Below are 115,343 nucleotides of genomic sequence, written 5' to 3'. Positions count from 1 at the left end.
ATGAAAATAAGACTGTGCGTGTTTTGGGTGGAGCAGGAAGTGCGCTAGATTATTTAAAAGACATTACTGTAAGCTGGTCAGAATTCAACATAACAGGCTTGGGACCCGGTGGAGCTGCTATACGTACGCAAAAATCCAGTGTAGTGGTCGATTCAGAAACTGATGAAGGCTTTTTATCTTGGCGTATTCGTGCACGTGAATATGGAATTCGTTCTGCGATTGGCTGTCCTATTCCAGATAGTGGTGGACCACATCCTTTTGGTGTTCTTTTGGTTTACTCAAAGGCTCCAAATGCTTTTGGATCATCCGAAGTGCAGTTATTTGAAAGTCTTTCCCAAGAGATTGGTTTTGGTTTGCGCTCAATTGAGCGCCAGCATAAATTGGATGACCAAATTCATGAAAAGGAACAAACTCAAGAACGTCTAGCAGATGCTTTGCGATCTACCATTGAGGCGATGTCGCGAACTATGGAGTGGCGTGATCCTTATACGGCTGGCCATCAGAAGCGAGTGGCATTAATATCTGTTGCCATTGCAAGGAGGCTAGGATTTTCAGAAGAGGCCGCGCAGGCTTTATACATGGCCGCAATGGTTCATGATATTGGTAAAGTATCTGTACCCGCTGAAATCTTAACTAAGCCAACCCGGCTAACTGATCTTGAAATGCAAATGGTTCAAGGGCATGTTGAAGCAGGGTATCAAATACTGAAAGATATTCCATTTCCATGGCCTATTGCGGAAATGGTTCGCCAACATCACGAACGCTTAGATGGTACCGGTTACCCTAATGGCTTGAGTGGCGATCAAATATGCATCGAGTCAAGGATTTTGGCTGTGGCAGATACGATTGAGGCGATGGCCACCCACCGTCCTTATCGACCTGCCCGTGGCTTGGTAGCTGCAATGGATGAGATCCGCGCTGAGGCTGGTACAAAGCTAGACACTAAGGTCGTGGACGCCGCGTTTGAATTGATGGATGAGCAGAACAGCTTACAGAACTTAATCCTGGCCGAATAGTGATGGAGTTAAGTGTTTTTCTGTATTCGGTATCTTTATGCGCACAAGCTGCAGCAGCAGTTTATGCCATTAATCTATTCTTTCGGGCCAAAGCATACCGTTTAGCTTGCGGATTCTTGGCACTCGGTTTTACTTTAATGGTGGGAAGGCGTGTTTACCCCATTCTTCATCTGCTGGATGGAAGCAAGCCAAATCTTTCGGATGCTTTGCTCTCAGTTCCAATTTCGCTTTTATTGTTGCTGGGTATGTTTCAGTTTCGTAAATTACTCATTGATTTAGAGGATAAGCGCTTTATTCTTTCTCAGTTTTTGAAAATTGATGCGCTTACTGGAGCGGCTAGTAGGGCGGAAACTTTTTCTAGGGTTGAGCAAGAAATTCAAAGATCATTTAGAAATAAAAAATGCCTATCATTTCTGATGGCTGATATCGATCACTTTAAGATAATTAATGATACGTATGGGCATCCCATCGGCGATAAGGTGTTGATTGGACTGGTAAAGCACTGCCAAGAAGAGTTACGTGAAATTGATATCTTTGGTCGGGTTGGTGGTGAGGAGTTTTTGATTGTTTTGCCAGAAACCAATCAGAGTCTGGCGATAGAAGTCGCTGAACGCCTAAGAGAATCAGTAGCCTCAAAACCTTGCGCCGTGATCGATGGTAAAGCAGTTTGCATCACCATTAGCATTGGCATTGCCACATTTGATCCGGGAATAGAGAGTAAGTTAGAGGCTGACTCAGTTCTAAAAAAATTCTACGAACTATGCGATCAAGCAATGTATCGCGCAAAGCAGGCTGGCAGAAATCAAGTTTCCACTTAAAAGAGTTTATTGAAGTGCTGCCTTTGTAGACAGCTCTTTCTTCAAGATTTCCATCTTGGGGTTGTTGGTGAACTGATCATCAGGGTAATAGCCAAAGTTATAAATTCCCCGAACACGCATGGCCCTCATCCAACTGCTAAGCTCTTTTGTAGAGATGGGCTTATCAGTTTTCCAATCCTTTGCTTGAAACTCATAGACCAACTTCTTTTTCGCCTTTGGTAAAGAATGGGTCTTATCCACTAAGTTACTCAGCCATTGAGACGGGTTGCTTGCATTTTCCATGTAAGGCATTGCCATCAGAGCTACCCAATTGAAATGCTCTAGACCATTAGGGAGTGATTGTGCAAACCATTCTTCTGATTTAGGATTAAGGGCAACTTCAGCATAGTAATTGCGGGCAATACTAATCGGTTTGCGATAGTGCTCAGCAGAACTCCTCATATCAAGCGCAAACTGCGTCAGCATCTGAGTTTTGGCCTTGTACCATTTCTCGTTATATTCTGGATTTTTAGTAATTGCCTCAATACTTGCCGGCAACCCCCATTGCTTTGCGTAATAACTTAAAGCAACTGGACTGGCATCCTCTTTATCGGAGAGAGTGGCATCATCATGAATCAATATGCCTTCAAAGTTGGCGTGGCGTCCCAAGTCCTTGTATATACCCTTGATAAATTGCCGTGAGCGCTCAGAGAAGGGGCTCAATCGTAAGTAACCAATGCCTTTGCCACCATCTGTGGAAGTGACGACATCAAGCTCACGTAATTTCTCAGGGCCTGGGTTGAAAGCTAGTAGAGGCATCCAGGCAAACACCTTGACTCCCACGCGAGTTTTTAATTGCCAGCTTACTCGACCAAAGATATCCGCTTTAACCGGCATATAGCTGTTTTTGAAATACATACTTTTAGCAACGCCGCTGGCATCATCATCTGAAAAGGCTTGGAGATAAACGGTCGTAACCCCAGATTCTTTTACGCGATCAAGTAGTGATCCTAAATTCTTTTCCTGCTGAATAGGATCTTTATCGTAAACATAATCAAGATCGACATGCATGACACGCTCAAGCTCAGGAGGAGGTTTTCTTAAGTTGGCGACAAAGTCGTCAATCTCCGGATTATTAATGAGGTAAATGCGGCGAATACTGTCGACCGGTTGAAATTCTAGATTTTCACCATCATCAAGGGTGATAGCTATTTCCATGCCCAAATTTTTTGCCATGGTTTGTGCCATGCCGTTATAGCGACCGTATGGCCAAACAATAATTCTGGGTGCCTTACCTGTATGCTGCTTGATCCAGGCGTTGTTCTTGGCTAAGTCTGATTCAATGCGTTTTCTATAGTGTTCCTCCGATTCATACTCGCCGGTTTGCTTGTTGTACTCAAAGGTGGTTAAGGCTGGCATGGTATTGCCTTGCACATTTCCCAATACTCCATGGTGCAAATCATAGGTATGTGATGCAATTTCCACCAAACCGCTACGTGAAATTTCTTGTAATTCTTTTAAAGATAGAAATTTAGAGCGAGGAACCTTTTTGTCTGCATATAAGACGGTGCTGTTATCGGGCACCGCAAGCCATGAACCAACTATAGCTAGGGTTGCAGGGTACTGGAATGCCTTGAGGAGCGGCAGTACATAGGTATAAAAGCTCTTATAGCCATCATCAAAGGTCAGGACGATTGATTTTTCTGGCAATCGCTTGCCCGTCTTCTTAGCATTGATGACGTCTTGCATCGAGATGACGTTGTAACCATTTGCCTTTAGCCAGGAAAAGTAGTTGATCAGGTTGTCTGCTGTTACATCATCAGGTTCGGAGATTGCCGTCTTTTCTTGAACGATGTCATGAAAGCTCAACACCTTAAAGTTGGACTGCCCCCAAGCAGTATTGCTAACGAGGATCAATATACAAATAAGGTATTTAAATAGTTTCATTTAGAAGCGGGACTCAAAATTGAGGTATCCAGTGATATAGCTTGATTTTGCGCCATTAAATGGGAAACTGGTTTTGCCGACACCCCAACTTAGCGTTCTTCTGTCGCCAATATTAAAGTCTTGACCATATCCGTAGTTGTTCATGGGCAAGGTGCTGTACGCAGCTTGTGTAACAAGGCCATAGGATCCAAAGACCCTGTGCCAGAAATCATATTTCTTGGTTGCGATATCGCGCCATTGCAAAATTCGGAGATTGAGCGTTCCAGAGTATTCGGTTTGATTAATAGGCGAGAAGTAGCTTACATTGGAGTTAGTATTTTGCTGATTGCCAATCCAGCCCGACACATCAAGCTTATAGTTATATTCAGTCAAAAGGCGTTGATTTGCTGTACCGAAGATTTGCTGGCGATTATTGCTTGGCAATGCCCAGTAGCGATATCCCACTGCCGCAGTTCTGGTGTCACCATCTTTCCATTTGAGGTCTAGACCCGCCACATTACCACCATAGGTGGCATATAGAGATCCTGGAAAGAGATAGAAAGCATTTCTTTCGTATGATGCGCCGACTGACCAGTTGTCATTTAAGGTCTGGGTGCCCTCAAGTCGGGCGTAACCAGCGCTACCCACTTCAACTTCGGCTTCTTGATTAATGCCTGTGTATTGAATGCCGCCACCAACACCTTGATCCGTCACCGGGATTGCTGGGCCGCTGTTCAAGTCGCGATAGCGGGCAAAGCCTCTGAAATTTTCACTAATGGGAGCGCTATAGACTCTCAGGTCGCTAGTGCGGTTATTGTTCTTTTGGGAGCCATAGTCACCATTACCTAATACAAAGTTGCCAGTGACATAACCTTCATTAAAGACGTCTAGTCTGTCAGATGCATTTTTAACTGCTGTTAAGTCTGAATAACCGGGTTTAAGGTCATTTACTGTCGCAACAAAGGTGGCGATATCGCCTTGACTCATGCGGGCATTGGCATAACCCACTTTGGCCTCAACGTCCTCAGGATCTTGCTTGGCAGCAATTGCGTAATAGTCTGCTGAAGCTTGATACATTCCTTCCGAACCTTTTATACTTCCGGCTGTTTTGAGCAGATCCGCATTTGAGGGAATTTCGCTTAATAAAGGAGCAATCTTTTTATTGGCTTCTTCATACTTTTCTTGGTAGGCCTCAAAACTTGCAGCTTCAATGACGGCACTGGTGTAGTCAAAGTTTCTCTTGGGCAAGTATTTAGGTCGAACTTTGAGCTGGGCTGTTAGGTTATCTAGGGTTACTTTAGCCTCAGGGAACTTATCTTGGTCAACTTGACTGTAGTAGAGGGCCTCAAGGATATCTAAATCCTTGGGACTTTGTACATACAGCTTTTGAAGAATGGCCTCTGCTTTGGCGTATTCATGTTTTGCGCTGTAACACGTTGCCGCTGCTGACTGTACATAGTTCGGTACAGTGTTGCCTTCTGATTGAAGTTGATCGTATAAGCCCAGCGCTTTATCCCATTGTTTTCTACGGGTATATGCGACAACGAAATCATATTGAATTGCCAGCAACTGATCTTTAGGTGCATTGATAGATTTGGCGTAAGCCATGGCATCGTTCAGCATCTTTATGCCAGCATCTACAGAGTTAAAGCGATTAGGAGCTACTGCTGAATCTGCTGCAGACCAACGCAGGTCTACAGCGCCGGCATCATGCATGGCACGTAATTTTTGATTCTTGGTGGCATTCCACCCATTGTTATCAATGAGATCTAAAGCCAGGTGAGAAATACCCATATCCAAGAGCACCTGAATGATTTGCTGCTGGGTATTGGGATTCTTCGGCTTGAGTCGATTTACATCCTCGTAAATTTGTAAGGCGGCATAGCGATCACCGACATCTTGCAAGGTACCCGCTCTAAGTTCCCAGGCCGAAATATTATTCGGAAAGTCTTGAATAAAACGTGCGCTCCAGAATAAGGCTGATTTAAATTCTTTTTGGTCGCGCGCTAACGTAACCATATCGAGTTCAATCCCCTCATTCTTGCCATGAGTTTTTAAAATCAACTTAGCTAAAGCATCTGTTTGAGAAAATGGTTGTGAAGTGATATAGCAATTAAAAATTGCCTCTTGTACGTAAAGTGGTGCACGATCAATATAACGTTGGTTGCTTATAGCAATTACATCTACACAGATTTTTGCATTACTTGCGACTGCAATATAGTCCGATTTATAGCGCTCAATTTCTGGGTGAGCAGTCATCAGCGTTTTCAGGATTGAAGATGCTTCTGTAAATTGAGCGGCTTTGTTTAGCCCCAACGCTTTTTGGTATTCCGATTCTTCAGATGGTGTTTGCCCATGTGCCAGGCTAATGCTTAGCGCCAATAACAAGCAGGGGGGAAGTATGTGACGTCGGAGCTGCTGCAATGTTGTTCTATTTATTTAAGGGTGCGTGAATGTAGTTTAAGAATACAGGCTTTATAGCCAGACTCCTCTGATAATTTGGGGCAATATTCCCCATTTTAAGGGCTTAAAGACACTTTCAAGATGGATCGAAAAATTAAATTGATTCAAGGTGTTAATATGGATTCCTATAGTTAATTCTTGTGCCTTTCATGGGCGTCATTTGTTGGTTTTTCATGCCCATTATTCACCTAAAAAATTCACTTCTTTTTGCTTGCGGGTCAAGATAGCGTGAGCATGTTTGAAGCTTTTAGCTCCTTCATTTACGGATTTTGTTTTCTGTATCCGCTCTTTATGAGTTGGGTATGGATCAGTGGCAGCCTGTTCTACTGGTTCCGCTATGAAAGAAAGTACTCCAATCCCCACAATCTCCCGCAATTAAGCTCTTACCCCAAGATTGCATTAATTGCTCCTTTTTACAATGAAGAAGATTGTGCTGAAGAAACAATTCAAAATCTTCTCAATCAGGATTATCCAAACTTTGAAGTAATTGCAGTCAACGACTGCAGTGGAGATGCTACTGCTGAGATTCTTGATCGCATGGCCTTGAGCAATTCTAATCTTCGCGTTATTCATCATGCTGAAAACGAAGGTAAGGCGGTAGGGTTAACAACAGCAGCTTTGTTAACTGACGCAGAGTTCTTGCTGTGTATTGATGGTGATTCTTTGTTAGATCACAATGCCGCACGTTGGATGATGAGTCACTTTCTCAGGAGTAGTCGAGTCGGGGCGGTTACGGGTAACCCACGAATTCGAACTCGCTCATCGCTATTGGGAAAAATTCAGGTCGGTGAGTTTTCATCCATTATTGGTTTAATTAAGAGAGCCCAAAGAACTTATGGGCGTTTATTTACCGTATCTGGCGTATGTGCCATGTTTCGTAAGTCTGCCCTAGAAGATGTGGGATTCTGGTCACACGAAACGCTCACAGAAGATATTGATATCAGTTGGAAGCTGCAGCTGCGACACTGGGAGGTGCGCTTTGAGCCTGCGGCAACCTGCTGGATTTTGATGCCAGAAACTATTAAAGGGCTGTGGAGCCAGAGGCTTCGCTGGGCAACCGGTGGCGCACAAGCTATTGTGAAATTTTCAGGAATCTGGGGTAGTTGGAGAAGCCGAAGGATGTGGCCAATCTTCTTTGAATATGCACTGAGTTTGTTTTGGTCATTTTCGATGTTAGCTACTGTTTTTATTTACCTATTGCATTTCATTATTCCGCTGCCAGAGTATTTGCAGATACATGGACTTATTCCAGAGTGGTCTGGATTGCTAATTGCAGTGACCTCGATGATTCAAATTGGTATTGCGATGTGGATCGATTCACGATACGACGAGAAAATTTGGCGTAATTACGGCTTTACTATTTGGTATCCAATTGCATTCTGGATCCTCTCGATGATGACAACAGTCATTGCATTTCCGAGGGCGATTATTAGAAGGGGAAAGATTCGCGGCCGCTGGATCAGTCCGGATAGGGGGCTGCAGTGAGAAGACTTAAGAACATTCAGGTCACCCTACCTGAGGATCGCTCCTTGATTTACTCGAAGGTGAAACACCACTCCAAGTCAGAGCTCGTGGTTTCTTTGCTGACAAATGCAGTTGGCTGGGGTATCTGGTTGTATTTCTGGAAAGTTTTATTTACTTCACTTGCCTGGTATTTTGGTATCAACCTTGCTTATCAGGATTGGATTGTTTATGGTGGCTGGAGAAAGTTTGTCACTTTCTTTGAGTACACAGCTCCGTTTGGCGCCGCCTTGTGTTGTGTCTTAATAATCTGGGCTCTACAAGACATTTGGAGATTTAAGGTAGAAAGACGCCGCAGCGGTGTTCGACTGCCCTCAATTGAGAAAGATGTGCTTTGGACCAAATTGACGTTAGAGGAGCTGCAAGAAGCAAGAGCTTTAAAAGTGATGCAGTGCCACCACAATCCAGACGGTGAAATCGTCAAAGTAAAGTCCCTGGACCAATAAGGCCGACCTGGCCGAGGCAGGCGATGCCTGAAGTCAAATAGGCCAGCAGAATTCATGTAAGCGCTCAAGCTAGAACCTTTGGATTTGATTAGAATCTTCCAATCTAGTAAATCACCGTGCAGCCATCTATATCTAATGAAAAAATTCGATTTCTCTACCGTCCTATTTGGTCTGCTGCTCACAGCCATTGCTGCGTACTTCATGCTAAGGTCATCTCCAAGTCAGGGTGCTCCAAAATCATCCATTCCTACGGCCCAAGTTGGTAATCTCGCCTGGGATCAAACCGAGATGACTATTGCCGATGTCAAAACATATGCCACCTCGACTGGCTTTGTTAGTGCCGCAGAGAAGAAGGGCGGCGGTCTATCGTATGAAGGCGGTTTTGTTCAAAAACCAGGATGGACCTGGAAAACGCCTTATGGTGTACCTGCAAAAGATGCTGAGCCAGCAGTTCATCTAAATCAAAAAGAAGCAGAAGCGATTTGTCGTTATTACGGTAAACGTTTGCCTACAGATGCGGAATGGACAAGCGCTGCTTTTCTGGAGCAAAGAAGTAATCCCCCAGCAGGCTATACCAAGGGCCAGCGATACCCGTTTCCTGGAGGTGCTAATCCAATTCCTTCACACTGCCTAAGTGGTTGTGGTGACTACAAAGGTTTGGCTCCAGCAGGGGCATTGAATCGCGGCACTGGGCATGTGACGACCAACACTACTAAGCCTGGCGTCAATGGCATGTATGACATGGGCGGCAATGTCTGGGAATGGACTGCAACTGAGCGCAATGGTGGCTACCTTACTCGTGGCGCTTCATGGTGGTATGGCCCCGAAAGACAGCAAGAGTCTGATGTTGAATCAAAACCAGGCGATATCGCTGTGGTTTACATCGGATTTCGGTGCGTAGCTGATGCCGTGAAACAATAGGGGATGTCTACCCCAATCCCGCAATCCTCCGATATAGAAATCACGCCCGATTACGAAGCGGTGATTGAGGCTATTGAGCGACACGATCCATATATTTTCGTTAGTGGTAAAGCAGGCACCGGTAAAACCACTTTAATTGGTTATCTGCGTGAGGCTATTTCAGGTAATGTGGTGGTGGTTGCCCCTACAGGGGTTGCTGCATTACAAGTCAAAGGTGTGACGATTCACTCCTTCTTTAGATTGCCCCCGCGACTTATCTTCCCGGAGGAAGACATCAAACCTCTCCGTGACAAGCGTCTCTATAAAGATATTCGTCTACTCATCATTGATGAGATCTCCATGGTGCGTGCTGATGTAGTTGATGCGATGGATCTGTTTCTACGCGAGAACGGTCCGCAAAAAGGCCAGCCTTTTGGTGGTATTCAGGTGATGTTTGTGGGGGATTTGTTTCAGCTACCTCCGGTAGTCTCGAGTAGCGATATGCAAGTGCTGGCTGATCGTGGATACGAGGGACCTTATTTCTTCTGTGCCATGGCATTGCATCGTAAAGATGTCACGATGGTCGAGCTCTCTAAAATATTTCGACAAAAAGATGAACACTTTGCCGGTCTACTCAACCGCATTCGGATTAATCAAGATGTTGATGAGGCAATTGATATCCTTAATGCGCAGTGCTATCGTAAAGATGAGCCAGTTGATGAGCAGACTATTACTCTCACCACGACAAATGCCCGCGCTGATCAAATCAATGGAGCTGGGCTGCGAGCCATCACCACCGAGGGTAAGGTATATGCCGGTAAATCGACTGGAAAATTTAATGTCGATGAGCGTAATCTACCGTCACCAAATAGTTTGGTACTCAAGGTCGGTGCTAAGGTGATGTTTACAGCAACAGATCCGGGCTTTCCAAAGCGCTGGGTCAATGGCACGATTGGAGTCGTGCGTGAGATGCTGCCAGATAAGGTCAAGGTCATGGTGCAAAACGGCCCTTACTCTAATACCGTTGAAGTGACAGGTCATCAGTGGGAATCCTATCGCTATGATCACGACATGATGTCAGGAAAGATCTCTCCGAGCATCATCGGCACTTACGTGCAGATTCCGCTAATGCTTGCTTGGGCAGTAACTATTCACAAGAGTCAGGGCAAGACCTTGGATAAGGTGAAGGTTGATCTCTCATCAGGTGCTTTTGCCTCAGGGCAGGTCTATGTAGCACTCAGTCGTTGTAAAACGATCGAAGGCATTTCTCTACAAAGACCAATTGAACCTAGAGATGTGAGTTGCGATCAAGAGATCAAGCGCTTCTATATGAACTGCTTGCCAACTTCTAAGTAGTTTATTTAGAAGCCAGCAGCCAATCCATCTCTTCGATGATCGCTACCAGCAATAAAGGCTGAATCTGCATCTTCGCTTAACTTGGCAATTGCTTGTGCGCTACCAAAATCTAAGCTATTAGCAGGCTGCACCGCTACTTCATGACCTAGAGCTTTCAAGCCTTCAACAACACTTGCTGGCATTGAGGCTTCAACCGTGAGCTTGCCTAAATCATCAATACGCCAGCGGGGCGCATCTGAACAAGCTTGAGGGTTGAGATATTCATCAACAAAGCGCATCACAAACTGGATATGACCCTGAGGTTGCATATTGCCACCCATCACGCCAAATGCCATCGTGGGCTTGCCGTCTTTGGTCAGGAATGCTGGAAGAATTGTATGGAATGGACGCTTCCCTGGCGCCACTTGATTAGGGTGCCCATCTTCTAATCTGAAACTCATGCCGCGATTATGGAAAGCAATACCACCTGGTGCAACTACGCCAGAGCCAAAGCCTTTAAAGTTCGATTGAATATATGAAATCATCATGCCGGATTCATCGGCAGCGCATAAATACACTGTGCCACCAGAGTGCGGGTCACCAGCACCATAGCTTCCGGCCTGATGGTGATCAATCATGGCAGCGCGACTTGCCAGGTAGTCTCTATCTAACAAGCTAGTAACCGGCATTTCCATTGAGCGCGCATCAGAGACGTAGGCATACACATCGGCAAACGCCATGCGCATCGCTTCAATCTGTAAATGGATGCGCTGTGCAGAGTTAGCGGGGTATTGCTTGACGTTCGCTGCTTGCAAAATACCTAAAGCAATTTGGGCTGCTATACCCGAGCCATTCGGGGGAATTTCATGGAGGGTGTAGTCGCCGTAGTCAAAGGCGAGGGGCTCAACCCATTCTGATTGGTTGTCAGCAAAGTCTTGCATAGTGAAGCAACCACCGGTGGCTTGTGCAAAGTCGACCATGCTCTGAGCGAGTGGACCTTTATAAAAGGATTCGCCTTCTGTAGCCGCAATTTCTTTTAGGGTTTTGGCTTGTGCGGGGTATTTCCAGATTTGACCTGCCTGTGGTGATTTGCCTTCAATCAAGAATGACTCAGAAAAGCCTGGCTGATTTTTCAGAATCGGAATTGCTTCACGCCATTGACGTGCAATCACCGGAGATACCGGAAATCCATTTTCAGCGTAATCAATCGCGCGTTTGAATAATTGAGCAAACGGTAACTTTCCAAACTTTCGAGACAAGTCAATCCAGCCCGCGACCATGCCTGGAACCGTGACCGTATTCCAACCGATTAAATCCATCGCTGATTTACCGGCAAAATACTCTGGCTTCCATGCCGCAGGAGCACGACCAGAAGCATTTAAGCCATGGAGTTTCGTGCCGTCCCACAGAATGGCAAACCCATCACCACCTAAGCCATTCATCGTAGGTTCGACAACGGTAAGGGTAATGGCAGTTGCCAACGCAGCATCAACCGCATTACCACCGTTTTGTAAAACTTCAATTCCAGCTTGCGTGGCAAGAGGTTGCGAGCTAGCTACTGTATTTCGAGCTAGAACAGGGGCGCGGCCACCACCAAAGGGAGGGGATATCAACATAAGGTTTATTTGCTTTTAATCGACTTTAATATTCGCTGACTTTACTACCTTCTCCCATTTAGCAGCCTCACTAGCAGTAATTTGAGATAACTGTTCAGAGTTTGCGAACTGGGGATGTATGCCTTGAGTTGCCATCCGGGCTTTGAAGTCAGGATTTGTCAAAATTTTCCGGATCTCCCTTTCAAGCTTTGCGATTACGGCTGGAGGTGTGCCTTTGGGTACGTACACTGCATAAAAATTTTCGACATCAAATTGCTTCATGCCATCTTGCCCGAGCGTAGGAACATTTGGCATGAGCGGTGAACGTTCTGCTGCAGCAATCGCAATCGGACGAAGTTTGCCACTCTGAATGTGGGGTAATGAAGCGGTCACGCTATCAAACATCATGAGCGTATTGCCGGCGATGAGGTCAGGTAATGCGAAGCTGCTTCCCTTGTAGGGGATATGTGTTCCGGTTGCACCGATACGCTGCATGAATAAGGTTGACTCTAAATGAGAGAGACTGCCATTACCTTGAGATGCATAGTTAAAGTCACCCTTTTTAGATTTAATAAATGCAATTAGCTCAGGAAGATTCTTGGCGGGTACGTTTGGGTTAATGACGATTAAGTGGGGAACTGTTCCAATTAACGCAACCGGAGCAAAGTCCTTTTGTAGATCAGCTGGAGGATTTTTAAATAATGCCGAAGAAATCGATTGATTTGTCATGGCGCTGATATGAATGGTGTAACCATCGGGAGCTGCTTTTGCGGCCGCTCCTAAACCAATCATCCCGCCGGCACCAGGTTTGTTCTCGACAACGATGGATTGCCCAAGGGCTTCTGATAGCGGGGCAGTAACACTGCGTGCAAAGATATCGGTAGAGCCGCCAGCAGGAAACGACACGATCGCAACAATCGGCTTTTTTGGCCAATCCGTTTCAGGGGCAGCAAAGGCGGAGCTAAATGCCGTCAAAAGACCAAAGATGCCAAGAAGAATTGTTTTGGGGTTATTCATATTAGTGTCCTGTGCTTAGATAAGTTATATAGTAGTAGAAATTGAGAATCTAGATTACAAAGATCAAGTAGAGAGACAAATGACAACAATCAACAACTCCGGTGGCGGCATTGATATGTCAGCCTATTGGCTGCCTTTCACTCCTAATCGCTATTTTCAGCATCATCCGAAGATCATGCAGTCCGCCAAAGGAGCTTACTACTATGACGATCATGGGCGTAAGCTGTTTGATGGTCTATCAGGGCTCTGGTGCTCCCCATTAGGGCATGCTGATCCGCGTATTGGTGCAGCCATCCAAAAACAATTTGAAACCATGGATTATTGCCCGGCGTTTCAGATGGCGAGTGAAACGGCATTTAGCTTAGCGGCCCGTATTGCAAAAATGGCGCCAGCCGGATTGGACAAAGTCTTTTTCACTAACTCTGGTTCAGAAGCCGTAGATACCGCATTAAAAATTGCAATTGGCTATCACCGTGTCATGGGCAATGCATCTCGTACTCGCTTGATTGGGCGAGATCGCGCATATCACGGCGTTGGTATTGCGGGCATATCAGTGGGTGGCATGGTTGCCAATCGCAAAATGTTTGCCAGCATGATGATGCCGGGCGTAGATCATTTACCGCACACGCTCAATCTATCGCAAATGGCTTTCTCAAGAGGGCAGCCAAAGTGGGGCGCTCATTTGGCTGAAGAGCTTGAAAAAATTGTCACATTGCATGATGCCAATACGATTGCCGCAGTCATTATGGAGCCAGTGCAAGGCTCTACAGGCGTCATCGTTCCGCCGGATGGTTACCTGCAAAAGATTCGTGAGATCTGTACTAAGCACGGCATCTTATTGATCTTTGATGAGGTGATTACTGGCTTTGGTCGCTTGGGTGCCAACTTTGGCGCCGATCGTTTTGGTGTAACGCCTGACATGATTACCTTTGCGAAGGGAATTACGAATGGCGTCATTCCGATGGGTGGTGTGATTGTGCGTGGCGATATTTACGACAGCATCATCACTAATGGTGGCCAAGAGCAGTCCATTGAATTCTTCCACGGCTATACCTACTCGGGTCATCCAATACCTGCGGCTGCTGGTCATGCAGTGTTAGATATTTTTGAATCTGATGACTTGGTTAATCGTGCGCGCGCTCTTGAGCCAGTGCTTGAGGATGGATTGCATGCGCTAAAAGGTAAGTCCGGTATTTTGGACATCCGTAATTTTGGTTTGTCAGGTGCCGTTGAGTTAGATCCTGTGCCGGGTAAGCCAGGTCTGCGCTCTATGAAAGTCCTAGAGGCTTGCATCGAAAAGGGCGCATTAGTCCGAGTGGCCGGTGATGCGATTGCTGTAGGCCCTCCATTTATCTCTACGCCAGAAGAGGTGCAATTTCTCTGCAGTGTTCTAGGCGAAGCGATTGATGTCGCTATGCAGATTAAATAATCAGATCAACAAAGAAATAAAGCAAAGAAATCAAGCAAACAAACTATCACTTATTAAATAAGTGATAAATCACAGGGATAGCAACGGCGCTCACTACGCCGTTCATTCCCATGGCTAGGCTGGCATAGGTTCCGGCTTCAGGATGAATGCTAAAGGCTCGTGATGTGCCAATGCCGTGTGCCCCAATGCCAATAGCAAATCCTCTTTGCCACCAGGCCTTCATACCCAATGCATTGAGAACAAAGGGTGCCAAGATTGCACCTAGGATTCCGGTGCTCACTGCAAAGATGGCGGTGAGGGTGGGTGAGACACCAATACGCTCTGCTATTCCCATGGCAATCGGTGCGGTGACTGATTTGGGATACATAGCTCCAGTAATACTGGAGTCTGCCCCAAGTAGGGTAGCAATGCCCACTGCGCTAATGATCGACACTAAGCCGCCAGTACACAGCGACGCAATTAAAGGAATAGATCTCCCTTTAAGACTGCTTAGGCCTCGATAAATAGGTATTGCCAAAGAAACGGTCGCCGAACCCAATAGGAAGTGAATAAATTGCGCACCCTCAAAATAGGTTGAGTAGGGCATTTCAATAAATTGAATCATGCTCGCCACAATCAGAATGGCTATAGCCACTGGATTGGCTAGCGGATTCTGATGGGTTGCCTTGTAAATGGCTAGCCCAATTTGATAAGCGGCTAGCGTAATGAATAGGGCAAACAGCGGGCTCCCAGATAGGTAGACCCATATCTCGACTATGGAGTGCTTTTCACTCATGAGATTCTTTCTTGCTCAGGAGGCGTGCAACAAAAGCACTGGAGGCGATAGTGAGTATGACGCTACCGATCAGGGCGCTAATAATGGCAAGAGCATTGGCTTGCAATTGAGGCAGAAATAGCACAACACCAACGGCCGCTGGGACAAAGAGCAGGCCAAGGTATTGGCTGAAGCCGTCGGCAACCATTGCCAAGTCGGAATTAATCCCCTTGCGCAAAACTAGCCAAAGAACCAGAAGAACTAGCCCAATGACTGGTCCAGGTAGTGTCGGCAGTAGAAACTTAGAGACAAGCTCTCCAAGACTTTGAAAGAGCAGGATTTGTACAAGGCCAGAGATCATGTCTTGATCTTACTGCTCAATAATTTATGTTGCAAAGCAATAAATCAATTCTTGGTTAAGATGAACGTAATAAAAGGAGGGGTATTTTTAATGCCCCAAGAACGATAAAAGAGTTAACAGGAGAGCACGCATGGCCGAACTAAATGTGAATGGCAAAAAGTACAAGCTAGATGTAGATCCAGAGACCCCATTGCTTTGGGTAATCCGCGAACAAATTGGATTAACTGGCACTAAATATGGTTGCGGTATTGGCGCATGCGGTGCTTGTACAGTTCTATTCGAAGGTCAGGCTGTCCGTAGCTGCTCTATCCCGGTTGCTGCTGTAGAAGGTAAAAAAATTGAGACCATTGAAAGCTTAGAAAAGAATGGTCAATTATCTAAAGTACAAAAAGCTTGGGTTGATAACCAAGTGCCTCAGTGCGGTTACTGTCAATCTGGCATGGTGATGGCAACTACAGCTTTGTTGCGCAACACACCGAAGCCAACAGATGCACAAATCGATGCGGCTATTACCAATATCTGCCGTTGCGGTACTTTCCAAGAAGTACGTGCAGCTATTCATGCTGTAAGCAAGGCTTAAGGGGAAAACACATGACTAGAAATACAAATACTTCCCGCCGCCACTTTGTTATTGGTTCTAGTGCAATTGCCACTGGACTAGCAATTGGCTTTGATCTTTCCTTTATGTCTACTGCTCATGCTGCTATGGGTACTGGTACTACCGCAATGACTCCATTAGCCACCCCAGAAATTGGTGTGTGGGTTGTGGTGAAGCCAAATGATGATGTTGTCGTGCGTATTGTTCGCTCTGAAATGGGTCAAGGCACTATTACTGGCTTGGCACAGATGGTTGCTGAGGAATTGCAATGCGATTGGAAGAAGGTGTCTTACGACTATCCATCTCCTGGTGAGAATTTAAAGCGCAACAAAGTTTGGGGAAGTTACTCAACTGGTGGTAGCCGCGGTATTCGTACTTCCGAGCAATATGTTCGCAAAGGCGGCGCTGCAGCACGCATGATGTTGATTCAGGCTGCTGCCAATCAATGGAATGTTCCAGCTGCAGAGTGCGTTGCAAAAGACAGTGTCATCACGCACACACCTTCTGGCAAGAAAACGACTTTCGGTAAAGTATCTGTTGCTGCATCACAGTTAGAGGTGCCAAAAGATGTGCCGTTGAAAGATCCAAAAGAGTGGAAGCTCATTGGTAAGTCAGTGAATCGTATTGACGGAGTGGCTGACAAGGTTACTGGTAAACAGGTCTATGCAATCGATTTAAAGATGCCAGGCATGTTGGTGGCCAATATCAAGGAATCCCCAGTATTTGGCGGCAAAGTAAAGACTTACGATGCAACTAAAGCCCAAAGCATGAAGGGTGTTAAGAAAGTTGTGCAGGTTGGCGACACCGCGGTAGCAGTTGTTGCGGATACTTTCTGGCAAGCTAAAACCGCTTTAGACCAAGTCAATATTGTTTGGGATAACGGTTCAAATGGAGAGCTCTCTAGTGCCGGCATCAAGAAGATGTTGGAAGAGGGTCTAACTGCGAACGATGCATTTGCTCACAACACCAATGGTGATGTAAAAGCAGCTATGTCTAGTGCATCCAAAACATTGGAGGCAACTTACTTCTACCCATTCTTGAATCATGCAACCCTAGAGCCACAAACCGCTACTGCCAAATGGACGGCAGATTCATGTGAGGCATGGGTACCAACTCAGGATGGCGAAGCCTCACTTGCTGCGGTTATTGCTGCATCTGGACTGCCTGCTGATAAATGCAATGTGTACAAAGTGAACTTGGGTGGTGGCTTTGGTCGCCGCGGCGCTTTCCAAGATTACACAACGCAAGCGGTGAATATTGCCAAGCAAATGCCAGGCACACCGATTAAGTTAATTTGGACACGCGAAGAAGATATGACGCAAGGCCGTTACCATCCGGTAATGATGTGTAAGATGACCGCTTCTATCGACGACAAGAAGAACGTGACAGCGGTAAATATGCGTTTATCTGGTCAATCCATTTTGGCTGCTGTACGTCCAGCTGTTGTGGCGGCAAATAAAGGTAAGGATCCGTTAGCATTCCAAGGTGTGGATCCGACTGGTGAGCATGGTATTACCTACAGCTTCCCGAATCTCAATATTGATTATGCGATGCGCAACACAACCGTGCCCCCAGGATTCTGGCGTGGCGTGAACGTGAACCAAAATGCGATTTTTATTGAAACCTTCATGGATGAGATGGCAGAAGCTATTGGGGTCGATGCGGTCGAGTTTCGTCGTAAGCATATGGAGAAGTATCCTCGTGCGGTAGCGGTACTGAACGCTGTAGCTGATGGCATTGGTTGGAATACTCCTGCTAAACCAGGTGTATTCCGTGGTGTTGCTCAAATGCGCTCATTTGGTAGTTATGTAGCTGCTGCCTGTGAGCTTTCAGTGACCAATGGCAACGAAGTGAAGATTCATCGCATTGTTGCTGCTACTGACCCAGGCTATGTAGTGAACCCTGCACAAGTAGCTCGTCAGGTATCTGGTTCATTCGTGTATGGCTTGTCTGCATTATTTGAAGAAGAGATCACAATTGAAAAGGGTGCTGTTGTTCAGAAGAACTTTGACACCTTCAATTCAATCCGCCTCTCACAAATGCCTAAAGTTGAAACCATCATCATTCAAGGTGGCGGCAAGGACTGGGGTGGTGTAGGTGAGCCAACGATTGCGGTAGCTGCACCAGCGGTTCTCAATGCTATTTATCGTGCAACTGGCAAACGCCTGCGCACGGTCCCTCTGAAAAACAGCGGTATTAAGCTGGTTTAAGAGTTGACTCATTGAAATTGTGTCCATGAGAAAGAGGATTGCACTAGCAGTATCTTTGCTAGTCATCCTCAATCTCCAGGTTGCACAGGCTCAAGTTATCAAAGGGGATTCGATTATCGAATCCCTTTCTGTTGAGCCCGGTGATCCGGTGCGTGGTCGAGGTATTGTGGCAAGCCGTCAAACAGGCTTGTGTTTGCTGTGTCATAGCGGCCCCTTTCCGGAGGAGCGCTTTCAAGGTAACTTGGCTCCAGAGCTCAAAGCAAGCGTAGCGCGATTAAATGCACCACAACTGAGGGCGCGTATTGTGAATGCAGCACACTTCAATCCTCAAACCATCATGCCGTCTTATTACCAAACCAGTAATCTCAACCGGGTTGCCTCTAAATTTGCTGGCCAAACCATATTGAGTGGCCAAGAGATTGAAGACGTCATTGCCTTTTTAGTGACCTTGAATAATTAACGAGCTATACGAAATCAAAATGAAGAAAATCATTCATCATCAACGGCGACACTGGTTAAAGCAAGCAGGAATCAGTCTATTGGCTCTCAGTGCTTGCTTAAATCCCTTGGCAGCATTTGCAAAAAAAGAAGATGCAGATGAGGCCATTAAAAAAATCATTGGCGGAGCTCCAATTAAAGATGGCAAGGTGACTTTGACAATCCCTCCATTGGTGGAAAACGGAAATTTAGTTGTTTTAAAGGTTAGTGTGGATAGTCCGATGACGGCTAACGATTACGTCAAGGCGATTCATGTAATAGCTGAGGCTAATCCTTCGCCAAATATCTTTACTGTTTACTTAACGCCACGTTCAGGTACTGCAAACGTAACCACTCGTGTGCGTTTGGCTGACAGTCAAAGAGTCTGGGCAATAGCACAGATGAGTAACGGTAGTTTTTGGCGGGGCTCAGCTGAAACTTTGGTGACTCTCTCTGCCTGTACGGAGATGGTATGAGTAAAACTTCCCGCACATCAATCACTATGCCGGCAACGGCAAAGAAGGATTCCATTATTGAGATTCGTGCGATTGCACAGCATGATATGGAGTCAGGTTTCCGTTATACCGAAGGCGGTAAGCAGATTCCTCGTGACATTATTCGTACCTTTACTTGTACCTATAACAATGTAGAGGTATTCAAGGCGGATTTCTATTCTGGTATTGGTGCCAATCCCTTGATTATCTTCACGACTGTCGCAGTGGAGTCTGGAACCCTTGAGTTTAAGTGGGTTGGAGATGGTGGTTATGAAGCGGTAAATCAGGCTAGCATTACTGTTTTGTGAACTTAGCTCTTTCTCTATTTCTTAGCGGTATCTTTCTTGCTCTAGGGAGCTCACTTGCACACGGCGCTCCTGCAAAGCAACAATCTAGCTATGAGTTGATGTCTGCTGAAAATAAAGCAATGCAGGACGATCCCTCATTAAATCCTGCGATGTTTTGGGTTGGTGATGGTGAGACTTTATGGCAACAGAAAATGGGCTCTCAAAATAAGTCCTGCAGCTCTTGTCATGGCGATGCAAAGAAATCCATGCGTGGTGTTGCGGCACAGTTTCCAAAGGTGATTAAAGGTAAATTGCAAACCCTGGAAGGGCAAATTAATCAGTGTCGCGTTGGGGCGCAGGGAGCATCCCCATTGGCTTATGAGGGTAAAGATCTTCTGGCGCTGACGGCCTTTATCGCTTTTCAATCTAAAGGCATGCCCATCTATATCAGTGAGACCCCAGTAAATGCACCTTTTTTAAAGAAGGGTCGTCAGGCATTTAATGAGAGGATGGGGCAACTCAATTTATCTTGTGCGCAATGCCATGAAGATAGGGCGGGTCTGAAGCTCGGTGGAAGTCTGATTCCACAGGGGCATCCTAATGCTTACCCAATTTACCGTTTGGAATGGCAGACCTTAGGATCTGTGCAACGTCGACTTCGTAACTGCATGAGCGGTGTCAGGGCCCAGCAGTTTGAATATGGATCGCCAGAAATGGCGCAGCTAGAGTTATTTCTGATGTGGCGTGCTAGAGGCTTACCTCTGGAGTCTCCAGGGGTAAGACCTTAAACAGCTCCCGCTATATTAGTCGGAGAAAACTACTGAAGTCGCGCCATTAATAAGAACGCGATCATGTAGGTAGTAACGTAATGCTCTAGAGAGAACCGTGCGCTCTAAATCACGTCCTTTACGCACTAAATCTTCTGGTGTGTCGCCATGCGTAACGCGTGTAACGTCTTGCTCAATGATCGGACCTTCATCTAAATCGCTGGTAACGAAATGGGCGGTAGCGCCAATGAGCTTGATGCCGCGGGCATGGGCTTGATGGTAAGGTTTGGCGCCTTTAAAGCTTGGCAAGAATGAGTGATGAACGTTGATGCAACGCCCAGAAAGCTTGGTTGATAAATCATCAGACAAGATCTGCATGTAACGCGCCAAGATCACCATGTCCACTTTAGAATCAGCCACGATCTCCAGGAGCTTAGCTTCTTGTGCCGGCTTAGTTTCTGGAGTCACTGGCAGGTGATAGAAAGGAATATCAGCGAAATCAATGCTAGCGTATACGTCACGAGGGTGATTGGAAACAATACCGCAAATAATCATTGGCAATTCGCCGATACGCCAGCGGTAAAGCAAGTCAACCAAGCAATGATCTAGTTTTGAGGCCATGATCAAGACACGCTTGAGATCTTTGACGGCACGCAATTCCCAAGTAAGCTCAAAGCGCTTGGCAATTTCTAAAAATCCTGCTCTCAATGAGTCTGCATTTGCAGGGCAGCTAAAGCTCACCCGCATAAAGAAACGCTTGGAGGCCTTGTCATCAAACTGTTGAGCTTCTTCAATGTCGCCACCCAGTTCAAAAATATAAGTAGAAACTGCAGCAACAATTCCAGGTTTATTTGGACAGGTAAGTGTTAGGTAGTAGTTTTCTGTGGCCATATTAAATCGTCTGTTGATTGCTAATAAGCGCTAATTTTAGTCTGTTATGTCTTTGAAGGGGCAAGTAAAGTGCTATTGCTTGGCAGTGTCTTTGCTTGAGTCTGCTGGACCCGCTAAAGGTTCGCTTTTATCTGTGATGGTGGGTAAAACGACCTCAATGCAGATGGGTTTGGAGTCGATCACATTAAAGAAGCTGCATTCTTTTTTAGTTGCCGCAGAAGCAGCGTGCTCCAAAGGAGATTTTCCTGTTGCCACGGTAGAGGCCAGGCTGGCTGCAGTACTTGGATTGGCAATTACAGCAGATCCTGCGGTGCTGGCTGCAGCTGTGCCGCTACTACTTAGAACTGCCAGCGGGGCGGCGCAAGCAGTCAGTAATCCTAAGGCAAAAATGAAGCCAAAACTAAGGGCGGTTTTCCACCCCAAGTGGTGATGTTTACTTGCTACGACACGCAACATTAAATACTCCGGCTGCCCATGAGCCATTTGGAATGGCTTCAAAAACGCTGTCAGGAGTTTTTTGATCTACAACTACTTTGCCCTTGCCGCGATTTCCAGCAAATACTTTAAATTCAATCGGGCGATATTTCCCATTACTGCAATCATATTCATTCAAGCCGATAATTGAATTCACATTCTCTTTGGTTTGTGGATCTTGACCGGGTTTTAAAAAGTCTAACATCGACATCATTTGCGCCAAATTACCTTGAGTTTGCAGAGTGGCAGTATCCACAAACACAACCGATTGATCATTTTTACCAATCTCTTGCCAAGCAGCTAGTGCATTTCCACTAATGAGTAATGCGGCTGACATGGTAAATAGGGCGGCAATCGATTTCATAGGTATTTAGTCCTTGGTAATAACTGTTGACATTGATACGGTATTTTAACTAGCTCTAGTTAATGTGCCAATATAAGTTGGGCAAACTACTTATTGCTCAATTCTAGCTGGCGACTGATTTTTTCGGATTTCATCTGCAAAGGGAGGTAATCATTTTTAGCCCAAAGAGCATTCATATTGCGGTATAGCTTGCTTTGCACCCATCCTGACTGACCTGTTTGATAGACGAAGACAGATTTTTCTAGGTCTGAAAAATCAAAGATAGTCCTTAAGCTAGGGGCCTGGAGGGTTTCATATGGATTTTTAGATTGCAATAACTCCAAACGCCCCACGTTGACTGAAAAGCTGTCTCCAGGGAATGGGGTTTTGATATTAAAGAAGTCTCCCAGTAGCGGGATTTTGCTAAATGGGCGATGCTCAGAGATGGCTATATGCGCTTTGCCCCAAGCCCAGGACTGAGGATCATTGCCATACTCTTTGCTGAGGTAATCCAGCGCCTTATCAAGAGCAAGGTTAGCTGATTCCTGGCAAGACTCTACGCGCTCCGTTTTGGGGTTGTCACACCATGGACTATTAGGATTTTGTACTTGGTTAAGTAGGGGTGCACGATAGTTTCGTGAGCCATAATTTTCGGTGAACAAATAGCTTAATCGTGAAAAGAGATTGCGAGTGAGTTGATCGGCCCAAGCATTGAAAATCAGAGCGCCTGCACTATCCACCTTCATATCACCATCAAAATTTCTGGCAATCTCCATTGCTTTAGTGCCTGAAGGGTGGGATGACTGGCTAGACTTAAAAAGATCTAGAAGTGGTGTAGCGGCAAGAGATAGGGTATCGCCTTGCATCGTTTTCATATCATCAAATGAGTGAATATTTTTTGCTTTAATGAGATCAACAATGCGGTGATAGCGCGTTGGCAATTCCCAATCACCTGTCAAAGGATTGGGGTCATTCGCAGCTATGATCTTTTGATTGGCTGTAGCTATCCAGCCCTGCTCGGGATTGCTGCTGGTGGGGAGCTGTTCAAAGGGAACGTAACCATTCCAGTCGTATTGCTTCTCCCAGCCTAGTGCAGGGGCTGCGCCATATAAGCCATGATGCAGGAGTCGCTTTGGAGCAATGCCAGCGGCTTGATAGGCAATGTTGCCTTCCGTATCGGCCATCACCACATTTTGCATGGGTGCGTAATTTTTTCGTAGCGCTTGCTTAAATTGATCAAGGTCAGCAGAGCGATTCATTTCCAACAAACCAACTACAGATTGATTTTCATTATCAAGCGCCGTCCATCGAAGTGCTAATGCAAAGCGTTCGGTATCAATCACGCGTTTAGCTTGACGGTATGAATCCGAAATCACCGGCCCATGACGAGTTTCTTTTACTAAAAAAGTAAAAGAGGGCGCACCCTTGATATCAATAATTTCTTGGTGAACTTTAAAAGGCAGTGGACCGTCTGGACCGCGATACATACCGGGATTCTTGGCATCAATTTGTTCGATGTATAGGTCTTGTACATCTGGCCCAGTATTAGTAAAGCTCCACGCGTATTTATCCGTTCTTCCCAATACCACCCCCGGAATACCGGGCAGGGTTGCGCCAATCACATTGATTCCGGGCGCATCAAGATGTGCAAAATACCAAATAGCAGGAGCGGATAGCCCAAGATGGGGGTCATTGGCTAACAAAGGCTTGCCAGTAGCGCTTAATTTTCCGCTTAGGGCCCAGTTGTTTGAGCCGATACCATCTTTCCCGCCAAGTCGATCCCACTGGCTTAACTCTGTAGCGGGCAAGTTTTGAGGTTTAGCTTCTGCTGGACCGGGGGTTGGATGAAAAACTTTCAGATCTCGATATAGCTTGGAAAAATCCATATTGCTGACGGGTTCACCAGGTTCATTTGGTGGGGTAACTTCCCAAACTTGTTTGGTGCTGAGATATTGAGAGAGCTCCAGTCTTTGTAATTCTTTATGCCAATTGCCACCAAGGTCGTAAGCCATCATGAGCATCCAGGCAACGCTATCTGTTGGAGACCAGTGGCCTGGCTTTGATCCGGTCAAAAAATACTCAATCGGTAACGCCCAGCCCAGTTGCGCATTGCCTGCATTCACACCATCGGCATAGGCTTGTAATAGTCTCTTGGCAGAAACAGGGTAGCGATCAAATTGACGTTCTGCGGCACGCTTGATTCCTAGGGTGCGTACAAAGCGATCAATCTTGACCGTATCGTTACCAAGAATTTCTGAGAGTCGACCGCTTGCAATGCGGCGATTCATTTCCATTTGCCATGAGCGCTCGCTAGCATGAAGATAGCCCAAGGCAAAGTAAGCATCAGCCTGACTTTTTGCTTTGATATGAGGAATGTCGACCTCATCAAATGTGATTGCAATCGAGTCACCCAGACTCTTAATTGTGCGCTTGCCGGAAATATTGGATTGAGCCGAATATAAATAGGCCACAGTTACAACTAAACCAGCTGCAAGGCAAAGTCCGATAAGCCAAAAAAAGACCCGCAAAAACGTGTTTGGTCTAGATGGTTTGGCCGGCAAATTCATGAAGGTATTTTAATTGCTTTATCAAGTCCAGCCTTGGTGGGCCGCTCAAAAGGACCTCCGGGGGCCGGCAACAGGCTTGCATGCTAAAATTTCGCTTGTCTTGATTTATTTAGCACGGCTTTATTGTTTGTGCGAGCCCGAGTGGTGAAATCGGTAGACACAGCAGATTTAAAATCTGCCGACTCAAAAAAGTCGTGCCGGTTCGATTCCGGCCTCGGGCACCAAAGACACTCATACCTCACTTATGAATTTACCCAAACTCCTCATTTGCTCCTGCTTGACCATTTCATCTGCTCTTGCTTGGGGTGTTGATGTCATGGAGTTTCAGTGCAAGCGTTCTGAGAAAGGTTATACCGAAGAATATGCAATGAAACTCATGCTGGCTTCTGGTTCCCAAAAGGCAAAGGTCTTTTTAGATGATCGCGACTTAGATCAGTCCGACGCCTTCGGAACACAGGTAGTGAAGAGTGTCACTCTTGCACGTCCGAATATTTTGATTTCTATTGAGGCAAAGTTTCAGCCAGAAGAAGTCATGGGTGTTGCTTATCCTGCGGGTAGCGTCATCACCAACATTACCCTTGATCCAGTCACCGGCAAATTCAAGAAGGTAGAAAAAATACAGGGCGGGATCTTAGGTGCAACCATAGGTAACGGCACTCACACCAGCGAAGAAACTTGCTTGCTATCAAAATTGCCGTATAAGGCCAAATAGGGCAAACCCCAGAGGCAAAGGGACAATCTCTGAATTAGAGTATTGTGAATGCATATAACAATTTAGGCGGCACGTTAAAGTGGTTTCAACTTTCTTCAGATTCGCTGTCCTTGCAATCTCCCTTTCCGCGCTGCTTTCTTGCGGAGGAAGTAGCAGTGGAGGCTCAACGCAGCCAGCATCCACCCCAAATATTTTGTATGTTGTGATGGATGACATTGGCATCGACCAAATCGAGGCATTTGGTTATGGTGGCGATACTCCACCAAGAATGCCAAATTTGGGTGTTATCGCACAATCAGGGGTGCGCTTTCACAATACCTGGTCTATGCCAGAGTGTTCTCCGGGCAGGGCAGCGATGTTTGTGGGTCGCTATCCATTTAGAACAAATGTCTATGCAGCAATTGGAACTTATGATCTAGCAAATGCTCAGATCTCACCATATGACATGACAGTTGCTAAGTTATTAAAGCAAGCTAATTACGAAAGCGGCATGTTTGGAAAGTTTCATATTGCAGGTCCCGACAACAATGAGGCTGGTAATGGAACTCCGCAGCAATTAGGATGGGATTATTTTTATGGGTGGATCCGTGGTGGTCCCGCAAACAATGATCTAACCGCTGGTGGAGTGAGTAGCGGTAACTCATGCGGCTTTATTCCTAGCGCCGCAATGGGAGGCGCTGATACTGGAGCTTGCTATCAGCCGGAGGGCTCTTGCAAGGTAATTACTGGTCGATCAACTTTTGGCGATGTTCCGGGTAAGCAGTGTCTTCATAGTGGTGGTGTATTTGTTCCCAATACAACATGTCAAAGTACCGTACCAAGTAATATCAATTTTACAAAAGCAAATGGATATTACGTCTCTCCATTAGTAGTGATTACTCCAGATGGTGGCCTTCAGGCTCCGCCTAATACCGATAGTCGTAACCGCGGCTATCGCACCACCATCGAAACGGACTCTGCGATTGCATGGATAAATTCCCGTAAGAGTGATAAGCCATGGATGGCTACGGTGAGTTACAGTGCAGCGCATACGCCTTACCAACAGCCTCCAGGTAGCCTGGTTAGGGGTGATCCGGGTGATGATCTCAACTGTGGTGATCTCGTTCAGCAACGTGTTGTTTCTAATAAGATGACCGAAGCGTTGGATACGGAACTTGGAAGATTGTTGGTGCAAACTGGGCTTGCTACACGTAAAGATGACGGATCAATTGCATACGATCCAAAAGCTAGTAATACGATGATTGTCATTGTTGGTGATAACGGTACTTTCCCAAATGTGGTGAAAGATCCGTTTGATATGACGCGCGCTAAGTCGACTGCTTATCAGACTGGTGTTTGGGTTCCCTTAATTGTGGCTGGGCCAATGGTTGTTGAGCCAAACCGTAAGGTGACTCATATGACCAATATGGTTGACGTATTCCAATTATTTGGAGAGATGGCTGGAATTGATGTTCCGAAAGCAGTTCCTCGCATAATTGATTCTGCCTCTTTACTTCCGTACTTAACGAATCCATCGCAATCTAGTATTCGCAATATTAACTTTACGCAAGGCGGCTATAACGTTCAGGCAAATGGCCAGCGCAACGGCGCTTGTTTGGTGCCAACCAAAATTGACAACACTACCTTAGCAGTGGTTTGTACGCAAAGTGTGTTTGATAAAAGTCCTTGCGAGGGTGATGCTGGTGTTTGGTGGGGCCCTGGATATACAGACCCATCGGTGATCGGCCCTCCATTTGGTCAGCCTTCTAGTACTGGGTATCGCTCTTGTTGGCAAGTCAATCAAGCGCAATATAAGTCAGGCTTACCTTTGACGACAATCGCAGCTGAAATTACTACGGCCGTCAGAAACGATGTCTATAAATTAGTTAGAAATCAGACCCAGACATACTTCCCGGCGACCGATACTGGGGCAGCTGTCACAACCGATGAGTTCTATCAAATCGACCAGGCGGTACCAACGCCAAAAATTGATAAGGCTGATTTAAATCTCATGCCAAGCATGTCGACTTGGTCTAGTGTTGTACGTCAAAACTACAACAGCCTTTTAACTTCTTTGAATAATATTCTGGCATCCCAACCTGCATGTAATGGTGATGCCAATATCGACGGGGTGGTGGACTCCCAAGACTTGAGTATTTGGCAAAGACTATTAAGCTGGGCTCTATCTAGTGTTGCGGACTTTAATTTAGATGGTCTAACTAACAATGATGATGCCCAAATTATTCGAAATAATCATGGGGCTTGCGCTAAAGCAACGGCGGTATATTGATAGCAACCTTCTTACTTTTGAAGGTTGCAAAGGGTCTTTGACCCGCCGGCACCCTTTGGATTGGTGCAAACCCCCAATATAGGTTCAATTAAAAGGAATATCATGGGTTTTCGATATTTATTTCAAAATCCTTAAATGCAAAAATTCCTTCATATTCTTGCGATCCTTGTAACAACAGTTGTTTTGGCTGCTTGTGGTGGTGGATCTTCTTCTCCTCCTCCTCCCTCTGCTACAACTGCTGCTGCTTCAACTACCGGATGGACGTGGGTGGGTGGAAGTAAATATAGTGGTGTATTTAGCTATGATTTCACGGCACAAGGTGTCGGCAGCACTCTTAATATGCCTGGAGCTCGAAGCACTTCCGTTAGCTGGATTGATCGCGATGGAAATTTTTGGATTTTCGGCGGCCTTACGGAGAATGCCATCACTTTTCTTGGGGATCTTTGGAGATATAACCCAAAGACTAAAGAGTGGGCCTGGATGGATGGTTCCCTCACTACCGACACAGTTGGTAGTTACGGCACACAAGGGGTTGCTGCCTCTTCCAATGCTCCTGGCGCACGCATTGGACCTGTTGCCTGGACTGATACTAGCGGGAACCTCTGGATGTATGGTGGATTTGGCTATGGCGAAAGCGGTGGATTTGGCACCTTAAATGATCTCTGGAAATACAATATTGCCACTGGACTATGGACATGGGTCTCAGGTAGTAAATTGGTAAATCAAGCGCCAGCGTATGCCACCAAAGACGTAGCGAGCACCTCGAATAATCCGGGCGGTATCGTAGGCGCCAACGGATGGATTACTAGCGATGGACATCTTTGGATATTTGGAGGTGCAGCTGATTCCGCATTAACCATTACCTATAACAACCTGTGGGAATTTAATCCAAGCGATTCCACTTGGACCTTTAGGGGTGGGGCAGGCAAGACAGGTGCATCAAGCTACCTTACTAACGCTGCAGGAGTTTATGGCAGTAAAGCTGTTAGCGCTTCCGCTAACCAGCCTGGCTCCAGATTGGATGCGGTAAGTTGGTTAGATAGCTCTAATAATTTATGGTTTTTTGGTGGGAATGGTTGGGATAGTGTTGGAAGCGCAGCGGGAATTTTGAATGACCTGTGGAAGTACAACACCACCACTATGCAGTGGACTTGGATGAACGGTAGTAACTTGAATAATGCGTTTGGAACTTACGGTACCCAGGGTGTAGCAGCAAGCACCAACACCCCTGGCGCAAGATGGTATCGTGGCCCATTCGCTTGGGTGGATACCTCTGGAAATTTTTGGATGTTTGGTGCCGATGGTAATGGTGCTACCAAGAGTGGTTTGCTTAATGATTGGTGGAAATATAACGCTTCAACTAATCAATGGACTTGGGTGAGTGGCAGTAATGAGCCAGGGGCAACCTCTGTTTATGGCTCTCTCGGCGTTTTTGCTGCCAGCAATCAACCGGGCTCCAGAAAAGACGTCATTGGCTGGTCTGACGCTACAGGTAATTTGTGGATGTTCGGAGGTTATGGGCCTGATGTGTCCGGGAACTCGGGATATCTCAATGATTTATGGAAATTTACTCAGTAAAAAGATATTTATATAAGTGTTGAAAATGATTAATAAACTGGCATTGAAGATATTTTTTCTTATAGCTACCAGCGCTGTACTCTTGTCCTGTGGTGGCAGTAGTAGCTCCGGAGGAGGTTCTTCAAGTTCATCCGGAACTCCAAATATCTTATTTGTCATTCTGGATGATGTTGGTATTGATCAGATGGCCAGCTTTGGGTATGACGCTGATAATCAACCAAGTATGCCTAACTTATTAACAGTTGCTCGCTCTGGTGTGCGTTTTCGAAATACATGGTCAATGCCTGAGTGCTCGCCTGGCCGAGCATCGATGTTTGTAGGACGCTTTCCATTTAGAACAAATATTTATGGTGCTATTGGGCAGGATGATCTCGCCAATTCTCAGATTTCCCCTTATGACATGACAACGCCAATGTTGCTCAAGCAGGCGAATTACGAAAGCGGTCTATTTGGTAAATTCCATTTAGCGGGGCCCGACAACAATCCCGCTGGCAATGGAACTCCTGGAGTTTTAGGCTGGGATTATTTCTATGGATGGATCGGTGGCTTACCAGCCTCTATAGATACTACTGCTGGTGGAGTGGGGGCTTCTGGCACCTATTCTTGTGGTTTTGTTCCAGGTGCAGACCAATCAAATGGTGCTGATACTGGCGCTTGCTACCAACCAAACGGCTCATGCTCGATGATTGCCGGTAGAAATTCAACCGCCGGTGTTCCTGGAAAACGTTGTGCTATGAGCGGTGGTATTTTTGTCCCAAATGCTACTTCTTGTAGCAGCACTCTGCCCAGCGGTCTGAACTTTGGTGTGCAAAATGCATATTACGTTTCCCCGCTTGTGATTAATGAGGGCGGTACAGTTACCCAGGTGCCTACTACCGATGCGCGTAATCGTGGCTATCGAACTACGATTGAGGCGGACGCAGCAATTAGCTGGATTAATAATCGTTCTGGGAATAAGCCATGGATGGCAACCGTCAGCTTTAGTTCTGCACACACTCCTTTGCAACAAGCGCCAATTGGTTTGGCCCCAAATGCCGGTACTTCGATTGATTCATTAGATTGCAAGAACTCGGTGCAGCAACGTTTGATTCAGAATCAAATGACAGAAGCAATGGATACGGAGTTTGGTCGAATCTTGGTTGAAACAGGTTTAGCTTCTCGTGGGAAAGACGGTAAGTTGATCTACGATCCAAAAGCAAGCAACACAATGATTGTGATTGTTGGAGATAATGGCACGCTGGGCGATTCAGTTAAGTCGCCGTTTAACCCCGATCTTGCAAAAGGCACCGCATATCAAACAGGTATTTGGGTGCCCTTAATTGCCTCAGGACCATTGGTTGTTCAGCCTGATCGCGAAGTCAATCACATGGTGAACATGGTTGATGTATACCAATTGTTTGGTGAAATTGCAGGTTTAAATGTGCCCGCATTAGTACCGCGTGTAATTGACTCCGCTCCTTTGTTGCCGTACCTAACAAATGCCAATCAATCTAGCATTCGCACCGTGAATTTTGCTCAAGGTAGCTATAACATTCAGGCGAATGGTGGACGCAATGGCCCTTGCGTATTCTCTGGAAGCAGTTGTTCGCAAATCCCTATCTCGAAGAGTGTTTGTGAAGACAATAATGGCACTTGGTGGGGGCCTGGTTTTGACACCACTGGTGCTAACGCTGTTCCGGTGACCGCTGGACATAGCTCATCCCAGGGCTATCAAAGCTGTTGCCAAGTAAACCAAGCTAAGTATAAGCTTGGACAATCGCAAATTACTATCGTGGCGCAAACCAGCACCGGAATTCGTAACGATAAATATAAGATTGTTCAGAACACAACACAGCAATACAATTCTTCAACAGATAGTTGTTCGAATGTTGTGACAAATGAGTTCTATCAGATTGATCAAGCTGCTCCATCGCCTAAACTCGATAATCCAGGATCAGCCAATCAGTTAGATCCAGCCTCATCTTCGACATTGACGGCAATTTATAACAGCCTGATGTCGCAGCTCAATTCTATTTTGGCTTCTCAACCAGCATGTCCTGGCGATGCCAACATAGATGGTCAAGTGAATTCCCAGGATTTAAGTATTTGGCAAAGACTCTTAAGTTGGGCGCTATCAAGTGTTGCGGATTTCAATCTCGATGGCTTAACCAACAGTGCTGACGGTCAAATAACTCGGGCTAATACCGGCACTTGTCCAAAAGCAACATCTGTTTACTAAAGTGAAGATTCAGAGACGTTATTGGGTCATTGCTGCCGGCAGTTTATTGGCAGCAAGCACCCTTGCTTACTTCCTCAGTCATCAGCGTGTTGGGAGTGGTTCAGCATCTCAACCTCAGGTAATCATTCAAAGCGATGGAAAAAATGCGCCAGTAGGTATGGTGTGGATTCCAGGTGGTGAGTTTTTAATGGGTAGTGAACATAAAAAAGCCCAGGCCAATGAACGACCAGTACATCACGTAAAGGTCAATGGCTTTTGGATGGATGCAACACATGTTACGAATGATCAATTTGCTCAGTTCGTCAAAGAAACCAACTACAGAACTACTGCAGAACAAATTCCTGATTGGGATACGATTAAAGTTCAACTTCCACCGGGTGTGCCCAGACCACCAGCTTCTGCTTTTGTCCCTGGTGCAATGGTATTTGTCGGCACAAAAGATAAGGTACGCCTTGATGATTATTCGCAATGGTGGGCATACGTACCGGGCGCTGACTGGCGTCATCCAACAGGCCTTAAAAGCAATATTGAAGGTAAAGGTAATCACCCAGTTGTGCAAGTTAGCTACGAAGATGCCAAATCCTATGCAAAATGGGCGGGCAAAAGATTGCCCACTGAGGCCGAATGGGAGTTCGCTGCGCGCGGAGGTCTTAATCAGGCAACTTATGCCTGGGGAGATCAATTGGAGCAAGAGGGTAAGTTGCCTGCCAATATTTGGGATGTCAGAAAACAATCTTTTCCTGTAGTAAGTCCAAAGGCAGGTGGCGCAATTGGTACTAGCGCAGTTGGTACCTTCCCGCAGAATGGTTACGGTTTATTTGATATGACAGGAAATGCATGGCAATGGGTTTCCGATTGGTATGGCTTTGATTATTTTGCCCAACAAGCTAAGCAAAATGACAACCGATTAATCGTGAACCCGCAGGGCCCAGATCAATCGTTTGATCCCGCCGATCGTGGTGTTCCGCCATATGCTCCAAAAAGAGTTATTCGAGGCGGCTCATTCTTATGCAATGAAGACTATTGTCAGTCTTATAGACCCAGCGCCAGAAGAGGTGCGGATCCTTTTAGTCCAATGTCGCACTTAGGCTTTAGATTGGTTAAGGATCAGTAGGCTAATGGTGGGGTTGTAAATAAATAAGCCACCAAAAGGTGGCTTATTTATTGGTAAATATCAATAAATGCTTTATCAGCTAATTAGGCTCGGTCACAAACCCTAGCTTCGTTAATCCAGCGCGGCGCGATGCTGCTAGTACTTGAGCGACATATTCATACTTCACCGACTTGTCGGCCCGTAGGTTAATTTCTGGTTGTGGATCTTTTTGAGCGGCTTTCTCGGCATAGCCATCAAAAGTCTTGAGATCAATTGCCGTGCTATTCCAGAAGATTTGACCATTGGCATCAATCGAAAGCTGAACTGATTCAGGCTTCACTTCATTGCGTACGCTATTGGCTTTAGGTAACTCTACTTTTACAGCTTGCTGAATCACGGGTAGCGTGATGATGAAAATAATCAACAGCACCAACATGACGTCCACCATCGGCGTCATGTTGATTTCCGACATGATGCTGTCGTCGTTTTGGTCGTCTTGAATATGAAAAGACATGACTATTCCCCAGAGTTAACGCGTGCACCAGTAACAAAGTAGGCTAATAGGTCATTGCCAAAACGATTTAAATCCGCCACAAATAATTTGTTAGCACGATTAATAGCATTAAATGCCAGAACAGCAGGGATAGCTACAGCCAAACCAAATGCAGTCATGATGAGTGCCTCACCAATAGGGCCTGCAACTTGATCAATTTGCGCGCTACCAGAGCTGCTGATGGCGATCAATGCATGGTAGATGCCCCAAACTGTTCCGAAGAGCCCAATAAACGGAGCAATCGCGCCAGTAGAGCCCAAGAAGGTCAAACCTTTTTGTAGTCCAGCAGCAATCGTATCAATGCTGTTCTTAACGCTTCTAGCCATCCATTCGGAGTAATTTAGTGTTTGTAGTAATTCACGGTGATTGGAGGATTGGTTTTGATGGTGGGCTGATGCCTTGGTCGCCAACTTCGCAATTTGATAGTAGGGATTGGACGAATGGTTGCTAAATGCTTTTAGACCTTCATCAAATGAGGTGGCACGCCAGAATTGCTCAAGCTCAGGCTTCAGTTTGCGTAGATTGCGCAGATCCCAAAGTCGAGTGAGTAAGATTACCCAAGTCACAATCGAGCAGATGAGTAGGGCGATTGCCACGAATCTCGTAATTGCATCGCCTTCAAGCCAGAGATTTGCTATGCCAAATGGTGTATTCATATTGATTAGTTCTTGAGGTTAAATTTAATTAAGAGATTGGTTGAAATTCTTTGGGCTGAGCCATTTACTAAAAAAGGTTTAAAGCGATAGCGTTTGCCGATTTCTGTAGCGGCACGATCCAATCTGGGGAATGTGCTTGATTGCAGTAATGCTACATCTTCCACGCTACCGGTTTCATCAATAATTAATCGCACCACTACTGCACCTTGCTCGCCGGAGCGTTTCGAAAAAGAGGGGTAGTAAGCATCGGCATCAGGCTGATAAACCACCACTAGTTTACCTATGTCCGTTTGAATCGGAGTTCCGCTAGCACCCCCACTGGTGGCAGGGGCTACCGCTGCATTCTGTGGTTGAGCCTCTGATTTGCTTTGAGATTGGTTTTGTTGTTGTGGAGGCTGTTGCGCCTGCGTAGGACTCGGTTTCTCAGTCGGCTTTTCTTGAGGCTTTTCCTTTGCCACCTTTTTCTCTGTTTTAGGCTTTGGAGGTGTTGCGGCAGGCGGCTGAGGGCTCTTACTCGCTTCTGGGCTGACGAGGTTTGCCATGACCCGTGTGTCGTCCATTGGAGGAGGGCGCTTGCTGAGGTGTAAAAACTCTAACGCAGGCAAGGCGTGCAGGAGCAATACAACGCCAATGATGATGCGTTCAGATTTATTAAACGGTAGATGGGCATCTAATTTTTTTAGTAAATCGCTCATCGAACTTCACCTAAGATCTGCGCCTCTACTGAATGTGATGCAAGGTCTGCAGACATTAAGTCTTGCGCCATTGATAAAAGCAGATTTTCATTTTTGCTACTAAGCAAAAGTACTGACCCAAATTCAGGGGTGGCGCCACTGGATTTCAGAACATCTAGCTGTCTCTTAAGCTGTCTTACAACAGCATCACTGGTATCAATCAATGTGATGGATTCACCCAGTAACTTACGGATGGCTTTTCTGAGGAAAGGGTAGTGGGTGCAACCCAGTACGATGGTGTCAGCACCAGCATCCTGAATAGGTTCTAGATGTTTGGCCAGCAACTCTAAAGTTTCCTGACCATCGGCTTTGCCAGATTCAATTAATGGCACTAAACCAGCACCTGCTTGCTTAATGAACTGACAGTCGCTTGGCAAGGTTGCCAATAAGGCATTGAATTTATCGCTCTTAAGGGTTGCCTCTGTCGCCAACACTCCCACAATATGATTCTGTGATTGCATCGCCGCTGGCTTAATGCCGGGCTCAACGCCAATAATAGGAATAGACAACTGTTCTCGAATTTGTTTAATGGCTTCAGCGGTTGCAGTGTTGCAAGCAATCACAATAGCATCGCAACCTTTATCCGCTAAATGGCGGCATAGTACGAGACTGCGTTGCGCAATCCAATCGCTGGATTTTTCACCATATGGCGCATTTGCAGAGTCAGCAAGATAAATGTAATCATGCTGTGGAAGCTGGCGCAGAGCCTCATCCAAGATGGATAAGCCTCCAACGCCAGAATCAAATACTCCGATGAGTGCCAATGAATTGCCGGTGTCTATATATAAATTACTAATTTAGTAATTAAGCTATCTTGACTGGAATACCAGCAATCTTGGCTTGCCACTCTTTAGGTCCAGTCTCGTGCATAGAGATGCCCTCTGAGTTCACGGCAACCGTAACCGGCATGTCCTTGACATCAAACTCATAGATTGCTTCCATGCCCAAGTCAGCAAAGCCAACCACTTTGGATGTCTGAATCGCTTTAGAAACCAAGTAAGCGGCGCCGCCAACTGCCATGAGGTAAGCCGACTTATGTTTCTTAATCGCCTCAATTGCTACAGGACCACGTTCTGCTTTACCAATCATGGTGATTAAGCCTGTCTTAGCAAGCATCATCTCCGTGAACTTGTCCATGCGAGTAGCGGTAGTAGGGCCTGCTGGACCAACTGCCTCATCGCGCACTGGATCAACCGGTCCGACATAGTAGATTGCGCGATTCTTAAAGCTCACCGGCAACTCTTCACCTTTGGCGAGCATATCTTGAATGCGCTTATGAGCAGCATCGCGTCCAGTCAAAATTTTGCCGTTGAGCAATAAAGTCTCGCCTGGCTTCCAGCTCGCCACTTCTTCGGCGGTAAGGGTGTCCATATTAACGCGCTTGGATTTTTGAATATCTGGAGTCCAAGTCACGTCTGGCCAATCCGATAGGGAAGGTTTTTCTAACTTAGCTGGACCATCACCATGCAAATGGAAATGCACGTGACGAGTTGCTGCGCAGTTTGGAATCATTGCCACTGGTAATGAAGCGGCATGAGTTGGGTATTCCATGATCTTAATATCGAGAACAGTAGCTAAGCCGCCGAGGCCTTGGGCGCCAATGCCAAGCTTGTTTACTTTGTCATAAAGTTCTAAGCGCAACTCTTCTGCACGCGTTTTAGCGCCACGAGCAATCAGATCCTGAATATCAATTGGCTCCATCAATGACTCTTTAGCCATGAGCATGGCCTTTTCTGGTGTGCCGCCAATACCAAGACCCAAGATACCAGGAGGGCACCAGCCAGCGCCCATAGTAGGAACAGTTTTCAGAACCCAATCCACGATTGAGTCAGACGGGTTGAGCATCACCATCTTGGCTTTGTTTTCTGAGCCACCACCTTTAGCAGCGCAAATTACTTCAACATCATCGCCTGGTACGATTTCGTAATGGATTACCGCAGGAGTGTTATCGCCAGTATTTTTACGCTTGCCTGCTGGGTCCGTCAGAACTGAGGCACGCAACATATTGTCTGGGTTGAGATAAGCGCGACGTACACCTTCGTTCACCATATCAGTAATGCTCATCGTGGCATCTGGCCACTGCACATTCATACCAATTTTGAGGAAAACCACGGCAATGCCTGTGTCTTGACACATTGGGCGGTGACCTTCGGCACACATCCGGCTATTAGTCAAAATTTGAGCAATCGCATCTTTAGCCCCATGACCCTGTTCTAGCTCATAAGCCTTACCCAAGGCGGTAATGAAGTCCTTGGGATGGTAGTAGGAGATGAACTGGAATGCGTCTGCAACGCTCTGAATAAGGTCGTTTTGTTTGATATTTGTCATGGTTTTATGCTTATTTCCACATTATTAGTAAGGTTTGCCCTATTTTAAGGGTTTGCCATAGAGCAAATCCCCCGTGTTTTCACTTATCTTCTAAGGTCTTGAAGGTGTAAACCTGTCATTTTGCGACATTTTTTCCCATTTGTAGTTGATTTTAGATTATTGATTATTTGATAGAGGGCTGTGAAGCATGGAACCATTAAAACAAGAAAACCGCGTATTTAACCCACCTGCAGACTTTGTAAAGGGCGCGGCTATTCCAGGCATGGAAGCCTATAAGAAGCTTTGTGATGAAGCAAATTCTGATTACGACGGTTTCTGGGGTCGTCTTGCTAAAGAGAACATCTATTGGAAAAAACCATTTACTAAAGTTTTGGATGAGTCCAAAGCGCCTTTCTACAAATGGTTTGAAGATGGCACAACCAATGCGTCATACAACTGTTTAGATCGTCAAGTTGAAGCTGGTCTTGGTGACAAGACAGCCATTATTTTTGAAGCTGATGACGGCACTGTTACTAAAGTAACTTACAAAGAGATGCTTGATCGTGTTTGCAAAATGGCAAACGCACTGCGCAAGATGGGTGTGAAGTCTGGCGACAGCGTCATTATTTATATGGCAATGACCATTGAAGGTATTGTCGCAATGCAAGCATGTGCTCGTATTGGTGCAATTCACTCTGTAGTGTTTGGTGGCTTCTCTGCCCAAGCATTGCGCGATCGCATTATGGACGTTGGTGCAGTAGCAGTGATTACTGCTGATGGCCAGTTCCGCGGCGGTAAAGCATTGCCATTGAAAGCTATTTGTGACGAAGCTCTCTCAACAGGCGAGTGCCCTAAGGTTAAGCATGTCATCGTGAGCAAGCGCACTGGCACTGATGTTGCTATGCAAGCAGGTCGCGATGTATGGATGCAAGAGATTGTTGCTAATGAAGCAACTACTTGTGAGCCAGAGTGGGTAAGCGCTGAGCATCCATTGTTCATTCTGTATACATCTGGTTCAACCGGTAAGCCAAAGGGTGTACAGCACTCCACTGGTGGCTACCTCTTGTGGGCAATTCTCACAATGAAGTGGACCTTTGACATTAAGCCAAACGATGTGTTCTGGTGTACTGCTGACATTGGTTGGGTAACAGGTCACTCTTACATTACTTACGGCCCACTCGCAGTTGGCGCCACTGAGATTGTGTTTGAAGGCGTTCCTACATATCCAAATGCTGGCCGTTTCTGGGACATGATCCAAAAACACAAGGCAACTATTTTCTACACAGCGCCAACCGCAATTCGTTCATTGATCAAAGCATCAAGCAATGATCAAGCTGTGCATCCAAAGAGCTACGATTTGTCATCACTGCGTCTATTGGGTTCAGTAGGTGAGCCAATCAATCCAGAAGCTTGGATGTGGTACTACGAGAATGTTGGTAACTCCAAGTGCCCAATCGCTGATACTTTCTGGCAAACAGAAACTGGCGGTCACATGATTTCTCCATTGCCAGGTGCAACACCAATGATTCCAGGTTCATGCACATTGCCATTGCCAGGTATTCAGGCAGCGATTGTTGATGAAGCTGGTGTTGATGTTCCTAATGGTCAAGGCGGTATCTTGGTTGTGAAGCGTCCATGGCCTTCTATGATTCGTACGATTTGGAATGATCCTGATCGTTTCGTGAAGTCTTATTTCCCAGAAGAGTTGGGTGGCACTTTGTATCTGGCAGGTGACGGCGCAATCCGTAACAAAGATACTGGCTACTTCACCATTACTGGTCGTATTGATGACGTGTTGAACGTTTCTGGTCACCGCATGGGAACCATGGAAATTGAGTCATGCTTAGTTGCTAACCCATTGGTTGCTGAAGCTGCGGTAGTAGGTCGCCCTGATGAATTGACTGGTGAGGCGATTTGCGTATTCGTAGTTCTCAAAGGCGGTCGCCCAACAGGCGAAGAAGCTAAGAAGCTGGCTACGGAATTGCGTAACTGGGTTGGTAAAGAGATTGGCCCGATTGCTAAGCCTAAGGACGTTCGTTTCGGCGATAACTTGCCTAAGACCCGTTCTGGCAAGATCATGCGCCGTCTCTTGCGTGTGATTGCTAAAGGTGAAGAGGTTACTCAAGACACCTCAACCCTTGAAAATCCACACATCTTGGACCAGCTCAAAGAGTCTCTGTAAGCCCCTAAACAAGCTTTTAGAGGAAACCCTTTCGGCAATCGTATAATCATCGGTTCCGGAAGGGTGGATGAGCGGTTTAAGTCACACGCCTGGAAAGCGTGCGTAGGTTAATAGCCTACCGCGGGTTCGAATCCCGCCCCTTCCGCCAAGTAATACCTAAACCACCTTCGGGTGGTTTTTTATTGCCTCAAGAGCAAGTAGTTATTATTAATTAAAGTATCATTTCGCAAGGGTATTCATACCCCAAAGTGCTGAACTCAACCAGCAAAAAATTACAGAAAAAATCCGGAGACTGCGATGTTCTTAAAAAAGATATTTATCGGAATGTTGGCAGCTTCATTTCTGGCAACTCCAGTATTTGCTCAGTCAGCTCCCGCTTCCACAAACAAAAAACCCAATGTGGTTTTCATTCTGGCTGATAACGTTGGTTATGGCGACTTAGGTTCTTATGGTGGCGGTGAGTTACGAGGTGCGCCTACACCGCGTGCTGATGAATTAGCTAAAAGTGGATTACGACTGACACAATATTTAGTTGAGCCTGCTTGCACGCCATCACGTGCTGCGTTGATGACCGGGCAATATTCAATCCGCAATGGTTTATCGCTGGTTGCTGAGCCAGGAACGCCAAATACCTTGTCAGCTAAAGCCTATACCATGGGGCAGTTGTTTAAAGACGCAGGGTATTCAACTGCCATTTTTGGCAAATGGCATTTAGGTGGAGCGCCCCAAAGTTTGCCTGGTGCTCATGGTTTTGATCAGTATTACGGGATTCCTCCGGATACCTCTTGGGATTCTGCTGCCTATGTGCAAATGGCAATGCAAACACACTCGTTTGGAAATGTCCCTGAAAAAGTTCTTTATGACAAAGGACCTTGGATTAATCAACAAAAGGGTAATGGTCCGCTAGAGCGCGTGAAGCCCTACACCATGGCGGTGCGTGCAGAGATTGACAATGAGATTACCGATAAGTCGATTGCATTTATGAAGCAACAGAATGCAGCAGGTAAACCTTTCTTCCTGTATCTGCCATTTTCAATGGGTCATTCACCGAATCTTCCATCAAAACAGTTTGCTGGTAAGTCACGAATCGGACAATATGGCGACAAAATGATGGAAGGCGACTATCACGTTGGGCAAGTGATGGATGCGCTAAAGGAAATGAATATTGAAGACAACACGATTCTCGTGTTTGCTTCCGATAATGGTGGTACTGGTCAGTATTTTATGAATTGGGATCGCTTGGGTCTAGGTGCTCCCGATATGGGATCCAATGGACCATTTAGAGGAGATCTGGGGGAGCCCACTGAGGGGGCGGTGCGAACCTTCTGTATTATTCGTTGGCCTGGACACATTGCCCCAGGAAGCACCTCGTACGCAATGTTTTCAACGATGGACTTTATGCCAACTTTTGCATCCATTCTGGGTGTGAAACTTCCAACTGATCGAGCTATAGACGGAGTAAATCAGTTACCCGTTCTCAAGGGCGAAAGTACGAAGGGTAATCGCGAATCTTTATTAACGTTTATTGGTCCTGACTTAGTTGCTGGTCGTTGGAAGCAGTGGAGATATTATTTTAAGGATATGGCTCGCACGGGCACTGGTCAGCAGATGGTTGGCGGTATTTATGCCAATGCTGCTCCTATGTATTACCCAAAGTTTTACAACATTGAAATGGATCCTCATGAAGATTTGCAGATGACCAACTATGGTTGGACAGCTGAGCCAATCTTCCAAGTGATTCAGGAATATTTAGCATCCGTTAAAAAGTTCCCCAATCCACCGCCTTCTAATGTGACTAATTTTTCTCAGCCTCTGGGGAGATGACTTTCTGGCTCCCAATGAGCTAAGAAGTTAGTAAAAATTGAATGAAAATTTTTAGCAGAGCCCGGCATCAGATTGCTGGGTCTTTTTTTCTTTTAACTATTTCTCTGTTTTCTTCAGGCACTTATGCCGATGAGGGCGGCGTTCCATTTTGGCTCTCAGGTCAATACGCCAGCATGGCAGCAGTCCCTATGGCGACTGGATGGTCATTAGTCGCAATGCCTTATTCCTACAGTGGTAGTGCTGACAAATCAAAAACATTTCAGCGCGGCCAAAGTCTTAATGCTGGTTTGAGTGCGCGCGAGTCATTTGTATTAATGCAGTTAGGATATGTTGCTGAAGAAAAAATCCTTGGTGCACAACCCTATATTGGAATTGGATGGGGGCCCGGCACAAATACGACAACAGCATCAGTGAGTGTTACCAATCCAAGCGTGCAATTTAATCGTGCCAACACCAGTAATGGCGGCACGGATATATATCCTCTTGCCAGCCTAACCTGGAACTCTGGAAATAATAATTACAAAACGTACATAACGGGCGATATACCGGTTGGAACGTACAGTCCAACAAGCTTATCTAGCATTGGTATCGGACATGCAGCTATGGATGCTGGTGGTGGTTACACCTATTTAAACAATACGACTGGCTTTGAAGTTTCTGGCATCGTTGGCGCTACCTATAACTGGCAAAATAGTCAAGCCAACTATAAGAATGGAATTGACTCCCACTTGGATTGGTCGGTTTCTCAATTTGTTTCGCAAAGTTGGCAAGTAGGTATTGCTGGTTACGTTTACTACCAACTGACCGCAGACTCTGGCAGTGGTGATAACGTTGGTGCGTTTAAGTCGCGCGTTGCTGCTGTTGGTCCTCAGATTGGTTATCTATTTAAGATGAACGGCAATCAGGCCTATATTAATTTGCGAGCCTATAAAGAATATTGGGCGCAAAACCGAGTAGAGGGGTATGCGGCCATTGCAACGATTAGCCTCCCGCTAGGAAAATAATTTAATGAAGAAGCTTCAACGTCTATTTCTCTATGTGTTGATATTGCTTTCAGTAGTAATTGGCGCATATCTGCTTTGGGGTCATTTTTCGTCAAAGCCTCAGACAGAAGATTTTGTAATTCGTTTGGGTGATGGTGTTAATGGTCCAAAGGGAATGGCATGGATACCTGGCGGTGAATTTCTTATGGGGAGCGATCATAAGAAAGCTCAAGCCAATGAGAGGCCGGCACATAAAGTAAAGGTATCCGGATTTTGGATGGATACCACGCACGTTACAAACGATCAGTTCGCCCAGTTTGTAAAAGCAACCGCTTATAAAACTACAGCAGAGCAAGTTCCTGATTGGGAGACCATCAAAGTGCAACTGCCCCCCGGCACTCCTAAGCCACCAGCATCTGTTTTTGTTCCAGGTGCAATGGTTTTTGTTGGCACACAATCAAAAGTAAACCTCAATGATTATTCGCAATGGTGGGCTTATGTTCCTGGAGCAAGCTGGCGCCATCCCACGGGTCCTCGCAGCAATATTGAAGGTAAGGGCAATCATCCGGTAGTGCAAGTAAGTTATGAAGATGCCTTGGCTTATGCCAAGTGGGCTGGCAAAAGATTGCCTACCGAGGCGGAGTGGGAGTTTGCTGCGCGTGGAGGCTTAAACCAAGCAACCTATGTGTGGGGAGATCAACTGGAGCAAGCAGGGCAAATACCTGCAAATATTTGGGACGTGAAGAAGCAGACCTTTCCCGTAGTTAGCCCCAAAGCAGGCGGAGCAGTTGGCACAAGTGCAGCTGGAACTTATCCGCAGAATGGATATGGCTTATTTGATATGACAGGTAATGCGTGGCAGTGGGTTTCTGATTGGTATCGCGCTGATTATTTTGCGATGCAAGCCAAAGCGCATGGAAATAAAGTCATCGATAATCCACGAGGACCTAGCGACTCTTATGACCCGGATGATTCAAGTGCCCCAGTAAATGCGCCTAAAAGGGTCATACGGGGCGGATCATTCCTATGTAATGAGGATTACTGCCAGTCCTATCGCCCCAGCGCACGACGCGGGGCAGACCCTTATAGCCCAATGTCACATTTGGGTTTCCGCTTAGTTAAGGATGCTGCACAATAAATAGGTCGAGATTTTTTCCTGGGGATAGATGCAACTTCCCTTAGTATCTTGAAAGTGAATTGCTTAATCAATAAAGCTAAATTAAAAATGGAGAAAATATGATTTTTACAATGTTATTAATGGATCGTCCTGGAACTTCAGACTTGCGCGTGCAAGTCCGTCCTGAGCACCGCGCCTATTTGGCAAAAATGGCTGACCGCATGGCTTTTGCTGGACCGTTGACTTCTGAAGATGGAAAAACCACTTTAGGTAGTTTGATTGCAATCGACTTTCCAAGCAGGGCAGATGTGGATGCATGGTTAAAAGACGAGCCTTACACCAAGGCCGGTGTTTATGAGAAACCGATCATCAACGTATTCAACAATATGTGGACTCAAAAGGTTGGCTTTCCACCGGCACAATAATTAGTCGTATCTTGGTAAATAATTTTGTATTGCATTAAATGGTTTTGACTCAATTCCCTCGTCTCAAAAACTGGCTGATCAGGTTCATCATCTTGATGTTCTCCTGCATTCTCATCTTTTGGGCGGGGGCCCATCTCTTTGTTCCCGGCTTTATTAAAAAGTCAGCCTCTGAATTTGGTACCAAGATTGGTTATGACATTGGTTACCAAGATCTCAGCATTTCGCCATTAAGGCTGAAGGTAGAGCTTGATGGATTTCATCTGGCAAAGTCGGGCGGCTCAAAATTACTGGAATTCAAAAAGCTAGTTATTACTATCAAATGGACGAAATTAGCCGTAGGTGAACTGGGTTTTGATGAGATCTTGTTGGTCGAGCCCAGGATGTTGGTAGAGAAGAAGTTATCAAAGGGCGCGCATCCAGGAGTCTGGAATTGGCAGGAATTGATTGCTGCTGTTGAGAAATCAATGCCGCCCACAGATCCCAGTGAATCCAATAAACCGCTAAAAATATCTATCGATGAACTGTTAGTGAGCTCTGCCTCATTAAGTTTGTTAGACGACTCCACGAAGTTGAAGGAAGAACTTAAGCCTTTTACGATGAAGTTGCTTGATGTAGCAAACTACGACAAGCAGGGTGTGGTGTCGGGTGTTCGCGGTCAATACGACTTTAATCTTGGTGCTTTACAGGTTTTAGTGCCTGGCATTAACAAAACCATTACTTATCAGCACGTTGCCATTGCAGGTGGATTGGATAATCCTCAGCCGGGTAAGTTGGGCGTGCAATTGAATGTCAAGTTAGATGATGGCGCTATTCGCTCTCATTGGGACTTCAATACAGACTCAAAATCGGTGGACGGTAAGCTGGAGCTTGAGAATCTAGCAATCGCTCCCCTCGTTGCGCTCTTGCCGGCCAATAAAGAGTTAATAGGTAAAAGCGGCGCAATTAATTCAGCGCTCACTATGAAATTTGGACCTGAAGCCGATATATTTGCGGGCGACATTCATATTTCAGATTTAACGGTTCTAGAAAAAGATCAAAAATATCCGCTGATTGTTTGGAAGATGGCCGATATTCGTCAGTTTGAATTTAAAAGCCTGAAATCGAAACAGACTCCAAGCAATAGCCTTTCAATTGATGAGTTGATTGTTGACTCACCAACGCTTCAATTTGAAATCAATGAAGAGGGATTTTCTAATTTCCGAAGATTATTTTCTAAGCCTGCAAACGAACAAAAAACTGAAGCAGTTGATGGTTCTAAATCAAAGGATGCCTCACCATTTAATCTTGATATTCGCTCAACCAATCTTAAGAACGGCGAAGTATTCTTCTCAGACCTGGCGATGCGTCCGCATTTCAAGGTGGATATTAAGAAATTTAATGCCACTCTCTTAGGGGTTAGTAATACGCCTGGTCGCTTTGCTACTGTTGCAATGGATGGTGTGGTCGCAGGCTCCGGAAGTATGCGAGCAAAAGGGCAGGCATCGTTTGATGACCCACGCCGTAACCATGACATCTTGATGACGTTCCGCAATTTGCCTTTAAGCGCTTTCAATCCAGCAGTCATGACATTTGCTGGTTATCAAATTGCGAATGGACGCTTAAACCTTAATTTAAATTACCGCGCTAAAGATGGTGAGTTAAACGGCAGTAATCAGATCATCATTAAGAAGGTTGTGCTGGGTGATGAGGTTCCAGACTTTACCGGTAAAAAATTACCTTTAGGTTTGGCAATTGCTTTACTCGAAGACTCCGATGACACCATCGACGTCACCGTCATAATCGCAGGCAATGTTGACTCTCCAGAATTTAGTGCTAGTGGCTTGGTGTGGCAGGCTATTAGTAATGTATTAACTAATATTGCTACAGCGCCTTTCAGAGCCTTGGCTTCATTGATTGGTCTTGGTAGTGAAGAGGGTATTAATGCCGTTCCTGGAGAGGCGGTATTTTTAGCTGTTGATCAAGAACGCCTGGAAAAGTTTGGCGAATATCTCATCAAACGTCCGAATTCTAGTTTGGAGATTATTGGCACTTATGACCCAGTGCAAGATCGGAAAGAACTTGCTAGAGCGAAAGCCGATTCAGCCGTTCTGAAAGATGCAGGGTTCAAATTAATACCAGGTGAGCCTATTCCAGTACCAAGCTTATCTGACCCTAGAGTGCAGTCAGGCCTGAAGTCTGCTTATGCCCAATACATTGGTCGCATTAAGTTGGGGCAGCGCCTATTGACGCTTCCTGATGGTGAGCAACGTAACGAGCAATTGCACAATGAGTTGATTGCTGGCATAGAAATTACCGATTCTGAGTTAAAAGAATTGGCTAAGGCGCGGGCTAAAGCAGCTTACGGATTTATGACCAAATCCGACGCCAGCCTCAAGGATCGCATTCAGCTTGGTGAGGTTAAGACGGTAGAGGCAGGAAAAGAGGGGATTCCACTCGATGTTGAGATCAGAATCAAGTAGACTTGAGGTCATGAATTCAACAAAATTGCGCTTTTTCTCTATCTTCACAATCCTTGCTGTCCTAGGTTTGACAGGCTGCGGCTCCATTGAATCGGCCGCCCAAGAGGACTGCACCTCAATTGGTTGGCAAATTGGCAGCAAAGGCTATCAGGATTGCTACAAAGCACGCCTTTATGAGCGCAAGTTGGATTACTCACTTCCTCCTGGCGACAAGCCTTCCCCATCCCTTCTATAACTAGGGTAAACCCTGAATTCAAGTCCTTGAGCGCCGTCAAGGACTTGGGGTGTTAAATAACACAAAATAAAGCGTTATTTTGCGTATTGCTAGTCTGCTAAGTATTTGGCTTGGCTGGACTTTTAATAAGCAAGATGGGAAAAACTCTGCATTCGTGCAAAGCAATAAATATAAAAATTAGAGACTACAAAATATGAATCATCCAAAGCCTTCTGGAGAAGTCAAAGCGGTTGCTGTTGCAACGGCAGATGATTTGAGGGAAACCATTCGTCGCAAGAGCAAGTTGAAGGGTCGTCAAGCTGACGATGCTTCTGTTGCAGAAGTGCGCAAGTTGATTGGAGAGGCTCCACATCGTCGTGACTTGCTCATTGAAAATCTTCACAAGCTCAACGATGAGTATCGCGCTTTGCATGATCGTCATTTAGTTGCCTTAGCAAAAGAAATGAATTTGCCAATGGCAGAGGTTTATGAAGTTGCTACTTTCTATCACCACTTTGAAGTTGTGCGCGGTAACGATCCAGTGGCAGACATTACGATTCGTGTTTGTGATGGCGTTGCCTGTGAATTAGCTGGCGCGCAAAATCTATTGGCCAAATTGCCGGGAATCTTGGGTAATTCCAATATTAAAGTCATTGCAGCCCCATGTGTTGGGCGTTGCGAGCAAGCCCCTGTAGCGGTGGTACATCAATACCCAGTGCTGTTTGCTACAACCGATAAAGTCTCTGCTGCTGTCAAAAATAAGTTGACCACGCAGCCGATGGCTAAAGATGATGCCGTATTTGAGCCTGCTGCATTAGCAGAGCAGGGCGTATCACCTCAAGGTGAGATGCAAGCCCTTTCTCCAGACTATGTTGGTTATGAGTCTTATCGTGCACAAGGTGGCTATGCACTAGCCAAAGAAATCCACGAAGGAAAGAAAGATGCTGAGAGCATCATCAAGGCCATGGAAAGTTCTGGTCTGCGCGGATTGGGCGGCGCAGGATTTCCGGCGGGTCGTAAATGGCGCATTGTGAAAGACCAAGTTGCTCCTAAGTTAATGGCTGTGAACATTGACGAAGGCGAGCCAGGAACATTTAAAGACCGTACTTACTTAGAGCGTGATCCTCATCGCTTCCTAGAGGGCTTGTTGATTGCTGCCAATGTAGTGGGTATCGATGCTTGCTATATCTATTTGCGCGATGAATACCATGGCTGCAGAGAGTTACTAGAGGCTGAGTTGGCAAAACTCAAAGCTAATCCGCCATTCAAATTACCTACGATTGAATTGCGTCGTGGTGCCGGTGCTTACATCTGCGGCGAAGAGTCCGCCATGATTGAAAGTATTGAAGGCAAACGTGGTGAGCCACGTATGCGTCCTCCATACATTGCACAAGTTGGTTTGTTTGGTAGACCAACGCTTGAGCACAACTTTGAAACCTTGTACTGGGTACGCGATATTGTTCAGCGCGGACCGGAGTGGTTTAGTTCATTTGGTCGCCATGATCGCAAAGGCTTGCGTAGCTTTAGCGTGAGCGGTCGTGTGAAGAAGCCTGGTGTGAAGTTGGCTCCTGCTGGCATCACTATTCAAGAGTTGATTGATGAGTACTGTGGTGGCATGCAAGATGGCCACAAGTTCTACGGCTATTTACCTGGTGGTGCATCAGGCGGTATCTTGCCCGCCACTATGAATGACATCCCACTCGACTTTGATACCTTGCAGCCTTATGGCTGCTTTATTGGTTCTGCTGCAGTGATGGTGTTTAGTGATAAAGACAAAGCACGCGATATGGCCCTCAACGTCATGCACTTCTTTGAGCATGAGAGTTGCGGTCAATGTACTCCTTGCCGTGTAGGAACAGGCAAGGCGGCTCAATTGATGCAAGCCAAGTCTTGGGATCAAGAAACTTTAGAAGACCTAGCCACAGTGATGGTGGATGCTTCTATTTGTGGTCTAGGTCAAGCAGCACCAAACCCCATTCGTTGTATTCATAAATATTTCCCAGAAGAAGTAGCTTAATAAAAGTACATATAAAAATCAGGGAATAACGAGACAAACATGAACGCACCCACAAATCCTAAAGAACTTGAATTGCAAACCGTAGAGTTCAAGCTAGACGGCAAGACGATTGTTTCCTATGAAGGTGAAACCATCCTCAAGGCAGCTAAGCGTCACGGCATTGATATTCCGCACTTGTGCTTTAAAGATGGCTATCGTCCTGACGGCAATTGCCGTGCATGCGTAGTGGAAATCAACGGCGAGCGCACTTTAGCGCCAAGTTGCTGCAGAAGCGCAACGCCTGGCATGGAAGTAAAAGCCAATAGCGAGCGCGCTGTGAAGAGTCAAAAGCTCGTTTTAGAAATGCTGCTCTCCGATATGCCTGATGAGGGTTTTAAATGGGTAGGTGATACCAAGGAAGAAGAGCAAAAGAACCAGCATGGTGAGCTCAGCACTTGGGCTGCTCGCATGGATGTTACCGTTCGACCAGAGCTCAAAGCAATTCGCCGCGAAAAAGTCAGCAGCGATGTTTCTCATCCAGCGATGGCTGTCAATCTTGATGCCTGTATTCAATGTAATCGCTGTGTACGTGCTTGTCGTGAAGAGCAAGTGAATGATGTGATCGGCTACGCCATGCGTGGCGCTCATAGTGAAATCGTTTTTGACTTGAACGATCCAATGGGCGACAGTACTTGCGTTGCTTGCGGCGAGTGTGTACAAGCTTGTCCAACTGGTGCGCTAATGCCAAAAGGTTTGATTGGTTCGCAAACAGTGGATCGCAAGGTAGATTCCGTTTGTCCATTCTGCGGTGTTGGATGCCAAATCACATACAACGTTAAAGATGAAAAAATTGTTAGCGTTGAAGGTCGTGATGGCCCAGCAAATCACAATCGCTTATGCGTTAAAGGCCGCTTCGGTATGGACTACATCCATAACCCACAGCGCCTGACTAAGCCACTTATTCGTAAGGCTGGCGTTCCTAAGGATGAGTCCATCTTAGAAGGTAAGCAAGACTGGTCAGATATTTTCCGTGAAGCGACATGGGAAGAGGCTTTAGAAGTTGCCGGCGGCGGCCTGAAGAAACTGAAAGATCAATACGGCAATAAAGTATTGGCTGGCTTTGGCTCTGCAAAAGGCAGTAACGAAGAAGCTTATTTATTCCAAAAACTGGTGCGTACTGGATTTGGCAGTAATAACGTAGACCATTGCACGCGCCTTTGTCATGCTTCATCTGTAGCAGCGCTTCTTGAGGGCGTTGGTTCTGGCGCTGTAAGTAACCAGGTGAATGATGTTGAGCATTCCAGCATGATTTTCTTGATTGGCTCTAATCCAACAGCAAATCACCCAGTAGCAGCTACTTGGTTTAAGAATGCCGCCAAACGCGGGGCAAAAATTGTTTTGTGCGATCCACGTGCAACAGATATTAGCAAGCATGCCTGGCGCATGATGCAGTTCAAGCCAGACACTGATGTGGCGATGCTCAATGCCATGATCTATACGATCATCGAAGAAGGTTTGGTTGATAAAGACTTCGTGCAAAACCGCGCCAACAATTTTGCTGCTCTAAAAGAAAACATCAAAGGCTATAGCCCTGAGGCGATGGCGCCGATCTGCGGTATTCCAGCAGAGACGCTGCGTGAGGTGGCTCGTGAGTTTGCGACTACCAAGTCAGCCATGATTTTGTGGGGCATGGGCGTCAGCCAGCACGTACACGGTACTGATAATGCACGCTGCTTAATTGCTTTGGTGAGTATCACCGGTCAAATTGGTAAGCCTGGTTCAGGATTGCATCCATTACGCGGTCAAAACAACGTCCAAGGCGCTAGCGATGCTGGTTTGATTCCGATGATGTTCCCGAACTATCAACGTGTGGACAACCCAGAAGCACATGCTTGGTTTGAGAAGTTTTGGGATACACCTTTAGATAAGAAGCCAGGTTACACAGTGGTAGAGATCATGCATAAGATCACTGCTCCTGATTCTGATCCAGACAAGATTCGTGGCATGTATGTCGAAGGTGAAAATCCTGCGATGAGTGACCCTGACTTGAATCATGCACGCCATGCTTTGGCATCTTTAGAGCATTTGGTCGTACAAGATATCTTTATGACAGAAACAGCCCTGTTAGCGGATGTGGTTCTGCCTGCGAGTGCTTGGCCTGAAAAGGTAGGCACGGCTAGCAATACTGACCGTATGGTGCAGATGGGCAAGAAAGCCATTAATCCTCCTGGCGATGCAAAGCCTGACTTGTGGATCATTCAGGAAATTGCTAAACGCATGGGCCTCAATTGGAATTACCAAGGTCCTGATGCTGGCGTTGCTGCTGTTTATGACGAAATGCGTCAAGCAATGCATGGTGCTATCAAGGGCATTACTTGGGAGCGCCTAGAAAAAGAGTCTAGCGTGACTTACCCATGCTTATCTGCCGAAGATCCAGGTCGTCCGATTGTGTTTGATGATCAATTTGCTACAGCAGATGGTAAGGTGAAGTTGGTTCCAGCCGACATCATTCCAGCAAATGAGCGTCCTGATGCCGAGTACCCGTTTGTATTGATTACAGGTCGTCAGCTTGAGCATTGGCATACCGGCAGTATGACGCGCCGTGCTACCGTGCTCGATGCGATTGAGCCTATGGCTACCGTATCTATGAATGGTGAGGACATGACTCAGCTAGGTGTATCTGCTGGTGATGTGATTACTGTTCAGTCTCGTCGAGGTGAGGTGGGAATTCACGTTCGAAGAGATGACGGCACACCAAGAGGCGTGATCTTCATTCCGTTTGCTTACTACGAAGCAGCTGCAAACTTAATCACCAATCCTGCCTTAGATCCATTTGGCAAGATTCCAGAGTTTAAGTATTGCGCAGTGAAATTGGCAAAAGGCGGTCAGGCTTCCGCATTGATGGGATATGGCACCAACGATCCCAAACTCAATCCAGCGGCTATTGTCTAAATCCAGTTCTACTTAGTAATAGAAAGGCTCCCAAACGGGGGCCTTTTTATTTAACCTCACTTTTTTACTTACTACTTTTGTAGTAAAATTTCAAAAAAGGAGGTCCAAATGGGTATGCCGGTAAGAATTGATGATGATCTATATGAATTGGCCAAGGTTGAGGCCAAGGTGGAGCATCGAACAATTGCTGGGCAAATCGAGTTTTGGGCAAAAGTAGGTCGGGCGGCAATAGATAACCCGGATCTGCCAGTTGCATTCATTATGGAGTCGCTTGCTTCATTGGCTGAGCCAAGAGAGCAATCTACCCCATTCATCCCTCGAACTAGGAAGCTTTAATGGCGTATGACGTTTCTCAAACACGCCGATTCTTAAGACAATATAAAAAATTAAATGACAAAACCGCCAAGGATGTTGATGACGCTGTAGTCCAGGTAGTCAAAAAACCAACTATCGGTGAAAAAAAGAAGGGCGATTTGTCGGAATTATGGGTATTCAAGTTCAGAAGTAGTAATCAGCTTTATTTGCTTGGGTACTCGATGGATGATGGATTGAGACTAATTTATTTGGAGTCTATAGGGTCTCACGAAAACTTCTACCGAGACATTAAGCGATAAATGAGCGAATATCTCTGGCGACCTTTAGAATAAGACCTTCATGGCCAGTTCAAAACCCTCTTCAAACACCGGCGATAAAGCAGAACTCCCTGTCCTCATTATTGGGGCTGGGTTAGCAGGCTTAACCGTCGCATTGCATATGGCTGAATCCCAGCCAGTGATCCTGATGGCAAAACGTGGTTTAGGCGAAGCAGCAACCGCTTGGGCGCAAGGCGGCATTGTTGGGGTGGTTGACAAAGAACACGACAGTATTGATTCACACGTAGCCGACACCCTAGATGCCGGCGCAGGTCTTGTAGTTGAATCGACTGCACGCTATATAGCCGAAGAAAGTGCTGAAGCCATTCGATGGTTGGTAGAGCAGGGCGTTCCATTCACTACCGATGAATCTGGCCCTATGGGCTTGCATTTAACTCGCGAGGGTGGCCATAGTCATCGTCGCATTGCGCACGCTGCCGATGCCACCGGCAAAGCCATTCATGAAGTGCTGCTGGATAAGGCCAGGGCTCATAAAAATATTCAGATCTTGGAGCATTGGATTGCACTTGATCTCATCACCAATCGTCAGTTGGATGCCAAAACACAGCGCACTAAGCCTAATCGTTGTTATGGCGTATATGCGCTCGATATTAAAAATAATCGTGTAGAAACCATTGAAGCAAAGTCAGTTGTCTTGGCTACGGGCGGTGTAGGTAAGGTCTATCGCTACACCAGCAATCCTGATACCGCTACCGGCGACGGCATAGCCATGGCCTGGCGTGCAGGCTGCCGTGTAGGCAATATGGAATTTATCCAATTTCACCCAACTTGCCTTTATCACCCAAGCGATCGTACTTTCTTGATTACAGAAGCGATGCGCGGTGAGGGCGGTTTATTGAAATTACCTGATGGCACTCGTTTCATGTCTGAACATGATGACCGTAATGAATTAGCACCGCGTGACATTGTTGCCAGAGCTATCGACTTTGAGATGAAGAAGCACGGTTTGGATTATGTTCATCTAGATGCAACTCATTTAGGTGAGGCTTTTATTAAAGAGCATTTCCCGATGATTTATGCGCGTTGCATGAGTCTTGGTTTAGATATCACCAAAGAGCCGATTCCGGTAGTGCCTGCTGCGCACTACACCTGCGGAGGTGTAGTCACTGACCTCAAAGGCCGTACTGATCTACCAGGGCTCTATGCTGTGGGTGAGGCAACTTACACCGGCTTACATGGTGCCAATCGTTTAGCCAGCAACTCCTTATTAGAGTGTGTTGTTATTGGTAAAGCTGCCGCAGAAGACATCTCCAATCTAAAGACTCCAGTAATGCCGAACTTGCCTTTGTGGGATGAGAGTCAAGTGGAGGATGCTGATGAGCAAGTGGTGATTGCCCATAACTGGGACGAGTTACGTTCACTGATGTGGAACTATGTTGGCATCGTCAGAACCAATCGTCGCTTAGAGCGCGCGTTACACAGAATCAAGCTACTCAGATATGAAGTGCAAGAGTATTACGCGAACTTTAAGGTTACACGTGACTTAATTGAGCTACGCAATCTTCTGGAGTGCGCAGAACTTATTGTGCGTTCAGCCCTGATGCGCAGGGAAAGCCGTGGCCTGCATTACAGTCGCGACTACCCGGGCACTTGGGCAGTTTCATACCCAACCATTCTCACTCCCCAGGCAGAAGGCTCTGAAGGCGATTCAGCCCCTTAAAAGCCTTTACCAAGCCCGTAAAACAGCACTTTTGGTGATAAGCTAGTCATATCTTAAGAGGAATTTCATGGCCAGCTTTAAAGAGGAAGTCTACGAACATATCTCGGCGGTATATCAAACTGCCGCAGATGAAATTAAGAATGGCCTCAGCTTAATTAAAGAAGTGTGGCCTCTCATCTTTTTATTACTTCTTGCTCTAACGATTCTCATCTGGTTTGCTAAACCCGCGCCACCCGATAAGGTATTAATGGCAACGGGTACTGGTGGATCCTACAAGGTCTTGGGTGAAAAATATAAAGCCTATTTTGAGAAAAGAGGTATCGATCTCAAGTTGGTGGAAACGCATGGCTCCAAAGAAAATCTTCAGCACTTAATCGATCGCAAAGACCCTATTCAAGCGGCTTTTGTACAGGGTGGCATGATTGCCGTAGACAACTTATCTGGTGTGGAATCTTTGGGTAGCGTTGATTATGAGCCCGTATGGATTTTTTACCGCAAGAACACTTTCAATGAAGGCATTCATGTTTCTGATCGAGATATTGCCAAGCTCAGAATCAATATTGGAGCCATTGGTAGCGGTACTCATGCTCAAGCAGTCAGTATTCTGAAGCAAAATCATCTCACTCCTTCGGCACCTAATTTATTGAGTATGAATAATGCCGATGCAGTTAGCGCCATTGAGCGGGGAGAAATTGATGCTGTATTTTTGGTTGACGGCTATGAATCGCCCAACGTACAAAGACTGATTAAAAACCCGAATATTCGCTTGGTGACGTTTAGTCGGGCAGATGCTTACACGCGTCTACTGCCATATTTTGAAGAGTTGGGAGTGCCTATGGGTGGGTTTGATCTGGGAAAAAACATACCAGACCACCCAATTCAGTTGATTTCCACAACGACAAATCTGTTGATTGATGATCGCCTGCATCCAGCGATTCAGGTCTTATTCTTAGAGGCCGCAAAAGAAATCAATGGAGCAAAATCGTATTTCTCAAGAGCGGGGGAGTTCCCTGTCTATATGAATACGGAAGCACCGCTGAGCAATGAAGCAAAGTTCTTCTATGAAAAAGGTACGCCAACTTTGATGAAGTATTTGCCATTTTGGCTGGCAGAGTTTTTGGAGCGGATGTTTTTCCTCTTGCTTCCTTTCGCAGCTTTTGCATATCCGATTATTAAATCAATTCCAAGCTATAGGACTAACTTGGCTAAGAAGCAGATCAATTCAATCTATAAAGAGTTGGATAATTTTGAGCAGAACACGATTCAAACTTTTGATCCTAATCGTCGAGGCGAATATATTGAAGTGCTCAATGATATGGAGCGAAGGGTGCTTGCCTCTAAAGCAGCCAAGCTAGCTACTGCTGACTGCTATAGCCTAAGAAACAATATTGAATTTATTCGCAATGCCCTTGAGAAGCAGGTTATTTATAAGGGTAGGTGAAGTTAAATAATTTAGCTCAATATCCTCATTGAAAAATCCACCGCATTCACATCCTTGGTTAGCTTACCAAGAGAGATGCGGTCAACACCAGTGCTCGCAATGGCGCGCATTTGGTCTAAGTTGATGCCGCCAGAAGCTTCTAGCAAAGCACGGCCGGCGGTAATGGCAACAGCTTGCTTCATTTGTTCGGTATTGAAGTTGTCGATCAAGATACTTTTTGCTCCAGCCGCTAAAGCTTCTTCCAGCTCAGCAAAGTTTTCTACTTCAATCTGAATGTCCACCCCAGCATTGAGTGCTTGAGCATTTTTCAGTGCGGCTGTGACGCTGCCAGCAGCAGCAATATGGTTTTCTTTAATGAGAATGCCGTGCCATAGCGCCAAGCGTTGATTTTTACCGCCGCCTACTAATACCGCGTACTTCTGAGCCTGACGCAATCCAGGAATGGTTTTGCGAGTATCTAAAACAGCACAACCTTTAGGGTTTGGGCTGGCGCCAGCGATAGCATCAACATGCTGACGCGTAATGCTGGCCGCCCAAGAAAGCGTTTGTAAGAAATTAATGCAGGTACGCTCAGCAGAGAGTAGGGCTTGAGAGTCAGCTTCAATATCGCAAACCTTGGTGTCGGGCTTCATTAAATCGCCCTCAAGGTAATGCCAAGTAACTTTGGCATTAGAGTCGAGCTTCTTGAGCGTGCCTTCAAACCAATCTACGCCGCAAAGTACTGCTTCCTGACGAACAATGAGCTGAGCCTTTACCGGCTTACTAGGAACAAGCTTTGCTGTCCAATCGCCAGTGCCAATATCTTCCATGAGCGCATCATGAATATTGCGTTGACGGGCTTGTTCTAAGGTTTCGTTGTAATCAAACATATAAAAATTAAGCAGCGCCAATATTTTTTACAAAACCATGTTGCGCTTTGGCTAATAGGTCAGGATGATTTTTAGTGAAATCAAGCATGCGCTCGATACAACCTAATGCCTCAACTCGAATAGGCTCTTCGATAAAGATTTCACCAGAAGCATTCTCTAAGCAATCCAAAATTCCTTGCAAGCCATTCATGGCCATCCATGGGCAGTGTGCACAACTTTTACAGGTTGCACTATTACCAGCAGTTGGCGCTTCAATCAGTTTCTTATTAGGGGCTAACTGACGCATGCGATGCAAGATGCCCTTATCAGTAGCAACAATGTATTCAGTTGCAGAGCCTTCTACGACAGCTTTAATCATGGCAGAGGTAGAGCCCACAACGTCTGCAAGGTCGACTACTGCTTGTGGCGATTCAGGGTGAACCAAGATCATGGCATTAGGATGGGTCGCCTTTAAAAGCTCAAGCTCCACTGCTTTAAATTCGTCATGAACAATACAAGCGCCATTCCAAAGCAACATATCTGCGCCAGTTTGATCTTGAATGTAACGACCAAGGTGGCGATCTGGTGCCCACAGAATTTTTTTGCCTTCAACTTTGAGTTGATGAACAATCGCCAAAGCGCATGAGCTTGTGACCATCCAATCAGCCTGTGCTTTTACTGCTGCACTGGTATTTGCATAAACAACGACAGTGCGATCCAGATGCAAAGCACGAAATTTGGCAAAGTCACCAGCATCGCAACCTAAATCGAGAGAGCAGGTTGCATCCAAGTCAGGCATGAACACGCGTTTTTCTGGACTGAGAATTTTTGCTGTTTCACCCATGAAGCGCACACCAGCAACAATTAAATTCTTAGCAGCGTGATTTTTTCCAAAGCGTGCCATCTCTAAAGAGTCAGCAACATAGCCACCAGTCTCCATTGCCAAGTCTTGAATATCACCATCGACGTAGTAGTGGGCAACTAAGGTTGCGTCCTTTTCAATCAAAAGCTGTTTGATCCGGGCAATAGCGCTGGCTTTATTTGCCCCATGGAGTTGAGGGGGCGTCTTGGCCCAAGCTTGGGCGGTACAGGTAGCACCAGCAGCATCCTGCTGGGGGTAGTCAAAGGAAATGGGGGTGCTTACAGTTGAATTCATACGAAATCTTAATCGAGACTCGCTATTTTCGTCGGATTTATCAGGCCCTCTCTAAATCTTGTTTATTACCTCTAGAGCTAATGGGAATTTTCTCTATAAACCAGTAAATTTATGCATTATTTATCAAGAACTTAGCAGCTTTAAGATCTTATTTAGGCGCACATATCCTGATGTCCCAGATTCAAATTCTCAGCACAAGAAAAAGTCTTCTTGCCTTAACGGCGATTACCTTAATTTATTCAGCTCCTGTTTTGGCTCAAGTCGACGCCGGCGCATTACAACAAGGGCTTGAAAAGCAATTACCCTTACCGTCACCTTTGGCCTTGCCTGAGCCAGAGCGTGGTGCAGCAGGCCCAACTGGGCAAGCTAAAGAAGGTCAGGTGCGCTTTGAAGTGAAGAGCTTTGAGCTAGAGGGCGTCAAAATTCTGCCTGAAGCCGAGGTGCAAGGGCTCTTGAAAGCCTGGATAGGCAAGCCAGTTAGCTTTGAAGACTTGCAAAGCGCTTGTGATGCGATTGCCGAGCTATATCGTAAGAAGGGCTACACCGTACAGGCGATCTTACCCCCGCAAACTATTGCCAATGGTGTTGTGAAGATCCTCATTACAGAAGCAAAGCTGGGTAAGGTGACTGTGGATATGCCGCAAGGTCCAACGCGTTTTGGTAAAGAGCGAGCTGCCGAGTACATAACTTATGGCAATCGTGTGGGTGATCCACTCAATATGCAAAATCTTGAGCGTGCCATCATTATTTTGAATGAAACCCCTGGCGTTATGGCATCTAGCCAGCTAGAGCAGGGTGAAAAAGACGGTGAAGTAGATGTACGTCTTCAGCTCACCCAGCCAAGCATTCTGCAGGGGCGGGTAGAGGCTAATAACTACGGCAGTAGAACTACTGGTGCCAATCAAGGTGTTTTTGCTCTGAGCTTAAATAATCCTGCAGGATATGGCGATTCCATTTCTCTCAATGGCATTGCCTCAGAAGGCTCTCAATATGTTCAAGGAGCCTATTCTTTGCCAGTTTCACCAAATGGATTGCGTTTGGGTCTAGCGGGCACCTTTTTGAACTACAAAAACGTGAGTAATTACGCCTATAACGGCGGAACAGGTGATGCCTGGACAACAGGTTTAAGTGCTGCCTATCCATTGGTTCGTTCGCAGGGTGCAAATTTGAACGGAACCGTCAATTACGACATCAAAAGCTACAACAATCGCAATACTGCGACCAATACTTTGACCTCCGCTTACAACATTAATAATCTATCAGCCGGCCTGTCTGGAAATTTTATTGATGGCTTGGGTTATGGCGCAATTAATACAGGATCAGTCACATTAGTTTTGGGTCATCTGGATATTTTGGGTATAAATCAAAGCGCTTATTTTGGTGCGAGCAACAATTACGGCATGTATTACGTTCCAGATACTAATCCTGCAATTTACCAACCGATTACCCCTTCTAACTTCTTCAAAACTACTTTTTCTGGAAGCAGAACACAAGAGTTAGTTGAGGATGGAACAACGAATTTATACACCGCAATTTCTGGTCAATTTGCATCCGTTAATTTGAATTCTGCAGAGCAGTTTTATTTGGGTGGACCTTATGGAGTTCGTGCATATCCAGTTGCACAATCTGGTGGTTCACAAGGCGGAATTTTCACTGCAGAATTACGTCATAAATTGCAAGAAAAATTAACGATCTCCACCTTCTTTGATGCAGGTGTTGTGCAGCAATACAAGAACATGTATGCGAACTGGCAGGGCGCAACAAATGCAAACAACACATACTCATTAATGGGTGCTGGTGTCGGTATGAAATGGGATTACGAAGGATGGAATATTGCTGCATCTGTTGCGTGGAAAGTAGGACAAAATCCACTCTATAGTCAGACTGGTCAACCAGTGAATACAGATGGCACAACTACCCAACCAAGGGGTTGGATTTCAGGTAGCTACAACTTTTAAGCACCATGCTGGTGAAGGGGTATTTTTTGACCCCTATAAATCAAGGGTTTCAAGCCGTTATCCCTTGAGCTAATTTCACAGAATTATGGTGTTTGGGAAAATTCTGTTTCCGGAAATAACCCAGTAATTTTTGTGATTAAAAGCCTGAAAGAAAGGTCGCTCCTTTCTTCCAAATTCTTGTTGAAAAATTGTTTTGCAGATGCAATGTCTGCAAGAACTGTTGCATTCATTTTTTCAGCAAGTGCAGCGCTATTCTCACAAACTATTTTTGCACAAGCGCCTGCACCAGTAGCAACGCAACCTGCAGTAAATGCACTTCCTACTGGTGGAAAAGTGGTCGCTGGAGCTGCTACGATTTCGCAGACTCAAACTGCTACTTCTGCGACCATGAATGTGAATCAAACTTCACAACGCGCAGTCGTTAATTGGGATAGTTTTAACGTCGGAAAAAATGCCCAAGTTAACTTCAATCAACCGAACCAAAATGCAGTGATTTTGAATCGTGTCACCGGTGGAAATGCATCTGTGATTAACGGTGCGATTAATGCAAACGGTCAAGTAGTTTTGGTAAACCCAAATGGTGTTGCTTTTGGTCGTGGTGCACAAGTAGATGCAGCAAGTGTTGTTGCAAGTACTCTCGATATTTCCAATAAAGAATTTATGGAAGGTAAATCTACCTTCAGAGGAAATGGCAAAGGTACGATTGTTAACGAAGGCAAAATTACTACCAATGTTGAGGGTGGTTACATCGCATTGTTAGCGCCTGAAGTTCGCAATCAAGGTTACTTACTTGCCAAAAAAGGTGGCGGCACAGTTGCCATGGCAGCAGGTGAGCAAATTACCCTCAATTTCCAGAATAATTACCTCATTAGTGTCAAAGTTGATACCGGCACCTATAACGCCCTGATCGAAAACAAGCGCGTTGTTGAGGTAAATGGCGGATTGGTTGTGGTGGCGGCAGGTTCTGCCCACCAACTCATGGCTTCAGTCATCAAAAATACTGGCCGTATCTCAGCCTCGACCGCCGTGAACAACGGTGGCGTGATCGAACTGGTCGCCAATAACGTTACCCAGGCTGGCAAAGTATCAGCGAACAGTCAATCCGCTCAAGGCGGTCAAATCAATATCGTCGGTAATGACATTACAATTGCCCAGAACTCCAAAACCGAAGCTACCGGCGCTACTGGTGGTGGTCAAGTCAATATTGGCTTAGCAAGTACCCAAGTAACTGGCGGCACCCAGGTAAATGCACAAACCCCTGGCGCGCAAACCAACGCTCAGGCTGAAGCAACGATCAAAGCCAACGCACAAGCAGCCTCAAGTGCTAAGCAAATGGCTAGAACCGTGACTATTGAGAAGGATGCGGTTATTGATGCATCAGCGACTAAGGCTGGTAATGGCGGAACAATTGCGATCTGGTCAGAAATCAAGACCACTGTGGCCGGCGTACTCAAATCCACGGGTGGCGCACTCTCAGGTAATGGTGGCTTTATTGAGACCAGCTCCAAAGGGCATGTCAATCTGGCACCGACGGTAAGTGTCAACACTGCCGCAAACAACAAAACAGGAAAATCTGGTACTTGGCTCCTAGACCCAATTGATCTGACGATCGATAGCGCGGCAGCAAACGTCATCTCAGCAGCGCTGAGTAATAACAACGTCACTATTGAAGTCAACGCCAATACCACTGCTTGCCCAAGCTTAGGTGGCTGCACACAAAACGGTAGCGGTAGCTTGACGATTGCTAGTGGGGCGGACATTCTGAAGGCGGGTGGCAACATGACCACCTTGACTCTGAACTCTTCAGGCATCTTTAATCTCAATGCCAACATTAGTGGCCAGAACCTGAGCGTCATTATCAATAGCTCGATTGCCTACCTCAATGTAGGTAGCTCAATCACTGCGAGCGAGGTAACCGTTCAGGCTCAAACCATCTATGCATCAGGCAATATTCAAACCAGCCCGTATAGCTTGGCAAATAACAGCAACAGCCTAGGCAACGCCATTAAGCTTCTAGCGCAGGCTATTTATGTCTCTGGTGGTCTCAGTCTTAATGCCAATCTACCAAGCAACTCAGTGCAGATAGTGACAGTAGGTGGGGTGGCTAAGCGTCCGGATGAGTTGCCAAGCTATCTAACTGCACAGAACACTAATCAAAGTACCAACCTCAACCAGGTCTACTCAGCTACAGCAGCAAATGATGCCAATGCAATCCAGGTGCTCCAGGCAAACCCAGCATCTCAAAGTAATGTCATTTACCTGACTGCAAGCAATCAATTGAGCATCAACCCCACAGCCCAAGTGCTAGCCAATGGCACAACCGGTGGATCGATTTACGCACAAGCCCCAGTCATTAATACTCAAGCGGGTAGTGTGGTGCAAGCCAATGGCAATAATGGCCCCGGTGGAGTGATTGCATTCTCAGGTGACCAAATTACAGTAGCAGGCAATATCGCAGCAAACGGAACTACCGATGGTGGCTCCATTGCGCTCATCGCAAACAATGGCGATCTCACAATGAATAGCGGCACGATTCAGACCAATGGCTCTAATGGACGTGGCGGAAGCATTGGCATCTCCGCAAACAATCACCTCGCTATCACCAGCAGTGCGATCGAAGCAACTGGCTATACCCAAGGTGGAAAAATATTAATAGGCAATGATGCAAAGAACGGCACATTGCCTTTTGCTTTATCTGCCACCCTAGATCAATACTCTAGCCTCAACACAGCCCAACTAGATTCCAATCAGGCTAACCAAAATGGTGGTTTTATAGAAACCTCCGGCCAGACCCTAAGCATGATGGCTAGCATCAATGCAGGTAGGGGTGGCATGTGGCTATTAGATCCAACCAACGTCACGATCAGCACTACAGCAGGTACTTCCACAGGTACAGACCCGCTTCTATTTACCAATCAAACTAACGTCAGTGCTACTCAAATTCAGGACGCCATCAATAACGGTATTAGCGTCCAAATTATTGCTGATGGCGCCATCACTCAAACGGCAAACCTTTCATTCTCAATAGCTTCTGGCAGTAGCGCCAGTTTGACTTTAGATAACAGCAGCGGAACGGCTCAAGCAATTACGCTTACTGGTACCACTACCAATACGGGTGCCGGAGATCTCAATCTCAACTATATTTCTAATGGCCAAATTAAGATTAATGGCGCTATTAATTCGACTAGCACCGGAAAAATTAACGTAGTTGCAAAAACAAACTACGCAACAAATACCTTAACAACTTGCACTGCAGGCGCATGCGCCAGTATCTATAACGGAGCCTCCGGAAGTATTACCACCAAGGGTGGCTATGTTGTGATGGACGCAACTGGAGGATCAGTAAGTGGCACAACGATTACGATTGGATCTATCCAGAATGGCCCCATTTATTTAAATGCAGCTATTAATACAACTACTGCAGGCACATCAGCAAGCGGTAGTGGTGGCAACTTCTCTTTAGCAGCCTCAGCTAACTTAGCAAGCGGAATTGGTTCATTTGAACCTAATGTAGCGACTCTGAATATTGGCGGCAATGCCACTTTCTCGCTGAAGAATTACACCAATGCAAGTTATGGTTTTGTTGTTGCCAGCTATGCAACAACTTCTCCTATCACCGCTTATGGGAATATCGATATCACCAGTATTGGTGTGAGCACCAGTAATACGGGACTCATTTATTTAACTTCTGCCTTAACTTCAACTGCTGGCAACATCACCTTAACAGCAACCTCTACCAATACAAGTGCAACTCTTAATCCTGGTGTCAGTGGAACTGCAACAGGCACCCTTACAGCTAATGCTGGGGCAATTACAGTCACTAGTACATCGAATGCAAGCACAGCTGTATCACTGATCGGTGCAATGTCAGCTAAAAGTATTGCGATTACTGGAACTTCAACTACAGCCGCAACAATTGTTTCTCTGGGTGCAATGACAATTGTTGCTGGTGGTACCGATCTTTCGGTTACGGCAAACAACACTGCTGGTGGCGCTAATACAGGTATCACTCAAACGGGTGCAATTACGGTAAATTCTGATGGTGGCAACATCAGCTTTATTTCCAATAACATCATCAATCAAGCTGGTGCAATCACATTAGCAGCCAATACAAGTGGCACTGCTTCAACAGTTTTGTATGACACCACTGCAGGAGCGAAAACTTCTACGATTACTGCTGGTGCATTAACGGTTTCGTCTGGCTCAACCAGTGCTGTTAATTACATAGTTAAAACCTCGGGCGCTGGCATCGACACTGGCATATTGAATGTACCGGGCTCTGTATTGTTGGATAACTCCTATGGCGGCACCGCAGGAGTAGGGGGCACACCAACATCTGGATACATTACCACTGCAAATTCTGCTACGTTTGCAGGTGCAAGTATTGGTGTTTTGGTTAATGCCGCGATTACTGCTGGTACCGGAATTACGCTAAAGGGAGCTTCATTTACCGGCTGGTATTCAGTGACATTGCAAGCAGCTATTTCAACAGCTACTGGATCAATTGCTATCTCAGGGTCGGGGGTTGATTACGCTGTACATACCGGCAGCTTGGGAACCATCCTCGCTTCTGCTGGCGCAGTGACAATCACAGGCACCTCCACTACTGGCCAAGCAGTGAATCTTGGTGCCCTGGTAACAGGAAATAGCATCACGATTACTGGTACCGGTACAGCCGCAGCAACAATTATGTCCTTGAGTGCCTTAACCATTAATGTAGGTGGCTCAGACCTCACCGTCACGGCCAATAACACCTCGGGTGGTGGCAATACGGGTATTACTCAAACAGGCGCTATTACTGCTAACGCATCTGGTGGAAATATTACCTTTACCTCCAATCATTTGATTAACCAAACCGGTGCAATTGCTTTGGCAGCCAATGTCAGTGGAAATGCAGCAACCGTAACTTATGACACTACTCGTGGCGCCAATACGTCTACGATTACCGGCGGTAATCTGACGATTGGCTCGGGATCGACAAGTGCAATTAATTATGTACAAAAGAGCGCTGGTGCGAACTTAGATCCCGGTGTTATTAATGTGCCAGGAACCATCACTTTAGATAACACTTATGGCTGCACAGGAACGGGTTGCACTCCAGCTAGCGGATACATCGTAGCTTCCAATATCACTTCTGGTCCAAGTGGAGTTGCAGGTGTCACGATTAACGGCGCATTGACTGCTACCGGCAACATCGTTGTTAAAGGTGTTTCCAATGGCAATTACTCAATCTATGGCACTGCAGCTGTCACTTCTTCTGCCGGCAGTATCGCTTGGACTGGTATTGCTACTAATTATGGTATCTATACCGGCAGCTTGGGAACCATCCTCGCTTCTGCTGGCGCAGTGACAATCACAGGCACCTCCACTACTGGCCAAGCAGTGAATCTTGGTGCCCTGGTAACAGGAAATAGCATCACGATTACTGGTACCGGTACAGCCGCAGCAACAATTATGTCCTTGAGTGCCTTAACCATTAATGTAGGTGGCTCAGACCTCACCGTCACGGCCAATAACACCTCGGGTGGTGGCAATACGGGTATTACTCAAACAGGCGCTATTACTGCTAACGCATCTGGTGGAAATATTACCTTTACCTCCAATCATTTGATTAACCAAACCGGTGCAATTGCTTTGGCAGCCAATGTCAGTGGAAATGCAGCAACCGTAACTTATGACACTACGACCGGTACTAAGGCTTCGAGCATTACTTCTGGAACAATCACAATTGGTTCTAGCTCTACTAGCGACATTAATTTTATGATGACCTCACTAGGAAGCGCCATCAATCCTGGTGCGATTGGAACAAGCTCTGCTCGTTTACCAGGCACAGTGACTCTTGATAATACATACGGTGGCGCCACTCCTACTTCAGGCTATATCACAACTAGCAATAACTCCACGCTAGCAACTAGTAGTGTAGGAGCCACTATTAATAATGCGATTTACAGTACTAAGCTTATTAGCGTCAAAGGCATTTCTTATGCATCTCATGGCATTGGTTACAGTGCTGCGATTAATGCAAGTGGTGGAGGAGTAGAGCTGACCGGAACCACCTATAACAGTTATGGTGTCTATACGGCTTCATCACTCGTAACTGGTAACTTCATTACGATTAATGCTAGGGCTAGCGTAGCCGCAACGTATGTTGCCTATCTTGGTCCAATGACTATTAACTCAGGATCAACTGGTGGTGATATTACTATCACCTCGACTGGAACAACGGCTGGAAGTGATGCTGGCATTACTCAAATAGGAGCTATTTCTGCAGTAAATGGTTCTGACATTAGCTTCATTGCCAATAACATCATTGATCAGCGTGGTGCGATTTCAATGGCCGCCAATACAAATGCAGTTTCAACAATCACCTATGACACTACAGGCGGCAATCGTCTTTCTAATATCACTACAGGAGTTGTAACCACGACTGCAGGCTCAACTTATGCAATTAACTATCTGGTTAAATCCGCTGGATCTGCAATTAATGCAAATGATATCTCGGTTCCCGGCTATATCAATATTGATAACACCTATGGATCTGCAAGTGGCGCAAAATTAAGTGGTTATTTAACCGGTGCCAATATCGCTACTAGCAATACAACAGCTTCTATAGGCGTGTTGGTTGGTGGTGTTTTAACTGCTGGTGGCTCACTCACCATAAAAGGGGTCACGGCAAGTAGCTGGGGCATTCAAAATTCTTCATCTACATTAACAGCAGGTTCTGGGGATCTCACGTTAGTTGGTATTGGAGCACATGGGATGTACCAGTTAGGAAGTTTGATTGCTCCGGCTGGAAGCATTTCTGTAAGTGCTTATGCGCTCAGTAGTACATGGGCATATTACGCTCAAGTGGGGTCTCAGAAAAACTATATTGCCTCAGGCAATATTGATCTAGTTGCTTACAGTACATCCTATAGTTCAGGGCTCAATATACAGAATATATTAATGAGAACCACGACTGGTGACATTACATTATCTGCAAGAGGTGGCTTAACTGGTAATGGTTCATCTCATCCGGCCATACATTTGGTGGGAGATGTTATTAGTGCTGGCGGGGACTTCATTATTCAGGGCGCTACTAATACTGGTGGCATAGCTACCGCGTCACCAAGCGCTGCTGCTATGAATACCATGGGTGATACCGGCGTTCATATTACATCCAGTGCGAGTTTGGCTTACGGCGGAACTACCTATACGGGGTATAAGGCGGCTGGAGACATTGTTCTTACTGCATCAACGTCTGGCTCGTATGGATTTTATGTAGCTGCCCCTATTGAATCGACAGCAGGGTCTGTAACACTAACAGGAACTTCAACAGCGGCATATGGTATCTACACAACTAGCACCGGAACTATTACTGGTGTTACCGGGGTGGCGCTATATGGTCGGGGTACATCAGGCAATATTTATACAGCAGCCCTAGTGCGCAACACCGGATCAACAGGCGGCATCATCATTAATGCAACTGGTAATGCCAATATTGGCGCGGTCACTAACTCCGGCGCTGATGGCATTCGGATTACCGGTGGTAATGGTGTTGCTGCTGGCACTACTACTGGTGGCACCATTATTGCCTTAGGTACCGTAACCAATACTGGCGGTGTAGTTGCCCTATCTATGGCGGCGCCTAGAACTGCAAATTCTTATGACGTTGAGGGTGCTGTTGGAATAACTTCTTCTAATGCCTCAACTTCTAATGTTCGTTATAGCGTACAGGGCGGTACATTTACCACTCCAACTACTTACACCAGTGGTAACTACATTGATTACCGATCCGGAACAACTAGTTACACCATTACAGTTTCTCTTGGGGCCAACTATTCAGCTGCTTATGGCACTGCATATACAGATTCCAGCGCCTTGACTTGGTTGCGTAGTAATGCGACCGTTACATTAAGTGCTACGCCTTTCGGTGTCTCAACCGCGGGTATTAAAGATGGCTTGGTATGGAATAGCACTATTGGATCTGCAGGCATTAATGCAAATGCTGTGCAAGCTGGCACTACCATTGTTTCTGCCAATATTTCTGCTGGAACAGGACAGGCCGTTACCTTATCTGGAACCAGTCGCACATACACCATTACTGCAAAAGCACTCACGATTACAAATCTGGCAAGTACGAGTTCTTATGATGCATCCACCACTTACGCATCTCTAGTAAATACAGCAGGATATAGCGTGAGCGGATTGGTAACATCAATCGGCGGTGTTGCAGTAACTGATTCAGTGGCATCCGTTACGCAAACGATTAAGTCTGGCTCGGTAGTAGGTTCTGGCTCCGTAGTATCTGGCGTAGCACAAAATGGTTCATTTAATACTGTGCCTAGCTCTGCAGTTGGGGTGGGGCTTTCTAACTACACAATCACTTACGTTGGTGTGGTTTCTACAGTGAATAAGGCAACATTAACCATTGCAGCGGCTAATGACACGAAAGTCTACGGCAATACCTCTACTACAGCTGGCATTACCTATAGTGCAGGTGCTGCATCTGCTTCTAGTGGGGTAGGGTACTCAATCACATCTGGATCCCTATTTGGGTCCGATACCTTAACTGGAGTAACGCTTACCAGCACGGGTGGCGCAGCAACAACTGCGGTTGGAACAGGTATCTCTATTGTGCCAAGTGCAGCCAGTGGAAGCGGTATTGGAAATTACACTATCACTTATGCCAATGGTGCTATGGCCGTTACTCAACGCCCATTAACAATTACTGCCAGCACACAAAATACGAATTACGGTACATCGTATGCATTGGGAACTAGCTCATTTACTTCTAGTGGTTTAGTCAACAGCGATGCCGTTAGTTCGGTTACGCTCAAATATAGCGGTGCTACAACCGTAGCTGGTACCACCAATGCCGGTACCTATACCAGCGGAATTATTGCCAGCGCTGCTTCAGGTACTGGCTTGAGTAATTACTCTATTAGTTACGTGGCCGGTAATTTGGTAGTTGCCACTAAAGCGCTTACCATCACTGCTAGCGCTCAAAATAGTACCTATGGTAGCGCTTATGCCCTGGGAACTAGTGCATTTACTACAAGTGGTCTGGTGAACAGCGACAGTGTAACGAGTGCGATATTACTCTACAGCGGTAATGCAACTGTTTCACCGACTGTTAATGCTGCGACGTATTCAGCAGGCATTATTCCTAGTGCTGCTAGCGGTGTTGGGCTTTCAAACTATGCCATTAGCTATGTTGCGGGCAATTTAGTGGTTGGTAAAGCCACTCTGACCTTAACGCCTAATGCTGTATCAACAATCTATAACGACACTACATTAAATAACAGCACCTATTCACAGTTGACGTCTAATTACACTTCTTCTGGCTATAAGAATACGGATGTAGCAGCAAACGTACCAGTAACTTTGAGCGGCTCAATGGCGTTTAATGGTAGCGCTACGACAGTCGTTAAAAATGCGGCAACATATGCGCTGACTGTAGGAACATTGGCAGGCACTACTTCCAACGGTAACTACCAGATTGCCTTTGCCAATCCATCTAGTAATGCTTATGTGATTAATCCTGCAACAGTTTCAGTATCTGCCAGCAAAGACTATGATGGCTCTAGAAGTTTTGCAGCTAACCAAGTCACGGTGCTCACTGGCATTGGTACTCAAACGCTGACTCTGAGCGGCTCCGCAAATGCAGATAGCGCTAACGTGGCAAGTGTTTCATCTTTATCTACTGCTGGATTAAGCCTTGGTAACGGTAGCGGCGGCGGTTTAGCGGGTAACTATGTATTACCGACATCAACCTCGAGTGTGGTGATTCGTCCTTTAACAGTAAGCGCTTCTATAGCTGGATCGCCTTCCAAGCAGTACGATACAAACACATCAGCGACCTTAGTTTCAGGCAATTTCTCTCTAGCAGGTTTTATAACAGGTGAGGGCGCCACAGTTACTCAGACCGTTGGCGTATACAACTCAGCTAATGCAAGCACTAATACGGCTTATTCTCCAGCTAGTACCGTCACCGCTTCATTGATCCCAAGTCATTTCACAGCAGATACTGGAACAGTCCTCAGTAACTACGTATTACCAACCGGTGCTACTGGTGCAGGTGTAATAACAGCAGCACCCCTAACGGTAAGCGCAAATTCATATGCAGGATTTGCTGGACAGGCACCGGCGAGTTTTGATGGAACCGTATCCGGTGCCAAGGGTGCCGATGCCATTACTGTAAACGTCACTCAAAGCTCAACTGCTACTAACGGGGTCTATACATTAACTCCGGCAGCAGTCATGAGTGCATCAATCGTTGGCAACTACGGAACACCAACAGTAGTTACTGGAACATATACTGAGGCGCTACCATATCAACTGGTAGTTACTGCTGCAAACTCCACGAACACATATGGTTCTATTAGTGGCACCTCTACCGCAAATACACCAGTAAATCTTATGGCTCAATATTGCACAGTAAGTAGTGGTAGCTGCGCCGGAAATATTATTACCTTGAGCCTTACAGCGCCAAGTGCAACAGTCTCTCAAATTACCACCTCTTCAGTAACGACTCCAACTTGGGTAGCCACTGATTCCGCATTAAATACTTATAGTCTTAAGGCGACCTCGGATACTACTCTGGGTTTTAGTGCTGGAAATTATTTAAATGTTGGCAATTACATCTTTACGCCTACAGGTCAAGCAAATGCCACGATTTCAGGATCTACATTGCCAGTGATTTATATCCCTGGTACAGCTACTGTGTCACCGCTTAATGTTACGGCGGCCAATAATTCAACGCCAACGAAGGTTTATGACGCTACAGTAGCGCTGACAAACGGTATTAGCCTTACTCCTTCGAATAAATTAGCAGGTGATGTATTGAGCTTGTCTGGTGCTGGCGTGTATTCCAACAAGAATGTCGGTACTACGAATTACACCATTACTAGTGTGAGCTTAAGTGGAGCGGATGCTGCGAACTACCGCTACACTGCTGGCAATATCGCTGGTACTAATGGATCAATTACTCCAGCCCCAATTACCATTAGTGGCTTATCGGCAGCTAATAAAACTTATGATGCTGGATTCACTGCCGTGATTAGTGGAACAGCTAGTGCAGTAGGTGCTTTAGGTGGGGACGTAGTAGGCGTTACTGGTAACGCAACTACTGGTACTTTTACTTCAGCCAATGCTGGCAGTGGAATTGTTGTTACACCAGTTCTTTCAGGTTTAAGCTTAAGCGATACTAATTATGAAATTAATGGAGTAACCACTCCATTAACAGCCAATATTAGTGCAGCCCCAGTAACGGCAACAATTAATCGTCCTTATGACGGCACTACTTCTGTTGCCAATGCCAATATAGCAATTACTGGTGTTTCAGGTCAGACATTAACTTTGGCTACCGGCACGGCTACTTTGACCAATCCGAATGTTGGATCTGCTGGATTATCTAGTCTAAATGGAGCAACATTAGCTGATGGTACTGGCTTGGCCACCAACTACACGCTGACTAACCCAACAGGCATTGTCAACATTACGCCAGCATCTATCAGCGTTACTTCAAGTAATGCAGCCAAGGTCTACGACGCTACAACTGCAGTAACAAGTGCAACCACAGTCCCAGTTGCTACATTGTCAGCTGGAACTCTCTATACCAATACTGCAACTGGTGACGTGGATGCACTCTCAGGTGGTTCATTTGAGTACTTAACCAGCGGAGTAGGCAACGGCAATAAATCGGTTTCTGTTAATAGTGTTGGCGTATTGAACGGTAGCAGTAATGCGGCAGCCAATTACAGCATTACCTATGTAGATAACACCACAAGCACAATTACTCCTGCACCAATAACCATCAGCGGCTTAACTGCAAGTAATAAGCAATATGACACTGGCCTTGTGGCGGTTGTGTCGGGAACCGCAACTGCAAATGGTACTCTGGGTGCAGATTCTGTGGCTGTGCTTGGCAGTGCAACAGTCGGAAGTTTTGCTTCGGCTAACGTGGGAACAGGAATTGCAGTTACTCCAGTATTGTCGGGCTTAAGCCTCAGTAATGCTAACTACCAAATTACAGGCGTATCTAGCGCATTAAGTGCAAACATTACGGCTGCTCCAGTAACAATCAGTGGAATTACTGCAGCAAATAAAACCTATGACACTGGTACGGCTGCAACCATTTCTGGTTCACCTATTGCCGATGGTGTTCTTGGGGCAGATGTTGTAACTGTTGCTGGCAGTGTTACGGCCGGCTCTTTTGCATCGGCTAATGTTGGTACGGGAATTGTTGTAACACCAACTATATCTGGCTTGAGTTTAAGTAATGCCAACTACCAAATCACTGGTCTTACCAACTCGATTACTGCCAATATCACTGCAGCTCCAGTAACAGTTACCGCAGATAATCAAAGCACTATTTATGGAACACCTTTAAGTCTTGGTACAGCAAGCTTTACCGTCACAGGTTTATTGGGTAGTGATGCAATCTCAGGGGTAACTCTGACTCAGCAGGGCAATACTACAGTTCCTGGTACTCAGAATGCTGGCACTTATTCTGGCGCAGTAAACGGCATCTTGCCAAGCGCTGCTAGTGGAACCAATTTAAGCAACTATCAAATTACCTACACTCCAGGAACATTGGCAATTGCCAGAAAAGCGATCAATCTGGTTGCGGATAATGCATCGATGACCTATGCCGATACTAGCTTGCCAACGCTTTCGTATCAAACGGTTTCTGGATTGGTTAATGGCGATCAAATGAGTGGTGTATTGGCAACCACTGCAACACCATGGACTACAGCGGGATCAGCCTCTAACATCGGTTCTTATTACATTACCCAAGGTACTGTTACAGCAGGGTCTAACTACGACATTACTTATACCCGCGCGTCTCTTACGGTAAACCCAGCCAACTTATATGTCACTGCAGAAAACCAAACAACGACTTACGGATCATTGTTGGTATTGCCCCAATCGGGTTCTGCGGCATATTCTGTTGCAGGCTTGAGAAATGACGACTCAGTGAGCTCAGCTACCGTCCTTTATAACGGCAATCAGACCATACCAGCAACAACCAATGCAGGTCTCTATGCGGCTTCTATCAGTATTTCTGATGTAAATGGCATTCGATTAGGTAATTACAATGTTGGCTATACATCTGGGGATCTTACAGTTGCAAAAGCATTGTTGACTGTAACGGCTGTAGATAGCGCTAAGTTTGTTGGTACTTCAGATCCATCAGGTTTTAGTGGCGTCATGTACAGCGGCTTTAAAAATGCAGATTCAGATACGAGTGGCGCATTGGGTTCCGCTGTTGTATCGGTTAGCAGAAATAATTCCTCTTCCAACAATGCAGGTGTATACGGTGATGTATTAGTGCCTAACGTTTCAACAAGCTTGCAAAACTATAACGTTGGTTACGTTAATGGCAAGTTCACTATTGTTGGTGCTAATGAATTGCTGGTGCAAGTTGGCTCGAATACTACAGCTTATGGCACGCCAGCAAGCTATAGCGCTGGTGCTATGACTGTTTCCTACTGCACTGATTGTGCTATTGGTGTTTCATCACCCAATATCATTTCAATTATTGGTGCCGATATCACTGCATCAGGATCTGCAGTTACTGTAGTTACTGGTAATACAACTGGTTCATTTACAGTTAGTCCTGTAAATCCCACTATGAATGCAGCTGGCACACAAATTGGCGTAGGCAGCTATGGTTTAAGAGCGACCTCAACTGATATCTCTACATCGCCTCCAGGTGGAACGCCAAACTTTAATGCGATCTACGTTGTAGGGGGCTTAAACGTTACACCACTGCAATTAACTTACGCTGATCTTGGCATCTCTGGTTTAAGTCAGGTATACAACGGCACAGTCAATATGACTAATTTAGGTATTACTGCAACTTCTGGAATTCTTCCTGGGGATGCGGTTTCTGTTTTAGCAAGTGGAACATTTGCAAGTAAGAACGTGGGAATTAATATTCCTTATACCGTTGCAATTGGCTTAACAGGTCAAGATGCATCTAATTACCAAATAAATAATTCGACTCCTTTAGCTGGTACAAATGGTGTCATCACTCAGCTTAATTCGGTTACCTATACTGGACCTACCACTGGGGGTAGTTGGTCTAATCCAGCCAATTGGACAACAACCGACACAATCGGCGCAAATCGAGTTCAAACAGGCGCAATTCCGGATTTATCCAATGTGGCGAATGTAATTCTGCCGACTGGCTATAGCGTTATTTACGATGACTCAGTGCAAGGTCCAGTGACCTCGGCTGTAGCAAATAGCGGTAATCTAAATTTCAACCTTAGTTCTGCAAATGTGATACCTATGGCTATTAGTGGAGCAGGTAGCGTAACCATTTCTAATGCAGGCGCCATTACATTGACCGGTAATAGCTCATTTACTGGCGGCACAAATATAGGGGCAGGCACAAGTTTGATTGCTGGATCAAATAATGCATTGGGTTCTGGCTTGGTTAATTCTTCAGGCACTGCCGCAAGTCCCGCTAATTTTTCGACAACTTCAGGCATCACCATGCCGGCTCTCTCAATTGTTGGTGGCACAACAGCTATTCTGAGCGACATTTCTACGGCAGGTGCACAAAGTTATAGCGGCAACCTCATTATTGGCACATCAGGTACAGGCACAACTACATTCCAAAGCGCTAATTCAAATATTTTGATTGATGCCACCATTAATGGCGCAGTCAACAAAGCTGAGTCATTGGTGATTAATGCAGGCACGGGCATTGTAACCCTGGGCGATAGTACTGGTAATGCAGCGCGCTTGAATAACTTCACCATTACTGGTTCTCGAATTAATATCTTGGCTGATATCCTAACTGCTGTGACGCAAACCTATAACGGAGCAGTATATATTGGCGATGCTAGCTACCTAGGGCGCACCCCTTCAGTCGGTTTCCTATACACAGATAATTACAGAGGTTACTTCCAGTATGTTGCTGGTTCAGGTGTGCGATCTAGCACGATAAGCTATTTGGACTCAAATCCAATTTACGTTCGGACCATGATTTCTGAGGATCCAAGCATTACATATAACGGCACAGTAAATGACACGGTTGCCAATACGCATACCCTATTGGTGGCTGCCATTGCGCCTACAGCCATTCCTTATAGCAGCGGATATGCTGTGGTCAATTCTGGTGCCACCATTAGCTTTAATGCTCCGGTTGGCTCTAGCGCACCTCTGTACAGCCTGAATGCGCAAACAGTGGTAAATAATTCCCAAGTGGGAGCTGCAAATTCTTATATTGGCACTGTTAATTTGATAGATAGCGTAGCTACCTATTCTGATCAAACATATCGCGCTAACTTAATGAATGCACAATCAAGCGCTGCACCTGCTACAGTCACTTTCTCCGTTTGGGATCCAGCTGCTAATGTGAGCTTTAATCTTCCTGAGCAGTCTGTTGCCAATAGTGGGTGCTCATCTAATTGTGGTCAGATCAACCTACAAAATCCAGGCAGCTTAGATAGTCTAGTAATTAATGGCTCAAGCAATTTTGCCTTGGATGCCAACTTAACTGGGGTTAATAACTGGGGAAATCAATTTACCAGTGCAAACGCTTTGGGTTATCTTGCTCCCACCACAACGCCGCCAGCACCTACGCCAACGATTACAGCTGCTGAGCCAGCTCCAGCATTAAATACGCCTTTGGTCCTGGCTAGCTATATTCCGCGAGAGGGTGTTGCAGCAGGTGCGTTGCGTGAAGTGATTGATTTCCATGCTGATCAGGTTCAATATGCGGCAAATAGCCGTTCTTTCGGCGGTGTTTCTGTTAGCACGCCTGAAGATACTGAGGTGATTTCCTCCAAATCAGGTAAATCAAAGGGTAAGTCATTGGATGAAGCAAGCACTACCAATATTTGCACGGTGGACCAGAGCGGAAACACCAAGTGCGAAGAGGATTAATTCTGTAGTAATTCAGCGTTAAACTGCGGCTTATGACTATCAAGCAATTTAATGCCACCTACCTAGCGAACGATGATCGCTTGCTCTTTCGCTTTAATACTAGCGAAGACACCGAGTTTCGTTTTTGGTTTACCCGTCGCGTAACGCTATTTATCCTGGCAGCAACCTCTCATCTATTGGTAAAGAATCTAGAGCAATCCCATACGCCAGAAGCTGCAAAAGCCATTGCCCAGTTTGGTGAAGAAGCGGTAAAAAAGGAGCGGGAGCAGCGAGAGGCAGTCAAGCCTGAGACTTATCAGCCTGCAAGCGCCTATCCTTTAGGTGCAGATCCTGTATTGGTGATGGACGTCAAATGCGCTTTCGAGAAGCAGGATGCTGAAGACATGTTGTCATTGGATCTGGTGCTTCCAGGCGGAGCTAACATCAATCTCAAAATGGCTGGACCTACATTGCAAGCAATGTGTTTATTGCTCAATCAATTGCGTGAGCACGCTGCTTGGGGTGAGGTGCCCCAAGTTCAAGAAGTGGCTACTACTGAAAAAGAGCTTGAAAAGGCTAAGAAGCCTCAAAAGCCCTTAATGCATTAAGTATTAGAACGGCAACTTAGCATCCGGCTTAGCAGCCAACAATACAGCCTTAAACTCCGCCTGAATACGGGCAATTGCCTCTTCGCTGTCTGCTTCAAAGCGCATCACGACTACTGGAGTCGTATTTGAAGGTCTAGCCAAACCAAAGCCATCGGCATATTCAACGCGCACACCATCGATCGTATTAATCGATTCAGAAGTAGGGAACTTGGCATTCGCCTTAATGGTTTCCAATAAGGTAAATGGTTCGCCTTCAGTGCAGGCTAATTGCAATTCTGGTGTACAGATCGCATTTGGTAAGTCATTGAGTGTTTGATTGGGATCTTTCTCTTTCGAGAGAATCTCTAATAAACGTGCGCCGGTATAGAGGCCATCGTCAAAGCCAAACCAACGGTCTTTAAAGAAGATATGACCAGACATTTCACCTGCGAGTGGAGCACCAGTTTCTTTAAGCTTGGCTTTAACTAGAGAGTGACCCGTTTTCCACATCAAAGGCTCGCCACCATGCTGTTTCACATAAGTTGCGAGATTGCGGGTGCACTTAACGTCATAAATAATCTGGCCGCCAGGATTGCGTGAGAGTACATCTTTAGCAAACAGCATCATTTGACGGTCCGGGAAGATCACCTGACCATCTTTAGTAACTACACCCAAGCGATCGGCATCGCCATCAAAGGCAAGACCTAATTCATTATCTGTAGTCTGTAAATTCTTGATGAGATCTTGTAGGTTTTCAATATGCGCAGGGTCTGGATGGTGATTCGGAAAATGACCATCTACTTCGCAAAATAGTTCTTGTACTTCGCAGCCCAAAGCTCTGAAGAGCTTGCCTGCGAAGGCACCACCAACACCATTGCCACAGTCGACAGCAATCTTGATAGGGCGGGCTAGTTTCACATCTCCCACAATGCGCTCTAAGTACATTGGGAATATATCAAACTCGCTTCTGCTGCCTTGACCGGTAGCGAATTTCTTCGCCTCAATGCGTTTACGCAGCGCCTGAATTTGATCGCCGTAAATTGCTGCGCCACCCAGAACCATCTTGAAGCCGTTGTAGTTAGGTGGGTTATGGCTGCCAGTAATCATGATGCCGGATTTAGGTTTCTTGCCATTAAGTGTTTGGTCGGCGCCAAAGTACACCATTGGTGTAGCAACCATTCCTAAGTCAATCACATTAATGCCGGTAGATAACAAGCCTTCAGTCAATGCTTCAATCAAGCTAGGACCTGATAGACGACCATCGCGACCAATCACAATTTCTGTTTCACCTAGTTCACACATCTCGGTGCCAAATGCTTGACCAATCAATTTGGCAATCGATGGATCTAAAGTTTCATCAATAATGCCGCGGATGTCATAAGCTTTGAAAATGGATGGAGAGAGTTGCATGAGCGTTCTTTCGATGTCTAGGCTAAGGCTAGAACTAATAAAGCTATTGATTAAATAAGTTAATACGGGCGGCAGTGACTTCATCAATGCCAGCATTGGCTTGAACAGTGCCATCATTCTTCAGGGCAGCTTCAATTGGCTTGGCCAATACTTTGCCAAGCTCAACACCAGGTTGGTCAAAGCTATTGATATTCCATAGGGCGCCAAGTGCAGCAGTGCGATTCTCATAAAGCGCTAAGAGTGCGCCTAAGTAGAAGGCGTTGAGCTTAGGCAGGATCAGCAAGTTGCTAGGACGCTTACCTGGGTAGGTATTGTTTGGGTTATCAGTCTTCTTGCCATTTGCCAAAGCTTGCGCTTGCGCTAAGCAATTCGAGAGCAGGATGCGGTGATGCGCTTTTGCCTCAGGCAAATTACTCATCGGTTCACGTACCGCAATGAAATCAATCGGAATAATTTCTGTACCTTGGTGCAATAACTGGAAGTAGGAGTGCTGCGCATTGCTGCCTGAACTACCAAAAACAACTGGACAAGAAAATTTCACAGGCTTGCCATCACGATCGACACTTTTGCCATTGCTTTCCATATCAAGCTGTTGCAACCACTTCGGAAACCAATCTAAAGCGTCTGCATAAGGAATGACAGCGTATGACTTGATATTGTGTTTCTCTTGCTGATACAGCAAGCTAAGCGCCATGATGACAGGCAAATTTTCTTCAAGAGGGGAAGTCTTAAAGTGCTGATCAATAGCTTGCGCACCCAATAAGAATTCTTTAAAAGTATCAAAGCCGTATTGCAAGGCGATCGGTAGGCCAACTGCGGACCAAACAGAGTAACGCCCGCCAACCCAATCCCAGAATGGGTAGATGTGATCTTGATCAACACCAAACTCTTCAGCTGCGGGCACATTGGCTGTAACAGCAAAGAGTGATTTACCAATTTGACTATCGGTAAGATCATTATTCTTAAGCCACTTCACCACTGCCTTGGCATTCATAGTGGTCTCAAGCGTCGTAAATGACTTGGAGACAATCATGACTTTAGTGCTGTGTGGTAAAGCGCGTTGCAAAATGCGATTGAGTTCTGCTGTGTCGATATTGGCTAAGAAATGCATGCGCATCCCGCGGCTATCAATGTCGGGAACATGAGCTAAAGCTTCTATTGCTAGACGTGGACCAAAATCAGATCCGCCAATACCGATATGAATGACATCGGTTACTCCAACCCATTTATTGCATAAAGCCTCAATGCGATGCCAAACTTCTGCAACGTCTGGCATGACATCTTTGCCATTTACCAAAACAGGGGATTTATCCAGATTGCGTAAGGCCGAGTGCAGGGCGGGGCGATCCTCTGAGTTATTGACCGCTTTACCTGCAAAAAGATCGGCAATAAATTGCTCTAATTTGGCGTCTTTAGCCTGCTGAAACAGGGATTTCCAGCCAGCCTCATCAATACCCTGATAGGCGCTATCTAAAACGATGCCGTTGGTTTGATGGAGGGGGTGCGAGCTCTTTGCAGCGGGATTTAAAGACATCTATGAATTTTATCAATAACTGACTCTCAAAACCCCCAAAAACCACCTTAAACCACTGAAAATGTTACGATTTCACCATGAATATAAGCAAATTTAGACGCAGGATCGGGTAAATGGACCGAGTTGACTGTGTCGTTATTGGGGCCGGGGTCATTGGCCTGGCTGTTGCCAGGGAGATGGCTCTTCAAGGCAGAGAAACGATTTTGCTCGAGCGGGAAAGTGCTTTTGGCACGATTAGTAGCGCCCGCAATAGCGAAGTCATCCATGCTGGTATTTATTACCCCAAGGATTCCCTAAAGGCGAAGTTATGCGTAGAGGGTAATCGTATGCTCTACGAGTACTGTCGCACCCATCACGTTGCTACTCAACCGTACGGCAAACTGATCGTAGCTAGCGATGATTCTCAATTAGATGATCTTCAGGCAATTCTATATAAAGCACAACAAAACAACGTCCCAGAAATCAAAATGATTACTGGTGAGCAAGCAAATTCTATGGAGCCTGAGCTCCAATGTTCTGCTGCCGTACTTTCAGCCTCAACCGGTATTGTTGATAGCCATGGTTTCATGCTGTCCTTGCTTGGTGGCTTTGAAGATGCTGGTGGCATGATCGCCTATCAATCTCCGCTGATCAGCGCTAGGCCAATAGGATCAAACGCTCAAGACGGATTTGAATTGGAAATCGGTGGCGCAGACGGCATGAAGATTCAGACAAAGCTTCTGATTAATTGTGCCGGCATGAGCGCGCCAGCGATTGCGAAAAAAATTGAAGGTCTTGCACAAGAGCAAATTCCGAAAGCGTATTTTGCTAAAGGCAATTATTTTTCTCTTTCAGGTAAATCACCGTTTAAGCATTTGATTTATCCCATTCCAGAACCCGGTGGACTAGGAGTGCATCTCACTTTAGATATGGGTGGTCAGGCTAAATTTGGGCCTGATGTTGAATGGTTAGAAATCGACGAAGAGAATCAAATCGATTACACGGTAAATCCAAAGCGGGGCGATGGCTTCTATGCAGCAGTCAGAAAGTATTGGCCAGGTCTCAAAGACAATGCTTTACAACCAGATTATTCGGGGGTGAGGGCAAAAATAGTCCCACCCAACACCCTTGCAGGTGACTTTTGCTTCAATACACCCAAGGATCATGGTCTAGAAGGGCTCTTTAATCTATATGGCTTTGAGTCCCCAGGATTAACCTCCAGCCTAGCCATTGCCAAGTATTTAGAGGGTCAAATCAAAAGTTCTCTATAATCTAGCACTTGAATTAACCGTGATTCACACTAATGGAAGAGTGGCAGAGCGGTTGAATGCACCAGTCTTGAAAACTGGCGAGGATGAAAGTCCTCCGTGAGTTCGAATCTCACCTCTTCCGCCATATACGACAGCAGAGCCCCCAACCATGGGGCTCTATGTTTTTGGGGCTCTTCTACCCACCACTCTACCCACCACCAAAACCGAGTCTCAATCCAGATCTAGATGGATTGCTGTGGGCTTGATATCTCAGCGCAACGCTGGGTAAGGTATTCGTAGACATCAAAATTGGCTAGATTCTGAGTGCCACTAATGACTGGCACATCACCGTAACTCAGAAAGGCGTGCGCCAGCACTTCGGGTTCAATATAGCGATTGATTGGTGCGCGCAGGAAGTCGTCAACTACTTTTTTGCAAACTTCAATAGCGTCACTTAGCTCTGAGAATTCCCCGGCATGTACCCAAGGGTTTTGAGTATTCACTCCATAGTCACTGTAGACATCAACGCTAAATGTTTTGGGTTGATTAATGCTACTCATAGTTATCTCCTGAAATTGATTTGCCATGGCTCAAGATTAACCTCAGGAGATAGCCATTTTTCAATTGGTGGATTGACCGCTCCTTTCTCGAATAAATGCCTGAACCTGTTCAATCGTCCAAAAAGACGACCTACCAATTTTGATCGGCTTTGGAAATTCACCTTTCTGCACCATGAGCCAAAACTTCGATTTAGAAACTGGCATCACCTTCAATATTTGAGGAATTCTCATTAGAGTAATTGGTGGGATTTGTGGGATTGATTGACTCATCACCATCTCCTTAGCGGGCGCGCTTTAAGTTTTTGCGATAGGCCTGCAAGGCCATCTTTGCGGAACTCATTTTTGTGTATCCATAAGATCGATACAAGCCATACAAACGAAATGCCACCATTTAATTTAATCTCCTATTGTGTTTTGTTATGAATCAATCTGTGTGCTGCTGAAGTGCAATGTAGTCAATGAAATTTTGGTGGTCAATCAAATGTCAATACCCACTTTGAAGACGCATATTAATTTTTGACTACAAAAAAATATTTATTCATAGAAGTAACACAAGCCATATAAATAAATAGCTACAGCCTTGTCAGAACATTCTGATAGCGCAAAGAGGTTGGTGGACAACCTTAGATCAATAAACACTTCAGATAAAGAAATTCATTCCCACAAATATCTCAAACATGGATTACAGAGAAATGATGAATAAATAAATTAAAGAAAAATTCAGAAAAAACGCGTTTGACGATACGCTTTCCGATTGTTAGATTCATCGCTTGCAAAAAAATATTGCACGCAAGAAAAAGAACAACACGGAGACAGATTGAGATGAATTACTACGAGCATCACATTGGAGATTACGCAGAGGCGACCGCGCATCTTACATTCATAGAGGATGCAACCTACAGCCGCCTCATTCGAAAGTGCTACGCCACAGAAAAACCGTTACCTATCGAAATCAAACTAGTTCAAAGATTGATCAACGCACGATCAAAAGAAGAAAAAAATGCAGTTGTCTCCGTCCTCAATGAATTTTTTACTCTCACTGATAAAGGCTGGAGACAAGAGCGCTGTGATCACGAGATAGCCCGCTTCAAAGACAAGCAACTTAAAGCCAGGCGTAGCGCAGAAGGCAGGTGGCAATCATTTCCATCTGACGAATCTCAGCCAGAAATCATCCCAAATATTGGATGCGTTCGCAATGCGACCGCAATGCGAACGCATTGCTCACCAGAAACCAAACACCAGTCACCAGTAACCAATCTCCATACACCAGGCAAACAAAACAATGGGGGTGAAAAGGAAAAAATTCCCCAAGAACCACCCATACCCACAGACGAAGAAAAAGTTTTTCAGGAGCGCATCGAAAAATATAAAAGCTTTGCAGCCATGATCAGTAAAGAGGGTAGAGCCATTGCCGTAGACGACTACCGCATACGAGACATCGTCAATCTCGGGGTAACGGAAGCCGAGGTAGCAGAAGCTATCGCTATAGCCAAGGAAACCCGCATGAAGGTCTCAAACCCAACCCCCATCAATGCAGGCTATGTTTTAGCCATCCTCAAGGGGGCGCGCAAGAAGGTGGAAGCAGCTAGCGTAGAAGAAGACGCCTGGTGGAAAACCAACGAAGGCATAGATACCAAGGGTAGAGAGCTTGCAATGAAGGCCCAAGGCTCTGAAAGCTACGACTCCTTCAAAACTCGAATCTTTGCCGAATTACGTAAACGCCAGGAGGCATCCAATGCAAACTAATCAAGCCATTGCGGGCGTCATTGATCGCCTAGACATGGAAGACTTTCCCATTGGATCAAAGGTAAAAACTCCTAGTGGGCGCGTAGGCACCGTGGTCAAACATCGCGGAGCTCAAAGCCGGCATGACTTATTCCAAAGAATTATCATCGAGTTTGATGAACCTCTTGGGGATTCGGTAGCGCTGCAACCCCATCTTTTACGGTTGATCAAAACCCATGATTGAAAACAATCAAAAGAAATCAAAGAAACCAGCACTAAGCAAAAGCAAGGGAGGGGCAAGGCCTGGAGCTGGCCGCAAGGAGGGCAGTCTAACCAAGCGTACCCGTGAGATTGCTGAGGTAGCTGCTGCCCAGGGCATTACGCCCCTGGAGGTCATGATGAGCACGATGATGGCGCTCTACAAAGAGGCGGGTAATTACAGTCGTGATCATCATGACCATGGTGATAAGGCTAACGAGCATGATGATGGTCATACCGCCATGATCACGGAGAATCGCATCAAGTTACTGAACATGGCCGCAACTATTGCCAGGCATGCTGCCCCGTATGTGCATCCACGTCTATCCGCAATAGAGCACACCGGTAAAGATGGTGCACCTCTACAAAGTGGGGTCTTGGTGGTACCTAGTGCCATGAGCATAGATGAGTGGGAGCAAGCCGCCCAAGCAAAGCACTAGTCCATGAAAACCATCTGGGCACCATTGCCCGGTAGTCAGACTTTGTTTCTGACTTGCCCAGTGTATGAGGTATTGCTAGAGGGCACCCGAGGTGGGGGTAAGACGGATACCTTGCTCATGAGTTATGCCCAACATGTAGGCAGAGGTTTTGGAGAACACTGGCGCGGAACTCTCTTTCGCCTGACTTATCCCCAATTGGCTGACGTAGTAGCCAAGAGTAAACGCTGGTTCTATCAAATCTTCCCAGGCGCTAAGTTCAATGAATCAGACTATGTCTGGAGGTGGCCAACAGGAGAGATGCTGTACTTTCGATATGGCGCCAATGAGGACGACTATTGGAATTACCATGGCCATGAATATCCCTGGCTTGGATTTGAAGAGCTCACCAACTGGCGCAACCTCTCTTTCTACGAAGCAATGCATTCCACTTGTAGGTCATCTCATCCCGGTATGCCAAGGATGGTGCGAGCTACTTGTAATCCATTTGGAGTGGGGCACGCGTCCGTAAAGGCGCGATTTCAGATTGGAGACATTCCTGCTGGGCAGATCATTAGGCAGGAGGGCGCGTTACCCAGAGTACGAATTCATTCGACGATTTATGAGAACGCCCATCTATTAAAAAACGACCCCAACTACCTGATGAGCCTAGAGTCACTAAGTGATCCAAACAGACGTAGAGCCTGGTTAGAGGGTGATTGGGATATCCACGTGGGAAGTTTCTTGGAAGGAGTATGGCAGCCTTCTAAACACGTTGTAGAACCCTTTGCCATTCCACCAACCTGGAAGGTTTGGCGATCGATGGATTGGGGATATGCAAGGCCATATGCCGTCTATTGGTTCGCACTATCCAATGATGGAGTCTATTACTTGTGGAGAGAGCTCTATGGATATGGGGATAAAGAAAACACCGGCACAAGAGAGGATGCAACGGTAGTGGCCGAGAAGATCAAAAAGATAGAAATTCATGACCAACGCCTTGGCTATGAATATCGCATGAACCTAGCTGACCCATCCATCTTTTCCAAAATAGGGGCAGAGAGATCCATTGGCCAGATCTTTAGGGATAAAGGGGTCAAGTGGACCGAGGCCTATAACGCTTCCAGAAGCAGAGTAAACGGAGCCCAAGAAATCATCCGACTACTAGCTGAGGATAGACTTAAGATCTTCTCAACCTGTAAGCATTGGTTAAGAACCATCCCTCAATTACCACCAGATTCATTAAACCCAGAAGATGTGGATACTGATGCGGAGGATCATGCTTGGGATGCCACTAGATATGGGGTAATGCGAGCAAGAGGGGCGCCAAATCTTGTGAATTAAAAATTATTAAATTAGCGCTTGGGATGTAATATTAATTAATCGATATGAGTATATTCTAATAATTAGAATCTTAATTCATTTGCCATTAAAAGAAGAGTGCGGCGTATTAGTATCTTAGTGACAAATCGTAATGTATGCTCAATGCTAAATGATCCCAAAGGAATTATCATGAAAATTCGATCTGCAGGAACTAATAATGCGTGGATATCCGAAAAAAATATTAATACATTAAATATTGAAGATCGAGATTTAGACGGTGATATGGCGGCTGAAAAAATTCAACGCGTATTATCGGAAATCATACGCTGTCAAAATCTAGTTGTTTTATCTGGACTCGGAACCTCTTTGTGCGTCATGGAGGGTGAGGATCGATTAAAAAGAAGAGCGCCAACAATGCCAGACCTATGGAAACGCGTTAGATTGGCTTATGACCCAGATAATAAAGGTCCATGGGAGAAGTTGCTTGAGTTAGTTCGACATGAGAATAGTAATGAAAATATCGAGGAATTATTGTCTGAATGCAAGGTAGCTGAAAATTTTCTACGCGATAAGGATTTAAAGATTCTTCAGAATTTTATTGAATTGGCTGAAAAAGAAATTCGCTCTGCAGTAAATTTTTTAAATCAGACTGACGCTCTTCCAATTCACGGCGCATTTCTTCAGCGCATTGCTAGGCGATCCACTGGCAAGGGGCGCGCCAAAATATTTACTACAAACTATGATTTATGTTTTGAGCATGCCGCCAAAAATGGGCGGTTTGTTGTAATTGATGGATTTTCTCCAACATTGCCGCCCACCTTTGATCCTGTTTACTTTACGTACGATATTGTCAGGCGGAGTTCTGATGGAGACGCTTCAGCTTTTATTCCCAATGTATTCCAGCTCTATAAATTGCATGGGTCTATTGATTGGGAGAGGAGTGGGGGTGAGATTGAGAAAAAATACAATACAAGCAAACCTCTGCTAATTTATCCTCGCAGTAGCAAATATGAGCAGGCATTCTCGCAACCCTACTTAGAAATGATGGCGGCTTTTCAGACTTCTTTGAGAGAGCCAAATACTGGGCTACTCATTGTAGGGTTTGGCTTTAATGATAATCACATTGCAGAACCAATTATGTCTGCAATTAGATCAAATCTTGGTTTAAAAGTGGTGATTGTTGATCCATCACTTGTTAAAAGTATTGATGTCCACAAGTATGTTCAAGATGGTGGCAGCTTAGATGATGTTGATGATGATGAGCTTTTATCTGATCAAGGTTCAGCAAGAAAAAATCCATTTTTAAATAAAATTCTTCAAATGATAGATCAAGGTGATGCTAGATTAACTCTACTAAACGGCACCTTTGAGGATATTTCTAAAGGTATTCCAGATATGGCAGCGGAAACGGATCTAGAGAAGCACATGATAAGGATGAGAGCTATTGATGGTGATTTGCTATGAGTAAATTGCCAATTGCGCCCTTTGATCCTGCTCGCTATATTGGGACGGTCTGTCAAGTTGGCCCTGTTACAGTAAGGGTTAATTTGCCTTACGCTGCCTCTCCTATTTCAGATCATCATGCAGGCTATCAAATGCTAGCTGGTCAGGTTGGCGAATTTATTTTAATAGAGGGGGAGGAGCATGCCATTATTGGGCGAATTATAGAAGTAAAGCTACCAGATCAAGATAGGTTGCTGGTGGAGCCCACTGCAGATATTAATGGACAAGCAAATCCGATTGGATTAATACAGCTTTTAACATCCCTTAATCTTTCTACGGGGCTTGTAGTCAATGGAATACCAGCTCACCCTCGCATAGCCCAGCAAATATTTTCAGCGCATCCATTGCTAATTAAACATGCGGTTGAGCAAGGTTTCGGGCGTACGCAAAACATTAAACTCGGCTTCCTTCCAAATTCTCTAAATATGGTTGTCTCTCTCTCGCCTGAAGCGCTTGTTGGGCGACATTGCGCTGTTTTGGGTGCAACTGGTGGGGGCAAGAGTTGGACTGTCGCCAGGTTGATTGAGGAGATTGCTAGGCTTGGTGGTAAGGCGATCGTTTTCGATGCGACAGGTGAATTTGGTGGACTGGGAGAAGGTGTTAGGCATGTTTATCTAGGAGGCAATCCGGTTGATCAGCACGATTCTCGAGAATTTGTCGGCTATCCGTACCAGTATTTATCAGAGGCAGACCTCTTTGTTTTATTTAATCCAACTGCCGCATCACAAGCGCCAAAATTACGTGAAGCCCTAAAAAGCCTAAAGTTGGTTGCATTAAACGATGCTGTTGCTACTGACGGATATTTAATAAAAACCAATAGAGACAAGCCGCCCATTGAGAGCGAATTAAAAAAATATGCGCATGCTATTGAGTCTGAAGGCGCTGACTTTGACATCAATAATTTGCCGGGTCAAATTGAATATGAATGCGTAAAAAGCTTTGGCGCAAAATGGGGGGGTTGTGACGAGCAGGTATTGGGATATTGCTCAACATTAATTGCAAAGATCAATGTCACATTAAAGTCGCCATATATGGACTGCATCTTTAGTGCAAAAAATACACAACCTTTGCCGGAGGTGATTTCAAGTTTTTTGCATTCCAAAGATTCAATTCTGAGAATTTCAATGGAGGATCTCCCATTTGAGCACAACACTAGGGAGATAGTTACCAATGCAATTGGACGATATCTCTTGAAAGAGGCTCGATCGGGTAAGTTTGAAGAAAATCCAGCAGTAGTAATCCTGGACGAGGCACATCAATTTCTTGATAAATCCTTGGGCGATGAATATAACAAGATTTCTCTAGAATCGTTTGGACTTATAGCAAAAGAGGGTCGTAAATATGGATTGACTACAGTACTTGCAACCCAACGGCCCAGAGATATTCCTGAAGATGTTCTCAGTCAGATGGGTATGTTTATAGTTCATCGATTAATTAATGAGAAAGATCGTCAGATTGTAGAGAGAGCCTGCGGCAATATGGACGCATCCGCCGCTGCATTTCTACCGACATTGGGGCAGGGTGAGGCAATTCTTGTCGGCATAGGATCACCAATGCCATTACCCATTCAAATCATCCCCCCTTATGCAGCACCAAAATCTGACGGACCTCAATATAAGACATACTGGGGTCGGTAAAGGTGCTTTAAATGAGGTTCTTCGTCACCTTGCTAAATATCTACGATAACCTTTTCCGTCCCTGTTAATGCTAGCCCATACATTTAATTGCCCTTCCAGTGGTCATGCAATGTTGAAGATGCACAAGAAAATAATGCCCACCAAGAATTTTTAGATATAACCGGCTCCGATATTGACTTTTTCTCATATGAGCAAGAACTCTATAAAAGAGCGCTTGGATCAGAAAGGGTCAAAGTAGCCTTTAAGGAAGAGCTCAGAAAAGGATGGGTAGCGAAGTCAATGAAGTCATCAATGATTAATTCTTTTTGGAAAGAAGTTTATATGGATCAGGGATATGCATACCAAAACTACTGCAATATTTCGATCGAAATATCGAACCAAGTCTTTGGACAAAATGATAAATTTGGAGTTACCAAAGTGGAGATGATTTTATTTGGCATCGCTGATGGTGATATCGTTGGCGAAATGCTGGACGCCCATATGGCAAGGATTTATTTTAAATAAATCCTTGGTGTACCTTTTTGAATCTATAAATAGGATGTGCCTCAAGACTCAAAAGCCCTCCAACAAAAATGGACCGCCCGCATTATTCATGCGCGCGCTCACTGGGCAACATTTCATAAGCGCGTAAGTCACAACCGCAATACCGTAGCTGGCTTTAATTGGAATGCAGATCCCACTGGTAAAGACTTCTACAGCCTAAGAGCTAACCTTATACATGGCACTATCTCTGCGGTACTTCCCAACGTCTACGCTCGCAATCCAGAAATCTCCACAACCCCGACTCACTCGGGTGCGGATATCAAGCTCTTTTGTAAAACACTTGAGAAGGTTACCAATAGAGCGCTAGAACATGCCCAGCTCAAGAATCGAGCCAAGTCCACCGTAAGGGCAGCGCTTACTTGTAGCTTCGGAATTCTCAAAGTGATGTATCAAAGAGATCCAAGCAAGGATTCCTATATCCAGGGTCGCATCAATGATGCCCAAGAAAACCTGCTGGCTATAGAGGAGCTAGCTCGAGACTTCCAAGAGGATGGCCAACGTCATCATCATGATGCCAAGAGGGCAGAGTTAGAAGAGCTCATCAAGTCGCTTCAGGAGCAGTCAGAAGTCCAATCGGCCGAAGGATTGGTAATCGATAGAGTCCTTACAGAAAATCTCCTCATCGATCCATCTATCTGCGAGTTCTGGGATTACACCGATGCAGATTGGATCTGCCAAATCATCCCGATGAAGCGTGGCCAAGCAGAGGCTCTCTATAAAAAGAACTTAGCCAGTGCCAAGATCTACCAACCAGGCCAAGGTGAGCCATCCCATAAGAAAGCCAAACGCCTAGCCTCAATGCAAATGAATGCTGGTTCAGGCTTAGTGACTGATGATCAGCAAATAGCTGTCCTGGAGATCTGGGACAGAACTACCCAACGGGTATATACGATGGTGGAGGGCGCAACAGAATGGCTTCGCGAACCTTACTCCCCACCAAGGGCAGGAGAGCGCTGGTACCCATTCTTCTTATTGCCTTACCAAGTGGTTGATGGTCAATTCGTAGGTCCAAGTCTAGTAGATTTGACGGAGCGTCTTCAGGACGAACATAACGAAGCGAGGGATCGGTTCAATCAACATCGAGACCTCTGCATACCGGGGTGGGTCGCATCGGCTGATATTAACGAGAAGACAATCAAAAAGCACTCAGATTCAAGATTCGGTGAAATCACCATTGTCGATACCGAAGGCAAGCCCCTAAACCAAGTCATCATTCCTAGGGGTCACCCCAAGATCGACCCAATTGTGTATGACACCAGCGCAGTGCGTTATGACTGGGAGCAAGTTACAGGTCTTCAAGATGCTGCGCGCTCTACGGTAGTCAGGCCCAAGACAGCAACCGAAGCCAATATCTTACAAAGAGCCTTATCAGGGCGCGTATTTGAATTCAAAGACCAGATAGAAGATTGGCTACAAGAGATTGCCCAATACAGCGCCCAAGTACTTTTGCAAGAGCTCACTAAAGAACAGGTGGAGCGCTACATGGGGCCACCAAGCAATAAGACCACCATGATCAATGGCGAACTAGTCATGACTATAGAGAAAACCTACGACTGGCCAGAGCTCACTAAAGACCGAATCTTTGACATGGTCGATCTACGCATAAGAGCAGGTACTACCGGCGCTCCAGATGGCATAGACGATAAAGAGAGTTGGCTAAAGATTCTACCCATGATTACGAATCTATCAATTCAGATACAAAACCTACAAGCCAGAGGAATGGATTACGAGCATATCCGTAATCTCCTACAAGAGACTCTCTTGCGATATGACGATCGTATCGATTCAAATCTATTTATACCGAATGTGGAAAAGCAGGTGGATGGCTGGTCACGCGATGACGACCCAAATTTAGGAATGAATTGGCTTCCTGAACGAAGGCAAAAGACAAACGCTGAAATGAATTACGGCAGCAACTTATTAAAAGAGGAGACAGGCAATGACGCAAGTAGCAAATGAAGTGGAAGGCTTTAAGTCGGAGGTTCTATCCAAGGGTGGTTCAATTCAAAGAGTACAGGATAGAGAAGCCAAGAAAGAGCGTGAGCGACTTGAAAAAGAAGTTTATGAAAAGCACGCCGCCGAGAGCACCGCAAGGCGTAATAAGGCAAGGGAAGAGCGCGCGCTTGAATTGATGGCGCAAGCAAAGGCAAGGCAGGCAGAAGCTCAATTGGATAAGGAGCGTAGCGCTCAGATTAGCGCTCAAATACAACAAACACAAAAGGCAGAACGTAAGAGCCAGAGTCGGAGCCAAGCAGCCAACTTACTAGATGATCTAAGTAAGACCCCCAATGCATCTCTTGCCAAGCTATCTGAGGATATTGATGAGGGCGAAGTATTAGAAGAGGAGTCAGAAGCTCTAGAGCCCGAGTCTATATTTACACCCGTTAAGGGCGAAGTGCATGTGCCGTCCTTTATGCCTACTTCAGCAGATAAGGCGCCACCACAAGCCCATGACCTAGGTGAAATATTGCCCGCACCAGTCGCTATTACCGTCGATACACTTCCGAAAACAGGGATTCAAGCTAAGACAGCTGAAGATGTAATTAAGCGGGCTTTGAACCCTGGACTCACGGGTGTGGGTCCCGATGCCGCGCCTAGTGTTAATAAGGAAACCTCTGGTGGTATCAAATCAAAGCGAGGGTGTGAGCGTATTCAGAAAATGATTAACGAAAAACGTGATCTAGAAAAGCAGGTTGTTGATTTGCAATCTATGGTGGCCACACTTCAGGATGCGGTTCGTAAATACGAAATAGAAAACAAGTTTGTGGGTAATGTGATGACTCTCGCCAATAGCCAGAAAAAGCCTTCTGAATTGGTATCCGAAGCAAAGCTGCAAATGCTCAAGTTCTTAAATACCCGTTCAGATGAAATCGACCACACCGATAAGGCCATCTGTTTTAACAAGTACATGTCAGACCCTTTCTACATGCAAGTCTTCGTGCAAAACAACCAACCAGAGCAGTGGCAGACCATGATTGAGTCTATTTATGAGGCGATTGGAAGGCCCGAACCTAGTTTTGCGAGTGTCAAACCTATTGCAATCCATTACCCTCAACCGATTCGGGCGCGAACTTCAACATTAGGGGCGCCATTGGCTAGTGCAGGCAATCCTATGGATCGGATTGCGCAACACTTAGGCAATATGGGAATTTAAGGTGTTTTTTTGACATGTCGCCCCTAATAGGTGACATGTCAATAAAGCTGCATATTTCGCCTAAATTGTCCAGGAATGTCAATAAAACTGCTAATAATCGCAGTTATTGTCAATAAATCCGCCTATTTCAAGTGAATTTAGCTTTTGAAGCTAGTTAGCAAAAAACATTCAAACTGCTATTTTGTAAGAAAAAGTGAGGATATGTTTAAAAATGTAGGAATCTATTGAAATATTTAAGAAAAAGTGTGTAAATATGTGTAATCGTAAGAAAAAGTGTGTATATGTAAGAAAAAGTGTGGGAAAATAGCTATTCGAACGAAAAGTGGGGCTTGAGGGAAATATGGGCGATATAGGCTATTCACAGGTAAAAAGTCAGCTTGATCTCAGTGCTTTTGATCCACTTGTACCTGCACGCCTTGCCTCGGTAACCAGTGTAACGCCCACCCAGGGGGCATTGTTTATACCTGCAAAGGTCGCCCCCAAAGATGATCGCCCACTAAGCCACCTGTTGTTTGCGCTAAAGCATGAAGGAGTTAATCTCCAATTGTTATCGCAGGCCTTAAGAAAAATCCCAGCCAAAGAGATGCTGGCCGCAATTAGCGAATCGCCAACAGGCGTTTACATTCGTGCGGCTTGTTTTTTGTGGGAAGCCTTTAATAAGCAAGAGTTAAAGGGCGCGCCAGTAATTACGGGGCCAATGGTTAATTTATTTGACCCCAAAAAATACATTACAGGACCAAGCATACGCAATGCCAAATGGCGAGTTAACTTCAATGGCTTGGGTTCTTTGGATTACTGCGTAACCGTTGAGCGAACCACATGTATTAATAGCCTGCTTGAATCTAATATCCTCCAGAAAGCAAATGAATTTCTATCAGAGCTAGGTGGGGCCGCATCCGATAGGGCAATGTCTTGGGCTTATTTAAGTGAGACCAAAAGTTCTTTTGAAATTGAACATGAGACACCGAGCGCTACGAAAGCAGAGGTATTTGTAGAGCTACTTAAAAAAGCCCATCTGACTACTCAATTGGATGAAGAGTACTTAGTTGGCTTACAAAATACCGCTATTACCAATCTTTTGGATAGAGCAGTTAACTATCGCCATCAACAAAACTGGTTGAGCAGCCCATTACGTGGTGCTGCTGGCGTAACCTATATTCCACCGCCACCCGAAATCGTTAATGACTTGATGAAGGGCTTGGTAGATTTTGCCAATACTGCACCAAAGCAGATCGATCCTTTAATTGCTGCTGCGATTGTTTCCTTTGGATTTGTTTTTATCCATCCATTTATGGATGGCAATGGACGCTTATCTCGATTCTTATTTCATCATGCGTTGTGCCAGTCTGGCTTGCTGCATAGGGGCTTACTGCTGCCAGTATCCATTGCGATGAAGCGCAATGAAGACGCATACCTAGCTGCTCTAAAGAGTTTTTCTGAGCCTGCTCGCAAGCGCTGGGAAGTCATTTGGATTGATGGCGATGAATATAAAATGACATTCAAATCAGATGATTCCTTATATCGTTATTGGAATGCCACTGCCTGTGTTGAGTTTGGATTGGAGATGGCCAAGCAGGCGCTAGAAAAAGACTTAAGAGAAGAGACTGAATTCTTAGCAAAGTACGACCTCATTTACCGCGCTATTGATGGGCAGTACGACATCAGAGGCAAAGATCTCAATTCATTAATTCTGGTCTGCATGGAGCAAAACGGAAAACTATCGGCTAACCGCCGTAAGAAATTTGCTGCAACAGTACCTGAAGAAATATTTGATGCAATTGAAGCTGAATATACAAAGGTAGTAGGCTGATTCAAAAATCCCCAGAGTAATTCCGTCAAGGGCACCCCAAAGGGGTGGCTTGCGCACCCTTGATGGCCACGACCGAAGAAACGCTCTTTTATGCCCAAGGTGGCGCAATGACACATTGGGCATAAAGACTCATGGCGAGTTAATGAAGTGACCTCAGAATAAAAAAACTGCACCAACTAACAAAGTATTCATTGGTGCTGCTATGACGTGATAGGTAGTTCAAATCCATCATCCTGAAAAGTCCATCGACTTATTTGTAGTAATTACTATTAATTAGTAATGCACAAAAATAGAACGCAATGTTCGCTAAGGGTTTTTCCAAAAATGCCAACATTTCAACCTTGAGATGTTGATAATTCTATTGAGAGAGTGATTTATCTTGCTGGCCCTATGGTTTTACATCCCCGGTTGTGCCAAGCTAAGAGGGAGGAGGGCGTTGAGGGTTTTAAATGGAAACGTTTGAGCCAGAAGGTTATATCAAGTGAGTGGTTGATCTTTAAAACCAAGATTTGGTTTGAAGCAGCTTATAGCGGTGGGGATTGCAGTTATGTCATGTTTACTCAGCTTTGGCACTAGCCTCAGCAAGCCCTAGGAGTAGGCAGAAAAGCTCTCACATAGCATTTAATAATTAACACAGGTACCAAGTAATGAAAGAAATAGATATAAGCCGTATTCAAGAGATACTAGTCACTGCAGCAACCGATATTGGCCTGAAAATTTTGGCTGCCATCGCATTTTGGGTCATTGGACGTTGGCTGATTGGTTTTGCCCTTAGCATTATTCGCAAAGGCTTAGAACAACAAAAACTAGACCCAACTATTCTTCGTTATGTTGGTTCTGTGGTGTCCGTAACCCTCAATATTCTGTTGGTTATTGGCATTCTGGGCTATTTTGGCATTCAGACTACTAGCTTTGCTGCCTTGATAGCTACCGCAGGGGTTGCTATTGGCGCCGCTTGGGCAGGTTTACTTTCTAACTTTGCTGCCGGTGTTTTTATCATCGTTCTGCGCCCATTTAAAGTGGGAGATGTTATTGCTGCAAACGGCATCACAGGCACCGTAAAAGAAATTGGCCTCTTTTCTTCAACGATCAATACATCCGACAACATTGCTACCATGATTGGCAACAATAAAATCTTGGGAGACACCGTTCAAAACTTTAGTAATACACCTTATCGCAGGGTGGATCTCAAATACCAACTGTCAGGGGCTGCTGACCAAAGCGCTGCAATGCAGCTGTTACGTGAAAAGATTGCTGCAATTCCAAATGTTTTGCAAGATCCTGCTGTTGAAGTCAACATATTAGAGTTCAATCTCGTTGGACCAGTATTAGCAGTCCGACCTTATTGCAGTAACAATCATTATTGGCAGGTCTATTTTGATAGCAATCGAGTGATGAGTGAGTCATTGGCAGCAGCAGGCTTCCCGGCACCGATCGCCACACAAAATTTGATCATGAAGCAAAGTTAATTTCGTAGCAACTTACCAGGAAAGATAAAAATGAAGAAAACCATCATTGCTTTAAGTATTGCCCTTAGCTTTGCAATTCCATCTTTAGCCCATGCTGATCAAGCAGCATGTGAAGCCAAAGCCGTTAGTAAGGATGGTAAACCGCTTTATGGCGCAGCCAAAGATGCATCCATCAAAAAATGTATGGGGGCCACAGCGAATTCTGGCTGCGAAGCTAAAGCCGTGAGCAAAGATGGTAAGCCACTATATGGCGCCGCGAAAGAGGCTTCCATTAAGAAGTGTGAGAGTGGTAAATGAGACTTTGGCGTGTTGATTATTAAAACTCATGTGCGGAACTAGTGGCTGAATACCTTAGGTGGGGGTAATCTTGACCTAGAACCAATTTAATTTGGTGCTACCCACCGGGCAATGTAAGTCTGCAATTACCATGGAAATACTCGGCGCTGCCAATAATCAAACTCAAACTATCGAAGTAAACGACCAGTTAGAAGGCGAAGGTCATACCCCTGCCAAGAAAACCCTTAAATCGGCGTAAAAAAATAGATCGGTCTTTGCCGAAGGCTGATGTGATATTTTTCCCCTGCTATTTTTTAATGCCTGATATTAATAAATGAGAATTTGCCTATTTCTTGCAGGAACTTCTAGGCATCCCTATGAGAGGAAGTGCGCTGCATTTCATGGCGTACATCACAACCCCCTTTGGTGACTGCATACTGCCTATTAGATAGTCTTCCTTGTTTGAGCAAACCGCATATATCCCACCATCACTCTTCCATGCAGCCGAAACAACCTTCCCGCATGGATGCTCCGCTTTATTGATTTCTCTCTCTGCAATGGTTTGTGCATTACCTTGAGAATTAGCTGGACTACAAAAAAATATAATCGACAGCGCTAAAAATATAGCTTCAGAATTTTTCATGTTCACACCTATTTATTCTCCAATTGTCTTCATAGTGCTTAGAAGTGCAATATCAAAAATAGAACGAACTGTTGCATACGATTAGTGAGAGATATGAATTAGATTAATAATCTATAGAAATTAAATGCAGAAGGATTTGGGTATCGAAATGCTAAAACGAATATTTGCCATCACTTTTTTAATGGTTTCATCCTCCAGTATTTATGCACAAACCCAGCTAGATAAACAATTCTCAGATGAGCGAGCCGCTGTATTTCAAGCGGTGAAGGATAAGAGGATAAATAACCTTGATGCCAGAAAGGAGTTGCTATCCCTTTCAAAAACTTTCTTTCCATCCGATGAACTTCTTATTGCTCATGATGAATACGGAGTGGAAATTGCGACAAGATTGCAAAATAAAGAAATTACCTTAGCTCAGTTTAATGAATTAATGGCTGAGCGTAACGAGAGGTTCAAGAAGGCGCAAGAAATCAGAAAAGCCAATGATCAGGCGCAGGCACGAGCAAAGCAGGATCAAATTGATGCTTACAATCAGGCGGTGCAACAGCAGAGGAATGCTGTAGCAGGCGCCATTGCGCTCCAGGGCATTGGAAACGCATTTAGTAATTCATTTGGACAATCAATCACCCCGCCAATGCAAATATGCAATTACTACGGCAATACTAGGTACTGCCAATAAAAAAGCCCCATAAGGGGCTTTTGTTTGCTTGGAATCATTAGTCATCAAAAGGTAGGGATGGCTGCTCTCCAAAAACTTTTTGGAAATTTCTTTCGTATGATTGTTGGTCATCAGACAATTGAGCAATACCCAAAAGTTGCCCCAAATGCTGCCTCAATGCTTTCACTCCAACCTCAGATAAAAATTGATGTAATCTTTTTTGGGTTAACTCACCCCTTGTCTCCACTAACAACTCCTGCAACCTTCCGTTACTTCTGGCTAACGGACGATAAACTTGACTTCGTGTGAGATGCATAAATTTCCAAGGTCTATTTCTAGCCGGCTTAGGTAGGTTATAAATTCTGTACCACTCAAGATAAAGAGCTTCTGGGAATTCTTTCTCATATTGCCTAGCCTCCTCCTTAACGAACAGTTTGAAATTTTCAATTATTTCCTGTCGTGTTGCATCATAACCAGACAATGCATATACAAGGCCTTTAATACCAGCCTTACTTGATGCGCCAAGAATAATTCCAGCTTGTTTGACAACATCTGGAGGTATTTTTACTCCGGCAGAATTAGCATCCAGAATCGCGCTACATAATGAGCTCAAAATAGAGCTATCAAAGCCATGATATGGTTCAGAAAAACCTACTTTGGGTCCAGGGCTACCGTCTTGAAAAATAAGGGGATTTTGTATTTTTTTGAGTAATTCAGGCCCAATGTAAGGAGCCATTGATGCTCTACTTGCAAACCTAGGTACAGCAGACCCACCTCCACCTTTTAAGCCAAGAACCCTTCCCATTCCCCGCTGACTTATTACTGCCGTTTTTTCATCGTCATTCAATACGTAACACTCGACATCCAAGCCAAGCTCTTTATTAAAGTTCCCCTTGTGTGTAGCTATTAATGCTTTATTGGATTTATGTCTTATAGTTGCGGCGAGTTTAGCTATTTCTGAGCGTCTTGCTTGTGTAAGAGACTTAGCTCTAGCAACTCCGCCCTTTGCTCTATTTGGTTTTTTGGAATCATTCATTGCAAGCACCCCAATTAAAAGTCATGCTTGCAATTTTATACGGATCAGATAAATTTGCAAGCAAAACAATTTATATTTTTGCTTGCATTTCTAGACGTCCCAATTTAGGCATCGCGCAAACCTTCATTCAGCGGGTTTTTTGTTGCCCTGAACCCCCTACTTCGGGAATCCCCTGGTGTGAGTTATGTAAATTTAGATCCATACATTCGTGAATGACTACTGCATAGCAACAAATAAGCAAACATCCCGTCGATAAAGGGTTGCAGAGGAATTCGAATTAGACTTAGGGCATGGCGGGGGTGGGTGGTAAGTAGCTAACTGAGTTTAGTTGCTTGGGATATGCGCTCTGATGACCCAAAATTCTGACTTAAATGCGCCGGCTCTTTTTGCCTTGAGCCTTAATTGAATTTAATGCTGCCTTTCTTGCTCCGAGTAAGCGTTAAATCATGAAGTGAGTTTATGGGGTGACTCAACAAAAAACCCACAAATATCCCAAGCCCGCACCTATCAACCCAATAATTGATCACAGTGCTTCATGTCATCGCGTTAAAGCTAGGGTCGCGCCTAGTAGCGTAGCAATGGATAGGTTCACGCCCTATCAATCGGAATGAAGCCCACTAATTCATAAATAGATAAATACATTGATAGGGGTGGCATATGCCAATTTCAAATACAGACTTGCAAGAGTTAGCTAAGGTTTCCTTGGATGAGTACTTGCGCAATCTACCAGTTGATCAAATCGCTGTAGAGAGGCCTTTCCTTAAAAAACTCATGGAAGGACGCAAAAGCTTATTGGGCGCGAAACAGAACGTAGTCGAGAACATCCGCAAAGAGCACGGCAGCAACTTTAGTTGGGCATTTGGAGAGGAGACGGTCAAGTTCAATAAGCGCAATACGACTGAGCAAGCCTCCTTCCCGTGGCGCAGAGCAGTTGATGGTCTGTATATCGACTATGACCGATTATTTAGTAACGGCATCAAAGTGCGTGAGGGTGGGGCCCGTGGCTTCCAATTGGAATACAACGAGCGCGTGCAATTGATTAACTTATTAGATGAGCAGTTGGAAGTCCTAAGAGAGGGTTTCCTCAATAAGCTAGACCTAGAGCTGCATCGCGACGGCTCGCATGGTGCAGATGCATTAGTAGGCTTAGATAGCTTAGTCAGCCTGGCACCAGACGCGGGTACGGTAGGCGGTATCGATCGAGCCAAAGCAAGTTACTGGCGTAACTACGCCATCAAAGACATCACTTCAACAGCGCCAGGCAACTTAGTGGGCGAGATGGAGACTGCATGGCGCCAATGTATTAAGCATGGCGGTAGCCCAGACTTCATCATCGCGGGCGGTAAGTTTATTGATACCTATCGCAAGCAAGTCACAGTGACCCATATCGCTAGTTCAGGTGAAACCAAGTACATCGATGCTGGCGTAGGAGCTGGTGTAAACACAGGGCTTGCCTTCAAGGGGGTAGAGATCATCTGGGATCCACAGTTTGATGAGCTCGATGCCATGGCTAATCACACCGTGGAGTGGAGCAAGCGTTGCTATTTCCTCAACACGCGCTTTATGAAGCTACGTGACGACGATCTAGACATCGTAGCCCCCATTCGTCCGCACGACACGCTGGCGATGTACGCCATGGTGAACCTACGCTGCGCCTTATCTATCTCACGAGCAAATGCCCATGCGGTATTGGCGATTCAATAAGGGGGAAGGTATGAATAACAGCGTGAATAACCCAATGAATACAAAAGAACTCATTCATAGTGACTTCCAAATTAAAGAGGTGGAAGCAGTAGTACGCAGGGATGCCTTTACAACCATCCATGTGTACGTACCGCCCTATGAGACCAACATCCTTCGCAATCTCTTTGGGCGCGAGAACGTCACGGTGTTCGAGCGCCCATCAAAGACCACCATCACTCCAGAGCAAGAGTACGACCGCCTTTGTGCCAAGTATGGCCATGAGGTCGTAGCCAAAGTCTTTGGTGAAGATGATGGAGATCGATTAATGGAGATCGTGGAAGGCTTAATGAAAGAGGGTCAGCTCCCAGTTCAAGAGAAGGCACTAGAAGGAGCTCTTGAGCAAGAGTCATCAGAAACCAAAGGAGCCAAGAAACGCTAGCAGTAGGGAAGGCCATCGCCACGACCACTAGCAGCAGGTGTTTGGGTGCGGCTGCGGGTGTTGAGTTAACCATGGTGTGTGGGCGCGCGTAACTGCGCCCCACTGCCAACACCAATTAAAAGCCTAGGCGGTAGTGGGGCGGTGGACTTCCAAATAAAAGCATCAAGAAAAGAGCTAATGACATGCTTCCAATCATCACCTCTCTAGTACAAACCTTGGCCGTCAATGGCCTTGGTCTACTTGCGGGCGCAGTCCAGGCTAAGGGTAAAGAGTTCATTGAGAACAAGATTGGGGCGCGTATTCCGGATAATCCCAGTCAAGAAGACCTCATTAAGCTCAAGCAGTTGGAGATCGAGCAAGAGCAGCTTCTATTGCAATACACGCTTAAGCAAAAAGAGCTTGAAATAGAAGAATCCAAACTTCTTGCTGAGATGCATCGAGTATCACAAGATAACGCTACCAATCGTTGGCAATCCGATATGGGTGGGGATTCAAAGCTATCGAAGAACATCAGACCAGGAACGCTGGTTTATATCCTTACAGCCTATCTGCTATTTGCGCTCCTGTCAGCTATGGGTATTGATATCAATGAGGCCTATGTGAAGCTCCTCGGCGAATGGGGGCAGTTAGTCATGCTCGCCTACTTCGGCGGTAGATCGGTCGAGAAGATCTTTGAGATGCGTATGAATGGATCAAATAAAAAAGAAGAAGCTACATGAATACAAAGGTAAGCGCTCTAGTAGCAGAGCAAGCAGCCTTCCTAGTGGACGTCAGCAGACTAATTCAGTTTGCTGCTGCCGAAGGCTGGGTCATTACCGGGGGAGAGTTATGGAGATCGCCTGACCAACAAGAGATCTACTTCAAGACCGGTAGGTCAAAAACCATGCATAGCAACCACCTCAGGCGCTGCGCCATTGATCTGAACTTCTTCTGGAATGGGAGGCTAGTGTGGGATAAAGATTTAATTCGCACTGTTGGCGAGTATTGGGAAAGCCTAAATCCTAAGAATCGATGGGGCGGGAATTTCAAGGGGTTTGTGGATGTTCCGCATTTTGAGAGAATGACATAAATTAAAATGCTCATGAAAAGTGACAGATCAAGTTGATCGTTTTTTCTTCCATGTTTCAATACAAAACATGGTCACGCTATGAGCCGAGTGAACTGCTAGTCTTGCATGCCTTGGTTCAATTTTGTAGCGCTTGGAGCCTGACCCATGTGCCGAACTAGCATGCGTGCGGAGTGCGCCTATACCTTCTGTGATTGATATTAGGCCGGTTAGTATTTGCTGTAAATCCCTATCTTCCAATTCTTTGGCATCAAATCCAAGATCTTTTCGCACAACGATCCAGATGGACTTTAAATCTTGTTTTTGTGGCGATGGTAAGCCTTCCATTTCTATATATATTTTGCAGAATGCTTCTAGTATGTTACTAGCTGCTGATACTGCTTCTCGAGGGCTATGTTGTACGTTATTAAGTGCTCGCTCAAACTCTAACTCGATAGATTCAAAGTCAAACTGTTTAATTAAGTTTGCAAGATTTTGTGAGGGCGCCCCAAGTCCCCCTATGATTCTTCCGCCAGTTAAATAGGTAAGGTTGAATTGTTTTAAAACATCCAAAATTCTTGTTCGGTTATTTAGCAGATCCACATGCAACTCATTTTCGGGATCAAGAGGCATTTCGATATAGTTTTCTATAATTTTACCGAGTACGTTTAGCGGATCTCTACTTTTATCCTTATTGGTATTTCGTAACCACTCGGTTGCTTTGGCGGGCTTGCTGAGATTTAGTGGAGCATCGCCAGAAGCGTTTGCATAAAGAAAAAGTCTATCCAGTGTTGCGTGGGACTCTCTATTTGAAATAATTTCAGAGCAAACAAATATTACTGGGGCGGGAATTTCTTGGTTCATCATCATTTTTATCGAAAAAAATTTAGTTCTTGCATAGGATTTACAGAGCGAATGTATTTGATGATGCCTGATTTTGAATTTGAGGTAGCAGCATTCCTATACGAGTTTTTAAATTTTTGAATCCTGGGATCGGAAATGCTAATGCTTTGATGTGAAATTACTATATTAAAAGCAGTAATTAGTTGCTTACAAATTTCTTCTTTTTGTCTATTGCATATCCAGTGAGATTTTACAATTGCATTTTTAAGATCACTGGAGACTGACAATAACAAATCTCGATCATTTGAGGAAATAACCAAGTCATCCATGTATACGGATATGGTTAGCTGAAGATCTTTATTTATAACTTTTAAAAATTCACCTAAGAATGATTGATCTAGACATATTGAAGCAAGGAGTGGTGACTGAATGAATCCGAATGGCAGCATAAATCTTATGTCCATGCAATCAGGATCTTTGACTGTAGATTCTTGGGCAATAACCCACGCTGCTTTATAACCAACAAATTTTTTCAGAGATCTTGTAATTCTAGATCTCGTAATTGAGCCAAAGAAATTATCTATATCTAGTCGCGAAAAATATTGATTTTTCTTGTGCGCTCTCAGTGCCTCAACATGTCCACCCTTTCGTAAATGGTAGAAGTATTCCGGTGGATGCCAATGTTTCTTTAAAAGACCGCAGATATTTTTTCCGGTAATTTTGGATTGCCTTGAGGGAATGAATACCCACCTCTTCGGCTTAAGAAGAAATTTATTTATCCACTTAGCCTCATACGTCATGAATGAGCCTTGCGGCTGTAATTAAAGACCGTGCCGCATATATCAAGAATTTCTTTGACTAGTTTTGCAACTAGATAGGCATTCTTCAATATGCGGGTTAAGCTTAAATCGAATTTATTATTCATATTTAATCTCCATCTTGCGTCTGACATGCTTAGCGTAAACGCCACGGAATCAATAATCAACTGGGTATAGTAAGGACATTACGCAACCAAATAATCACTAAGTGACATCAAGATGAAATGCTAGGTTTTACCCTATTGCCAGACTTTATTATTAGATCGTAATTTAGGGGAATATGCAATCAACGATGATTAATGAAGCTATCCCAGTCACCCATTAGTGCCATGCGTTTTTCCAATTGATCCTGCCTTCTATAGGCAGCCTCAGACTTATTTTTAATAGTGTGAGCCAAAGCAAGCTCCACAGTCTCGTTTGGATAGTCAGTTGTCTCAGCCGCCCAGTCCCTAAAGGTAGACCTAAATCCATGAGGAACATATTGAGCATATGCCGGCATTCTCTTCATAATGGCAATGAGAGACATATTGGACATATTCTCTTTGTTGTAACGCTTACTAGGAAATAAGGATTCATTTACGCGATGCTTGGAGAGGTATTCATAGATCTCAACAGCCCTTGTATTTAGTGGAACGCGATGCGCTTTACCCGCTTTCATCCTTTCGGCAGGAATGGTCCAAACCCTATTTTTAATATCAAACTCATCCCATTTGGCATTAAGTACCTCACTAGTTCGAGTAGCCGTAAGAATTAAGAACTCAAGGGCAAGCGCAGAGAATCCTCCCTTGGTTCGCAGCTCTCTCATAAACTCGCTAATCTGCTGAAATGGCAGAGCAGGGTGATGACTTTTCTTTTGGATCTTATTGGCTTTAGGTAAAAGATGGGCTAGGGCACCTTTAAGTCGGGCTGGGTTATCGCCCTTAATGTATTCATGAGCCTTACACCAGTCAAAGATAACCTCAATTCGTTGTCGCACCCGAGTTGCTGTTTCTGTGCGGACATTCCAGAAGGGACCCTCAACTTCACCTGACTTCTTCTTGATTTCTTGTTCTAGAAGCTTGGCGATATGGCTAGTATTGATTTGATCGACCCGCATCTTCCCAATTTTTGGGGTTACAAAGGTCGCTATGGTGTTTTCCCATTGATCAGCATGCTTTGCATTTTTCCATTCAGACCTTTTGCCTTTAATGCATAGCTCAGCCGCCTTTGCAAAGGTAATGCCATCATGAATTGCACTTGTAACCTTGCTGCGAGCTTTAGCCCGCTCTTCGGCAGGGTCTATGCCTTCTAAGACCATTTTTCTGAGATCCAGGCTGGCTTTGCGTGCTTCAGCTAAAGATCGAGAATCTAGTGATCCCAAGCCCATTTCACGGCGTTTAAGTAGAGTGGGGCTGGTGTAACGAAATATCCAGCTACGCCTGTAGTCGGCAACGCCCTTAAAAACTTGGATGTAAAGGCCTCTGGATTCGGGGTCAGCATGATATCCAGGAGTTGTTATTGAGCTAAGGCCTCGCGCCGTAAAACTGATTTTTTTGACCTCTTGCAATACCTCTCCCCATGCATTGTGATCTCGAACTTTATTCACTAGTAATGCATAGATTTTAATGGGGCAGAGTGGGCTACTCAGGAGTAGGGTCACTCTTCAAACCCATATATTCAATAGCTTTTTAGGAAATGACAGGGAAATTTGGAAAGTTAAATCTATGTAACTTGTATATAGACATCACCGTAGATCTTACGCGCGACACTCATTTTTAAGGATTGCTACTTGCTGCCCCATTAATCAAGTCTGTTAAATATCAGGAGAGGGATTGGTGTGGATTTTCAGATTTATGTATTGGCCTTGTTAAGTTCGTGGTGCAGAGAAGTAACGCTCATGAGTGGGTAAATTCACCCTCATTTCTCTGGGTTAGAAAGCCAAGACAGGATGCTTAAAGTGATGCCCTTCCAAAGGGGTGTTATGGAGATTCATTTTGCGATTAAACCCAAATGCCAATTTAATGTGTTTAAGTGATTCATTCCGGGCGCCCACGCCAACTTCCTCGCAATTGGAACGGATTGTTCTAGATCCTATGAATACCAAAAACATTGTCATTGATTTATAAATACACATAATAAATTTATGTTTATTTTTCCTAATTAATTTTTCGAGCAAATACAAAATGAAACAATACCTTCTCTTGGCAGACAAAATCAACGCTATAAATCAACATTTTTTACTTAATCCTAATGAAATTGAATTGCTTGATACGCTTGCAAAACGTCATATTCAGAAGGAGTCAATGACCGTTAGTGATTTAATTAACAATAGACGACTTGCCTCGCCAGCCACCTTGCACACCGCATTAAAAAGCCTGGTTAACAAAAATCTAATTGATGCAAAAATAGATAAAATAGATGGTCGTCGCAAAAATCTAAGCCTAACTACATTGGCGCTTGAAAGGTATAGAAAGCTCAATAGCCTTTTGAGGGACATTTAAATCTCCAAGAATGCCTTTGCTCTAATTGGATAATAAAAAAAAGGGGGCTGCTCGACCGAAAATGCCACCTACTGCATCCTCTTTTCTGAATCTATCGCATCCTATGCGCTTAAGTCATTAAAATGGGTCGCCGGCTAACTCTTTGATTAATTTCAAGGCTGTTAGAACCCCTTTTGTTAATTTATTGGCAATTGCTTTGATGATGCAAAAATAAGTGAGATTTTGTAAATTAATTTTTATATTGGGACTGAGTTAAATTTGATGGAAAGAAAGACCTCATTTATTACGCAATTTGTCCTATGGGTTGCTATTGCAGTGCATGTACTTTCAGGGATATTTATACTTTCCTTTATTTTTCCTTTCGCCAGAGAGAAAAACAAGAGAGCACACATTCAGAAGTGGTCTCGTCGACTATTGAAAATTTTGGGCATTGAATTGTTGGTTATAAATTCAGAGGCTCCTCCAAAATTCTCCTATTTGCTTGTGTCGAATCATATTTCTTGGGTGGATATCCATGCAATTAATGCGTTTAAACCCACTCGTTTTGTTGCAAAATCCGAAGTAGAAAAATGGCCAATTTTTGGGTGGATGGCAAAAAAATTAGGAACCGTTTTTATCAGGCGAAATAGCTCTAAGCATGCACATTTCGTAGTAAGTGAAATAAGCAAAGTTTTAAAAACCGAGTCCATTTGCATCTTTCCTGAGGGAACTTCAACTAGTGGTGAGTATGTGCTTCCATTTAAGCCCAACCTATTTGAATCCGCCATCATGGCTGATGTGCCTGTATGTCCACTAGCAATACATTACTTATCTAAGGAAAATGGAAAGCGGTCTGAAATCCCAGCATTTGTGGGGGATATGGGTCTATTAGAGTCGATGAAGAATATTCTTAGTAACCACAATCTGGTGGTAGAGCTAACATTTCTTGCGCAACCTGTTTTATCTTTAGAGCAAGCTAAAGATCGAAAAATGCTTGCATTCAATAGTCACAAGCAGATCTCGGAAGCACTTAAACTCACTGCTACTAACTAAAAAGGGTAGCTAAGAATCAGGCGCCTAAAAAATGCTTTGCATAACGAGGATTGATATCTGATAGACGTAGCATTGTGAGTAGATCTGCAGTGTTAAAGTTAGGATCCCAGGCTGGTGCACCACAAATCTTTGCCCCTAGCTTCAAGTACCCCTTAATTAACGGGGGAGCCTCAACAGTCAATTCACCATTTAATTCATCGAGTGGAAGTGGTTGTCTAGGAAATGCATGAAACTCTGGTGGAGCCATTTGATCATTTCTAAGTGATTTATATAAGCTAGCCGCGAAGTGGCCCCCATCAGTCATTGGGATACTTGCACAACCAAGCATGATTTCATACTCATTTTTCATCATGTATTGAGCCAAACCGCTCCACAAGGACATGATTACGGCACCTGAGCGATAGTCTTGATGAACACAAGACCTGCCCAGTTCAACTAGTTTTGGCCGCAAAAAATTTATTTGGGATAAATCAAATTCAGAGTCTGAATAAAGGCAGCCAATCTCGCGCGCCTTATGTGGTGGTAGTACACGATAGGTCCCAACTACCTTAAGGCTATATTGCTCCCGAATTAGCAGGTGGTCGCAATAGACGTCAAAGTCATCTGTATCCAAACCTTCTACTCTTTCAGATAGCTTTGCCCCCATTTCTTTGGCAAAAACATCGTAACGTAGTCGCTGAGCTTCTTTAACATCCTCCGAGCTGCCAGCCCACTCAATCTTATAGGCCAACTTACCCCTGCTCTTTTTTGGAGTGGAATGATGCACGACATCGGAGACGGCCAGCTCTAGCTCTGTGCTATCAAGGGATTTAAATCTAAAAATGTTCTTAACGAAAATTTTTATTGAATTTGCTCTTGATTTTGAAGTATCTTTCCTTTTTTTATTCGAAAAAATTTCAAAAGCGCCAATTGGATTTGGTAGATCAGACATAGTTGTGCTTATTGGTGATACATAAGATCATTAAATCCCTTGTTCAATTCACAATTTTCGATAAAAAAGTGATCATTCTTATTTCAATGCATTTGAAATGAGTCTTAATTATTCTCAAAATATAAAATGGAAAAATTACTTATAGTTGAGCCACAGTATATGGAATTCTTTGGACTCAGAAAGCGCAATAAATAGAACGCATGGTTCCTATTTATCAGACATTAATTCAGGTTTAATGGTTCTTGAAATCGTTATCTCAAATTGAACTATGGTTATGCAAAATGCTTACGCAATATTTATCTCATGAGGATATCCACCAAAAGTAAAATTGCATTAAATGCCCTTATTGATATCGCTGCACACACAGCTATGGGATACGCAATTTCACTGCCAACTGTAAGTAAAAGGTCGGGTATTTCTCATTCATATCTTGAATTGATATTCTCAGATTTGAAAGTCGCTGGGTTTATTTATGGATATAGAGGTGCTGGTGGCGGCTATTCATTGGCGAAAAATGCAGGAGACATTTCTGTTAAGGATGTTGTTGATGCTACCGGTGACCCTCAGCCTCCAGTTTCGGGTCCAGGTACCCAAATATGGCTCAATTTAGAGTGGCTTATTCAGGGGCGAATGTCACAGATTACGCTTGAACATATTCTTGCAAATACCGCAGTAGAGATTGAGCCAAGCATGGTGCGTCTTCGGTATAGGTTGGAGAAAATGCAACCCAATAAGACTAAAGCCCTTTCCAGAAATGGGGGTGAGCCGATTGCAGTGGAAGCATCAAAAAATATAGGTCCAAACTCTGTTTTCGACTTTGGAGATTATTTATCGCGAAAAAATAGTTAAGCGTTTGATTGTGGATCGCTTTGCTTGGTCGCTAATGCATAGATTAATGTAATCCAGCCCTTGAGGCAGTTTTAATCCGGAATGCCTTCACACACCCCTCAGGAGTCATGATGGAACTATCCATCCTCATTTTTTTAGGGGGGCGATTTTTTTTAGGCGATGAAGCCAGTTATCTAAAGAGCAGCCAAGGGACTAGAGGCAATGAAACACATAGTTCTAAAAATGTTTTGTAGATCTTAAATTTGCTCCCATTGTGAAGTTCCATATTTGAATTGAAGCTTGCATCTAATAGTTTGCGATGAGAGTATTAAGAAGGGCAATATGTTGAATCTAAATTAAAACTGGGAAAGCAATGATGGAGATTAAGGTTGATTTAAGCGAGGTCGAGATGGATGGTACTAATGAGTCAGGGGCTATATATATCGAAGTATTGAATAATGGCCCATATTTGGTTCATGGAGAGCCACCTGTTATTCAACGCTTTATTGAGACTGATGACAAAGGTACATCCATAGCTTATCGAAATGGCCGATCATTTGAGATGAAGAGTGCTGTTGCATTTTGTCGTTGCGGGCATTCAAAGAATGCTCCATATTGCGACGGTCATCATGCAATGATTGATATCGACCTTAAGGAAAGTGCAACATTCACACCTCTATTGGATAGCGCTGAGTTGATTATTGGGTCCACAGTATCTCTTGCTGATAACAAAAGTTACTGTGCATTTGGTCGTTTCTGTGATGCTGGAAAGGGGGTTTGGAACGAGGTTAAAGAATTGGGAAAAGTGGCGGAGGAGATAACCGAAGAAATTGCACGAAACTGCCCTGGAGGAAGATTGGTAGTGTTGAGCAATGATACAAAGCTGCCGGTTGATGACATATTGCCGCCTAGCATTGGCTTAATTGAAGACCCCAAAGAGATGTGTAGTGGCCCTCTGGCTGTTTGGGGTGGGATTCGTGTGCAAAGCGCCAGTGGTAGTTCGTATGAAATTCGTACGCGCCAAGCACTTTGTCGCTGTGGTGCATCATCAAATAAGCCATTTTGCGATGGAACCCATGCTCGGATTGATTACAAGGATGGAATTGCACCGGAGTGATGCAGTGAAAGTGGCTCTGCTGATTAGGTGCTGATGCAAAATCTCCGGGGATAATCCTGCGGTCTTTTCATGAATGCTGTAATGACTTTCTAGCTCAAAGCATTATCAATTTATTCTCAAATGTGATTTACAAATAGAACGAAGTGTTGGCAATTTGCGCAACATTTTTACATTACTATTTGTGCATGTTTTCGACAAATATATTTTGCAATTTTCAGCGAGTAGCTTGACCTAGACCCTCAGGTTGCTCAGAAGAAATTTTTATGAAAATTATTAAATGCCAGAGATGTGGTGTTGCACTAGATTTATCGGCGTCTAGATGTATTGGATGCGGTGCAAGACAATTGTCGAGTGCAGCCAAAGATAGAATTATTGTTTTGTTCCTGGCCGCATACTCGGCTAGTGTCATTTATTGGTTGATGTCGAAGTAAGTGAGTATGCAAAAGACACCACTATTATTTCTTGGAATGATTGCATTTTCTTTCTTTCAGAACGCTTATGCTCAAGATTTCTACACCCAAGTAGTTGGCGGAGTTTTGCATGGACAGGTCAAAAAATTTTCTAGGACTGGTGAAGAGGGTGCGGACGGTTGGGTTATGTATAAGGCCTCCACACTCGACCCTAAAAGCTTTCAAGTTCTGGAATACCGATATGCAATTAATTGCAGATTTCATAAAGCAGCTATTTTCAATGAAGCTTCGATGGAAAATGAGCCTCTAACACTTGCCCACCCCAAATCAGGTTTTAGGAGTCTAGAGGGGGGTGATTTAAACGAAGTATTAGGGCCGGCCTGCAAGCTTCATACTTAACTAAGGCGCTACAAGTAAATGTTGAAAATGATGTGCAGTGTAAAAGAAAAAATCAAATTAAAAAAACTGTCTGGTCCCATTAAATTTGGGAATGTATGGGAACATTCATTTCATGGAGAGGATGCAGGAGACATTATTTCGGTAAAAATTTACACAAAGACTCCAATATTAAATTCCAATGGATTTGGAATAATTTATATTATTGAGAGGTTTGTGCAGTCTGATCATCAATCATCTGAGGATATTTTGGGTTCCCTTTTTGGGTGGGTTGAGATATCAAAGGGCGATTATTTTCATCAATACGAAATTATGGAAACCTCTTCTTAGGTACTTATTTACTCAAGCGTCTTTATTTGCAGCCATTAGTAAGAAAATTGATCTTTGTTGGTCAAAACTAACTGCGACTTGAGTGGGTTCAATAATTTTTTTACGATTATCGTCATCGCACACGATTAAGTTGATGTATCCAAGGCTTAAAAGTCTCTTAATTCGCCCCTGTATAGTCGCTTGCGATCCAATCTCGGTTGACTGAATTAGGTCGGATACGAATAAGGATCTTCCTTCATACTCCGCGCTTAAAGCTTTGTAAAGAATTTGCTCCTCTACTGAATCAATAGCGATTTTGGGATTATCTTTATTCCACTGTTGAATCTTCTGAAAAAGTTCTGCATAGGGTGAGTAAGCAAATGGGCGGAGGTCTGTTTTCATAAGCTGCCTAAACGTATATATGGACTATTTGAACCTTGATATGAGCGCTATATATAAGTATCAACTAGATCATTTCCATTTAAGAGTCATCGTGATAGAACAATCTGTTTTATTAAAAGAGCCTATTTTTTGACATAATTTAAGAATACGGCTTTTAATTATGCTTTGATAAATACCATTAAATTTAAGGGAAAATGATGATCATTTCTGATGGCCAGGAGCTAGTAATTCGAGATTGTTTTAAGGCTCAAAGCTTTAATATTGAAATGTTTGGTGGTGGAATTGATCCTCTTATCATGGTGGATCACTTTCGTATGACTGGCCCAACTTTCCCTGTTCATCCGCATGCCGGTCTATCTGCTGTTACTTATGTGTTTCCCGAGTCTAAGGGTGCTCATATGAACTACGATTCTCTGCATGACCCCATCTCAATTGAGCCCGGGGATATTCACTGGTTTGCTTCATGCTCTGGAGCCGTTCATACCGAACAGCCAAGAATTGAGGGAAAAGAAGTGCATGCACTTCAAATTTTTGTGAATTTGCCTATCGGTATGAAACGTCAACAGGCGTATGCATCTCATGTTGTCGCTTCGGATATTCCGCTTTATTCTGATCTAAATGGCAGTGTTAGGGTTGTTGCGGGAGATTATAAAGAGTTGGCCTCTCCATTAAAGACGCCAACCCCCTTTACTCTATTAGATTGTCACGGGGTTGAAGGGGTAAATCAGTCCTTTCCTATGAAGCTCAACTGGAATTACTTCCTGTACTCGGTAAGCGGGTCTATTGAGGCCTCACTTCCTGGTCTAAATTTGGATAGGGCTGCAGTTACATTGGGTCCTGGCCAATCACTAGGATTTGCGGGATGGGAGACATCTAAAGATGGCATTTCCCTTGTTGTTAAATCCTCCGAAAATTCCCATTTTGTGCTTCTCGGTGGCCTGGGCTTGAGGGAGCCATATCACTTAGGAGGCCCGATTGTCATGGAAAGCGCAGAAGCAAATGACGAGAGATTTAGGGCGTATAGAAATGGGGAATTTGGTCAAGTAAAAGGGATCTAAGCCATTCAGAGCAATGAGGGTGGAAATTTAACACCCTCATTGCTGCCTAACTTCCACCCCAGAAGTATTGCCAAGAAACGCCGAAAGTGTTGTAGCTCGTATTGCTTCTGGAATAGACCCCTTTGGCCACAGTAAATCTAATTGAATTCTCGCTATTGATTGGGTAGGAAAAGGTACCTCCAAGCCTCCAATTCTCCTGTGTTCCCGAAACTTGTGCTCCGTTCACATAGAGTTCGCCCCCTGTAAAGTAGGTGCCCCCAATAGATAGCCAAGAAGCATTTGACAGGTAGTAGATCGCATGGCTACTTCCAGAGTAAATTGGACTTTGCGCAAGTGAATTAGTTTGCATATAGCTATTATTTCGGGTGAAAACAGTTGCCATGCCAGCCAACTCGAATCTCCATGGACCGCTTGCTTGGGATGCGCCAAGTGCTGTTTGAATTAAGGAGCGATTAGCGCCAACGTTAATTAGTTGATCATTGTTATATTGTCCCCAAGGGATTGTTGCTGCTACGCTAGCACCTACAATTAGATCTTGTTGATAATTTTTGAAGTCGCTTTTAGAGAGTGCGGGCGCGCCAAAAAGGTTTACTGAAGCTTTAATGAGTGGGTCTGAAAGTCCATCTGCTGCAGCATTGATGCTTTGACCCTTATAGCGCCCACTGCCAGTGAGTTCAGCATAAGGCACTACTACGGTCAGCCCACCAGACTGACCAGCAATATCAATAACACGAGTAAAGCTTAGAACTTGGGTGTTGAGAAGGTATGATCCACTTCTACCTTGGTTCAGGCCTGCTGTAATGAAGTTGGTTCCAATCGGAGCGTTTGAGTAGGCGCGTGCCACTATTTCTTGGGATTGGCACTGATAGGCTGGTAAAAAAAGTATTAGGAAAATCTGAAGGAATCTCAATAGCGGATCAACCTTCATGAGGCGCATTACCCTCTTGCTAAATTCAATGTGGCTATTTGCTACAGAAAGTTCGGCTAGGATTTTCGAAGACTGAATATTGGCGCTTATAAGGATTGGATTCATATTTAAATGCAAGAATGCTTGTCAATGTAAGTATGTTCTGATGACTGGGTAAATCCCTCCTAAAGTAGATGGGTTTTATTGATAACCATATATTTGAGAGTCAAATTCAGGGCTTATGACAATCATGGGGGCTCAATAAGTCTCGGCCGAAATCAAATTAAAGGTAGAAATATTATTGAAGGATGGTAAAAACCTCGAATCAGAAATTACTAACCTAAATGCTACTGCTTATCGTCGTATTTTTATAGAAACGGTGGGTTGCAATAATGATAATTACATCCGATCTTTGACAAGCAATTTTTGTTAGACGTTGACTTAAGATCAATAACTATTGAGGCTGCAAGGTTTGGCGTTTGAAAGGGCGTAGCTAATCATTAATGAATCGATTAGCAAAGCTAACATCACCCTAGAATATGGCAAGTTGCCTTATGAGGTTTCCATTCTCTACGCGGTAAATATGTCTAAGGAGCGGTTGAAAAGAGGCCGAGAACGAAGGATTTTTCGCCCACCTTGAATGTATCTACCAGTTTTGCTGACAGTTTATGCAAGTGAACATGCATTGATCGCACATTTTGCCGATCGATAAAGAGAAGGTCAAAGTCAAAACCTTTTAGACCCAGTGTTTGCCTAGAAAAATCAAAAAGCTTTTGGGCAATACCTTTGCCTGAGAATTTTTCATCAACACAAACGGGGCCGTACATTGCAACTTTATACGCAATTAATTGCTTATCACCATAACTTGAGGTTTTAATTAAAGAAAAAAGGGCTTTAGCGAATTCACTCTGATGTCATATATCTTCTTTTAACGTTGATAGGCACGCAGTAGCAATAATTTCATTAGCGTGATCGCAGGCAACGATAACACCGGGAAAGTCAATCATTTCAAGGGGCTGCTCCTCATTAAATCTGATCGAAATATAGCCTTGATCTAAGCTGGCTGAGGGTAGATTTTCACATGATATCGACCCAAATTAACTTTTAGCACTATTCCAAGTTGGAGATTTTACTAATCTTTTCTGTAGAAGATACTGCAACTGCAACCAATCATAGCGCGCGCTTAAAGCCCGAGCAAATCGTTTCTCTACTTATGCAGATTTAAGTTCTCACTGCAAATGGGATGACCTTGGGTGAGACTTGTAAAGCTCTGTTGATTGCCGTGCAAAAATACTCTCGCTAGCGCAATATGTTCGGTAGCATGAGATCTGACTATGGCAAAAAGTTCAAAGGATTGGAGTTAAAGAATGCCTAATTTAAGGGGTAGGTGGCTAACCTCTTTTTACGCCTGGTCATGTCCCAGTAAGTCATTAAGGTAGGGAATATTTTTAAGTTTTACTGGGTATAAAAACGCGGCACAGCTACTCAAGTACAAGCGTCAAGTCTGAGCAGTCTGCCTGCGAATTTGTGGGGCTAGCGCGAACAGCCTACCACGCTACATGCTGACCCCAGGAGGTGATAAAGATCCCCCTTAGCTGCAGAGATCATTGGCTTAGGCCTCCCTATGGTAGATATGGCTCGAGCCATGGCCGCTTTTATTCGTAATGTAGGTTGGCAAAGTGGCCACAGGGGCGCAGCTCAAGCACATCTGTCAACAAAGTAGAAGGCTTTTGTGAAAGCTTTAATGGAGCTCTTAGAGAGGGGCTTTTTAATGGGGGCTTCTGCAACCCTAAGTCGACTAGGTTTCTAGTGGAGCAATGGCGACAACATTGCAATCAAGTAAGGCCTCATAGCTCATTGAGTTGCAGACCGCCAGCGCCACAGGTAATTTTGCAAGCAAAAATCTTACCCATCTATAGGCAGCATACTTGTCATTGATTGCCACCAAAAAGGCGCCAACCATACCAAGGATTGAGCTTAATCACTCAAGGTTAGTGTCCAATCATCTCTTCCTGCTGTAGCTAACCTAGGCCTGTTGGAGTAAGGCTGCTATTCATTAGTGACCGTGACAAGTGAGCCTCCTTTTCCATAAATAGTTTTTGCACGTAATTTAAATAAAGCAATCCAAATTAAAACGGGTTACCGTGCGGTTTACTTGGGTAGTAATTGCTGCAATTTACAAAAATGCCTTGGTGGCAACATAGCGGGTAGCAGGCCTGCGGCCTTTCATATTGATCTGCAGGCAAGCGTCGAGCCATTTCATCTCATCAAAGACCGATCAACAGGTAGTTGTTGAGCTGCTCCGACTGGGTAGCACGCCGAAATACCTCTGCTCCAAAATCAAACTGGTCTCCAGCAGAAAAGCAGTGCTGTTGAGCCTCTCTAAATAGCTCTATAAGAGAGCTACATTTGACTGGGAATTAGCCAAATTAAATAAGGGGCCCACAACCCCATATAAAAAAAGGGTGGTGAACGCTCCGCGCATTACAGGCGCTCGCAGCTTTTGCGAAAGGATGTTGGCAATGAATCTAGGTGCCTCCAAATTAGAATTTGAAGCTCAATTCTTGCGTAAGTTAGATGAGCTCAATAACGCAGTGATCTATCTTGCGCAGCAGTCTGGCAAGAGATTAACCAGAACGCAGCTGATGGAAAGATTTGAAATTAGTAGATCAATCTTCAGCAAGCTTGAGACGGATCCTAAAATCCATCAAGGGAAAGTTGTACATTTCAGATATCTTGAGATGGGAAAGGTCAAATGGAATGGGGTGAATCTGCAAAGGGGTGTGTTGATGAAAGCTTTTTCTAGTGATTTTGGCAATATATTGACTCCCATCGATGTCTAAAAGGGTTCAATTTTTGGGGTGCTATAAGTAAATTGCTCTAAGTTTTCCACGATCTATTTAATTACCCACTCATTAAATAAGGTATGTTTAGATGGGGTGTTGGGCAAGGGATGGTTGCCATGTTCAGTGCTTCTGCATTTTTAGAACTTATCGTTCTACCAAATGGCATTTTCTTCGCTTTGTGTAGGGTAAACTCCAATGGAAATTAGACAACTCTAACAAATCAACATATAGAGGTTAACTCATGCGCCGTCGTAACGCCCCCTCATCAGGGGTAATTGATCTTTGTAGCGCCCGGAATTCTGTGGGTCCCATCATGGTTTGGTCATACAACCTTACAAGGTGCGCCAGCACAAATATATTGGCTTCAATTAAGGGTAAGAGAGTTAAGTCACCCCTGATATTGACTGCTTTAACCTGTGCACTGATGCATGCAGGCTATGTCAATGCTCAAGCAACAATGACAGATTTGGGTACGCTGGGTGGAACATTTTCCCTTGCTTACGGAGTATCAGCTGATGGGTTAGTAATTGTGGGTGACGCGCAAGACTCAAGCAATGTTATGAGCGCATATAAATACACCACCAGTGGCGGCATGGTTAGTTTAGGTACTCTGGGGGGCAACTCCTCAACAGCTAGAGGTGTATCGGCTGATGGATCGGTTATTGTAGGTGCTATAACAGACAGCTCTTGGAATACAAGTGCTTTTAAATACACCACCAGTGGCGGCATGGTGAGCTTAGGAACATTGGGGGGCAACTATTCAGCTGCCTATGCTGCATCAGCAGATGGGTCTGTGATTGTGGGGTCGTCGTCAGATGGGCTGTCCACAAAAGCTTTTAAATACACCGCTAGTAGCGGCATGATGAGCCTAGGAACATTAGCCGGAGGATCGTCCTCGGAAGCAAATGCGGTTTCAGCGGACGGCTCGGTAATTGTCGGTTGCTAGTACTGATAGTACGTTCTATTATAAAGCTTTTAAATACACCGCCAGTGGCGGCATGATGAGCCTAGGAACATTGGGGGGTGGTTTCTCAACTGCAATGGGGGTATCGGCTAATGGCTCAGTCATTGTTGGGGGGTCGACTGATTTAGCAAATAATCAAAAGGCTTTTAAATACACCGATAGTGGTGGCATGGTGAGCTTAGGAACATTGGCTGGAGGAGCTAATTCGCAGGCTAGGGCGGCATCCGCTGATGGCTCGGTGATTGTAGGTTACTCAGATGACTCAACCGGTAGCTATAAAGCCTTCAAATACACTGCGACTGGTGGCATGGTCAGTTTAGGAACATTTACCGGTGGGACTTCCTCTATCGCCATGGGAGTTTCTGGCGATGGCTCTGTGATTGTCGGTTATGCTGACAACGCTTCTGGCCAGTATCACGCCTTCATGTACCGCAATATCACCAGCACCCCAAGCAGTCCCGGTACTACACCTCCACCCCTAGTCGATATTCTCAACACCTATAGCGCTGTTGCTAAGCAAGGTTATCAACTCAATTCAGTTCTC

Annotated in this window: 92 protein-coding genes, 3 tRNA genes and 2 pseudogenes (1 of these 97 running past the window's edge); 66 read left to right on the top strand and 31 right to left on the bottom strand. The window is 45.0% G+C overall.

Annotated features, from left to right (window positions below; genetic code table 11):
* Positions 1-1,016, top strand: the 3' portion of a protein-coding gene (locus ICN10_RS00480; protein ID WP_216211226.1) for an HD domain-containing phosphohydrolase. The gene continues 211 nt to the left of window position 1, outside the view; only the last 1,016 of its 1,227 coding nucleotides appear in the window; its start codon lies off the left edge, out of view; the stop codon is at positions 1,014-1,016.
* 2 nt (positions 1,017-1,018) lie between these two features.
* Positions 1,019-1,834 carry a GGDEF domain-containing protein gene (locus ICN10_RS00475; RefSeq protein ID WP_216211222.1) on the top strand — a complete coding sequence of 272 codons (816 nt, stop codon included), beginning with the start codon at positions 1,019-1,021 and terminating at the stop codon, positions 1,832-1,834.
* Between the two features lie 6 nt (positions 1,835-1,840).
* On the opposite strand, the gene pgaB is transcribed toward ICN10_RS00475, so the two are convergent.
* Both pgaB and ICN10_RS00465 read right to left on the bottom strand, forming a co-directional pair.
* Positions 1,841-3,760, bottom strand: a complete 1,920-nt coding sequence (pgaB, locus tag ICN10_RS00470; RefSeq protein ID WP_216211219.1) for a poly-beta-1,6-N-acetyl-D-glucosamine N-deacetylase PgaB — start codon at positions 3,758-3,760, stop codon at positions 1,841-1,843.
* Entirely contained in the window at positions 3,761-6,163 is a 2,403-nt protein-coding gene (locus ICN10_RS00465) for a hypothetical protein (protein WP_216211216.1), read from the bottom strand. It lies immediately after the preceding gene.
* A gap of 273 nt (positions 6,164-6,436) precedes the next feature.
* Here ICN10_RS00465 and pgaC point away from each other — a divergent pair, with 273 nt between their 5' ends.
* The 4 genes from pgaC (at position 6,437) to ICN10_RS10165 (ending at position 10,425) form a co-directional block, all read left to right on the top strand.
* Positions 6,437-7,687 carry a poly-beta-1,6-N-acetyl-D-glucosamine synthase gene (pgaC, locus tag ICN10_RS00460; RefSeq protein ID WP_216211213.1) on the top strand — a complete coding sequence of 417 codons (1,251 nt, stop codon included), beginning with the start codon at positions 6,437-6,439 and terminating at the stop codon, positions 7,685-7,687.
* Positions 7,684-8,169, top strand: coding sequence for a poly-beta-1,6-N-acetyl-D-glucosamine biosynthesis protein PgaD (pgaD, locus tag ICN10_RS00455; protein ID WP_216211211.1), 486 nt, complete (start codon positions 7,684-7,686; stop codon positions 8,167-8,169). Before pgaC ends, pgaD begins: the two co-directional genes overlap by 4 nt.
* A 135-nt stretch (positions 8,170-8,304) precedes the next feature.
* A complete protein-coding gene (locus ICN10_RS00450; RefSeq protein ID WP_216211207.1) occupies positions 8,305-9,090 on the top strand; it encodes an SUMF1/EgtB/PvdO family nonheme iron enzyme in 786 nt (261 codons plus the stop codon).
* A 3-nt stretch (positions 9,091-9,093) separates the two neighbouring features.
* On the top strand, positions 9,094-10,425 hold the full coding sequence (locus ICN10_RS10165; RefSeq protein ID WP_216211204.1) for an ATP-dependent RecD-like DNA helicase: 1,332 nt from the start codon (positions 9,094-9,096) through the stop codon (positions 10,423-10,425).
* Between the two features lie 5 nt (positions 10,426-10,430).
* Here the strand turns inward: ICN10_RS10165 and ICN10_RS00440 are convergent, their stop codons facing one another.
* Both ICN10_RS00440 and ICN10_RS00435 read right to left on the bottom strand, forming a co-directional pair.
* The gene (locus ICN10_RS00440; protein ID WP_216211201.1) at positions 10,431-12,020 is read right to left on the bottom strand and encodes a gamma-glutamyltransferase family protein; all 1,590 of its coding nucleotides are present in this window, start codon (positions 12,018-12,020) and stop codon (positions 10,431-10,433) included.
* A gap of 15 nt (positions 12,021-12,035) precedes the next feature.
* Positions 12,036-13,016 (bottom strand): tripartite tricarboxylate transporter substrate binding protein, encoded by a 981-nt coding sequence (locus ICN10_RS00435; protein WP_216211198.1) that lies wholly within the window; start codon positions 13,014-13,016, stop codon positions 12,036-12,038.
* 79 nt (positions 13,017-13,095) lie between these two features.
* Between ICN10_RS00435 and ICN10_RS00430 the strand changes: the two genes are divergently transcribed.
* On the top strand, positions 13,096-14,445 hold the full coding sequence (locus ICN10_RS00430) for an aspartate aminotransferase family protein (protein ID WP_216211195.1): 1,350 nt from the start codon (positions 13,096-13,098) through the stop codon (positions 14,443-14,445).
* A gap of 46 nt (positions 14,446-14,491) precedes the next feature.
* Here the strand turns inward: ICN10_RS00430 and ICN10_RS00425 are convergent, their stop codons facing one another.
* On the bottom strand, positions 14,492-15,220 hold the full coding sequence (locus ICN10_RS00425) for an LrgB family protein (protein ID WP_068323247.1): 729 nt from the start codon (positions 15,218-15,220) through the stop codon (positions 14,492-14,494).
* Positions 15,213-15,560: a CidA/LrgA family protein gene (locus ICN10_RS00420; RefSeq protein WP_216211192.1), complete on the bottom strand. Its 348-nt coding sequence runs from the start codon at positions 15,558-15,560 to the stop codon at positions 15,213-15,215. The genes ICN10_RS00425 and ICN10_RS00420 overlap by 8 nt, the downstream gene beginning before the upstream one ends.
* A gap of 130 nt (positions 15,561-15,690) precedes the next feature.
* On the opposite strand from ICN10_RS00420, the gene ICN10_RS00415 reads away from it, so the two are divergent.
* From ICN10_RS00415 to soxA, 6 genes are read left to right on the top strand one after another with little or no spacing between them, the layout of a single operon-like run.
* On the top strand, positions 15,691-16,140 hold the full coding sequence (locus ICN10_RS00415; RefSeq protein WP_216211189.1) for a (2Fe-2S)-binding protein: 450 nt from the start codon (positions 15,691-15,693) through the stop codon (positions 16,138-16,140).
* A gap of 11 nt (positions 16,141-16,151) precedes the next feature.
* Positions 16,152-18,368, top strand: coding sequence for a molybdopterin cofactor-binding domain-containing protein (locus tag ICN10_RS00410; protein ID WP_216211185.1), 2,217 nt, complete (start codon positions 16,152-16,154; stop codon positions 18,366-18,368).
* Between the two features lie 25 nt (positions 18,369-18,393).
* Positions 18,394-18,828 (top strand): sulfur oxidation c-type cytochrome SoxX, encoded by a 435-nt coding sequence (soxX, locus tag ICN10_RS00405; protein ID WP_216211183.1) that lies wholly within the window; start codon positions 18,394-18,396, stop codon positions 18,826-18,828.
* Positions 18,829-18,847: 19 nt separating this feature from the next.
* A complete protein-coding gene (locus ICN10_RS00400; RefSeq protein WP_216211180.1) occupies positions 18,848-19,321 on the top strand; it encodes a SoxY-related AACIE arm protein in 474 nt (157 codons plus the stop codon).
* The gene (locus ICN10_RS00395; protein ID WP_216211177.1) at positions 19,318-19,647 is read left to right on the top strand and encodes a thiosulfate oxidation carrier complex protein SoxZ; all 330 of its coding nucleotides are present in this window, start codon (positions 19,318-19,320) and stop codon (positions 19,645-19,647) included. The genes ICN10_RS00400 and ICN10_RS00395 overlap by 4 nt, the downstream gene beginning before the upstream one ends.
* Positions 19,644-20,414: a sulfur oxidation c-type cytochrome SoxA gene (soxA, locus tag ICN10_RS00390; protein WP_370626183.1), complete on the top strand. Its 771-nt coding sequence runs from the start codon at positions 19,644-19,646 to the stop codon at positions 20,412-20,414. The genes ICN10_RS00395 and soxA overlap by 4 nt, the downstream gene beginning before the upstream one ends.
* Before the next feature lie 15 nt (positions 20,415-20,429).
* Here soxA and purU read toward each other — a convergent pair whose 3' ends face one another.
* The 4 genes from purU to ICN10_RS00370 form a co-directional block, all read right to left on the bottom strand.
* Positions 20,430-21,284: a formyltetrahydrofolate deformylase gene (gene purU, locus ICN10_RS00385; protein WP_216211174.1), complete on the bottom strand. Its 855-nt coding sequence runs from the start codon at positions 21,282-21,284 to the stop codon at positions 20,430-20,432.
* A 72-nt stretch (positions 21,285-21,356) separates the two neighbouring features.
* Positions 21,357-21,740: a hypothetical protein gene (locus ICN10_RS00380; protein WP_216211169.1), complete on the bottom strand. Its 384-nt coding sequence runs from the start codon at positions 21,738-21,740 to the stop codon at positions 21,357-21,359.
* Complete coding sequence (locus ICN10_RS00375) at positions 21,718-22,122, bottom strand: surface-adhesin E family protein (RefSeq protein ID WP_216211168.1); 405 nt, start codon at positions 22,120-22,122, stop codon at positions 21,718-21,720. The genes ICN10_RS00380 and ICN10_RS00375 overlap by 23 nt, the downstream gene beginning before the upstream one ends.
* Before the next feature lie 86 nt (positions 22,123-22,208).
* Complete coding sequence (locus tag ICN10_RS00370; RefSeq protein WP_216211165.1) at positions 22,209-24,668, bottom strand: penicillin acylase family protein; 2,460 nt, start codon at positions 24,666-24,668, stop codon at positions 22,209-22,211.
* Positions 24,669-24,803: 135 nt separating this feature from the next.
* On the opposite strand from ICN10_RS00370, the gene ICN10_RS00365 reads away from it, so the two are divergent.
* The 6 genes from ICN10_RS00365 to ICN10_RS00340 all read left to right on the top strand — a co-directional run bounded on the left by ICN10_RS00365 (position 24,804) and on the right by ICN10_RS00340 (position 32,559).
* Positions 24,804-24,892 (top strand) — tRNA-Leu (locus tag ICN10_RS00365).
* Between the two features lie 20 nt (positions 24,893-24,912).
* Positions 24,913-25,380, top strand: coding sequence for a hypothetical protein (locus ICN10_RS00360; RefSeq protein ID WP_255536773.1), 468 nt, complete (start codon positions 24,913-24,915; stop codon positions 25,378-25,380).
* Positions 25,381-25,459: 79 nt separating this feature from the next.
* Positions 25,460-27,649 carry a sulfatase-like hydrolase/transferase gene (locus ICN10_RS00355; RefSeq protein WP_216211162.1) on the top strand — a complete coding sequence of 730 codons (2,190 nt, stop codon included), beginning with the start codon at positions 25,460-25,462 and terminating at the stop codon, positions 27,647-27,649.
* Between the two features lie 135 nt (positions 27,650-27,784).
* Complete coding sequence (locus ICN10_RS00350; RefSeq protein ID WP_216211159.1) at positions 27,785-29,227, top strand: kelch repeat-containing protein; 1,443 nt, start codon at positions 27,785-27,787, stop codon at positions 29,225-29,227.
* A 25-nt stretch (positions 29,228-29,252) separates the two neighbouring features.
* Complete coding sequence (locus tag ICN10_RS00345; RefSeq protein WP_216211157.1) at positions 29,253-31,445, top strand: sulfatase-like hydrolase/transferase; 2,193 nt, start codon at positions 29,253-29,255, stop codon at positions 31,443-31,445.
* 1 nt (position 31,446) lies between these two features.
* Positions 31,447-32,559, top strand: a complete 1,113-nt coding sequence (locus ICN10_RS00340; RefSeq protein ID WP_370626182.1) for a formylglycine-generating enzyme family protein — start codon at positions 31,447-31,449, stop codon at positions 32,557-32,559.
* Between the two features lie 79 nt (positions 32,560-32,638).
* Here the strand turns inward: ICN10_RS00340 and ICN10_RS00335 are convergent, their stop codons facing one another.
* Genes ICN10_RS00335 through ICN10_RS00315 form a run of 5 tightly spaced genes read right to left on the bottom strand, consistent with a single transcriptional unit; the run spans position 32,639 to position 36,809 of the window.
* Positions 32,639-33,052 (bottom strand): biopolymer transporter ExbD, encoded by a 414-nt coding sequence (locus ICN10_RS00335; protein WP_068323207.1) that lies wholly within the window; start codon positions 33,050-33,052, stop codon positions 32,639-32,641.
* Between the two features lie 2 nt (positions 33,053-33,054).
* Positions 33,055-33,747 carry a MotA/TolQ/ExbB proton channel family protein gene (locus ICN10_RS00330; protein WP_216211154.1) on the bottom strand — a complete coding sequence of 231 codons (693 nt, stop codon included), beginning with the start codon at positions 33,745-33,747 and terminating at the stop codon, positions 33,055-33,057.
* Positions 33,748-33,752: 5 nt separating this feature from the next.
* Positions 33,753-34,442 (bottom strand): energy transducer TonB, encoded by a 690-nt coding sequence (locus ICN10_RS00325; RefSeq protein WP_216211152.1) that lies wholly within the window; start codon positions 34,440-34,442, stop codon positions 33,753-33,755.
* On the bottom strand, positions 34,439-35,245 hold the full coding sequence (gene murI, locus ICN10_RS00320; protein ID WP_216211149.1) for a glutamate racemase: 807 nt from the start codon (positions 35,243-35,245) through the stop codon (positions 34,439-34,441). Before murI ends, ICN10_RS00325 begins: the two co-directional genes overlap by 4 nt.
* Positions 35,246-35,285: 40 nt before the next feature.
* Positions 35,286-36,809: a fumarate hydratase gene (locus ICN10_RS00315; protein ID WP_216211146.1), complete on the bottom strand. Its 1,524-nt coding sequence runs from the start codon at positions 36,807-36,809 to the stop codon at positions 35,286-35,288.
* A gap of 187 nt (positions 36,810-36,996) precedes the next feature.
* Between ICN10_RS00315 and acs the strand changes: the two genes are divergently transcribed.
* The 14 genes from acs (at position 36,997) to ICN10_RS00245 (ending at position 54,694) form a co-directional block, all read left to right on the top strand.
* Positions 36,997-38,970 carry an acetate--CoA ligase gene (gene acs, locus ICN10_RS00310; protein ID WP_216211144.1) on the top strand — a complete coding sequence of 658 codons (1,974 nt, stop codon included), beginning with the start codon at positions 36,997-36,999 and terminating at the stop codon, positions 38,968-38,970.
* Positions 38,971-39,027: 57 nt separating this feature from the next.
* A tRNA-Ser gene (locus tag ICN10_RS00305) sits at positions 39,028-39,118 on the top strand.
* A 149-nt stretch (positions 39,119-39,267) separates the two neighbouring features.
* Positions 39,268-40,794, top strand: a complete 1,527-nt coding sequence (locus ICN10_RS00300; RefSeq protein ID WP_216211140.1) for an arylsulfatase — start codon at positions 39,268-39,270, stop codon at positions 40,792-40,794.
* A gap of 41 nt (positions 40,795-40,835) precedes the next feature.
* Positions 40,836-41,798 carry a transporter gene (locus ICN10_RS00295; protein WP_216211135.1) on the top strand — a complete coding sequence of 321 codons (963 nt, stop codon included), beginning with the start codon at positions 40,836-40,838 and terminating at the stop codon, positions 41,796-41,798.
* A 4-nt stretch (positions 41,799-41,802) separates the two neighbouring features.
* The gene (locus ICN10_RS00290; protein ID WP_216211132.1) at positions 41,803-42,915 is read left to right on the top strand and encodes a formylglycine-generating enzyme family protein; all 1,113 of its coding nucleotides are present in this window, start codon (positions 41,803-41,805) and stop codon (positions 42,913-42,915) included.
* Positions 42,916-43,013: 98 nt separating this feature from the next.
* A complete protein-coding gene (locus ICN10_RS00285) occupies positions 43,014-43,319 on the top strand; it encodes a YciI family protein (protein WP_216211129.1) in 306 nt (101 codons plus the stop codon).
* Positions 43,320-43,363: 44 nt separating this feature from the next.
* The gene (locus ICN10_RS00280) at positions 43,364-45,778 is read left to right on the top strand and encodes a DUF748 domain-containing protein (RefSeq protein ID WP_255536772.1); all 2,415 of its coding nucleotides are present in this window, start codon (positions 43,364-43,366) and stop codon (positions 45,776-45,778) included.
* 10 nt (positions 45,779-45,788) lie between these two features.
* Positions 45,789-46,013 (top strand): hypothetical protein, encoded by a 225-nt coding sequence (locus ICN10_RS00275; RefSeq protein ID WP_216211123.1) that lies wholly within the window; start codon positions 45,789-45,791, stop codon positions 46,011-46,013.
* Between the two features lie 193 nt (positions 46,014-46,206).
* Positions 46,207-48,009 (top strand): NAD(P)H-dependent oxidoreductase subunit E, encoded by a 1,803-nt coding sequence (locus ICN10_RS00270; protein WP_216211121.1) that lies wholly within the window; start codon positions 46,207-46,209, stop codon positions 48,007-48,009.
* A 39-nt stretch (positions 48,010-48,048) separates the two neighbouring features.
* The gene (gene fdhF, locus ICN10_RS00265; protein WP_216211116.1) at positions 48,049-50,940 is read left to right on the top strand and encodes a formate dehydrogenase subunit alpha; all 2,892 of its coding nucleotides are present in this window, start codon (positions 48,049-48,051) and stop codon (positions 50,938-50,940) included.
* A gap of 114 nt (positions 50,941-51,054) precedes the next feature.
* Positions 51,055-51,276 (top strand): ParD-like family protein, encoded by a 222-nt coding sequence (locus ICN10_RS00260; protein WP_255536771.1) that lies wholly within the window; start codon positions 51,055-51,057, stop codon positions 51,274-51,276.
* A complete protein-coding gene (locus tag ICN10_RS00255) occupies positions 51,276-51,554 on the top strand; it encodes a type II toxin-antitoxin system RelE/ParE family toxin (protein ID WP_216211111.1) in 279 nt (92 codons plus the stop codon). The genes ICN10_RS00260 and ICN10_RS00255 overlap by 1 nt, the downstream gene beginning before the upstream one ends.
* Positions 51,555-51,594: 40 nt before the next feature.
* Positions 51,595-53,253, top strand: coding sequence for an L-aspartate oxidase (gene nadB, locus ICN10_RS00250; RefSeq protein ID WP_216211107.1), 1,659 nt, complete (start codon positions 51,595-51,597; stop codon positions 53,251-53,253).
* A gap of 67 nt (positions 53,254-53,320) precedes the next feature.
* Positions 53,321-54,694, top strand: a complete 1,374-nt coding sequence (locus tag ICN10_RS00245) for a TAXI family TRAP transporter solute-binding subunit (protein WP_216211105.1) — start codon at positions 53,321-53,323, stop codon at positions 54,692-54,694.
* A gap of 11 nt (positions 54,695-54,705) precedes the next feature.
* Here the strand turns inward: ICN10_RS00245 and nadC are convergent, their stop codons facing one another.
* A complete protein-coding gene (gene nadC / locus ICN10_RS00240; protein WP_216211103.1) occupies positions 54,706-55,563 on the bottom strand; it encodes a carboxylating nicotinate-nucleotide diphosphorylase in 858 nt (285 codons plus the stop codon).
* A gap of 7 nt (positions 55,564-55,570) precedes the next feature.
* Complete coding sequence (gene nadA / locus ICN10_RS00235) at positions 55,571-56,698, bottom strand: quinolinate synthase NadA (RefSeq protein ID WP_216211101.1); 1,128 nt, start codon at positions 56,696-56,698, stop codon at positions 55,571-55,573.
* Positions 56,699-56,868: 170 nt separating this feature from the next.
* On the opposite strand from nadA, the gene ICN10_RS00230 reads away from it, so the two are divergent.
* The 3 genes from ICN10_RS00230 to ICN10_RS00220 all read left to right on the top strand — a co-directional run bounded on the left by ICN10_RS00230 (position 56,869) and on the right by ICN10_RS00220 (position 75,128).
* On the top strand, positions 56,869-58,656 hold the full coding sequence (locus tag ICN10_RS00230; protein ID WP_216211098.1) for a ShlB/FhaC/HecB family hemolysin secretion/activation protein: 1,788 nt from the start codon (positions 56,869-56,871) through the stop codon (positions 58,654-58,656).
* 204 nt (positions 58,657-58,860) lie between these two features.
* The gene (locus ICN10_RS00225) at positions 58,861-74,541 is read left to right on the top strand and encodes an S-layer family protein (protein ID WP_216211094.1); all 15,681 of its coding nucleotides are present in this window, start codon (positions 58,861-58,863) and stop codon (positions 74,539-74,541) included.
* Between the two features lie 32 nt (positions 74,542-74,573).
* Positions 74,574-75,128: a hypothetical protein gene (locus ICN10_RS00220; RefSeq protein WP_216211091.1), complete on the top strand. Its 555-nt coding sequence runs from the start codon at positions 74,574-74,576 to the stop codon at positions 75,126-75,128.
* A 3-nt stretch (positions 75,129-75,131) separates the two neighbouring features.
* Here the strand turns inward: ICN10_RS00220 and ICN10_RS00215 are convergent, their stop codons facing one another.
* Together ICN10_RS00215 and pgi are read right to left on the bottom strand one after the other, a co-directional pair.
* A complete protein-coding gene (locus ICN10_RS00215) occupies positions 75,132-76,517 on the bottom strand; it encodes a phosphomannomutase/phosphoglucomutase (protein WP_216215069.1) in 1,386 nt (461 codons plus the stop codon).
* A gap of 43 nt (positions 76,518-76,560) precedes the next feature.
* On the bottom strand, positions 76,561-78,051 hold the full coding sequence (pgi, locus tag ICN10_RS00210) for a glucose-6-phosphate isomerase (protein ID WP_216211088.1): 1,491 nt from the start codon (positions 78,049-78,051) through the stop codon (positions 76,561-76,563).
* 113 nt (positions 78,052-78,164) lie between these two features.
* Here pgi and ICN10_RS00205 point away from each other — a divergent pair, with 113 nt between their 5' ends.
* Both ICN10_RS00205 and ICN10_RS00200 read left to right on the top strand, forming a co-directional pair.
* The gene (locus tag ICN10_RS00205; protein WP_216211085.1) at positions 78,165-79,301 is read left to right on the top strand and encodes an NAD(P)/FAD-dependent oxidoreductase; all 1,137 of its coding nucleotides are present in this window, start codon (positions 78,165-78,167) and stop codon (positions 79,299-79,301) included.
* Positions 79,302-79,335: 34 nt separating this feature from the next.
* Positions 79,336-79,425: transfer RNA gene (locus tag ICN10_RS00200), tRNA-Ser, on the top strand.
* A 97-nt stretch (positions 79,426-79,522) separates the two neighbouring features.
* On the opposite strand, the gene ICN10_RS00195 is transcribed toward ICN10_RS00200, so the two are convergent.
* Positions 79,523-79,840, bottom strand: a complete 318-nt coding sequence (locus tag ICN10_RS00195; protein WP_216211082.1) for a hypothetical protein — start codon at positions 79,838-79,840, stop codon at positions 79,523-79,525.
* A gap of 60 nt (positions 79,841-79,900) precedes the next feature.
* Complete coding sequence (locus ICN10_RS00190; protein ID WP_216211079.1) at positions 79,901-80,110, bottom strand: AlpA family transcriptional regulator; 210 nt, start codon at positions 80,108-80,110, stop codon at positions 79,901-79,903.
* Between the two features lie 552 nt (positions 80,111-80,662).
* On the opposite strand from ICN10_RS00190, the gene ICN10_RS00185 reads away from it, so the two are divergent.
* The 12 genes from ICN10_RS00185 (at position 80,663) to ICN10_RS00130 (ending at position 93,975) form a co-directional block, all read left to right on the top strand.
* Positions 80,663-81,586, top strand: a complete 924-nt coding sequence (locus tag ICN10_RS00185; protein ID WP_216211075.1) for a YdaU family protein — start codon at positions 80,663-80,665, stop codon at positions 81,584-81,586.
* Complete coding sequence (locus ICN10_RS00180) at positions 81,576-81,809, top strand: hypothetical protein (RefSeq protein ID WP_216211071.1); 234 nt, start codon at positions 81,576-81,578, stop codon at positions 81,807-81,809. The genes ICN10_RS00185 and ICN10_RS00180 overlap by 11 nt, the downstream gene beginning before the upstream one ends.
* Positions 81,802-82,263: a hypothetical protein gene (locus tag ICN10_RS00175; RefSeq protein WP_216211069.1), complete on the top strand. Its 462-nt coding sequence runs from the start codon at positions 81,802-81,804 to the stop codon at positions 82,261-82,263. Before ICN10_RS00180 ends, ICN10_RS00175 begins: the two co-directional genes overlap by 8 nt.
* A 3-nt stretch (positions 82,264-82,266) precedes the next feature.
* The gene (locus ICN10_RS00170) at positions 82,267-83,583 is read left to right on the top strand and encodes a terminase family protein (protein WP_216211066.1); all 1,317 of its coding nucleotides are present in this window, start codon (positions 82,267-82,269) and stop codon (positions 83,581-83,583) included.
* Positions 83,584-83,751: 168 nt separating this feature from the next.
* Positions 83,752-85,026: an SIR2 family protein gene (locus ICN10_RS00165; protein WP_255536770.1), complete on the top strand. Its 1,275-nt coding sequence runs from the start codon at positions 83,752-83,754 to the stop codon at positions 85,024-85,026.
* Positions 85,023-86,702 carry an ATP-binding protein gene (locus ICN10_RS00160; RefSeq protein WP_216211063.1) on the top strand — a complete coding sequence of 560 codons (1,680 nt, stop codon included), beginning with the start codon at positions 85,023-85,025 and terminating at the stop codon, positions 86,700-86,702. Before ICN10_RS00165 ends, ICN10_RS00160 begins: the two co-directional genes overlap by 4 nt.
* An 87-nt stretch (positions 86,703-86,789) precedes the next feature.
* The gene (locus ICN10_RS00155) at positions 86,790-87,206 is read left to right on the top strand and encodes a hypothetical protein (RefSeq protein WP_216211060.1); all 417 of its coding nucleotides are present in this window, start codon (positions 86,790-86,792) and stop codon (positions 87,204-87,206) included.
* A gap of 36 nt (positions 87,207-87,242) precedes the next feature.
* The gene (locus ICN10_RS00150; RefSeq protein ID WP_216211058.1) at positions 87,243-89,204 is read left to right on the top strand and encodes a hypothetical protein; all 1,962 of its coding nucleotides are present in this window, start codon (positions 87,243-87,245) and stop codon (positions 89,202-89,204) included.
* Complete coding sequence (locus tag ICN10_RS00145) at positions 89,185-90,399, top strand: hypothetical protein (protein WP_216211056.1); 1,215 nt, start codon at positions 89,185-89,187, stop codon at positions 90,397-90,399. The genes ICN10_RS00150 and ICN10_RS00145 overlap by 20 nt, the downstream gene beginning before the upstream one ends.
* 340 nt (positions 90,400-90,739) lie before the next feature.
* On the top strand, positions 90,740-92,209 hold the full coding sequence (locus tag ICN10_RS00140; protein ID WP_216211053.1) for a Fic family protein: 1,470 nt from the start codon (positions 90,740-90,742) through the stop codon (positions 92,207-92,209).
* Between the two features lie 647 nt (positions 92,210-92,856).
* Positions 92,857-93,678 carry a mechanosensitive ion channel family protein gene (locus ICN10_RS00135; RefSeq protein WP_216211050.1) on the top strand — a complete coding sequence of 274 codons (822 nt, stop codon included), beginning with the start codon at positions 92,857-92,859 and terminating at the stop codon, positions 93,676-93,678.
* A gap of 30 nt (positions 93,679-93,708) precedes the next feature.
* Positions 93,709-93,975, top strand: a complete 267-nt coding sequence (locus ICN10_RS00130; protein WP_216211047.1) for a hypothetical protein — start codon at positions 93,709-93,711, stop codon at positions 93,973-93,975.
* Positions 93,976-94,300: 325 nt separating this feature from the next.
* On the opposite strand, the gene ICN10_RS00125 is transcribed toward ICN10_RS00130, so the two are convergent.
* Complete coding sequence (locus ICN10_RS00125; RefSeq protein WP_216211044.1) at positions 94,301-94,597, bottom strand: hypothetical protein; 297 nt, start codon at positions 94,595-94,597, stop codon at positions 94,301-94,303.
* A gap of 124 nt (positions 94,598-94,721) precedes the next feature.
* Here ICN10_RS00125 and ICN10_RS00120 point away from each other — a divergent pair, with 124 nt between their 5' ends.
* Positions 94,722-95,276 (top strand): hypothetical protein, encoded by a 555-nt coding sequence (locus ICN10_RS00120; protein ID WP_216211042.1) that lies wholly within the window; start codon positions 94,722-94,724, stop codon positions 95,274-95,276.
* Between the two features lie 37 nt (positions 95,277-95,313).
* Here ICN10_RS00120 and ICN10_RS00115 read toward each other — a convergent pair whose 3' ends face one another.
* Positions 95,314-96,291, bottom strand: coding sequence for a P63C domain-containing protein (locus ICN10_RS00115; RefSeq protein WP_216211038.1), 978 nt, complete (start codon positions 96,289-96,291; stop codon positions 95,314-95,316).
* A 657-nt stretch (positions 96,292-96,948) separates the two neighbouring features.
* On the opposite strand from ICN10_RS00115, the gene ICN10_RS00110 reads away from it, so the two are divergent.
* The 4 genes from ICN10_RS00110 to ICN10_RS00095 all read left to right on the top strand — a co-directional run bounded on the left by ICN10_RS00110 (position 96,949) and on the right by ICN10_RS00095 (position 99,482).
* Entirely contained in the window at positions 96,949-97,995 is a 1,047-nt protein-coding gene (locus tag ICN10_RS00110) for a phage major capsid protein (RefSeq protein ID WP_216211035.1), read from the top strand.
* A gap of 10 nt (positions 97,996-98,005) precedes the next feature.
* Positions 98,006-98,413 carry a hypothetical protein gene (locus ICN10_RS00105; RefSeq protein WP_216211032.1) on the top strand — a complete coding sequence of 136 codons (408 nt, stop codon included), beginning with the start codon at positions 98,006-98,008 and terminating at the stop codon, positions 98,411-98,413.
* Positions 98,414-98,595: 182 nt separating this feature from the next.
* Positions 98,596-99,132, top strand: a complete 537-nt coding sequence (locus ICN10_RS00100; RefSeq protein WP_216211029.1) for a hypothetical protein — start codon at positions 98,596-98,598, stop codon at positions 99,130-99,132.
* A complete protein-coding gene (locus tag ICN10_RS00095; RefSeq protein WP_216211027.1) occupies positions 99,129-99,482 on the top strand; it encodes a M15 family metallopeptidase in 354 nt (117 codons plus the stop codon). The genes ICN10_RS00100 and ICN10_RS00095 overlap by 4 nt, the downstream gene beginning before the upstream one ends.
* Before the next feature lie 27 nt (positions 99,483-99,509).
* On the opposite strand, the gene ICN10_RS00090 is transcribed toward ICN10_RS00095, so the two are convergent.
* The 4 genes from ICN10_RS00090 to ICN10_RS00080 form a co-directional block, all read right to left on the bottom strand.
* Positions 99,510-100,328 carry an abortive infection family protein gene (locus ICN10_RS00090; RefSeq protein ID WP_255536769.1) on the bottom strand — a complete coding sequence of 273 codons (819 nt, stop codon included), beginning with the start codon at positions 100,326-100,328 and terminating at the stop codon, positions 99,510-99,512.
* A 2-nt stretch (positions 100,329-100,330) separates the two neighbouring features.
* Positions 100,331-101,101: a reverse transcriptase domain-containing protein gene (locus tag ICN10_RS00085; RefSeq protein ID WP_216211024.1), complete on the bottom strand. Its 771-nt coding sequence runs from the start codon at positions 101,099-101,101 to the stop codon at positions 100,331-100,333.
* Positions 101,098-101,226 carry a hypothetical protein gene (locus ICN10_RS10070; RefSeq protein ID WP_255536768.1) on the bottom strand — a complete coding sequence of 43 codons (129 nt, stop codon included), beginning with the start codon at positions 101,224-101,226 and terminating at the stop codon, positions 101,098-101,100. The genes ICN10_RS00085 and ICN10_RS10070 overlap by 4 nt, the downstream gene beginning before the upstream one ends.
* Positions 101,227-101,405: 179 nt before the next feature.
* Entirely contained in the window at positions 101,406-102,704 is a 1,299-nt protein-coding gene (locus tag ICN10_RS00080; RefSeq protein ID WP_216211020.1) for a site-specific integrase, read from the bottom strand.
* Positions 102,705-103,281: 577 nt separating this feature from the next.
* Between ICN10_RS00080 and ICN10_RS00075 the strand changes: the two genes are divergently transcribed.
* Together ICN10_RS00075 and ICN10_RS00070 are read left to right on the top strand one after the other, a co-directional pair.
* A complete protein-coding gene (locus ICN10_RS00075; protein WP_216211017.1) occupies positions 103,282-103,599 on the top strand; it encodes a hypothetical protein in 318 nt (105 codons plus the stop codon).
* A 261-nt stretch (positions 103,600-103,860) separates the two neighbouring features.
* Complete coding sequence (locus ICN10_RS00070; protein WP_216211014.1) at positions 103,861-104,631, top strand: 1-acyl-sn-glycerol-3-phosphate acyltransferase; 771 nt, start codon at positions 103,861-103,863, stop codon at positions 104,629-104,631.
* Positions 104,632-104,647: 16 nt separating this feature from the next.
* Here ICN10_RS00070 and ICN10_RS00065 read toward each other — a convergent pair whose 3' ends face one another.
* On the bottom strand, positions 104,648-105,361 hold the full coding sequence (locus tag ICN10_RS00065; protein ID WP_255536767.1) for a GNAT family N-acetyltransferase: 714 nt from the start codon (positions 105,359-105,361) through the stop codon (positions 104,648-104,650).
* Between the two features lie 504 nt (positions 105,362-105,865).
* On the opposite strand from ICN10_RS00065, the gene ICN10_RS00060 reads away from it, so the two are divergent.
* The 4 genes from ICN10_RS00060 to ICN10_RS00045 all read left to right on the top strand — a co-directional run bounded on the left by ICN10_RS00060 (position 105,866) and on the right by ICN10_RS00045 (position 108,643).
* Entirely contained in the window at positions 105,866-106,411 is a 546-nt protein-coding gene (locus ICN10_RS00060; protein WP_216211009.1) for an Rrf2 family transcriptional regulator, read from the top strand.
* 352 nt (positions 106,412-106,763) lie between these two features.
* Positions 106,764-107,507: a CDGSH iron-sulfur domain-containing protein gene (locus ICN10_RS00055; protein ID WP_216211006.1), complete on the top strand. Its 744-nt coding sequence runs from the start codon at positions 106,764-106,766 to the stop codon at positions 107,505-107,507.
* Between the two features lie 437 nt (positions 107,508-107,944).
* Positions 107,945-108,316: a hypothetical protein gene (locus ICN10_RS00050; protein WP_216211000.1), complete on the top strand. Its 372-nt coding sequence runs from the start codon at positions 107,945-107,947 to the stop codon at positions 108,314-108,316.
* Between the two features lie 18 nt (positions 108,317-108,334).
* A complete protein-coding gene (locus ICN10_RS00045; protein WP_216210997.1) occupies positions 108,335-108,643 on the top strand; it encodes a hypothetical protein in 309 nt (102 codons plus the stop codon).
* A gap of 12 nt (positions 108,644-108,655) precedes the next feature.
* Here the strand turns inward: ICN10_RS00045 and ICN10_RS00040 are convergent, their stop codons facing one another.
* The gene (locus ICN10_RS00040) at positions 108,656-109,024 is read right to left on the bottom strand and encodes a hypothetical protein (RefSeq protein ID WP_216210995.1); all 369 of its coding nucleotides are present in this window, start codon (positions 109,022-109,024) and stop codon (positions 108,656-108,658) included.
* A 194-nt stretch (positions 109,025-109,218) separates the two neighbouring features.
* On the opposite strand from ICN10_RS00040, the gene ICN10_RS00035 reads away from it, so the two are divergent.
* Complete coding sequence (locus tag ICN10_RS00035; RefSeq protein WP_216210992.1) at positions 109,219-110,082, top strand: pirin family protein; 864 nt, start codon at positions 109,219-109,221, stop codon at positions 110,080-110,082.
* A 46-nt stretch (positions 110,083-110,128) separates the two neighbouring features.
* On the opposite strand, the gene ICN10_RS00030 is transcribed toward ICN10_RS00035, so the two are convergent.
* Entirely contained in the window at positions 110,129-111,115 is a 987-nt protein-coding gene (locus ICN10_RS00030; RefSeq protein ID WP_255536766.1) for a transporter, read from the bottom strand.
* A 461-nt stretch (positions 111,116-111,576) separates the two neighbouring features.
* On the bottom strand, positions 111,577-111,816 hold the full coding sequence (locus ICN10_RS00025; RefSeq protein ID WP_216210988.1) for a hypothetical protein: 240 nt from the start codon (positions 111,814-111,816) through the stop codon (positions 111,577-111,579).
* A gap of 898 nt (positions 111,817-112,714) precedes the next feature.
* On the opposite strand from ICN10_RS00025, the pseudogene ICN10_RS10065 reads away from it, so the two are divergent.
* From ICN10_RS10065 to ICN10_RS00005, 4 genes and pseudogenes are all read left to right on the top strand, one after another.
* Positions 112,715-112,873: pseudogene (locus tag ICN10_RS10065) on the top strand (integrase core domain-containing protein); the annotation flags it as partial.
* Between the two features lie 638 nt (positions 112,874-113,511).
* Positions 113,512-113,832: a hypothetical protein gene (locus tag ICN10_RS00015; protein WP_216210982.1), complete on the top strand. Its 321-nt coding sequence runs from the start codon at positions 113,512-113,514 to the stop codon at positions 113,830-113,832.
* A gap of 244 nt (positions 113,833-114,076) precedes the next feature.
* Positions 114,077-114,781, top strand: coding sequence for a hypothetical protein (locus tag ICN10_RS00010; protein WP_216210980.1), 705 nt, complete (start codon positions 114,077-114,079; stop codon positions 114,779-114,781).
* A gap of 52 nt (positions 114,782-114,833) precedes the next feature.
* Positions 114,834-115,343 (top strand): annotated as a pseudogene (locus ICN10_RS00005) (hypothetical protein); the annotation flags it as partial.

Origin of the sequence: Polynucleobacter sp. 86C-FISCH (assembly GCF_018882415.1) — a bacterium.
Classification (GTDB): domain Bacteria; phylum Pseudomonadota; class Gammaproteobacteria; order Burkholderiales; family Burkholderiaceae; genus Polynucleobacter.
This window is presented reverse-complemented; position numbering and strand designations above follow the sequence as displayed.

Coding starts and splice junctions, on each gene's coding strand:
- ICN10_RS00275 (WP_216211123.1), top strand. CDS start 45,789: ATGAATTCAACAAAATTGCGCTTTTTCTCTATCTTCACAATCCTTGCT.
- ICN10_RS00075 (WP_216211017.1), top strand. CDS start 103,282: ATGAAACAATACCTTCTCTTGGCAGACAAAATCAACGCTATAAATCAA.
- ICN10_RS00025 (WP_216210988.1), bottom strand. CDS start 111,816: ATGTACGGCCCCGTTTGTGTTGATGAAAAATTCTCAGGCAAAGGTATT.
- ICN10_RS00165 (WP_255536770.1), top strand. CDS start 83,752: ATGAAAATTCGATCTGCAGGAACTAATAATGCGTGGATATCCGAAAAA.
- ICN10_RS00360 (WP_255536773.1), top strand. CDS start 24,913: ATGAATTTACCCAAACTCCTCATTTGCTCCTGCTTGACCATTTCATCT.
- ICN10_RS00475 (WP_216211222.1), top strand. CDS start 1,019: ATGGAGTTAAGTGTTTTTCTGTATTCGGTATCTTTATGCGCACAAGCT.
- ICN10_RS00100 (WP_216211029.1), top strand. CDS start 98,596: ATGCTTCCAATCATCACCTCTCTAGTACAAACCTTGGCCGTCAATGGC.
- nadC (WP_216211103.1), bottom strand. CDS start 55,563: ATGTTTGATTACAACGAAACCTTAGAACAAGCCCGTCAACGCAATATT.
- ICN10_RS00010 (WP_216210980.1), top strand. CDS start 114,077: ATGCGCCGTCGTAACGCCCCCTCATCAGGGGTAATTGATCTTTGTAGC.
- ICN10_RS00220 (WP_216211091.1), top strand. CDS start 74,574: ATGACTATCAAGCAATTTAATGCCACCTACCTAGCGAACGATGATCGC.
- ICN10_RS00090 (WP_255536769.1), bottom strand. CDS start 100,328: ATGATGATGAACCAAGAAATTCCCGCCCCAGTAATATTTGTTTGCTCT.
- ICN10_RS00380 (WP_216211169.1), bottom strand. CDS start 21,740: ATGTTGCGTGTCGTAGCAAGTAAACATCACCACTTGGGGTGGAAAACC.
- pgi (WP_216211088.1), bottom strand. CDS start 78,051: ATGTCTTTAAATCCCGCTGCAAAGAGCTCGCACCCCCTCCATCAAACC.
- ICN10_RS00260 (WP_255536771.1), top strand. CDS start 51,055: ATGCCGGTAAGAATTGATGATGATCTATATGAATTGGCCAAGGTTGAG.
- pgaB (WP_216211219.1), bottom strand. CDS start 3,760: ATGAAACTATTTAAATACCTTATTTGTATATTGATCCTCGTTAGCAAT.
- ICN10_RS00185 (WP_216211075.1), top strand. CDS start 80,663: ATGAATTACTACGAGCATCACATTGGAGATTACGCAGAGGCGACCGCG.
- ICN10_RS00160 (WP_216211063.1), top strand. CDS start 85,023: ATGAGTAAATTGCCAATTGCGCCCTTTGATCCTGCTCGCTATATTGGG.
- soxX (WP_216211183.1), top strand. CDS start 18,394: ATGAGAAAGAGGATTGCACTAGCAGTATCTTTGCTAGTCATCCTCAAT.
- ICN10_RS00180 (WP_216211071.1), top strand. CDS start 81,576: ATGCAAACTAATCAAGCCATTGCGGGCGTCATTGATCGCCTAGACATG.
- ICN10_RS00225 (WP_216211094.1), top strand. CDS start 58,861: ATGTCTGCAAGAACTGTTGCATTCATTTTTTCAGCAAGTGCAGCGCTA.
- ICN10_RS00030 (WP_255536766.1), bottom strand. CDS start 111,115: ATGAATCCAATCCTTATAAGCGCCAATATTCAGTCTTCGAAAATCCTA.
- nadA (WP_216211101.1), bottom strand. CDS start 56,698: ATGAATTCAACTGTAAGCACCCCCATTTCCTTTGACTACCCCCAGCAG.
- ICN10_RS00040 (WP_216210995.1), bottom strand. CDS start 109,024: ATGAAAACAGACCTCCGCCCATTTGCTTACTCACCCTATGCAGAACTT.
- ICN10_RS00175 (WP_216211069.1), top strand. CDS start 81,802: ATGATTGAAAACAATCAAAAGAAATCAAAGAAACCAGCACTAAGCAAA.
- ICN10_RS00440 (WP_216211201.1), bottom strand. CDS start 12,020: ATGTTGATATCCCCTCCCTTTGGTGGTGGCCGCGCCCCTGTTCTAGCT.
- ICN10_RS10070 (WP_255536768.1), bottom strand. CDS start 101,226: ATGAATAATAAATTCGATTTAAGCTTAACCCGCATATTGAAGAATGCC.
- ICN10_RS00145 (WP_216211056.1), top strand. CDS start 89,185: ATGACGCAAGTAGCAAATGAAGTGGAAGGCTTTAAGTCGGAGGTTCTA.
- ICN10_RS00410 (WP_216211185.1), top strand. CDS start 16,152: ATGACTAGAAATACAAATACTTCCCGCCGCCACTTTGTTATTGGTTCT.
- ICN10_RS00370 (WP_216211165.1), bottom strand. CDS start 24,668: ATGAATTTGCCGGCCAAACCATCTAGACCAAACACGTTTTTGCGGGTC.
- ICN10_RS00230 (WP_216211098.1), top strand. CDS start 56,869: ATGTCCCAGATTCAAATTCTCAGCACAAGAAAAAGTCTTCTTGCCTTA.
- ICN10_RS00070 (WP_216211014.1), top strand. CDS start 103,861: ATGGAAAGAAAGACCTCATTTATTACGCAATTTGTCCTATGGGTTGCT.
- ICN10_RS00430 (WP_216211195.1), top strand. CDS start 13,096: ATGACAACAATCAACAACTCCGGTGGCGGCATTGATATGTCAGCCTAT.
- ICN10_RS00330 (WP_216211154.1), bottom strand. CDS start 33,747: ATGAATACACCATTTGGCATAGCAAATCTCTGGCTTGAAGGCGATGCA.
- ICN10_RS00035 (WP_216210992.1), top strand. CDS start 109,219: ATGATGATCATTTCTGATGGCCAGGAGCTAGTAATTCGAGATTGTTTT.
- ICN10_RS00350 (WP_216211159.1), top strand. CDS start 27,785: ATGCAAAAATTCCTTCATATTCTTGCGATCCTTGTAACAACAGTTGTT.
- ICN10_RS00205 (WP_216211085.1), top strand. CDS start 78,165: ATGGACCGAGTTGACTGTGTCGTTATTGGGGCCGGGGTCATTGGCCTG.
- ICN10_RS00245 (WP_216211105.1), top strand. CDS start 53,321: ATGGCCAGCTTTAAAGAGGAAGTCTACGAACATATCTCGGCGGTATAT.
- ICN10_RS00315 (WP_216211146.1), bottom strand. CDS start 36,809: ATGACAAATATCAAACAAAACGACCTTATTCAGAGCGTTGCAGACGCA.
- ICN10_RS00270 (WP_216211121.1), top strand. CDS start 46,207: ATGAATCATCCAAAGCCTTCTGGAGAAGTCAAAGCGGTTGCTGTTGCA.
- ICN10_RS00060 (WP_216211009.1), top strand. CDS start 105,866: ATGAGGATATCCACCAAAAGTAAAATTGCATTAAATGCCCTTATTGAT.
- ICN10_RS00140 (WP_216211053.1), top strand. CDS start 90,740: ATGGGCGATATAGGCTATTCACAGGTAAAAAGTCAGCTTGATCTCAGT.
- fdhF (WP_216211116.1), top strand. CDS start 48,049: ATGAACGCACCCACAAATCCTAAAGAACTTGAATTGCAAACCGTAGAG.
- ICN10_RS00375 (WP_216211168.1), bottom strand. CDS start 22,122: ATGAAATCGATTGCCGCCCTATTTACCATGTCAGCCGCATTACTCATT.
- ICN10_RS00435 (WP_216211198.1), bottom strand. CDS start 13,016: ATGAATAACCCCAAAACAATTCTTCTTGGCATCTTTGGTCTTTTGACG.
- ICN10_RS00285 (WP_216211129.1), top strand. CDS start 43,014: ATGATTTTTACAATGTTATTAATGGATCGTCCTGGAACTTCAGACTTG.
- ICN10_RS00290 (WP_216211132.1), top strand. CDS start 41,803: ATGAAGAAGCTTCAACGTCTATTTCTCTATGTGTTGATATTGCTTTCA.
- ICN10_RS00105 (WP_216211032.1), top strand. CDS start 98,006: ATGAATAACAGCGTGAATAACCCAATGAATACAAAAGAACTCATTCAT.
- ICN10_RS00345 (WP_216211157.1), top strand. CDS start 29,253: ATGATTAATAAACTGGCATTGAAGATATTTTTTCTTATAGCTACCAGC.
- ICN10_RS00395 (WP_216211177.1), top strand. CDS start 19,318: ATGAGTAAAACTTCCCGCACATCAATCACTATGCCGGCAACGGCAAAG.
- ICN10_RS00215 (WP_216215069.1), bottom strand. CDS start 76,517: ATGCAACTCTCTCCATCCATTTTCAAAGCTTATGACATCCGCGGCATT.
- ICN10_RS00335 (WP_068323207.1), bottom strand. CDS start 33,052: ATGTCTTTTCATATTCAAGACGACCAAAACGACGACAGCATCATGTCG.
- ICN10_RS00045 (WP_216210997.1), top strand. CDS start 108,335: ATGTTGAAAATGATGTGCAGTGTAAAAGAAAAAATCAAATTAAAAAAA.
- ICN10_RS00400 (WP_216211180.1), top strand. CDS start 18,848: ATGAAGAAAATCATTCATCATCAACGGCGACACTGGTTAAAGCAAGCA.
- nadB (WP_216211107.1), top strand. CDS start 51,595: ATGGCCAGTTCAAAACCCTCTTCAAACACCGGCGATAAAGCAGAACTC.
- ICN10_RS00415 (WP_216211189.1), top strand. CDS start 15,691: ATGGCCGAACTAAATGTGAATGGCAAAAAGTACAAGCTAGATGTAGAT.
- ICN10_RS00095 (WP_216211027.1), top strand. CDS start 99,129: ATGAATACAAAGGTAAGCGCTCTAGTAGCAGAGCAAGCAGCCTTCCTA.
- purU (WP_216211174.1), bottom strand. CDS start 21,284: ATGGCCACAGAAAACTACTACCTAACACTTACCTGTCCAAATAAACCT.
- ICN10_RS10165 (WP_216211204.1), top strand. CDS start 9,094: ATGTCTACCCCAATCCCGCAATCCTCCGATATAGAAATCACGCCCGAT.
- ICN10_RS00015 (WP_216210982.1), top strand. CDS start 113,512: ATGAATCTAGGTGCCTCCAAATTAGAATTTGAAGCTCAATTCTTGCGT.
- ICN10_RS00135 (WP_216211050.1), top strand. CDS start 92,857: ATGAAAGAAATAGATATAAGCCGTATTCAAGAGATACTAGTCACTGCA.
- ICN10_RS00420 (WP_216211192.1), bottom strand. CDS start 15,560: ATGATCTCTGGCCTTGTACAAATCCTGCTCTTTCAAAGTCTTGGAGAG.
- ICN10_RS00130 (WP_216211047.1), top strand. CDS start 93,709: ATGAAGAAAACCATCATTGCTTTAAGTATTGCCCTTAGCTTTGCAATT.
- ICN10_RS00055 (WP_216211006.1), top strand. CDS start 106,764: ATGATGGAGATTAAGGTTGATTTAAGCGAGGTCGAGATGGATGGTACT.
- ICN10_RS00450 (WP_216211207.1), top strand. CDS start 8,305: ATGAAAAAATTCGATTTCTCTACCGTCCTATTTGGTCTGCTGCTCACA.
- ICN10_RS00050 (WP_216211000.1), top strand. CDS start 107,945: ATGCAAAAGACACCACTATTATTTCTTGGAATGATTGCATTTTCTTTC.
- ICN10_RS00325 (WP_216211152.1), bottom strand. CDS start 34,442: ATGAGCGATTTACTAAAAAAATTAGATGCCCATCTACCGTTTAATAAA.
- ICN10_RS00300 (WP_216211140.1), top strand. CDS start 39,268: ATGTTCTTAAAAAAGATATTTATCGGAATGTTGGCAGCTTCATTTCTG.
- ICN10_RS00115 (WP_216211038.1), bottom strand. CDS start 96,291: ATGAATGATTCCAAAAAACCAAATAGAGCAAAGGGCGGAGTTGCTAGA.
- ICN10_RS00125 (WP_216211044.1), bottom strand. CDS start 94,597: ATGAAAAATTCTGAAGCTATATTTTTAGCGCTGTCGATTATATTTTTT.
- acs (WP_216211144.1), top strand. CDS start 36,997: ATGGAACCATTAAAACAAGAAAACCGCGTATTTAACCCACCTGCAGAC.
- pgaC (WP_216211213.1), top strand. CDS start 6,437: ATGTTTGAAGCTTTTAGCTCCTTCATTTACGGATTTTGTTTTCTGTAT.
- ICN10_RS00170 (WP_216211066.1), top strand. CDS start 82,267: ATGAAAACCATCTGGGCACCATTGCCCGGTAGTCAGACTTTGTTTCTG.
- ICN10_RS00195 (WP_216211082.1), bottom strand. CDS start 79,840: ATGAGTAGCATTAATCAACCCAAAACATTTAGCGTTGATGTCTACAGT.
- ICN10_RS00425 (WP_068323247.1), bottom strand. CDS start 15,220: ATGAGTGAAAAGCACTCCATAGTCGAGATATGGGTCTACCTATCTGGG.
- ICN10_RS00110 (WP_216211035.1), top strand. CDS start 96,949: ATGCCAATTTCAAATACAGACTTGCAAGAGTTAGCTAAGGTTTCCTTG.
- ICN10_RS00295 (WP_216211135.1), top strand. CDS start 40,836: ATGAAAATTTTTAGCAGAGCCCGGCATCAGATTGCTGGGTCTTTTTTT.
- ICN10_RS00120 (WP_216211042.1), top strand. CDS start 94,722: ATGCAGAAGGATTTGGGTATCGAAATGCTAAAACGAATATTTGCCATC.
- ICN10_RS00190 (WP_216211079.1), bottom strand. CDS start 80,110: ATGAGTCAATCAATCCCACAAATCCCACCAATTACTCTAATGAGAATT.
- ICN10_RS00255 (WP_216211111.1), top strand. CDS start 51,276: ATGGCGTATGACGTTTCTCAAACACGCCGATTCTTAAGACAATATAAA.
- ICN10_RS00085 (WP_216211024.1), bottom strand. CDS start 101,101: ATGACGTATGAGGCTAAGTGGATAAATAAATTTCTTCTTAAGCCGAAG.